The following is a 107,707-nucleotide window of genomic DNA, read 5'->3' on the forward strand; positions in this document are numbered from 1 at the left end:
ATCATGCCAATTTTGGCATTTCAAAACAGTAAAAAACCAACAAAATCAACCAAAAACACATGAATTACCAAACAATTCCAATACTTTGCCAAAAGTGGCAGTCACAATGCCAAAAACGGCACCATATCTATTGATTGCAAAGGTTTTCGAAAGGCGAATTCTCATCAATACGCATATTGACATTTTTTATGCTTAAAATACAATGAATGGAGTTGTATTCTTATTATTAAACTATATCTTATCAGCCTAACACGTATTCTTATTATTGGATTTGCATAACATATGACACTCATGCGATTAAATTAAAATAAAGGTATATTATACCAAATGAATACGTTGATATTTTTGTAATAAAAACGTAAAATAAGGGTGTTATATAATGAACCTTACGGGATTATCTGTTTTGGCATTATCTTCAACTCTTGTTCTTTCTGGGTGCACAGCCACAGAAGTTGGAGTTAGCAAATGGGCAGCTGGCGGCGCTGTAGCCGGAGCTGCAGGCGGTGCCCTTTTTGGGCACCATGAGAAAGCAATCTATGCAGCCGCAGCGGGCGGCGCAGTCGCTGGTGGGCTTGTCGGCTACCTTCGCAACAAAGACAGTACCCGCTATTGTCGTTATTACGATGAAGATAAATTTCCGTATGACGCCCCTTGCGGCAAGCCCTGATTTCGGCAAATTTACTCAAATATTGAACTCCACCAACTATTAAATTTGACGTGATGTTAGTGAAGATTGCATCTATATATATTTCAATTTTTCTATTAATTTATTAAATTTTAATTTTTTTTGTTGCCATCGTCCCAGATTGAAACAATGTTTATTGACAACCTATGGTTTTAGCATTTAACTTTCTGTTCATAACTTGCGGAAAAGTGCAAGATATAGGGCAATGACGACAATGTCGTTATTGGGCTGCGCCCTTAAGTTGATGAAAATGGCTGGGCATAGAAAGTTGTTTTTGGATAAAAGCGGGAGAAGACACCATTATGTTTATAAGAATTTCTGTGTAAATGAATGCTTTCTATCAGTCAAAGCTTCGAGCGTTGTCTGTATAGTTTTCCATTAAATTTATCTTTAATAAGCAACAAGCTTTCATGCTTGATTGGATGGTTTTGTTTGTTTGAAATTCTGGAAAAATATTATTCGTAACGGTCATCGAAAACATAATGATCGGTATAAAAACGAAGATATCAACATGAAGGAGAAAGAATATGGCACGTGGAACACGTGAGGGATCTGTAGCTCCCAAAGAACGTATCAATATCAAGTATACACCTGCAACGCTCGGGCAGCAGGAAGAAAAGGAGCTGCCTTTACGATTGTTTTTTGTTGGTGATTATACCGGCAGGCATGAAGATACAGCCATTGAAGAGCGCAAGGTTTTATCAGTTGATAAGAACACCTTTGCTAAGGTGATGGAAGAGCAAAATATTAGGATTGATATCACCGTTCCCAATACGTTAAGCGGCAACAAAGATGATGAACTGAAAGTCAGTTTGAACATCGCATCTTTAAGTGACTTTTCACCTGACGCGATCGCTAAGCAGATCCCGGAAATCAAAAAGCTTTTGGATTTGCGTGAAAACATTAACGCATTGAAGGGTCCGCTGGGCAACATGCCATCCTTCCGCAATGCTGTTCAAAACATCATTGAAGATCCTCAGGCACGTGAAAAGATCTTAAAAGAAATATCCTCCCATTCGAACCCTCTTGATGGCCTGGACAACTCGACAAAGCCATCCACGGACTCAACGGAAAATAGGAAATAGAGGATAGAAAAATGGCTGTAGAAAAAACACAAACTGCCGACAATGCAGTATCTAAGGGTAAAATTGTGGCTAACGCCTCGCTTCTTGATCAGCTTCTTGAATCAACTCCGTATTCTCCTGACCAAGAAGAATACGATATTGCCAAAAATGGTTTGGAAGTACTGATCGGTGAAATCCTCAAATCGACAAATCCTGATGAAAAGGTCAATAAGAGATCTTGCGACCGATTGATTGCCGACCTTGACAGACGCATCAGTCAACAGATTGATCAGGTTCTTCATCACCAGGACTTTCAGGCGGTTGAGTCTGCATGGCGGGGTCTGAAGTTTGTTGTCGACCGTACCGATTTCCGTGAAAATATTAAATTCGATCTGCTTTCAGCCACCAAAGATGAACTGCTCGATGATTTTGATCAGGCACCTGAAGTAACACAGGCTGGTCTTTATAAGCACATCTATTCTGCCCATTATGGCCAATTTGGTGGTGAACCTGTCGCAGCTATGTTTGCAAATTACGATTTTGGTCCATCGACACCTGATATTCGCTTGTTGCAATATGTGTCCTCTGTTGGTGCTATGGCACATGCCCCGTTTTTTGGCGGCACTAAGGCTGAAATGTTTGGCGTGAAAAGCAATCTCGATATTCCTGCGATCAAAGAGCTATCGTCCGTGTTCGAAAGCCCACGATATCGAAAATGGAACAGCCTGCGTGAATCTGAAGATGCGCGTTATCTCGGCCTTACCGTTCCCCGCTTTTTGCTCCGTCAGCCTTATGACCCTGTAGATAATCCAGCACGTAATTTTTCTTATGTCGAAGACGTTGCATCCAATCATGAGAACTATCTATGGGGCAACACCGGGTACGCACTTGCAACGCGCTTAACCGAAAGCTTTGCCAAATACCGTTTTTGCGCCAATATTATCGGCCCGCAGAGTGGTGGTGCTGTTCACGACCTGCCAGTTCATGTCTATGAAGCGATGGGACAGCTTGATGCTAAAATACCAACGGAAGTGCTTGTTACCGACCGTCGAGAACTTGAGATGGCTGATCAAGGATTCATTGCTTTAACAATGCGCAAAGGCTCGGATAATGCAGCGTTCTTTTCGGCAAACTCGATACAAATGGCTAAACGCTTTCCCAATACCAAGGAAGGAAAACAGGCCGAGACCAACTACAAGCTTGGCACGCAGATGCCTTATCTGTTTATCATCAATCGTATCGCGCATTATCTTAAAGTCTTGCAACGTGAACAGCTAGGTTCTTGGAAAGAACGCGAAGATCTTGAGCGTGAATTGAACATATGGCTGAAGCAATATGTTGCCGATCAGGAAAATCCACCGTCAGAAGTACGCAGCAAACGCCCGCTGCGTGCAGCCAGTGTTGAAGTCGCTGACATTGCTGGTGAGCCAGGTTGGTATCAAACTGCCATTAAAGTCCGTCCACACTTCAAATATATGGGTGCAAATTTCGAACTTTCGCTGGTTGGCAAGCTCGAAAAGGCCACCGTCGAAGGTGAGCGGGACGACTAGCGATGAAAATATACAATTCGACTCGCCAATCTGGCGAGTCGACTCCGGAAGATGTGCTGGACTCCAAGACACGAAAGGCAAGTGGCAGTTTATTGGATCGGCTTATCACGGATGAGGAAGATCTGGATACGCCTTCCTATCATTATAGCATTGACGGAGTTATCCGCTCTATCAAACGCAATCTTGATAGGGCTTTGAATGTTCATGCAGCTGGTTCGCCTGCCAATTTGGAACTTGGTATTCCGGACTTTAACCACAGTACAGTCAGTACGCTGGAAGTATCCAAGCAACTGGTTGAATCTGTACGCAAATGCATTGTTATGGCGGAACCACGGCTTAAAGATGTCGAGGTGCGATCAAAGTCTGATCCAAACAGTCCGTTGGATCTGGATTTTACAATCACAGCCAGTCTGCGTGTGGAATCGGCGGAGGAGCAAATCAGAATAGAGATAGCCATGAAGGATGGACATTTTTATCCCTCATAATTTGAAATTTGTTAGAGTTGGTTTGGTATAGTAGATGAATCGCTTATTCAGTGATGAGTTAGAGTATTTAAAGGTTGGCAGTCGACAATTTGTCGAGCAGAACCCTAAATTGGCACCCTCTATGGGATCGACCAATACCGACCCTGACGTTGAGCGGGTTACAGAAGGTCTCGCCTATCTGACTTCCATGACCCGAGAAAAAATCATCGAAGAAGAAAGAGAGTTCACGCTTTCCATTATTCAATTATTATGGCCGAACTTTTTGCGTGTTTTTCCTTCGACAACGATGATCAAGTTTGCACCTCACGCCTCTCATATTAGTAAAAGCAAGGTGTTGCCCAAAGGAACACTGTTGAACTCAAAACCCATTAGAGGTGCCAGGTGTCTTTTTCGGACAACATCTGACTGCCTTGTTTATCCGCTGGATATTGACAATGTTGTTCTTGAACGGTTGAAGAATAAAAATCAAATTAAAATCAGCTTTAAAAGTCTGCTGAATATACCTATTCATGCAATAGGCATTGATTATCTCGACCTTACTATTATTGGCGATACTTCATTACAACAATTGCTATACTTATGGATCGGCCGATATATTAGAGATGTGACGATTGTTTCCAAGGACGGAATCCGGACAGTCCTGCCTAACGGTTGCATATACCCGATTGGGTTCAAACATAATGATGCTGTATTACCGCAACATTCCGCAGCATTTGAAGGACACAGACTCCTTCAGGAATATTTTGTCTTTCCTGAAAAGTTTTATGGATACAGTCTGTCTGGAATAAAAAATTACTTATCTTCAATTGCCGACGATAGTTTTGATATTGAATTGTCGTTTGAACGTGCTCTGCCACGAGACATACGCATGAACAATGAAAATCTGCGTCTTTATTGCATACCGGCAGTCAATCTTTTCGAAACTGATGCCGAACCGTTAACCGTAGATCATACGAAAACACGCTATCGCATCAGGCCTATGGGATTTGAACCGCATCTGTTCGAGATATTTTCAGTTGATGATGTCAGAGGGCAAAGGCCGAGCACAGATGGTTTGCGCCTGACATTACAACGTCAATATCCATCTTTTGAATCTTTCAACCACGAAATCAATGCGCAATATTCTGCAGAGCAGGTCTATTATTTCTGCCGACCAGACCTATCCAAAAAATATAACGGATTTAATTACGATCTTTCTTTCATCCTTCATAACTCAGATGAGATCGTTCCTAATGAAGAGGTCATATCGATTGACATTACCTGCTTTAATCGGGAGGGATGTGATGAATTGGCAATGGGTGCCATCAGCGAATTTTACGATCAATCCATCAATTTTGTAACTGCCAAGAATGTCACACGCCCGACCAAGCCGGTTTATCCGCCTCTGGATGGTACTCTGGACTGGAATGGCCTGTCTAATCTGGCGTTAAATTATACTTCCCTGCTTGATCTTGAATCAATTGCAGCAATTTTGACGATATTTGACTTTCAAAGCCTGATTAAACCTGCTGTCAAGAGAGCAGCAAAGCAGCGAATTGAAGGAATTTTATCCCTTAATACCCAGCCCCATACACTAGTTCATCGAAATCTCATGATCAAGGGGTTGAAGTCCGTATTGAAAGTACGGGAAAGCGCGTTTCAGACCGAAGGTGATATGTTTTTGTTCATGTCAATCCTAGCTGAATTCTTTGCGCTCTATACGACCGTTAACTCGTTTCACGAGCTTGAGATACATGGCATAGAGAATGGAGAGGTCTACAGATGGCCGGCGAAAATCAGATGATTTTGGCTGATTTTAGCGGGTTTCTCGAAAAAAAGGCCCGTTATTTCTCAGCATTTGAAGCGATAGAACTGATTGAAAAAACGATTGATGATGACATTGAGGTCGGGACTCATGAACATGCTTTTGATGAAAAGCTGCTGTTCGAAGTGGATTCCAGTATCAGTTTTCCAACGTCTGATGTTGTCCGCATCAAATATATCGCCCCGAAGCGTGAAAATGCCGCTCCTCGATATAAGTTGAAGGTTACGTTTCTGGGATTACATGGTTCTGCAACCCCCTTGCCGTCCTATTATGCAGAACAGATAGCTCTTTATGAGCAGGATCATTCGGTCATCAAGGATTTTTTCGACTATTTTCATAATCGTTTGATTGGCCTTTTTTACCGCTCTTGGAGACGATCGCGTTACTACAGGAAATATCAGCCAAAAGGCAAAGATCAGTTTTCGACATGGATTTATTCCATGTTTGGATTGGGTGACGCGGATTCGCGTGATTTCACCAATGTGTACTGGCCTAGACTGTTATGTTTTGCTGGTTTGATGGCAACGCGGAACAGATCCCCTGCCCTGTTTTCAACTGTGATTGCCAGAGCATTCAACCTAGATGATGTCAGCATAGAGGAATGGACGAAAAGGAAAGTCCAGATCCCACCAGATCAGTTGACCCGTCTTGGACAGAACAATTCTCATTTGGGAAGAAATATGATTCTCGGACAATATTCACCCGACATTCAAGGTAAAATCCGGATCGTTATCCGCAATCTTGATTTCGAGAGATTTCAGGACTTTTTACCGCACGGCAAAGATTTCAAGAGCTTGCGTGGCCTTGTAGAATTTATGTTCCGCGATCAGCTTGGATATGATCTCAAATTGGGTTTGAAACCCAAAGAAGCCTATCCAATCACTCTCGAAAAAAACAGCCCTGGCCGCCTTGGCTGGTCATCGTTTCTCGGTGACGGTCGCATCACCGAGATGCGTGATGTCATCATCAAGGTAAGGAGTTAAACATGCACTTACGAATGGTGATCAACAATACGGATGATTTGAGTGGGGGATATGCCGCCATCAAGGATTTTGATGAGCAAGGCGGGACAATTGGTGCTGATGAAGATAGTACATGGCAGATTGTTGATCGTGCCGGGTCAGTCAAAGATACCCATGTTGTCATTACTCTTCAGGATAAGCAATTCTGTTTAGAAACAAGCATCAAAAAGGGCTTATCCATCAACAATGCAAAGTCATTCATTCCTGTTGGTGAACTTGTCCAGATCAGGGATGGTGACACCATCAAAATCGGGAAATTTGAGCTGACAGCCTATATCGAGCTGACGGAGGAAGAAACTGCGTCACTTGTTGCCCGCGGTGCCCGATGGGCAAGGCGCTTTATGTCAATTGGCTCGCTGGTCGATAATCGTGATGAGGAAAGCCTAACGGCCCAGAATTTCTTCGAAAGCAAAACAATGAAAGGCTCCGATCGGATCAATATTCGTGAAGCGAAAAAGCGTGAAAAAATAACTGACCCCGTCACATTGATTGAAGAAAATTATGAAAGCCGATCAACAACGGAGCGCGATCCGATCAAACTTTTTGACAAGGATTCAATCGCAGAGAAAGATGTGATGGCAAGCAAGCTTGGAGATATTATCAAAGGGGCTCCTGAAGAAGGTATAGCTCCAGATGTGCCCGATGATCTGCAACCCGGATCTGCGTACATGGATCTTCCTATTGTCAGTGACTTAAAAAGTAGAAAAAAGAAAGCCAGTTCGAAGATGAAAAAGAATGATAAACCCGACAACATTGATGAATATCTTGAATCAATCGCATCAAATCTGGGTTCAAAAACAGCTTTGACTAAGTCTGATCTGGAGGACATCTCAACACGCGATCATTATCTGAATGATATCGAGTTGCTCGAAGAGGAAGAAGGAGAACTTATCGATCATGTTCTCTTGCGGCCATTATGCTTGGCAATGGGCATTCCCATCCATAAAATGTCTGTACCTAAAGCCAATCGTCTTCTGACTGATATTGGTGAAGCGATAAAGGCAACCGTACAAGGCTTGATGGCAGCCCATCAACGTGAATTGTCGGATAAAAGTCATTTGTCACAAACACATCTCCATGCCATCGAGGATAATCCGCTTCGCCTCGATAAGTCGATTGAAGACGTCATCAAAGATATGTTTCTAGTCAACAGCCCGGTGCACTTGTCCGCTGCAGCTGCGATCGGCGAAAGCCTAGAATTGATCCAGTATCATGAAAAAGCCAGCGAAGTTGCCGCTGAAGAGGCACTTGATGCCGTATTAAGAGCGTTGGGTCCCTTAGCACTTGCTAAACGTTTTAAAAAATACAAGGGCCACGCTCCCCGTGCAGGAGATCTCGATGCATGGCATTGGCAAATGTACCAACATTATTACAACGAAATTAGATCTGAACAGCAAGGTGGCCTTGGTCGCATGTATTGGGAAGTCTACAGTCAGGTATATGACCGCGAAATGCGTAAACAGACATTGGAAGGCTAAATCATGTGCTCGAAATCAATCTTATCTTGTATTGCGTTGGGATTGACCGTGATGTCGGTCGCGGCCTGTTCACCGTCTCAATCTATGCAAGCTATGAGCAAAATGGGAAAGATTATGATGGATCCCAATACGCCTGTAGGCCAACAAAATACTGATAAGCCATCGACAGCACAAATCACGCTTTATGCTGACAAGAATGCAAACAAATCTGAATACGGTGATGCGCCAGTGGACGTCATTGTATTCCAGCTCAAGGATCCGGATGAGTTGAATAATGCTGATTATTTCTCGCTGTTTGAAAATCCTAAGGGGGCATTAGAAACTTCATACATCCGTCACATGAAGAAACAGGTAAAGCCGGGGGAATCGACAGTCATCACGCCATTCAAATTTACTGAGGATACGGGGTTTATTGGCGTGGCTGTTGCATATGCCAATATGGACAAAGTGACATGGAAAGCCGTTGAGAAAGTCAATGCGACAGGAGAGCAGTATAAGATACTGATACCTGTCACATCAAAGGGTGTATCAGTGCAAGTGCATAGATAATGGAGATTGAGAGTGTCAAATCGTAACCCCCCCTTATGGACTGATGGACAATTCATTCGTCCTAATCATTTCCAGCAACAATCTCGTTATCATGACTATATCATTCGTCGTCGTGGCGATGCTATCAGCGCTTATCAATATGGCTTAGAAGCAATTGAGATTAATCAGGAAAACCTCTTGCACGGACGAATTACAATTGTTTCAGCCAGTGGAATTTTTCCCGATCGGACGGTTTTCGAAATTCCAAACGAAGCTCCCCCCCCCCCTGCCCTCGATATTGGTGAAACGAATGTTGTCAATGAAGTTATTTATCTCTGCTTGCCTTTGTGGACCAACGGCGTTCCTGAAATATTGACAGACGGCAGTGCTGAGGAATCTGCAAGGTTGAATGTTTTTAATCAGGAAACACGTGATGTTACAAGTGCTGATGCAGACCCATGGGAAATTGAAGTGGGTCAATTGCGCTTAACTTTGATGATGGAACGGGACGATCGCAGCTCTTATAGCTGTATACCTATTGCGCGCGTGAAGGAAAAACGCAGTGACGGAAGCATTATTCTGGATACAGAATTTATGCCAATGGCTTACGACATTCAGGCAATTCCGCAATTGCGTCGTGCCCTTGATGATTTTACTGGTTTGTTGAAACAAAGGGCGCAGCAGATTTCTGAAAGACTTGGCCAACTGTCGCAAAACAGCGTTGCCGATGTTGCAGATTTTATGCTGTTGCAGACAACCAACCGACTTGGCCCTATTTTCCGTCATCATAGTACCATTCAACGCGTCCATCCAGAACGGCTTTATGAACTATTTGCAGGTGCGGCCGGTGAATTGGCAACATTTACCCATGATGGGCGCATGCCTGAAGACTGGCCTATTTACCACCATGAAGAACCACACGTGTGTTTTCAGCCTCTGGTTTCTTCACTGCGTAAATCCTTGAGCGTTATGCTTGAACCAAATGCGATTTCGCTCAAGCTCGATCCGCATGAGTTCGGCTTTTATACTGCAACAATTTCAGATAACCGACTTATTGATCAATGTTCGTTTGTCCTGGCTGTTAAGGCGTCGATGCCACGTGATCAATTGGCCAAGATATTTCCAACTCAGGTGAAAATATCCTCAATTGATAAAATCCGTGAATTGGTCAAATCACATCTGCCCGGTGTTAGTTTACAGCCCATGCCGACAGCCCCTCGGCAGCTCCCCTATCATGCGGAATACACATATTTTTATCTGGACCACAATTCAAGTGGGTGGAAAAATCTGGAAAAATCAACCGGGTTTGCCTTCCATATTGCAGGTGAGTTTCCTGATCTCGACATGCAATTTTGGGCTATCCGGGGGCGCAAAGGTAATGGAGGTACGGCATGAGTGATACCAGCAGTGCGGAAACGAATGAAGTTCCGACCATTTTTGAGAACGATGACTTTTATGTTGGCCAAAAAGGAACAGAAATCGCCTCAAGAAAAGACCTATCACCAAGGCAGAAAATGATGAAAAATATGGCAGCTAGTCAGCCAGATTTTTCTTTCCCCATTCGGGGTATGGCCATCAATAAAATAATTGATGCCTCTTCCACTCTTATCGCATTGATTATGCGGATATCTTCCCTGGGGGATTATGATGAAGTGGAAGATTTGCATAAACGATGCCGTAGCGAGCTTGATACGATCATCCTTGAGCTTCATAAGGAAGCATATGATCGCTCAACGCAGATCGCCTTTAGCTATTGTATGTGCAGTTTTATTGATGAAACCGTTCTGGCAACCGATTGGGGTGAAAGAAGTGGTTGGGCACAAAAAAGTCTTCTATCAATCTATCATCAGGAAACATGGGGCGGCGAAAAATTTTTCATTGTTGCAGAACGCCTGTCTGATGAAGCCAAACGTTATATCGACATCCTAGAATTTCTCTATCTGTGCATGGTCTTAGGGTATGAAGGTAAATACCGACCCGAGCATAATGGCAAGCTTAAACTTGAAGCCTTTATGCAGGAAATACACGATATCATTCGGAAGGAAAGAGGATATCCGCCCGAAATTTCGACGTTCGACTCGACCAATATCATTGCAAAAGACCATCTTGTTAAATGGCAGACCCCCGTCATTGCTGTCATCATGACAGCTCTAATCATCGCCATCATCATGTATCTGGCTTATTTCTTTTATACTGAAAATTATACCAACGGGATCATCAATGACTTGTCCCACGTCTTAAAAGGAGACTGATCATGGTTACCGTTGACAATAGAAAGCAGATTGTTGACCGCTTGTCAGAGGCTTGCCATGCAGCATTGACCGAAGCAACCAACGTATGCGTTGCCGCCGGTCACCGCGAGGTTGTTATTGAGCATTTTCTAATCTCCTTATGTGAACAGCACGGCAATGATTTCCGATGGATATTCCGCAATCTTGATCTTGATATCGACATTTTTATAGAAAAGCTGAAAAAGAGTTTCTCGCGCTTTCGTTCAAGCAACGGCGAAATGCCCATACTATCACCCCTGCTATTTGAAATGCTCGAATCTGCTTGGATGATTACCTCGTTGGAGCTAAATGAACAGCGGATACGCAGCGGTGCCATTTTACTAGCGATCATCCGTGATAGTGGACGTTTTTGCCGATATGAATATGTTGATATGCTGGACCGTGCCCCCCATGACAAGGTTTTAAAGGATTTTGCAGCTTTAACATCCGGATCGATTGAACAAGTGCACAAACCTAAAGGCGGAAAAACCGGCGCGGCAAGAGCGCCCTTAGCATCTGAAAGTGCACTGGAAAAATACGCCGAAAATTTCACTCAGCAAGCCAGGGACGGTCGTATAGACCCGGTATTTCGTCGTGATGACGAAATACGCCAGATAATCGATATTCTGGCACGACGGCGCAAGAATAATCCGATTTGTGTGGGGGAAGCGGGCGTCGGAAAGACTGCCGTCGTTGAAGGGCTCGCCTATAAAATTGTCCATAACGATGTGCCTGAAAGCCTGCAAGGTGCCGAGGTTTATGGTCTTGATATGGGCGCGCTCGAGGCTGGCGCATCTGTCAAAGGTGAATTTGAAAAACGCCTGAAAGCGGTTCTTGATGAAGTGAAAAACGCTGACCGCCAAACGATCCTGTTCATAGACGAAGCTCATACCTTGATTGGTGCCGGAGGAAATGCCGGAGGCAGCGATGCCGCCAATTTGTTGAAACCGGCGTTAGCCAGAGGTGAAATAAAAACAATCGCCGCCACAACATGGTCGGAATACAAAAAATATTTTGAAAAAGATCCGGCCCTCACCCGGCGCTTCCAGCTTGTTAAACTAGATGAACCATCGGTTGAAGATGCTTGCGTGATCATTCGTGGTCTGGTGCCCGCCTATGAAAAAGCACATGAAGGCGTTTATATCAGTGATGCAGGTGTAGAGGCGGCAGCACGGTTATCTTCACGCTATATCACCGGAAGACAATTGCCGGATAAGGCAATCGATATACTGGACACAGCATGTGCACGTGTCCGCGCTGCCTTGACCGGCGTTCCGTTGGTCATCGAAAAACTGGTTCAGGAATCAGCTTCTCTTGAACGTGAAAAAGAAAAGCTGGAACGGGATATTGATGCTGGACATGACGATAAGTCGATCCATGAAAGGATCGTCCTTATCAATGAAAAGCTGGCGCATAATGCCAATGAGAAGGAACGTCTTTTATCAGCGCACAATGAGCAGAAGCAGCTGGTCGTAGAACTGAAAGAACTCCGAAATAAAAATCAAGGTGAAAATAAATCACCTGAAATGCGCGCACGCATCATAAGTGCACGTCAGAAATTCGATGAGGCGCGTAAAGATGAAACCTTGATCAGTTTGGAAGTCGGCCCGGAAGAAATTGCATCGGTCATTTCTGATTGGACAGGTATACCCGTCTCAAATATGGCAGAGGACGAGATTGAAACTCTTTTGCATCTCAAAGAAAAAATTGGTGAGGTAATTAAGGGACAAGATCATGCTCTGCAAGTTATCCAAGAGCGTTTGCAATCCTCACGTCTAGATCTGCACAAGAGCGGACGGCCGCTGGGTGTCTTCCTACTCGTGGGCTCGACAGGTACTGGCAAGACAGAAACCGCAATTGAAGTAGCAAAAAAACTCTTTGGCAGTGAACAATTCATGACAACTGTCAATATGACCGAATTTCAGGAAAAACATACCGTTTCTCGTCTGATTGGCTCCCCGCCCGGTTATATTGGATATGGTGAGGGTGGAAAGCTTACGGAAGCCATTCGCAAAAAACCATACTCCGTCGTGTTATTGGACGAAATCGAGAAGGCTGATCCAGATGTAACCAATCTTTTTTATCAGGTTTTTGACAAGGGCGTTCTAACGGATGGTGAAGGCCGGGATATCGATTGTAAAAACGTCATCTTTTTCATGTGCTCCAATCTTGCAAGTGATCAGATTGTTGATCTGGTTATGCAGGATAAGGATATTACCAGTGAAGAGATCCTCACTAAGGTCAAGCCGATTTTGATCAACCATTTCAAACCGGCCCTGCTGGCACGCATAGACCCTATTGTCTATTTGCCACTAAGCAAGGAAGTGATGAAGGAAATTATTCTTTTCAAGATAGATGAGTTGCGCAAGCTGTTCTTGGAAAAGCAGGGTTTGATATTCACGATAGAAGATAAGGCCGTTGACTATTTTGAAGCACTTTGCAACGACGCGGCAGGCGGCGCCCGATTAATTGACCAATTGCTGCAAAAACGCATTGTGCCCCAAATCTCACAAACAATACTGGAAAGCCGTCTTATTGAGAAAACGCTGACAGAAGTTCATGTTGCAGTGGATAATGGAGGTGAATTTACGTTCATTTTTAAATATATGGAACCCGCTTCCATGGAGGCCGCAGAATGAGTTATTCGCTGCCTGATATCATCACCCGTTGCAGTGAAGAGATTTTAATTCATGAGTTGAAATCAGCCCGAAGTCATATGGCTCATACCATGTATGATTTCTTTAATGCATCCGGCGTGACAATTATTGGCCGTGATGAAACTTTTGAAAATTACGTTGAGCTTGCAGCCTGGCCCGAGAAAAACAGCTTTGCTGTCATGAATATCGAAGAATGTGAGAATAAGGGCGACCCATTAAGCTGGTTATTCAAACAGAAGACGATTCAAGTCATGAATGACAGCAACCAGAACATCATGAAGCTTGTCAAACAAAGGTTTTTTCCTATCCTGAATTATGCGGGGTTCATGATAATCCCCGGTCAACATTCATCTACGACCAATCCAGATCTTTTCTTTATTATCTCTGCGGATGAAAGCTTATTGACGGATGAACATTTGGTTATTGCACAAAAATATGCCAATTATTGTTCATCTCTCAATTTAATGAAAGCAAGCAGCGATCAGGAAAGATTCAAAAAAAATCATCTGCAAAAAGCAGTCGATAGCCTCTCCAATGAGATCAGCAAGCAAAAAAAAATCAGGAATAATTATCTCTCATTGAATATTATTGGCAATTCAAAAAACATTATCAAGGTGCGCGAAGATATTGCCAAGTTAGCTCCAATGCGACTCTCCGTTTTAGTCCAAGGCGACACTGGAACCGGTAAAGAACTGGTGGCTCAAGAATTGCACCGTTACTCTGAAAATCGTGACGGCCCATTCATTGCGGTCAATGTTGCTTCGCTTAATCAAAGCCTGATCGAAAGCGAGCTCTTTGGCCATGTTAAGGGCGCTTTTACTGGTGCCTATGGTGAAAAAGCTGGCTATTTTAAACGCGCTGAAAATGGCACGCTATTTCTTGATGAAATCGGAGACTTACCATTTGAACTCCAAGCCAAATTATTACGCGTTTTACAAGAAAAGAAATTCATACCTGTCGGTTCGACATCTGAAATAACATTTAATGCACGCATTGTTTCAGCCACGCATAAAAACCTACAACAAATGATTATGAATGATGCGTTCCGCAAAGATCTCTATTATCGGTTGGCTGAAAGCAGGATACAGATTGAACCACTCTCCAAAAGGATCAGTGATATTGAAGCCTTAGCGGTGTCTTTCGTTGACGAATACAACAAAAGCGTCGGCACACGCTTCAATCTGGACGTAGCGTCCATTCAGGCATTATGTAGCTTGGAATATGACGGAAATGTTCGCCAGTTACGTTCATTGATATTCCATGTTTGTCGGACGTCAGAGCAAATCGGCTTCATTAAATCCGAGACGATCCACACTGTTTATCATGATAACAATGCATTTCATGAGCCGGAGATAAATCCAGCAGTCATGGCCTTTGCTGAAGGCTTTCAATCGGCCTGCACTTCATTTGAAAGGAAGCTCCTGCTCGATGCAATTCGGATGAATGAGGGGTCTCGGATACGGGCAGCGAAACAGCTGAAATTACCGATTAGGACATTTTATAACAAGTTAAAAAAGTGTGGTTTGGAAGGGATTGAGGATGAAAAAATGGCATAAAATCATAGCGATAAATTCGCTGTTCCTCTCATTAAGCCTTTTCAGCAGTTATGCCATGGCCGACGATACCGTTCTTGGCCAAGAAGGTAAAAAATGCATTGAAATCACAGATCGTGTTCAGCGCCTTCTATGTTTTGATGATGTTTACAAGAGCCCTGTCGCTAAGGTTGAACCAATTGCGGTTGAAAACACGACCAAAATAGTTACCGGACCAATGCGCTCCATGGCGGAAACACTTGAGCGGCAGCGTGTTGCAGGTGATATGAAGTGGATTACGAGGGCTCGTCCCTGGCAGGAAACAATGCTGCTTACCGAAGATGATTATATGCGAATTTTGAACGCCAGAAGCAATCGAGAGCCTGCTGATGATAATAGCGCTAAGCTTGAATGGACAGCACAGACAGTCGATATTTTCATGACTATGAAAGAGGCTGACGTTCCAGCGGACAGGCCACAGGCTGATGAAGCCATTATGATGTTAAGTTGCGAAAACGACATCACAACGCTGGCTGTCTTACTACCAAAACCAATTATGACATTACAGGCCAACCTATCACTATCATCAGGCAATGGCAGTATATTCAAACTCAATTGGCGTGATGTAGAAAATGGTACTGTCGTCATTGCAGGCCGCGGCCTTGAGAGTATCGCCTCGATTAAAACCATCAGCAATTATGCACGCGTGCAACTTCAGGTTAATTATCCTGAAGGACCTCGCGCATTTATTTTTGACATGAACGACCTGAAAGACCGGCTCAAGCCCTTGCGGCTGGCTTGTCACTGGTAAGGAGCAACACACATGCAGGTTTCTGGAGTCACTTCAGTTCTCAGTCGGATCACAGGCTTCACCCGTATGATTGGCCGTGGTCTTAAGTCAGGGCTCTTTGTCAGTACGATCTTGTTGATTGTATTATCCTGTCTGATCTGGTTTTACGGTCCACAATTCCAGTATTTGGAATATGCTCCATTACGACCGGTCAAAAATCGGATTATCACGATTGGTGTGCTTGTTATCCTATGGGGTATCAATAATTATTTTCTAGCGCGCGCCGTCGCTCGCAAGAAACCTAAGAAACAGGTTGAAGAAGAGATTAAACCACGCGATCCTGTTGAAGAGCTGATTGTCATTCTTCGCAAATCGTTTCGCTCAACCATGAAGATCATCAAGGATAAATGGACAGGAAAAGATCGTGGCAGTCGGACACTATATGCCATGCCATGGTATCTGGTTCTAGGCCCCTCTGAATCAGGAAAAACCGCGTTAATTTTGGAGTCCGATCTAAATTTTCCGTTGGCGCATGAATTAAAAGACAGTCTTCTAAGTGAGGCCATCAACAAGGAGCTGCCACAATATTGGGTGACACGCGAGAGTGTTTTGTTTGATATTCCTGGATCATGGCTTGATATGAAGGCACCCATATCATTGAATATGTTTGATGACGACGACATTGACCCAAATGTTCCGGTTGTGACTCTGCCAGCAAAAGAAGGACGCAAACGGCTTTGGAATGCTTTCACCAACCTCTTGAACGACGTGCGTCCACGTCGGCCAATCAATGGCGTGATCATAACCATGGACATTGTTCAACTTATTCGCATGACGAATGAGGAAAGAAATGCGGCGGCGATGAATATCCACGCACGCCTCGTTGAAATCGCTGATCAATTGGGGACGCGGTTCACAGTTCATGTGGTTATGACGAAACTTGACCAGCTTGCCGGATTTGGCGATTATTTCAATTATATGTCGACGACCGAGCGTCACGAACCATTTGGCTTTTCGTTCCCAGTCTATAGTGAAATCGATGCAGACAAGTGGGTTGAGGATTTTGAAAAAGAATTCTCGCGCTTCATTAATTTTTCGAACCAGCAGGTTATTGATCGTTTCAATACCAATAGGGATACTGAAATCCGCAAGAATATCTATTCATTCTTACGCGAATTGGCAGCATCGGGACAAATCGTTTCGGATTTCTTCCATAAAGCTTTGTTGTCTGATCGATTTTCAACTCCTCCTCTCGTCCGTGGTATTTATTATGTTTCGTCCATGCAGGAGGGTGTGCCGTTTAATGCCCTGTTGACAAAAATATCAAATGAATACCACATCAAGCCGCCAGTCATGCCTGCTTATTCGGGTAATACGGCGACATATTTTACAAAGAAGTTATTCAATAATGTGGTTTTCAAGGAAGCAGGTTTAGCCGGTGATAACCATAAAGTTGAAAATCATAAACGTCTCGTGCTGCGAAGTACTATTCTGGGAAGCGTTCTTGCTCTGCTTGCATTTGGCTTTATTTTAAATGAAACGATGCAGGATAATACTAATCGTGCGGAAAATGTATTGAAAGCCAGCAAGGATTTCATTGATCTGCCGCGCGATGCCAGCATAACCGGAAGTGAAGCACAATTCCTACCGGCACTCGATGCTATCTCTTCGGCCAACAATGAATATCCGGGATGGGAAAACAAAAGTGATATACGCCGCTTTGCCGCTCTCTATCAGGGGCGCCGGGTTGGCCCTGAAGTGCAAAAAGTTTACGAAGACCTTCTGCGTGAACGTTATCTGCCGAGTATTTCAGATAAAGTGAAAGACGAAATCATCAGGCTCGGAAAAAACCCGGAAACCTATAATAGTGATGAACGTCTCGATGCACTGCGCGTTTATCTTTTACTTGGTGATATCCAACGTCGACAGGAACTTGATGCCAGTGGCGCTACCAGCTCATTGGGTAAAATCGCTGTTTTGGCTTGGATGCAGAAAAACTGGCAAAAACGGTTTGAAGGAAATAGAGAACTTCAAAATGATTTGGCCAAGCATCTAGAATATGCATTGGGCACTAATAGAATTGCGGCCCCCATTGACCAAGCGCTCGTTACGGATACACAAACTGCCCTAAGAGAGGTTCCCCGTGACGTTCGCCTTTACCGTGGATTGAAGGCTTTAGCACAACGTCAGGTACCAAATGGACTAAGCCTTCGCAATGCAATCGGACCGAGCTTCGATGTTGTTTTTGTCCAAAATGGTGACAGTGACACAACAAAAAGAGACATTGCTGTACCTTATTTCTTTACCAAGCGTGGTTTCCTTGACTTCTTTGTACCTAAAAGCACGGATTTATCCGTTATCGCTGTTGAAGACGCCTGGGTGACCGGTGAACGGGAGCGTGTCCGTTATTCAGACGAAGACCTTCAGGCCTTTATGGACAAAATCCGCCATTCCTATGCGACAGATTATATCAATTATTGGTCCAATATGATCAATAATCTCAATATTGTCGAATTCAAGAATGTAGACCATGCAACTCTGGTTCTATCAGAAATCAATGGACCTTCTAATCCGTTTGGCCGCATGCTTAATCTTATTAAAGCGGAAACTGAAATCTATCCGGCTGAACCAACCGCAACAAATGAGAAACAACCAAAGACGGAAATCGTATTTGACCCCAACCGTGAGCATGGTTTGCGCATTGCCCGTGCTTTTGCCGATCTCTCAGCGCTTGTAACCGCACGTGAAGGCCAGACACAGCCGCTTGAAGAAATGATGACTCATCTTTCCAACATGGAAGGGTATATGCGTGGCATTCTAAGCGGACAGCAATCAAGCAAACCGGTGGCTTTGGAACGCGCTCAAGAACGTGCCAAGCTGCAAGGTGATGATCCTATCTTCGTTTTGCGGCGAACGGGTGGCAATCTGCCCAAACCGTTCGACAAATTCTATGCACAAATAGCTGATCATAGCTGGAAAGTTATTCTTGATGCGGCAAAATCAGATCTACAGGCGGTATGGCAAAATGATGTCTATCGAACTTATAATGTAGAACTTGCCGGCCGTTATCCATTTAATATTAACAGCAAAGAAGAAGTGTCTCTGCAAGAGTTCCAGCGCTTCTTTGGTCCCGAGGGTGAATTTGATAAATTTTTCAATAATCATCTGAAAACCTTCATCAATCCCTATAATGGGACACCAATCATGGTTGATGGGCAGAGCTTGAGTGTAAGTGAAGACTTTATAAACCAGATTGGCAAAGTCAGGGCTATCAGGGATATCTTCTTCAACTCAGATGGTGTGCCAACATTACGTTATACGGTTGAACCGATAACAATGAGTGGCACTATTTCAAGAGCAGTTCTGAATATAGAAGGCCAGCTTGTTCCATACAGTCATGGGGCGACCCGCCCGATTGCCATTCTATGGCCTAATGCTTTGTCAAGCCAACAGGATATCAGTCAGATATCGACATCAAGGACGGGTTCAATCACCTACTCCGGTCTTTGGTCGAGTTTCAGATTGTTTGATGAAGCAACAACTGCAAAGGTTACTCCTGACAGCGCCGAGATTGTGTTCAATGTGGGGGGTGGACAGGTGAAATACCGTATCAAGATGTCCGCAACGGATAAAAATCCGTTTGTTATTCGTCCACTTACTTCCATGAAATTGCCGGAGCAATTGTGATATGTCTTCCAGCCGGCCCATGAACGCGCTCACCGGACTAGAGTGGGTCGATAATGATCCTCTCTATCACTGCATTGGCGCCGAGCTTGCTAAATCTCCGCCGCAAGGTGTGGACCTTGAGGAAAACGACACTTTTGATGAAATTATGAGCGAGATGATGAAACGTGGTACGCTCAATCAGAGCTCTATCCGTTGGGAGTGGGTTTGTGATGTGTGCGTTTCTTTACTCACGATGGAAGCAAAAGATTTTCGTCTTTTAAACTATTTGTTGTTATGTCTGCCCCATTTAAAAAAATATGACGATCCAATGACACTGGCTGCAATGATTACAGCTCGTTTCATTGACTTATGGGGTACGACAGCGTTTCCCCAAATGAAAAAACGGTTGCCGGTTCTTCGTAAGATTGTTGAAGCCATAGACCAGATTGTCAATCTTTCATTGGAACAGGAAAAGGGAAAAGAACACGTCGTCCTTGTTTCAGAAAAGCTGCGGAAAAGTGCTGATTATTTTGAAAAATACGATCATGAGCTTGCGACAAAACTGAAAGCTTTAGGCAATCGGGTTGAGGTGTCCGTACTTGAAGATGAAGAGAGCGGATTACCATCGTTAGAAAAAATTCTGAAGGAACCGGCACAACCTAAACCTATATTAGAGGTGAAAGATAAGGATAATGCCAGCGGTCAAACGATCGAACTTCACCCGGAAAATCTGACACTTGATAGCCGCAATGAACGAAGTCTCAAGCAGAGTCTGAATAGCGTTGCAGACTTTATTCTGACTTTTGATGTTACAAATCCTCTTTCTTATCGGTTGCGACGTTTTTCAACCTGGTTTGGTATTCAAAACGCGCCAGAACAACGAAAAAAGGATGACCCCAAAACGGTTATTCTGCCTGTAGCACCCAATGCTTTGGATGAATATCGTATTGCCGCTCAACGCGGGCAAATGAATACTGAAATTGTCCAAAAACTGGAACGGAGCTGCAATATACAACCATTCTGGATTGAGGGACATTATCTTGCGTATAAATTGGCAGCCATATGTGATCGTAAATATGTCGCCGATGCCATTCTTGACGAGACATGCCGGTTCTATTCAAAATTTGACTGGATTTCTCAGCTCCAGTTTTCTGATGGAACACCATTTGTGCCAGAAGAGGTTACAGAATGGCTAGAGGGATATAAAAACTCTGGCAGCCATCATGGGCAATCACAGAATAGCGAGATGATTGATGGTGAAATGCAACAGACCGTCCGGTTAGCACGTGAGAAAGCCAATAGCGGCCAACTTAATGAAGCAATCAGCCTTCTAGAGAAATCCCAATCTGTCAGCAATTCCCCTAGATCACAGGCATTGTGGGAAATGTTGATGATGGAATGTTTAAGTGAGTGGGGTATAAAAACTCTTGTCAATGTTCAGGCAAAACGATTGGAAAATGATATCGCTAATATGACAGTCAAAGAATTTGAACCTGAGCTATTGAACCGAATTGGGCATCTTGTTGCCAAGCCTTGAAAACACCTTCTACCGCAATGAAGAGTCTACCCAATTGCCGTCATGTGTAATTCACTTTCGAAATCTTAAGTATAGGTAAACATTTATAAGCTTTCGAAAGAAATACTGAAACTAAGTTGCTTGAAAGCTGACATGTTGTTTTTATGTTTTTCTTTTGTTTGCGCTAATTCGCACTTATTATTTAAACCCAAATAAATTGGATCCATAGCGTTAAAGATGATATGCGCTACCCCCATCAGATAAGTCCTATCTTTCTCCGCATGTTGTAAATCCATGCTATCCGCATAGGTCTTGTATACAGTAAAAACGAGCAATCCACCGTTAGGAAGATGATATGGCACACTTACCCCTAGTTCAAAACCTATCTGAAGAAAATAGTTTGCAACCAATTTAGCTTGACCAATTTGTGCATAGGGCGTGACCACAGATTGTTCTTTAAATGACCAAGCGAAAGGCATATTACGATAGATTTTAAGGTTAAGAAGTGGATCATATTGATATAATCCGTTTTCGAGCCAAAGCGTTTTAAATTCATCTGGTCCTTGGTAAATTTCAAATATTTCAGGTCTTTTGAAGAAATTCTTACAATTTGTCATGTCAGGAATGAACTCGTATGAGCAGGCGCGATAGCCTAATGGCTCGATAACCTCAGCAGCTGTCTCGAGCGCTGAAATAACGTTTGTTCTCCCGTTGAACTTGGATTTAAAAAACTTCAGTTCTTGATTATGCATGGTCGAATCTATGTTGAAATGGAGATGTGCTTTATATCATATCTGTTGAATTTAAAAAAAAGCATCAACTTATAAACCAATATCCCAACTATACACATATTATTTTCGTGTTATCGAATTAGACGCCCCCCCCCTCAAGCAGTACGAAAAAATCTAACCAACCCTATGATATAAAGCTATCATGACAAAATATTCTTGCAAAAAAATCTATCATAGTAATTCTTTTGTTTTTACATTTCCCCTGGCGATACTACATTAATTCGGATCATACCGCTGATAATCTAGCAAATATATTTTTCGTTCGTTATTTTCACGACGAAATCTAAAAGCCGAGGCTGGTGTCAAAAATGGCATAACGCACCGAAGTAAAAGCAAATGGCTACCATTATATGCCCTGAACGGGTTTTCAAATTGCCGCCGACTGATGCGAAAGGCAAGTCAAGTTGCCTTGCGTCCTTGTCATGCCCAGCTGTTCGAGATATCCCAATCTTCAACAAAGTGCGCGATGCACTTCGTGCCGGCCCCCGTTGTGACTGAACTCCGTCGCTTTTTTCGATAGCTGATGGCAAGCCTGGTTCCTCCATTGTCCGTGTTCTGTTTTCCCAGATCAAGCCTGAGTGCAGCGAGAGAACATAGAACAGCTTTATACCAGCTTCGCCCTCTATCTGTCACTTTTCAACTACGCCGTTTTTTCTCGATGCATGATCAAACGTTACAATACGCCTTGTGAAACTATAATGCGAATTTTAGTCAACGCATCATTTATAGGTTTAACAGGGTACTCTCGCTGAAAATGTTGTTGCAGATGTCCTGACAACAAAGATTTTTGTTTGCAAAGTACAATAGTCGTTGGCACCTTTCATTACCCCTTGGATATCGTCATAACTCTCGCACGGGAAGCTTATGGATACGAGATCGCTGCAATAAAAGGTTACACCAATCTTTGGCTCTAGCAATGAGGAATGGCTTGGATGAGCGACCGTAGAGTATAATAATTATTGCCATTGCGATCGGCAAGCGCACGCACCAGATGCTGTCATCAGAGAAGACGAAAAGGACATGCAGTTTGCGTTTCAAAAGTTCAAAAATCAATGTGGTCAAGAATGTAGCGCAGGACACTTGCCAAAACGCAATATTTTGAGAAAGTCGCCAAGAAGTTCACCAACCTGAATTTGATTGTACCTAGGCGCATCTCCTTTCCACGTCATGTTACGGGAGCGAAAATATATTTATATTGAGAAATTCGAGCAACACATCGTCCATAAAGGCGGCCGAATGGTCAATTTTATGTATTCGATTTTCTAAGAGCCGCTCTGCTTATCAACTTAAGTAGTTCGGTGATCATCGGTTTTAATATAGACCATCTAAAGTAGCACGATGTGCCCATTTTTATTAAAGTGTCTCAGATATAGAAAAATCACGATGCATAACTTTTGCACAAAATAATTGAGTTTGCCACGCACTACTTCCCCGTGCGCGGTTCTTTAAATTCATTCAAACGCAATTTCGTAGATGTCCCGCCAGATGTTACCATGCTATATTCTCCACATGCAGCGAAGCTGAACTAGAAATTCAGTTTGCTGTCTGATCTTTCGAGCAAACATTATATTGTCCACGCGAGACATTGCATGGACAATATTTCCAGTACAATGATAAAAAGTAATACCGGTATTCTAAAGAGGGGATTTTGTGTGGTGGCGCAAACACAAACAAATAAAGTGGCTTTTAATCTGGTAAAAAAAGTGGCCGAGTTTCTAAAGCAAAAGCCAAATGAACGATATACCGCACGGCAAATTGCCGAATGGATATTTGCCACCTATCCTGATGCTTGTAAAGCAAAACAACAGCGCTCTACCGCTACAGTGGTACCTTTAGTAAGTAGCGCCGCTTTGATTCAACAACTTGTTGCTGAAATTGGTGCAAACCGACCCAGACTGCAAATCCGACACCCACAAATCAAGACGTCCGAGGGGCGGCCTCGTAAATATTATTATACAGATGAAAGTGATGAAACGGAAATTGCCGCGGTAGAACAACAGGAGAACGACACGGTAAGCTTCATAAAGAATAACAGCAGCCCAAAAGGTGAACAGTTGCTTTACCCCAAACTGATTGGCTATCTGGTTGGTGAACTGAATATTCACAGCAAACGTATTGATGAAAAAAAATCCTCCAACAACAAGGGTCCTAAAGGCAACAAATGGCTGTATCCGGACATTGTAGGGATAGAGGACCTTAGCCGCGACTGGAACCGCGAAGTTAAGGATTGCGTCAAAGAATGCGCAGGTAAAAAAGCAAAATTATGGTCGTTTGAAGTCAAGCAGCTCATTAATCGGTCGAATGTTCGTGAAGTATTTTTTCAGACGGTCAGCAACTCATCGTGGGCAAACTTCGGCTATCTTGTTGCAGGTGAAATTGGAGGCAGCGAAACAATGGCCGAACTTCAGATGCTGGCAGGTCTTCATGGCATCGGGGTTATACGGCTCGATAAAGATAACCCCAGTGAAAGCCAAATTCTTATTCCTGCACGTGAACATATCGACATAGACTGGAATACAGCAAGTCGGCTTGCAGATGAAAACACTGACTTTCTTGACTACATAAAACAAGTTCGACAGTTTCATCAAACCGGAGAAATTAGCAAGTTTAATTGGGATAAATCTCTCAATTCGGGTGTGTGACGTGGAAACCTGCTATTTCGTGACACACGCTTGGCCGGGATAATTTAAAAAAAATGACACAACTCTGTTGCAGACTTTTAAAATAGGGGGCCAGTGTCCCAAGGGCACTACTTTCGCCCCAAGGGCACTACTTTTTAAATGCTGATAGTGTATACATTTGAAGACGAATAATTATTCTGCGTAGCGGATTTAATGGTTTCTGTTCGGAATTCTTAGAAATTTTGCGTGAAAGCTGTTTGGGTTTTCATTTGCCCTATGAGCCAAAAAAAATCACATGATATTGAGAACTTTAGAACGTTTGAATGGGCGGTAAGATCGCTCTTGAAACTCATCATTATAATGGAAACTTATAATCTGCAGCCGCCTTTATTCGCATTCCTGCAAGAAATACGACCTCTTATGCTGGGTCTAGCATAAGAGGTCGTAAGAAGATTGGTCGTAGCGGGGAGCGGACCAATCTTCTTGTCACTGACGATAAAGCAGATCATTGGGTAACCTGTTTCAATCAGTGCATCCAATCTATCAAGATATGCGGCTTTTAATATCACCACATCGTAAAAAAAGGGGGTGAGAAACATTGTATTTTTGGCAAAACATCTATCCGCAAGTCACCAAAGCATCGCGCAAAGTCTATATAGCTCGTGGCGATTGCGGGCATCCGTTTTTCGGTAAAGATGTTTCAAATGCGTCCGCAATGTATTATGCGAAATACTCAATTCTGCACAAAGCTCGTCATTGCTGAGACCTCGCCCAAGGAGTTCAGCTATACGAAACTCTGTCGGCGTAACATTTTGTGCTTTTTGTTGCGCGGTAAATAAAACCTTCTGCCCCTGCGGAACACGTTGTGCATATAGCATTCGAGCAAATACACAAGTCTGTAATATTTGCTTTTTGAGGCTGATTGACTCGTCGGTCCTGATTTTCTCGCCAGAGTGCATACACCAATTCACCGCGGGCAAGCCCATTGCCCTTAAACCGGTGGCAGCTGATCCACCACCTGCGCCGATCAGTGTGGCATTTACACCCAATTCACTTGCAATCGCTTCGCTCAATATCTTGACAACTGGTGTATCTGGCGGCGCCGCTGGTGCTTCGCGTGATAGCCTTACAAACTCAAAGTCGAATTTGACGGCTTCGTCCGCTTCAAACTGGTCGGCCATGCTTTGTAGTGCATGAACAAAGCGAGGTCCGGAAACGTCCAATGTCAATCTGACATCGAGATAGAACGTGAATTTTCCTGCGACATGGTCGATACTCGCGCTAGAGCTCTCACAGAAAGTGGGGGTGATCGTGGAAACATTCGGGACAAAATTATCGTCAGGATAGGCATATTTTTCCCGCAATATATCGAGGTTGCTGATGAATTTTGCTGCTGCCTCAAAAGCATTGCTGCCTTTAACATAGCCGGCATGGTAATTACCGCCGGTAACGGTGATGCGGATTGTCAGGCTGTTTTTCTCATTGATTGTAATGAGACTACCTTCTTCATTGCCGAAGTTCGGCACCACATAGAGATCATTCGGGCAGAAAAGCTCGGGGTGTTTTGCAGCGAGTGTTGCCAAGCTTTTTTCATAATCCGTTAATCCGGTACTAACACAAATTAAACCCAATCCGAGTTTAGGTAAACCTTCCCCGTCAAGCTGTTTCAAGCCGTCGAATAGCAGCAATGCCGAGACAATACCCTGATGATTGTCTTCCACACCCAAACCGTAAAGCCGATCGCCGTCCACGCGAAGTTTGAAAGGTGAACTTGTCCAATCTCCGGTAGGTGTACTTGCCAACATATCGAGATGGGTAATCAACCATAACATATGGCGTATGCCTTTTGGCCGAAAACATGCAACGAGATTCGGACGAAGCGGATTGTCCATGTGATCGTCGACAGCATCAATACGGGCAATTCGGCAGATACCGTTTTCATACAGCCAGTTCTCGATCCATTGGGCTTTGGCTTCTGCAGCATTTTCAGGCATGGCTGCAACGCTCTCTAACAATCGACGATGCATATCAAGAGCACTTCCCTCTGCCCTTTTTATAATGTCTAGAAGACCTGGCATTTTATCCTCTCTGAATGAAACATGCTTGGGTATGACAGCTGATCACCGGTACATCATCAATCGCTTTTCATTTTATTTTTCAAAAGCTCGCAAGCGAAGAAGTTGAATGAACCTCACCCTGTTTGCTACGATATGATACATTATAGGGCTCTCTTATTGTGAAACCAGCACAACGCCTATCACCCCCAAAGTATTTTTCGGGGGTGATACGAAATCATCTCAATCTGTTTGGGAGTCATTAATAGCGGTAGGCTATTCTCAAAAAAGCATTGGCATTCATTACAGTCGGATAAACCGCCCGGTATTACGAGATTGCTAGAGAATACGCGCTTTTGTAATGCAACGCGTATTCTATAACCTTTTGCTGTGCTATTCAGAACTGAGCGCGAATATTTGGTGCCATTTTCTTAGCCCAAAGACCGGTAACAATTGGCACTATAATTGAGGTTATCACCACACAGGTTGCAACAAGAGCCGTTGCCGACTGCGCGACCGTTGCAAATTCAGGACTAATCTGCGAGATGGCGACAGGCGTAGCAACTGCTGCGCCTGCTGAGCTTGATGCAGCAATGCCAGCTGTCCCTCTTCCGCCAGCGATAAAAATATCGGCCAGGATCAAAGGGATACCGCTTATAATGACAACGGCAATAGCCATCACGATACCGAGTACGCCCGTGTGAAGTACGGTACTGAGATCGATTGTATTGCCTAATGCGAAGGCGAAAAATGGAATGAGCAATTTTGTGCCGGGGCTAAACAAAGCTCGAATGTCTTTATCAAGATTTCCAAGGATAAAACCCACCAAAAATGGTAATAACACGCCTATCAAATGGGCCGGAGAAAATACTGCGGCACCTGTTGTACCCAATATTATCATCGTTACGAGCGGTCCTGACTCCATGGATACCAAAACGGCAGCGGCGGCTTCCTCTTTGGTTCCGTACATCTGGGTAAGCGATGCGTAGAGGCCCGCATTCGTCATATCCAATGCCGCGACGATAGCCAATGTTGATAATCCTGCGAAAAATCCCGCTGTAATCCCTTCAACTGGCAACAGATGCGTACAAAGGAGTGCAACACACCAAGCCACAAGTATTTTGGTCCCGACAAGTGTGCCGGATTTACGCAAAACCGTACCTGTCGCTTTCAGATCAATAGACGCCCCCATGCAAAAAAGCCAAGCTGCAAGCAGCGGAATGGCTCCTGTCATGATCCCTTGCGTAAACGATCCGAAATAGAGCGCAGAACCGGGCACAAAACTTTTAACCAATGCACCGGCAAAAAGGGGAACTGTCATTAGACCGCCCGGCACTTTTTCAATCATCTGGATGATACGCATTTCAATTCCTCCGTTTGGATGCGTGCTAACTTCAAAAACTCATTAGGTTGAATTCCGACCTCTCCCGCTGGTCGTGTCCTGATACCACTCGGTTACTCGACCGCATGGCATTTGCGCCGATACAACCTTATGCTTTTGACCGCGAAGCAAAAAATGGTGGGATTTGCACCAGTCAGGCGGACAATTTTCGGTAAGACGCGGCGTAAAACGCCACAATTATAAAGCATATGAGCGGTAGACTATAAGAAACATGCGTTCCCATAGCGTCGGAAATCCGGCCCATAAAATATGGCATAATGGCACCGCCGACGATTGCCATAATCATATATGAGCTTGCCATCTTCGTTTGGGAACCAAGGTTTTTGACGCCCATCGCAAAAATGGTTGGAAACATAATCGACATAAAGAAAAAGATGCAAATAGCTGCAATGACAGGGATATAATCGCTACCGGTTAGAATGAGGCCGCATAATGCTATGTTTACAACTGCGTAGACGAGCAAGAGTTTTGCAGCACTTATTTTCATCATCAGACCGGTTGTGATAAATCGCCCTAGCATAAAGGCAAGCATGGCGATAGACAGATAAAAAGCCGCGTTCTGGCTACTTGCGTTTGGCCATGTTTCCACCGTTAGATTGATAAAAAACGCTCCCACGCCGACTTGCGCTGCGACATAGAAAAGCAGTGTGATGACACCAAACAAAAATTCTTTATGAGACCACATGGAAACCTGATGGGTTTGCGCATTGGCACCGTCCCGTTCGCTTTCTAAAACACGGAGATCTGGCAAAGGTGTTCTTGCAAACAAAACGATAAGACAGATCACAACAAAAGCTATACCGACATAGGTAAAAGTCACGGCATCAAAGCTGGCTGTATCGTTTTGCTGTGTTGTTTGGAAAAAGAACATACCACCGATAAGCGGCCCGATAAATTGACCCAAGCCATTAAATGATTGCGAAAGATTGAGCCGTTGCTCTGCCGTCCGTGGATCCCCCAACGCAGAAGAATATGGATTTGCAGAGGTTTCGAGGAAACCGAGGCCCAATGCCAAAACAAACAGCGCAAACAAGAAAAAATAAAAACTCATAACCATTGAGGCCGGTACAAAGAGCAAAGCACCCAAGGCATAAAGCGACAAGCCCATAATGATACCCGCTTTATATCCGCGTTTGGAGATAAATAGACCGGCGGGTAAGGCTATGACGAAATAAGCACCAAAATATGCTGCTTGAATGAGACCGGACTGGGCTTTTGAGATGTGCAATGCTTCTTGAAAATGTTTATTCAATACATCTACAAGGCCGTAGGATAGCCCCCACATCAGAAAAAGTGCAGTGACGAGGATGAACCCGATTTTATATTTCGGTTCAGTAATTTTTGCTTTCATGAAAGTTTCCTCCCCTTCGTAATCAAGCTTGCGATAAATCAAAAATTTTGACCATATCGATCCATTTTTCGCCAGCGCGTGCGGATGGCAAAGGCTTCTGGAATTGCGACATAAGCGCTTCCCATTGCCTATTGGTTTCGTCTCGCTCTGCTATCCGTTCAGCGTCTTGTGAATTGAAAGTATCAACAACATCCATCACCATGAACAACCTATTCTCAACCTGCCAAATTTGCATATCGATGACGCCGCGCTGGCGAATATTATCGGCAACTTCCGGCCAGATTTTTTGATGATAACGCTGATATTGCGAAATCATTTCAGGATCATCCACGAGGTCTAAAGCCATGCAAAACCGCTTCATTTTTGCCTCCAAGCTAGGCTGTTATCGCGCGGTCGAGATGGGTATATCCGCCGTCTACAAACAGATGTTGTCCGGTCGTATGCGAGGCGCGGTCTGATAATAGAAAAACAACAGTATTGGCGATCTCATCGACTGTTGTCATACGTTTTCCAAGCGGAATGTTCGCCGTTATCTTCTTCAATTGCTGGTTCGGATCCTTGAATGTTTGAATCCATTTTTCGTAAAGCGGTGTCATGACTTCTGCGGGAATAACAGCATTGACACGGATGCCTTGGTCGAGCAGCGCGGCTGCCCATTCGCGCGTAAGCGCCATGCGCCCGCCATTTGCAGCAGCATAACCACTTGTATGCCCTTGCCCAGTGACAGCGGTTTTAGAACCGATATTAACGATAGAACCACGCGTTTTTACGAGATGAGGCAGCGTATAATGCGCCATAGTAAAGTAGTGTACGAGGCTTTTTTCCAATGACTGACGGAACTCGGCAACCGAGTTTTCCAATCCCATATTGTCATTGACACCGGCATTATTGACAAGGCCGTCAATTTTGCCGAAATGATCGGCAATGTCGCTGATTGCTTCCGCACATGCCTTTTCATCCATCAGATCCAATTGTTTGAAAAGATACTTTGCGTCGATCGCTTTTAATTCTTTAATGAATTCTCCATGTAGCGGAGAACGCCCGATTATGGCAATTTTTGCACCTTCGGCGGCCAGATGCTTTGATATCGCTCCGCCTATGCCCGCACCACCACCTGTGACAATGACGACTTTATCCTTGAGATCGAGATTCATATGCTTACTCCTCATATTCACTAAATTCGATAGATCTTCGCCGGTGTTTTTTCCTCGACCGTCAATCTATCGTTCTTGTTCCAACTACCCGTCCAGACATCCCAATAGTTCAGCAGGGTATGATAATCATGCGTTGCGAAAGAAACCGGCCAATCAGAGCCCCAAACAAGGCGATCAGGGCCAAAAACATCCTGCACAACATCAATGTGACGCTGGTAAAGGTCCGGCAACGCATTTGGCGGTCCTTCGGTTACGAGCCCTGATATTTTGATGCTGACATGATCCATGGCGCGCAACGCAACCATTTGTGCCTTCCAATAATTAAAATCGTCGGCATTGCCGAAGACGGGCTTGGCCAAATGATCAATGACGAGATGATGCTTGTCGTAACTGGAACAGAACTTAACCACTGCTGGCAAATCTTTTTGCTGAACCAGTACTTCATATACCAACCCGGCCGCCTGGATTGCGGGCATCGCTTGTTGAACACCGTTATGGTCTTGTAGAAAAGAAGACGGGCTGGCTTCATCTTGTACAAGATGCCTGAAACCTTTGACGATGGGATTATCCTGCGCGTAAAAGATTTGCGGTTCAGCCGCGGCATTAAAGTCGAACCAGCCTATGACGCCGGCTATTTGGCGGTAGCGCTCCGCCAAATCGCATAAAAACCTATTTTCATCCATCTTTGGGCGCGCTTGCACAGCAATAATCCTATCCACCTGCGCCCCCATTGCAGGCAAAAGGTCATCCGGCAGCATATTACGGGCTATCGGCTCCAAGTCTGCGCCGATCCAAGGGAACTCCTGCGCGTCATAAGACCAAAAATGTACGTGACAATCGATCATCTCCTTATCCGCCTGCTTTCAGCCTTTAAATTGATATTCTTGCAGTGAGGCGGTTTTCATTTCGATGGAAAAACCCGGCGTCGTTGGCGGAATGTAGGCTGCTTTGCGCACGATGCATGGCGTTACAAAATGTTCATGTAAATGATCAACATATTCAGTCACGCGCCCTTCGGTCGTACCGGAAAAGCAAAGATAGTCTATCATCGCTAAATGCTGAACATATTCGCAAAGACCTACTCCGCCGGCATGGGGGCAAACGGGCAGATTATATTTTGCGGCCATAAGCAAAACCGCGAGAACTTCGTTAACGCCTCCCAATCGACAAGCATCAATTTGCACGATATCTATGGCTTCGCGCATGATGAACTGCTTGAACACTATGCGATTTTGGCACATTTCACCCGTAGCAACCTTGACGGGGCTTACTGCGAGGCGAATGGCGCGGTGGGCTTCGACATCGTCAGGACTTGTGGGCTCTTCAATAAACCACGGATTGGCGAAAGATAGCTCCTTAACCCATTGGATTGCCTGATCGCGCTCCCAAGTCTGATTGGCATCAATCATCAATTGACGATCAGGCCCGATAATATCGCGTGCGATTTTTACCCGTTTCTTATCTTCTTCAATATCACGTCCAACCTTGAGTTTGACGAAGTTGAAACCTTCATCGATAGCCTCCTGGCACAAACGCGCTAGTTTTTCTTCACTATAGCCAAGCCATCCAGCGGACGTCGTGTAACAAGGATAACCTTTTTCCAGCAGTATGGCCTCGCGTTCCTCTTTATTTTTGGCACGCTCACGTAAAAGAGAAATAGCATCATCCTTGGTGATGCAATCGGTCAGATAACGAAAGTCGATACACCCTACCAACTGTTCCGGTGTCATATCAGCAACCAGTTTCCAAACCGGTTTTTTGACACTTTTCGCCCATAAGTCCCAAATAGCATTGACAATCGCACCCGTGGCCAAATGAATTGCGCCTTTATCCGGGCCGATCCAGCGAAGTTGGCTGTCTGACGTTAGATGCCGCCAGATTTGTGCGGGATTGTTCTTTATATCATCCAATTCCAGGCCGATGACCAAATGCCGCATGGCATTGATTGCTGCACAGCAAATGTCGTTGCCGCGACCAATGGTAAAGGTAAGCCCGTGGCCTGTCAGATTTTTGTCGTCAGTTTTTAAAATGACATACGCAGCCGAATAATCCGGGTCGGGGTTCATTGCATCAGAACCATCAAGTTGCTGAGATGTCGGAAAGCGTACGTCCAAAACGTCCATATCAATAATTTTTGTCATTACTTCATACCTTGCATAAACACGTCAATGATTTGGATTAATCGCGAAAAAAGCCCGCAGGGATTAGGTTTAAGGTGCAACGTTTTTCACCTCATATTTCTTCTGCTTACGGGCGGAGAACGTAACAATAAGGGCCGCACAGACAATGGTGCATAGTGAAAGTACAACCAAACCCGCGGATTTATTGGCGAACATACTTTCCGCTTCTACCCTTATGATCGGTGCCAGAAAACTACCGACAGCACCCAGCATGGTGCAAAAACCGATGCCGGCAGCAAGTGCAGCACCGGATAGAACTTGCGGCGGAAATGTCCAGAAGATCGGTTGAACCGCAAGGAATCCCACAGCTGAAAAGGACAGCGCCACAATGGCAACCGGGGCAGATGCAAATGCTGAAAGCGTGAGACCTACTGCTGCCAAAATAACGATAAATGCTGCGACCGGAATGCGAAGATGCGGGAAGCTATCCGTATAACGCGGGATGTAATACACACCGAAAACAGCGGCAGCATAGGGAATGGCAGCGACAAGAGACGCTTTGAATCCAATTGTTGTGCCCATAAGAGCCGCCACCTGAGACGGCATAAAAAACAGCATTCCGTAAACGCCGACTTGCAAAAAACCATACATAAGCGCCAAATGCCAAACAGCGGGGCTACGAATAGCATCGGCTACTCGGCTGACCTGCTGTTGCTTGCCTTCAATTGCAATTGTTTCGGCCAGAATAGCGCGTTCTTCGCTTTGCAGAAACTTCGCCTTATCTGGAGTATCATCAAGATAGAAGTAACAGAAGATGCCGATAAATACCGCTGGCAACCCCTCCAATACAAACATCCACGTCCAGCCTGCGTGACCGAGAAAACCGTGAAGCTCGAGAAGTGCACCGGAAATTGGAGACCCCAATGCCAAAGCAAAAGGGACAGCCAATACGAAGGCACCAATCACTGCACCACGAACCTTATCGGGGAAGAAGATGGATGCCATAAGCAAAATCCCGGGGTAAAAACCGGCTTCGGCAATACCAAGAAGAAAACGGATAACAATAAATTCGAACTCGTTGGTGATGAAGCCTGTCGCCATCGACAGAACGCCCCAGATGACGGTGGTCAAACTAATCCATAGCCGCGCACCTATTCGATTCAAGATAAGATTGGCCGGAACACCAAAAAGCGCATAGGCACAGAAAAATATGCCTGCACCCAATGCATAAGCACCGTCTGATAGATGGATATCCGCCTGCATCGCATCTTTGGCAAAACCGATATTCACACGATCAATGAAAGCAACAAAATAAAGTATGAAAAGCAGCGGCATCAGCCGTACCCATACTTTGCCGATCGCCTTGTTCAGCAATGGATTGTCATATGCTGTAATTGTCTTCATGGTCTCTCCTCCCAAGCACCACAGTCACGGGAACACGCTGACAGCGCTCCTATCATCGCCAGCGTGTTTTTAGATTTGTGCAATTTTATCGTGCAGCGATCACCTTTTGGGTTTGCTCACCCAATCCTGTGATACCCAGATGCATTTCCTGACCGGCTTTCAGATAGATTGGCGGCTTTTGTCCCAATCCGACGCCTGGAGGTGTGCCCGTAGAAATGACGTCACCCGGTTGTAAGCTCATAAATTCGCTTAAATAACTGACGATGGTAGCGACATCAAAAATCATCTTGTTCGTATTGCCGGTTTGAAAACGTTTTCCATCAACATCGAGCCACAAATCAAGATTTTGCGGATCGGCAACTTCGTCTTTTGTGACAAGCCAAGGGCCAATTGGACCAAAAGTATCACAACCTTTACCTTTGTCCCATGTGCCGCCCCGTTCAATCTGATATTCACGTTCTGAAACGTCATTGACAACGCAATATCCTGCAACGTGATCCATAGCGTCGCCCTTGGTAATATAACGTCCGCCTTTGCCGATCACGACACCCAGTTCCACTTCCCAATCGGTTTTCTTGGAACCGCGCGGAATCTCCACATCATCGTTAGGGCCAACGATTGCGCTTGTCCATTTGTTGAATACGACCGGCTCTTCAGGGATCGCCGCATTTGTCTCAGCAGCATGGTCCGAGTAATTCAGACCTATACAAATGAATTTTCCAACGCGTCCAACACAGGCACCAATACGCACTTCAGGGGCAACGATAGGCAACTTCGAAAGATCCGCTTTACGAATTTTGTCGAGTTCGCCAGCAAGAGTTGCGCCGTCAATATCGTGCACGATTGAAGTCAGGTCGCGAATGTTATTCTGTTCATCCAAGATACCCGGCTTTTCAGCACCCTTTTCACCATAACGTAGAAGTTTCATTTTCTTTCTCCCGAAGTTTAGAGCGCATTTCGATCTGATTGGATCAGATCGACGCTCTAATCCATTGTTTAACACCGCGTTTTTTTACCTAAAACCGCTTCACACTTTTCTGAAAACGCTCTAATTGGTCCAACCACCGTCGATCATATTGAATGTGCCGGTTGTGAAAGAGGTCTCATCACTTGCCAAATAGACGGCCAGAGCCGCAATTTCATTGACATCGCCAATGCGACCCATCGGCTGGCGGGCAACGAATTGCGCATAGACATCTGCCTCGCTGCGGTTTTCCTGCTTCGCCTGGATGGCAATGCGTTGACGTAACGATGGTGAATCGACAGTACCAGGGCAAATCGCATTGCAACGAACGCCGCGTTTCACGTAATCCGCCGCGACGGAACGGGTAATACCCAATACGGCAGCCTTAGTCGCACTGTAGGAAAAGCGGTTTGTCACCCCTTTTATGCTGGAGGCAGCAGAAGACATATTGATGATCGAACCGCCACCATTTGCCAACATGAATGGCAAGAACCCTTTTATCAGACGATACATCGGGTCTACATTGATAGAAAAGGCCCGTTGCCACTGTGCTTCATCACATTCTTCAATCGTACCTGCTGGCACCCAGCCCGCGCAGTTGAACAGGACATCTATCGCACCGGTTTTATCGATAAAATTCGCAATCGCATCGGCGTCGGTTACATCCAGTATAACCGTTTCTATTTTTGGATTTTCCTCCCGGAGCGTTGCAAGGTGATCGCCATTGATGTCGGCGGCAATAACCGATGCCCCTTCTTCTGCAAATTTTAAAGCTGATGCGCGTCCAATACCTTGCGCAGCAGCTGTGATGACACATCTTTTTCTATTGAGGCGCATCTTTCCTCCTATTATGACATAATGTCATGAATCATTATTGGTTAGACCAATTATTTTGGCCCGACCAATTAACAATGAATTTTCTTGCTTGGCAAGAACCAATTTGCAGTGGAAGTTATTTCAATGAATACGTCGCGTTTATACCAAACCATTGTCAGCAAGATTAAGCGCGATATCGAGACCGGACATTATCAGATTGGCGATAAGCTGCCCGCCGAGCGAGATCTGGCAGAAATTCTCAAGGTTAGCCGAACCTCTGTCAGGGAAGCGATTATTGCTTTGGAAGTATCTGGTCTTGTTGAAGTCAAGGTTGGCAGTGGTGTTTACATCAAGTCAGGAATGACGTTGCATGGCCCCGACCTGCATCCGCAAATTCACCCGCTTTTGAAGCCTTATCTAAAAGATGATGAGGAAATTGCTCCTTTCGAACTATTGGAAGCACGCTTGCATCTTGAACCGCATTTGGCAGAGATGGCAGCAACCGAGCGCACAGATGCGCAAATGGCTGAGATCAAGCAGGCTTATCTGATGAATGTATCGGATAATCTGGAACAGTCGAAAGATCATATTGGTGACAGGCTATTTCATATCCGTATCGCGGAATCTGCACAAAATGCAGCCTATGCTTTTTTTCTCAAATATCTTTTGGGACAACAATATACCGAAGTTTTCAGCGGTTTGCAGAAGCTCTATACGCCGGATGACATGCCATTGCGCTCTCAGGTGGAACATCATCAAATACTCATAGCGATTGAAAAAAAACAACCGGAAGCTGCGCGTATTGCAATGCAAAACCACATCCAAAACGTTATCAATATCTTCTCAAGACGCATGGAATAGTCGAGACAATATTACGTTTCCAGCGTTGACAATGCTTAACGTTTGAATGGCAAAAGCTCCAAAACGTCTTCATCATAAAGAGCCAATGCTTGCTGTTCTTCCTGCAAAAAGCGGGCGACCGCGTCCCTCAAATGGATATTATCGATATAATGTGCCGAGTTGGTTTCGGTCGGTATATAACCCCGTTGGATTTTATGTTCGCCTTGCGCACCCGCTTCCACTATGCGGATTTTGTTTTCTATCGCGTATTCTATCGCCTGATAGTAACAAAGCTCAAAATGCAGGAATGGGTGGTCTTCAATAGCACCCCAATGGCGACCATAGAGATGGTCAGTACCTTTGAAATTGATCGCACCCGCGATACGTCGGCCATCTCTTTTGGCTATCATGAGAACGATATCACCTGCCATGGATTTGCCAACAATAGAGTAGAATGCGCGCGTAAGATAAGGCGAACCCCACTTTCTCGCGCCTGTATTCTGATAAAACACAAAGAAATCGTCCCAGACAGCCTCGGTCAGATCGGATCCAGTCAACCATTCGATCGTGATTCCACTTTCAACGGCAGCACGTCTTTCACGTTTGATAACTTTGCGTCTTCGGGATGGTAGTGTTTGCAAGAAATCATCAAAGTCACAATAACCGTCATTATAAAAATAATACTGCCGGTCACTGCGAATGAGATAGTTTTGTTGCTTGAAGACTTCCACATCGTTCGGTTTGATAAACGTTGAATGCACCGATGATAGGCCATTCAGTATGGCAATTTCTTTCAAGCCTTCTGCCAACATCTTTTGGATATTATTCTGGTTATCTTGCGCCAATGTAAGCAGTCGCGGCCCTGGAACCGGTGTAAACGGAACTGCCACCTGTAACTTGGGATAATAGTGCCCGCCTGCCCGATCATATGCATCGGCCCAACCTTGGTCAAAAACATACTCACCCTGACTGTGGCTTTTCAGATAGGCGGGTGCAAGCCCTACGATACGGTTCGACTGATCAACCAGCCGGAGATATTGCGGCAACCACCCCGTCCTTTCCCCGACGGATCCAGACAATTCCAGCGCTGTGAGAAAATTACGAGAAACAAACGGGTTATAATCAGGTTTTCCCGCCACCGTTCCAGTGAAATTCCAGTGTGCAGGATCTATATCCGCTGCGCCACCACCGATTTGCAACGTCAAATGCTCTTGCATGGCAAAATCCGATAAAAAAGATCGGCCTGTTCCATAAACAAATAACAATTAAAGGCCGTAAAAATTTACTTACGCCAAGCAAGCAATTTCGCAGCAAAATCTAGTAAACCACCGCAAAACGGATCGAACCGATAGCGCCGGCAAATATCTGTTTGCCATCTTGCTGTATTTGCTGAACCGCTTTCTGATCAATCATGCTGCGATCCCACATCGTACCGCCAATGCTATCTTGTTTCCAATCGACTGGTTTACCCAGTAGGTTTTCCGAATCTGCCTGATTGTAGATCTTTGCGGTGTCATTTTGTAAAGCTTTAAACAATGCTTCGTCACCACCAAATAGGTTGCCCGTACGCGCTGACGAACGTACCAAATCTTGTAATTGCTCGTCGCTTAACTCAGGCGGTGTGTAAACCTGAAAATTACCGTTTGGAACGCCTTCGTAGGACGCATATTGGCTTGCATCAGCATTCTGCGTTGTGCCCCGATAATATTCGGGATTAGCCATATTGACGTTGATATTTTGGGCAATAATACCCGACGCATTCACCCCGTTTTCGACGAGTTCCTGAATGCGTGTAAGAGAATCGTAAATCCTTGGAGAAAGGACGTCGCGCTCACTTACCTGAACAGAGGGCGTATCGCTGCGCTGTTGCACGATAGTTGCAATGTTTTGAGCAGCGCGAGAACCAGGTATTTGATAGGTGTCATTTACACCGTTCAACTGAGTTGCAGTTACCGATACCATTTTTCCCTCCATTATAACGTTAATGCGCGTTTCGCTTAATAAAGTTCAGACAACTCGCATTAACACATTGCTTAATTGCGTTGTTGTATTCCCCTTCACCGCTTTTGGGTACACGCATCAGGGGTTACAACCCGCAGAATTTCTCTTCATTCAATATAGTACAGATGCACCTATTTTGCAATTTTTGCCTCCCAAAACCGAGTGCTGAGACAACCATGCCGCCTTGCAAACCAAAGCAGGCAGCATGATCGTTACCACGTAAACCCGCCTTTTAGCCTCTTGTCAGCTTGATAAGCGGTTTCGATTGGGCATCAAGTAAGACGAGACCGTCGGCAGCAAGTTCATAATTTTGGACTCGGCTGAGAATTTTCGATACTTTTTCTTCCTGTTTCATCAACACTTCGTCGCATGCCATCTGGGTTGACATGATCAAGCCGAAATTCATCTTTCGGTTATCGATCTTCACCTCGGCAGACATATTGTTACATCCTGCATATACCGCGGCACGCCCATCACTGGAAAACATGATGGTCAAAGGTGAACGCCCTTCAGGCTTTTTACCGTCGATCTCGTTGATCACCCAACTGCCGACAAGCTGCTGCCTATTGGCTGTCTCAGGAGCACTGGATGTACGCTCGACGAATATCTGGGTATCATTTTCATCCCCGGCAAAAACCGCATGATTGGTGGTTGTTGTGAACAAGAGTTGCTCGCCAACCGAAATTTTTGCCTGAAGTGCATAGTGGTGCTTAGGATTAATAGCACCGGAATCAAATTTTAATTCATAAGGAATGGGACTGGAATGGTTTGGCACAAAACTGGTCGATGCGATGATTGTTGCCGGTGCGTCTGCCAACGACACATCGGCCAAAACAACTTCGACCTGCGCGGTTTCGGGAAGTGCCATGCGTTCGCGATACACAACATCACCTTTGAGATAGAGCGTGGTGGCATGAGCTGCGCCGAATTGTGAGAGAAGCGAAATTGCTGCAGCACCAGCGAACAGAAAACGGCGGGACAAACGCATTTGTGAGTTCCTTTCAGGATAAATATGTGTAGCCATGTTAAACAGCGTAGCTGAACGCAAGATTAACGGATAAGATCCCGCAATTATGGCAAGCTTGTCATGGTCAACCCTTAAACCCACAGGAATGTTTCATGAAACTCTATTATTATGATCATTGCCCCTTTTGTGTCCGCGCCTTGATGATGGCCGGATATAAACAGGTACCGGTTGAGCGCATTGTTCTGCTCAATGATGACGCAGACACCTGTATCCGTTTAGTTCAAGCAAAACAGGTTCCGATACTGGAATTTGATGATGGCACAGCCATGCCGGAAAGCCTTGATATTGCGCACAAGCTTGACGAAATCGGTGCCCCAAACAAGGTCGTTTTGGCAAAAACCAATAGCCAAAAGACAATAACAGACCACATCAACGCTGCAGGCACGGCAATCAACAACCTGCTTTTTCCACGCTATGTCAAAGCCGGTTTACCAGAATTTGCGACCCAATCCGCCATTGATTATTTCAGGACAAAAAAAGAAAAAGTTATTGGCAAGAGCTTCGATCAGGCATTAGACGAGTCAGCGAGCCACCGGAAAGAGGTTGAGCATATGTTAGCCACTTTACCGGCATTCAGCGCAGCGCGCGACAGCTCTATTGGCTGGGATGACATTATGATCTTTCCAACATTGCGCAATCTTACAATCGTAAAAGATCTGCTTATACCCGCCACGGTGGAAAACTATATTGACAAGATTGCGCAACTTACGGGCGTGCATCTCTACCACGACCGTGCACTTTAAACCCTATCAAGAGATAAGATCATGAACATCCTCCCCTACATCATGCCGATAGGGTTATTGCTTTTCTCGAACATATTCATGACTTTTGCATGGTATGGACATTTGAAGTTTACCAATAAGCCATTGCTGTTGGTCATCATTGTCAGTTGGGGAATAGCTTTTTTTGAATATTGTCTGGCTGTGCCGGCAAACCGTCTTGGACATGAAGTTTATAGCGCTGCACAACTGAAAACCATACAAGAGGTTATCACTCTCGTAATATTCGCGGTTTTCTCTATTCTCTACCTAGGAGAAAAGCTCACGATCAACCATTTCGTTGGCTTTGGCTTGATCGTGGCCGGCGCTTATTTTGTCTTCAAAGGTCCGTTATAAGACACGTTTTAGACTTTTCACCATGACATTGCGGGTGCTATACCCGTGAACATTGAAAACTTGGAAGAGGAACATCGTATGGCAAAGATTAAGGTGGCAAATCCCGTTGTAGAACTTGATGGCGACGAGATGACACGTATCATCTGGCAGTACATCAAGGAAAAACTGATCCATCCTTATCTGGATATTGATCTTAAATATTACGATCTTTCCGTTGAAAATCGCGATGCTACCAACGATCAGGTAACCATTGATTCCGCGAATGCTATCAAGCAATATGGTGTGGGCGTGAAATGCGCTACAATCACACCGGATGAGGCGCGCGTAAAAGAATTTAACCTGAAAAAAATGTGGAAGTCCCCCAATGGAACAATCCGCAACATTTTAGGTGGTGTGATTTTCCGCGAACCGATCATCTGTAAAAATGTTCCCCGTCTCGTACCCGGTTGGACGAAGCCAATCATTGTTGGCCGCCACGCATTTGGTGACCAGTATAAGGCGACTGATTTCAAATTTCCTGGCAAAGGCAAGCTGACAATCAAATTCGTTGGCGATGACGGTCAGGTGATTGAACATGATGTTTATGATGCACCGGGTGCGGGCGTAGCTTTGGCTATGTACAATCTGGACGAATCCATCCGTGATTTTGCGCGCGCATCGTTCAACTATGGTTTACAGCGTAATGTACCGGTTTATTTGTCCACCAAAAACACCATTTTGAAAGCTTATGACGGCCGTTTCAAAGACATCTTCCAAGAAGTCTTCGACGCGGACTTTAAGGCTGAATTCGATAAGCGCAAATTGACTTACGAACATCGCCTGATTGATGATATGGTGGCTTCTGCTCTCAAATGGTCGGGCGGATATGTGTGGGCGTGTAAAAACTACGATGGCGACGTACAGTCGGATATCGTCGCTCAAGGCTTCGGTTCTCTCGGATTGATGACCTCTGTTCTGATGACACCGGATGGCAAAACAGTTGAAGCTGAAGCTGCCCACGGCACTGTTACCCGCCATTATCGTCAGTACCAGAAGGGCGAAGAGACATCCACCAACTCCATCGCTTCGATCTTTGCATGGACACGCGGACTTGCCCATCGTGCGAAACTTGACGGCAACGATGAATTGAAACGCTTCGCCGATACGCTTGAAAAAGTTTGCGTTGATACGGTTGAGTCCGGTTACATGACCAAAGACCTTGCTCTTCTGATCGGCCCTGATCAGAAATGGCTTTCAACAACAGGTTTTCTCGATAAGATCGACGAAAATCTTAAAAAGGCCATGTCAGCCTAAAACAGTCAAACATTGCGAAAGCCCCGCACCTGCGGGGCTTTTTCTTTTTTAAAAATGCTCCATCATCACGCTTTGCGTATCGATAGGCATCGCCATGGGTTGGCACATTGCGACAACGACGATAAGACATCTGTGTGTGATTCCCAAAAACTATTTTCAGAGGTTGAAATGAGTGAACAAGGCTGGTCAGCGCTCCTCTCCGGTAAGAACGGCATTCGTTCCGTGACACTTGCCGGTGGCGTTGCACTCCATGCTGTCAATGTTTACATCGTTGTGACAATCCTTCCGTCGCTCGTGAACGATATTGGCGGCCAACAATATTACTCCTGGGCTGCAACTATTTTCGTTACCGCCTCCCTCATAGGTGCGTCACTTGCAGCAAAACTTCTGGCCAATACCGGCCCGCGGACGGCTTATGTCATAGCAGCGTTACTTTTCGCTGTAGGAACATTCATCTGTAGCCTTGCCCCCACTATGCCGTTATTTTTGTTTGGGCGCCTTATACAAGGATTTGGAGGCGGTTTCCTGCTATCATTGTCATACTCGATGGTAAGAATTGTGTTTGCTCCGCAGCTCTGGCCTCGAGCAATGGGGGTCATATCGGGAATGTGGGGCATTTCGACACTGCTCGGTCCAGCTATCGGCGGCGTATTTGCAGAATACGGTGTGTGGCGCGCTTCTTTTTGGACTGTTGGAATATTGGCAACTATTTTTTCAATCGTCGCGATAAAGGTTCTCCCAAAAGAAAATCAGAATACGGAAGCTCAAAGCCGTCTCCCCATTATGCAGTTGGCAGTCTTAACCGCATTGGTGCTGATCATATCGGCAGGCAGCGCCGTCGAGGCGAGTTGGGCAAAGATCGGCGGCATCGTTGTCGGTGTTATCCTTCTTTTTATCTTGGCACGGCTCGATATCCGCTCGTCCAACAGAATGCTGCCTGCTGGTGCTTTCATTCCAAGCTCTGCGTTTTTCCCGCTCTATTCGTTGATGGTGATTATTTCGATCGCGGTTAATGGTGCCGAGCTTTATCTGCCATTGTTCTTGCAGGAACTTCATGGTGAAGGCCCACTTATGGCAGGCTACATCGCAGCTTTAATGAGCATTGGCTGGACGTGTGGATCCCTGCCGAGTGCCGGTGCAAAGCCCGCGACCGTGCGCGCAATCGTTATGATATCGCCGTGTCTCGGGCTGATCGGCATGGTTACTTTATTGTGGTTTATTCCTTCAAGTTGGCAGTCAGCGGGTTTTATTGCTGCAATATCTGTCGCCTTGTTCATGATTGGCGTGGGGGCGGGAACATGTTGGCCACATCTGCTCACACGAGTGCTTCAATGTGCGAGGCCGGAAGACGCTTTGCGCGCGAGCAGTTCGCTGACATCGATTCAGCTATTCTCGACCGCACTCAGCGCAGCACTTGCTGGCACTGTGACCAATCTTGCGGGCCTTTTTATTCCCGGTGGAGTGGATGGAATGATCAATGCCGCACGAGCATTGTTTATTTTCCTCATTGTGCTTCTGCTGCTGGGCATTCCATGTGCCATAAGCGTCGCGCGTGCCATGCGGCATAATCCATCTGGAAAACCCGATCAGAAAATGGATGATAAAACGAGATAGGCTGCAAGCAGGATGAAAGCTAAGGTCATCGACTGCTTGAAGAGGCGAATAGCTTTGTTGATGTCCATTGGTTGTGCAACTCTGCCATCGGCATTTTGAAAGGGCTCCTGCACGAGCTGACCGCCATAGAGCCTTGGCCCGGCAAGTTGTATTCCCAACCCTCCGGCATAGGCGCATTCCGGCCAACCGGCATTGGGAGAGCGGTGGTGCCGCGCATCCTGCTTGACAACCATGGCCGCTCGCAGCGCTTTACTCCGTCCGTACCAAAACAGTAAAGCAAGTATCGTTAGCAAAGCCGTCAGGCGCGCGGGAATGTAATTGGCCAAATCATCCAGCCGGGCGGAAGCCCAACCGAATTGCAGATAACGACTGTTCTTATGTCCGATCATGGAATCTGCGGTATTCAGAAGCTTGTAACAAACCAAACCGGGTAGACCAAGCAGCAGAAACCAAAAGATCGGCGCGATAACACCGTCGGAACTATTTTCCGATAAGCTTTCAATTGCCGCACGACAGATGGCGCTTTCATCAAGTGTCGCAGTATCTCTGCCAACGATCATTCCAACTGCCCGGCGCGCTTCATCAAGACTTCCATGCTGGAAGGCCTGTTCTACATGCGAAACATGGTCTGACAGGCTCTTTTGTGCCAGAAACATCGAAGCGACAATTGCTTCTAATACAATTCCAGCCCATGCAAGCTGTTGTAACCATAGTTGTACCAGCCATGTTAAAATGTATGTACCGGCCAAGAGAACGACGATCGTAAAAACACCGTAAATATATCGACGTCGAAACGACAATTCTGCGCGATTCAACATCCTTTCAAGATAGCTAATTGATTGACCGAAAACCGCAACGGGATGGGGAATTTTATTCCATAACCATTGCGGATCACCAAATAGACGATCAATCAACATTGCCAACAGAAGAACGATGCACAAACGGTCCAAACAATTAGCCTATCAAGATAATTTACGTTGATCGCGTTTTTCGACATACCATGAGAACGAGAATATCGCCAAACCGCACAAGGTGAGAACACCACCTAAAACAGCGGTATATTCGTAGCTATAACCGAGCTTGAGGATCTTCGCACCCGATTCTGCCCCGATTGCATTGGCGATATTAAAAGCCGACTGCATCAATGCACCGGCTAATGTTTGCGCATTACCGGCGACATCCATAATACGCGTCTGAATGGAGGGCATACTGGCAAATGACGTACCAACCAGAAAACAGCCTATAGCAGCGGTAATGCCCGCATGTGAAAAGAAAAAGAAAAGAAAGAACGTCACCGAGCTCCATAGCATTGCCAGAAATATCATTCGCATAGCGCCAATTCTGACTGCTATTTTCGGGCCGAATATATTGCCAGCCACCATTCCCAGCCCCAAAAGCGGCATGATAAATGGTACCCATTCCAGCGAAACGCCGGAAACGTGCATAAGCGTCGATTTGATATAGGTGAAAACTGAAAACAAGCCTGCCGAGCCAATCGATACCATGGCCAGAAGCAACCAAACCTGCTTCTGTTTCAAAGCGCCAAGTTCAGTCAACGGGCTGGTGCCAATAGCAGTCGGCATAGTGGGCAAAAATCTCCATATCAACAAAGCACAAAACAATGCGATCATACCAACCAAAACGAATGCGATTTGCCAACCGACCTGTTGTCCTATCCAGGTAGCGCCCGGCGCGCCAATCACCGTTGCAATTGTCAATCCCAGCATCACGCTGCCGATTGCTTTCGGCCGCTGTTTCATCTCAACCATGGAGGATGCGGCAATGGCTGCAACACCAAAATAAATGCCGTGTGGCAGACCACTCATGAACCGTAAACCGACAAGTGCATCGAAGCTCGTAACGCAGGCACTCGCAATATTGGAAAATGCATAGAAAATCATCAATGCGATCAATACATATTTACGCGGAAACTTGGCCGTGGCAACCGCCAGTACCGGCGCTCCCACGACCACGCCCAAAGCATAGGCCGAAATATATTGCCCGGCCGTGGGGATATCAACGCCCGAACTCTGGGCCATTTCTGGCTGGAGCCCCATGGCGACAAACTCCGCTGTTCCAATCGCGAAACTGCCGACGGCGAGAGCGAGAATACCGATACGGCGTGCCTTGGCGTCGACACCTGTGTTAGCGGCGTTCAGTTTTTTGATTTCATAGGTCATAAGCAGCTATAGAACCCCTGCAGGAGATTTCTTCAAAACAAGTATCAAGGTTTATGTCATGATTCAGAACAGCAGAAGATAGAGCTTTTCCCATCATCTGCCATGCAACAATCTGTGAAGGTTGTTTGCCTTTCAACAGAAAAAGCCAAATGCAACCCTTACTCGCCTTCAATATCCATTACATGGATAAACGAACCGGCTACATTTCCAATGTGTAAACCAATGTTACCCATATCTGTTCCAAGCGCATCACGTGCTTTGAACAAAGGAGCCGCCCCCCCCTGCTCTATAATCGATGCATAATGGAATTCATGGCCGCGAATAGGCTGTTGCCAAAGGAAATGACCCGCGGGCTCAAGCCGTCGATACCCCAAATGTAGCTTTTTCTTTTTGAAGCTAGTATGCAACGGCAAAAGCCCGAGCATCTCGTGTCGAATACCATTACCATCCTCAAGGCTTTCGCCTAGCGTCATGTAGCCACCGCATTCACCATAGATCCTACCGCCTTTTGCAGCCAACTGCACGATTGAACGTTTAAAATGTTTGGCTGCAGCCAGTTTGGCGGCAAAAAGTTCCGGATATCCACCACAAAGATAGACAGCATCGGCATGTTCATTAGGTGCTTCATCGGCAAGAGGCGAGAAAAACGATATCTCAACACCCTTGCGACGCCAGCCCCCCAAAAGATGCGGATAAACAAATCTGAATGCATCGTCCTTCGCTACAGCGATATGTTGTCCCAACGGTGCGATACGTGGCACAGCTGCCGCCTGTTCCTTATTGCCGGCCAACTTAGACAGTCTGACGACCTGATCAAGATCGACGCTATCGGCTATAATGCTAGCTGCATTGGCAATGAATTCTTCAATGGCAAGATGCTCGCTTGCCTGCACCAGTCCCAGATGCCGTGAAGGCAATACCAGCCCCTCATGACGGCGTACAACACCCAATATAGGAACAGCAATGCGTTCCAAAGCCTGCCGCAACATGAGTTCATGGCGATCGCTCCCAACTTTATTGAGAATGACACCGGCCATATAAAGTCCCGGCATATAGCTTTCAAAACCTTTTACCAGTGCCGCAACAGAATGCGATTGGCTTGCGCAATCAACCACGAAAATGACCGGCAGACCGAGCATTTTTGCCAGATCCGCTGATGACCCGCTGCCATCAGCGGCGCCATCGAATAGACCCATCATCGCCTCGACAACCAAAGTTTTTGCCCCTTCGGTACGGCGGGCCGAAAGCGCACTGACCAGATCCGGCCGCATTGCCCAGCAATCAAGATTATAACTTTCGACACCGGTTGCTGCTTGGTGAAATGAAGGATCAATGAAATCAGGGCCAGCCTTTGCCGGTGCAATATCAAGCCCGATATTTTTCAAGGCACGCAGCATTGCCAAAGTGATAACAGTCTTACCAGCACCGGAGTTTGGTGCAGCAATCATAAACCCCTTCATAGCGCACTTTCCGTTTTTTGTGCCAGAACCGGTACCCAGTTTAACGAGCTGCGCAATTGCGCAACGCCGCCAATGACAATAATCGACGGTGGCTCGATCAGTTGGTCTTCAACACACTGGCGTGCTTGACTTAAAGTTGTTTCAACCACCGACTGTCGTAACGTGGTGGCATTTGAAATGAACACGACCGGTTCATCTGTCGGTCTACCAGCTTTCAGCAAATTCTCGGCTATTTCTCCTATATGCTTCATTGCCATATAAAGCACCAAAACCGGCGATGCTTTGGATATGGCATTCCAATCGAACGATTTAGGGACGCTACCATCGGCATCATGACCGGTCAAAAAGGTGACACTTTGATTGATTGTGCGATGTGTCACGGGAATGCCCGCATAGGCCGGACCAGCTATCCCTGCGGTAATACCCGGAACAATACGAAAAAGAATTCCAGCCTCAACCAGCGCCAAGGCTTCTTCACCGCCGCGACCAAACACAAAAGGATCGCCGCCTTTCAGCCGCAATACGCGTTTTCCTGCTTGCGCCAATTCAATCATACGCATCGTAATTTCATGCTGCTTGGGCGATGGCTTGCCGCCGCGTTTTCCAGCAAATTCCAAGATGCAAGATGGACGTGCCAATGTCAGACACGACCGGTCAACCAGAGCATCATATAGAATATGATCCGCCTGACGAATTGCATTGATGCAATGCAAGGTCAACAATCCGGGATCACCCGGGCCTGCGCCCACCAGCCACACCTGCCCTGCGATGAATTCTGGCAAATTGAAAGGCAATTCTGCCTCCATTATCCAACCTTTTGCTGCTATGCTCTACCCAATGGAAGAATCAACGTTTTTTGATGTTTTATCTATCGTGCAGATTGAATCCACTGTAAACTTTTTTATTGTCGTCGTATAAGAACATGATGAGCGAAAAAGCCGAGCACGAAAAACGAAAACCGGATACTCCGCTGCGCACCGGTTGGACAACGGGTGCCTGTGCAACGGCGGCCACCAAAGCGGCGCTAACGGCTTTGATCACCGGTGAATTTCCCGATCCTGTAGGAATTATCCTGCCCAAAGGCGATGTGCCCTATTTTCAATTGGCACTGGAAAGTCTGGGTGAAGGATATGCTATTGCCGGCATCATTAAAGATGCTGGGGATGACCCCGATGTAACTCATGGCGCAACCATTATTTCAACGGTTCATCCTGCTCCTCCCGACAGTGGCATTATCTTCCGCGCTGGAGAAGGTGTCGGTACAGTGACCAAAGCTGGCCTGCCGCTTGCAGTTGGCGAGCCGGCAATTAATCCGGTGCCGCGCCAAATGATGCGCGCAATCTGCGAAGAGATATGTGCCGAATACGGCTTACCCGCCGATCTCGTCATAACGATCTCTGTTCCAAACGGTCTTGAACTTGCACAAAAAACATGGAATCCGAGATTAGGAATTGAAGGTGGTATCTCCATTTTGGGTACAACAGGCGTTGTGCATCCATTTTCCTGTTCCGCATGGATCCACTCCATTCATAGAGGCATTGACGTTGCGCGGGCACAAGGTGCACATCACGTCATTGCCGCAACGGGCTCGACATCCGAAGATACCGCGCAAGCGCTCTACAATCTTCCCGATTATGCGCTGCTCGACATGGGCGACTTTGCCGGCGGGGTATTGAAATACCTGCGACAGCATCCCATTGATAAAATAACCCTTGCAGGAGGCTTTGCCAAGTTTACAAAACTCGCCCAAGGTGCACTCGATCTGCATTCCTCACGCAGTCAGGTTGATATGGGTTTTCTATGGGAAACAGCGCAACAACAGGGTCTATCTGATAGCTTCAAACCGTCCGTGCTCACCGCAAATACTGCCAAAGAAGTCCTGGACATTGCTTTAGAAAACCATGTCGACATCGCCAAGCCCATTGCGCTCAAAGCGCAAGCGACGGCATTGGATACGTTGCGTGGCGCACCGGTAGAAGTGGAAGTGCTAGTTACCGATAGAACGGGGAATATTCTTGCACGTATCTAATACCATTCTGCTTCTTGGCGGCACGACAGAAGCCTACAATCTGGCGGAACGGTTGGATCAAAAGCAGATAGCGTTTCTCACCTCCTTAGCCGGACGAACTTCCAAGCCGCGTATACCTGCCGGAAGGTTTCGGATAGGCGGCTTTGGCGGCGTTGAAGGATTGATTGAGACGTTACAAAAAGAACAGATCGGCTTGATCATTGATGCTACGCATCCCTTTGCCCAAACCATGACCGACCATGCATGGCGCGCAGCAGAAGCTACATCCATTCCTTATCTCCGGCTTGAACGGCCTTTATGGCAAGCTGAACGTGACGACAATTGGCTTATGGTCGAACATCTTCATGAAGCTGTCCCCATGATACCGCGGGATTGCTCTTGTTTCCTTGCTTTAGGAAGGCAATATCTGAAAAGTTTTTCTGTACGAAAAGATGTAAGTTTCGTGGCACGAATGATCGAACCGGCTGAAAATGCCGATGAATTTGCCAATCTGGAAATTATCTACGATAGACCAAAGACATTTGATGAAGAACTCGCCTTTTTAGAAGAACGCCGATTCAACATCATGGTCTGTCGCAATTCTGGAGGCCAGCTATCATTTGGCAAATTATTGGCGGCAAGACAGCTTGGCCTGCCAGTTATCATGCAAACAAGAAAAGCGTTGCCAAACGTGCCTTACCTGACGTCTGTGGATGAAACAATGCGCTTCATTTCTCATTTTTTATCGCAAAGACTATAAAGCGAAGAATTGTTGAAATTGTCAGGGGACATGCCTTTGCCAATAAAAATAATCGCGGTTTTGCGAAGACCCGCTGACGCTATTTTTTGATCTATATCGGCCAATGTCCCGCGGAGAATAATCTCATCCGGCCAGCTAATTCGGGCCGCGACAACCACCGGACAATCTGTACCGTAAAGCGGGATAAGCTCTTTCTGGATGCAATCAATATTTTTTACAGAAAGATGGATTGCCATAGTTGCATGGGCTTGGCCAAGATTATGCAGCGTTTCATCTGCCGGCATAGCAGAGGAGTGAACTGCCGTGCGCGTGATGATTAAAGATTGATTCAAACCGGGCAAGGTCAGTTCCTGCTTCATTGCTGCCGCTGCGGCGGCAAATGCCGGAACTCCCGGAACAATTTCATAATCGATTGCTCGTTCATCGAGCGCACGCATCTGCTCGGCTATGGCACCATAAAGCGATGGATCGCCAGAATGAAGGCGGGCGACATCCTTGCCCATTTCCTTTGCCCCCGCGAATTCCGCAATAATCTGGTCAAGCTTGAGATCGGCGGTATTTATCAATTTTACGGTGCTTGGTATCTGCGCGATCAATTCAGCTGGAACCAGCGAACCGGCGTAAAGACATACCGGACATGTCTTTATCAGGTTTAACCCGCGAACCGTGATGAGATCTGGAGCCCCTGGCCCCGCGCCGATGAAATAAACCTTCATTGTGAAAAGCTTTTTGCTATAGCGACGGTTACACCACCGAATTTCGTTTTTTCGACGATCAATTCACCATCATGACCGCACGCAGCAAGTGCTGAAGCCTCTGCCACCCCATGGCATCCGATTGCATGGAATACCGAATCGGAGGGATTTTTGAGACGCGGCGTCATCTCTTCGAGATGTTTTACGTCAAACAGCACAATTGGAAGCCCCAGCACCTCCTGTGCATAGATCAATACCGGATGTGTTTCTTTACCCTTGCGTGTTGCGATGATTGTTAAATCGACATCAGGTAATATTTGCAGTGCCTCTATCAAATCACCTTTATCCGCGTGGCTCGCCACACCTATTCCAATCGTCGCACCTTGGGCTAAAGCTTTATAAACCATTACGTGCGCCGGCGTGCCCGCTCTACTTCTTCGGCCGTTACGCCTAAAATAGCGGCGACGCGCTGGATCAGAGCGACTTCATCCGCATCAACATGGCGGTCGGCCGCAGCAATTGCCATCAAATTCTCAATGAGCGAGATCTTACGTTCCGGTGCCATTTCCGCGAATAGAGATGCAGCTTGTCCTGTAGTCGTCTCATAACCGAAATCATAAAGATATTTGATAACCTCGGGCAGAGCCTCACGTGGAATGCCAAACTGTTCTTCAGCTATTTTAGAAAAAGCTGCTGTTTCACTGGCGCTATGCTCTCCATCTGCAAATCCAAGATGAATAAGCAACAAAAGCTCAGCTGCTGTTGCCGGATCATCGGCGACTTTGCGAACTGCATTGTGGCGTGAAAAATAACTCGCAATGCGTTGAAACATCCATAACTCCCATTCAGGCGAAGCTGCCAAATTCTATCGGAAACCGAAAGTGCCAACACTGAAGAGAAAACACAAGAGCTTGATCATAAAAATCGAAGTTTCTCTGGTCAAAAAGCCCGACTCGTTTATGTTGTTGCCAATTTGGAGGAGCGTTTTAGGCGATGATCGATTTTCTGACTGACCCGACTATTGTTACTTTGATTTTTGCAGCTTTGGCTGCTGGTATTATCGATTCAATAGCGGGCGGCGGCGGTCTCATCACCATTCCCGTCTTGATGTTGTCCGGTATCCCGCCGGTAACCGCATTGGGAACGAATAAGCTGCAGGGGCTGTTTGGATCATTTTCGGCGACACTGGCCTATGCCCGTGCCGGACATGTTGATCTGCGAAAACAATTCGGACAAGCCCTTATGGCATTTTTCGGCAGCGTTGTCGGTGCCCTTGTTGCCGTCGTTATTCCGGTTGCCATTTTACAAGCCTTTCTGCCCGTTTTATTAATCGTTGTAGCGCTCTACTTTGCCTTAAAACCAAATCTGAACGATATCGATAAGACCCAACGTATCGGTCCGATGGTTTTTTGCCTGACCATGGCGCCGCTTGTCGGTTTCTATGACGGACTTTTTGGCCCGGGTGCCGGTTCTTTTTACATGCTGGCTTTCGTTTCGCTGGCCGGATATGGCATTCTCAAAGCAACAGCCCACACCAAGCTTTTAAATTTTTCGTCCAATGTTGGCGGATTTCTGACATTCGCGCTTGTCGGCTCTATCGACTTTCGCATCGGTATCTCGATGGGTATTGCGCAATTCATTGGTGCGCAAATCGGAGCGCGTATCGCCATGAGGGTTGGTTCACGCCTGATAAAGCCGTTGCTGGTGATTGTATGCCTTATTCTTGCAGTGAAACTATTATGGGACCCACATAATCCTCTAAGGGAATTTCTACATCTTTAACGACAGTAAAATAACCCCTGCCCCGATGAGAACAACACCGGTCCAATTAATTGCCGAAAGCTTTTCGCCTAAAAATGTAACGCCGAAGATCGCAACAAAAATAACCGATAATTTATCAATTGGCGCGACGCGTGAAGCATCACCCAATTGCAATGCCCTGAAATAGGCAAGCCAGGACGCACCCGTCGCCAACCCCGACAATATTAGGAATAACCAGGATTTAAACGAAATATCTTGGGGGCGCTGCCACTGGCCTGTCAGTGTAAGGAAAAAACACAAAGCGCCAATGATAACAAGTGTCCGCACCAGCGTTGCGAAGTCCGAATTGATGCCATGTATCCCGATCTTGGCAAATATAGCTGTCAGGGCAGCGAAAATAGCTGCCATAAAAGCCCAGAACTGCCATGAGGCTGTTATCAATATTCTATCCCCTTCTGCCCTTTTATCCCCGAACGGAACGGATGCTTTACAAGCTCCATTTCCGTCACCAGATCGGCTGCAGCGATCAGATCTTCGCGCGCGTTACGGCCGGTGATAATCACATGTTTCATGAATGGTCGCTGTGCCAATACGTCCATAATCTCTGACAGCGGTAGATAATCATATCTCAGAACAATATTCAATTCATCGCATAATACCACATCTGTCGTTTCATCAAGGATCATTTCCTTGGCGACTTCCCAAGCTTCACGCGCCATTGCTATATCTTTGGATCGATCTTGGGTTTCCCATGTAAACCCTTCGCCGCTGGCAAAAGTGCGGACTTGATTACCGAATTTTTCCAAAGCAGCACGCTCGCCCGTTACCCGCAAACCTTTGACAAACTGCACGACGCCCACATTCATGCCGTGTCCCAAAGCGCGAAACACCATACCAAAGGCAGCCGTAGTTTTGCCTTTTCCCTTGCCGGTATGAACAATAAGAAGACCTTTTTCTTCTGTTTTTCCTGCATCGATTTTATCGCGGGCTGCTTTCTTTTTTTTCATCTTTTCAGCATGACGCGCGTTTAATTGTTCTTCCGTCATGTTATCTTTCACGCTCATTGCCTGAAACCTTTCTGCAATTCTTCCAATTCATATCGTGCGGAATTCGAGCGCGGAGACCACAATTGTCTCTCAATCGCTTGCACCAATTTTTCAGCGATCTCGGACAAAGCAGCCGGATTGCATTGTTTTAAAAAATCTCTTGTTTGAAGATCACGAATATAGGCTTCATAAATCGCCTCAAAATGGTGATCTGAAACGGCATTGGTTGTGGCCGCAAAAGCGAAGAGATAATCCACCGTGGCTGCCATTTCGACACCACCTTTAAAACCATGGCGTTTTGCACTGTCTATCCATTTTGGATTAACAGCGCGGCCATGAAGTGTGCGCCCAATCTCTTCCAGCAAGGTTTTAATCAAGGGTCTTTCAGGACGAGAAAGATCATTATGATAGATTGTCGGCCACAACCCCTTTTTTTCAGCTATGGCTGATGCCATGCCACCTTCAAACGCATAATATTCACCTGAATCAAGAAGGTCATGCTCGCGATTGTCTTGATTTTGAACCACAGCATCAAGTTGTTGAAGCCGCTCTTCAAGCTGGGTACCGGCATCGGCGGCTTCGGCTTTACCATATGCGTGCGATGAGTGCGCAAACCAAGCTTTGCCAAGATCTGCACTTTCCTGCCAGTTGCCTTTATCAAGCAATTCTTGAACACCGGTGCCATAAACGCCGGGACGGGCACCAAATATTCTATAGCCTGCCCGTTCAAGCGCGTCGTCTGCTGAAAATCCTTGTTCGAGCATGAGCGCGCTATCACGCGCAACATTGTTTGCTATAGGATTATCAGCCAGTGGTTCGTCCAAAGCGGCAACCGCACGAACAGCTTGATCCAGCAATACCAGCTGCTCGGGAAAGGCATCACGGAAAAAGCCCGATATCCTTAGCGTGACATCAACCCGAGGCCTACCCAAAGCTGCCAAGGGAATCACTTCATAACCCGTTACACGGCGAGATGCCGCATCCCATACGGGCTTCACCCCTAACAATGCCAAAGCTTGCGCAATGTCATCCCCTCCGGTGCGCATATTGGCGGTCCCCCAAGCGGTGAGACCAAAGGCTTTTGGCCATTCACCATGATCCTGCACATAGCGCGTTATCAACAATTCTGCAGACCGTTTTCCCAGCGTCCATGCCGACGGTGTCGGCACAGCGCGCGTATCGACCGAAAAGAAATTACGACCTGTCGGTAACACGTCGGGCCGCCCGCGTGTCGGTGCACCAGATGGCCCGGGATTAACAAAACGCCCATCTAATGCTTTGAGAAACCCCTCCATCTCGCTTGGTCCGCAAGTTAAAACCATAGGACGAAGACTGTTTTGAATGTCGTCCAATATCGGCAAGGTTTTTGCAAACCATGATGGCAGCTGCACTTCTCCTGAAACAAGTTTCAATGCCAGCAGCTCGATGCGTTCAACGGTATCGCCGGTACTCCGCCAGACATCTTGACATATCGTCTGCAAAATCTGTGGCTTGCTGCCAGCCCAGACATCTGCAAAAGCACAATCGAGCGGATCGAAATGCAACGCCAAATCATCGGCAATGGCGCGATGAAGGCTACCCTTTTCATCGTCGCCACGCGGAACACGCGCTAGCGCAACCAAAAGATTTTCCAATTGCTCGCCTTCCGGCGCCTTACCAAAAATATGAAGCCCGTCGCGAATCTGCAACTCTTTCAGGTCACACAGAAATGCATCAAGTTTTTCAAGTGCGAAGTCATCACTGTCATGAACATCAATACCCGCATCCCTGTTCAATCCCGTGAGACGAACCAAATCGAGAATTTCCGTTTTCAGCTTGGCGAGCCTGCGAGGATCGACACCCGATGCTTCATAGTATTCATCAACAAGAACCTCTAAGTCCTTGAGCGGACCATAACTTTCCGCCCGCGTTAAGGGCGGAGTCAGATGGTCGATAATAACAGCAGAAGAGCGACGCTTTGCCTGCGTCCCTTCGCCCGGATCATTGACAATAAATGGATAAATATGCGGCATGGCTCCAAGCGCTATTTCAGGGTAGCAACGGGCAGAAAGCGCCAACGCCTTGCCCGGCAGCCATTCAAGATTGCCGTGCTTGCCCATATGCACGACCGCGTCAGCACGATAGACAAAGCGCAACCAGAAATAGAAAGCCAGATAATGATGGGACGGAACGATATCCGGCGCATGGTAAACCTGCTTGGCATCCATACCATAAGCACGCTCCGGCTGAATGCCGATAACTGTGTCTCCAAACATCATAACCGGAAGTGCAAAGCCGTGTTCCGTCACATACGCATCATCTTCCGGAGCACCCCAGCGCTGCAAGATTTCCTGTTGAATTTCTTTGTCAAGATTATTGAATAACGTTTTGTATTCTTTAACTGAAAACGAAACTCGTATAACCCGACCAGCCACACCTTCATTGGTTGGACCTTGCGACAAAAGACGCATAAGCGTATTTCCATCAGCCGGAATATCGGTGACGGGATAACCGTGCTGTTCCATCGCACGCAGTGTCAATAGAGTAGCTGCTGGCGTATCCAGTCCTACACCATGCCCTAATCGCCCGTCGCCACCGGGATAGTTCGCCATAATAATAGCAACACGTCGTTCCGCCGGTTTCTTAAGTCGCAAACGCACCCAGTTCTTTGCCAGCTCACAAACGAATTCAACACGATCAGCCAATGGCTTGTGGACAACCACATTGCATTCTGTCTGTTCGTCGAACTGCACCGCAGACTTAAAAGAAATTGCGCGGGTAAGAAGACGACCATCGACTTCCGGCAAAGCAACATTCATCGCAAGATCGCGGGCTGAAAGGCCACGCCCATCGCGCTGCCAAATTTCTTCGCTGCTGCCCGAAAGAATGATTTGTAAAACCATCGCCCCGCGTTTTTCCAACACGGTTGGCTCACGATCCATCAAACCATTGGACACCGCAAAACCGGTCGCATTGAGCACAATATCCGGACAGAGTCTGGCAAAAATCGAATCGACAATTGCCACACTTAGCGGATCTTTCAAACTCGAGACGTAAACAGGCAAGGCAATCATGTCACGCCTTGCAAGGGCTTTGACCAAAGCTTCAATGGCAAGCGTCTGCCCGCTTTGTACCAATGCACGATAAAAACAAACCGCAACAACGGGTTTTCCGCTTATCTTGCGTTGTTTTTCCAGCGTTTCCAACGAAAAACCATTATCTTCTGACGACCACAAGCCGGCTTTCATCAAAGGTACGGCATCAACGGGGCGGGACGCCCGTCCGAGAAGATAATCGCAATAGCGCAGAAAGCCCTGCATATTTTGTGTGCCGCCTTCAATCAGATAGCGCCAAACGGCTTCACAATCATCCAAAGCCACCGTGCAATATTTTTCCAAGCCGGCATCTGGCTTGTCGTCACCGGGAAGGACTACAAGCTTGATTTTTCTGTCAACAGCGAGAGCGTGCAACCGCTGTAAACCATAGGGCCAATAGCTTTCCCCGCCGATAACGCGTAACACGACAAGCTGCGCTTTGCTGGCAGTACGTTCTATATAGGTGTCAACAGACATCGGATGGGACAGCGCCATCAAATTTGCCAACCGCAGTTCGGAACTATCCTTACCAAGTGACGCCTTGGCAACACTCACGCTTGCAAGTTCAGTGTCTGCCGCCGCCATGAAAATAACATCGGCGGGCGATTGACCAAGATCAACCGCCTCATCGGCTTCAACAATTGTACCCTTTTGCGCGAGAAGAAGATGCATCAGCTGCGGATCGCCATTAAGCTTTTGCGCACAGCTTCCTGATCCATATCATGCAGGCCAATGACCACGAGACGGCTTTGGCGCGGTTCATCAAGCGACCAAGGACGATCGAAATAAGCATCCACGCGCTGTCCGACTGCCTGTACGACCAAACGCATCGGCTTCCCGACCACGTCGACAAAACCTTTCAGGCGCAGAATATCATGATCTGCAATAATCGTTTTCAGTTGCTCAACGATCTTCTTTGGATCGTCGATTGCGGCCACGTCTACCACGAAACTGTCAAACTCATCATGACTATGCGCTTCGCCCGCAGCATGATGCAGTTCGTGGTGGGATTTGCGGTTTTCAATATCGTCTTCGGTTCCGATACCCAAGCCCAATAACAGATCGATTCCCAAGCTGCCAAATTGTGCCGGTACCATCTGCGCCACACGATCACTATGCGATGCAACAATGCTGCGGACTTTATCGAGTGTTTCTTCATCGAGCAGGTCGGCTTTATTTAACACGATAAGATCCGCTGCATGGATCTGGTCTTCAAAAAGCTCCTCAAGCGGGCTCTCATGATCGAGCGATTCATCCTGTTTACGCTGAGTATCTATTTTGTCATGATCATCGGCAAAACGACCTTCGGCAACGGCTGGTGCGTCTACCACTGTAATAACACCGTCAACAGTGACTTGCGTTTTGATTTCCGGCCAATTGAAGGCAGCCACCAAAGGTTGAGGCAAAGCCAGACCAGATGTTTCAATGACAATGTGGTCTGGCCGATCTGGTCTATCGAGAAGTTTCGACATTGTGGGAATAAAATCTTCCGCCACAGTGCAGCAAATACAGCCATTATTCAGTTCGATCACATCTTCTTCACGACAATTTTCAATGCCGCAACCTTTAATCAATCCGCCATCGACACCAAGGTCGCCAAATTCATTGATGATCAGCGCTATCTTCTTACCTCCGGCATTTTCCAAAAGATGTCGGATCATAGTCGTCTTACCAGACCCCAGAAAACCGGTAATAACGGTGGCCGGTATTTTACTTTGCAGGAAATTTTGATCTGACATAGGATTTAGCCTTTTAACTTGAGCGGCAATCCTGCCGCAATGAAATAAACTTCACTTGATATAGCCGCAATAGCCTGATTGAGCGTGCCCGCATGGTCGCAAAATGCTCGCGCCAGCGCATTGTCTGGAACAATGCCTAATCCCACTTCACTTGAGACCAACACAATATCAGCATCCAGCGCTGAAAGACCGTCCACGAAACTTTTGATGGATTGGGAAATATCTTCCTCGTAATGCATGAGGTTGCCCAACCATACGGTTAGACAGTCGACAAGAATGGCGTGGCTGTTCCCCTGATATTGCAACAGCGCCGCTAACAAAGCGATGGGGGCCTCGCATTCCAACCAATATTGGTGGCGTCGCGCGCGATGGAGGTCCACACGCTTTTGCATCTCCTGATTGAAGATTTCCGCTGTGGCCACGTAAACGGGTTTCTTGCCCTTTGCCAGCACCAGCTCTTCTGCAAAACGCGATTTACCCGAGCGTATTCCGCCCAAAACCAGCGTCAATTTTGCCAAAACAACCTCCGTGTCGGCGTTACCGGATCATTCCGGTCGGTTTGAGCATTATTGCCCTTATTCCGGCAGGTCTCCTGGCTCATATGTCGACAAACAAAACCGCCTTCCCGATCAATCAGTGGCTGCCAAAGTGTCTTTGGCCTGGCTTGTTCTCATATTCTACAGTCGCGGGGTCGGCTGCGATAATGATGTCCGAATTGGATCCATCTTCCGCATTCCCTTTTGCTTTTTGTTATGAATTTCTCCACCACAAAAACCGGAAGCTTTGAAAATAGCGTTTCAGATATCAACGTGCAAGCGCAAAAAGCGCATTGACGTCCACCACTTTTTCCAACTGTTCAGCGATACGGTCAAGCGCGCGGTCCACCTTGTCGTTGTGGTTCACGCCATCGGAAGCGCCCCCTAATGATTGAAGAAAATGATGACGAAAGGCATCTGCCTGGAACAAGCCGTGCAAATAGGTTCCCCAAACGCGCTTATCGCGAGAGGCGGCACCATCTACCCGACCATCAATCTCAACAATTCCGTTCTGTGTGTCCGGACCTGTGGTCTGCCCAAGGTGTATCTCGTAACCGTTAAGTGGCAGACCGGTTTCTATATGTCGAGCGGTTACGTTGCGTGTGACTTTTTCCGGTCCCATCTCCGTTTCGATATCGAGCAGTCCTAACCCCGCAATGTCGCGTACCGGGCCGTCTTTTCCATGTTGATCGACGATTCTATTGCCAAGCATCTGAAAACCACCACAGATACCGATGACATGACCGCCATTATGCGCATGGTCGATAATCGCCTTTGCCCAACCTCGTTCACGCAATGCGGTCATGTCGGCTATGGTGGATTTAGACCCCGGAATAACGACGAGATCGCATGTGATGGGAAAGGCTTCACCCGCGCGGATAAAAATTACCTCGACATCACTTTCTTGAAGTAGCGGATCCAGATCATCAAAGTTGGCAATATGAGGCAGGATTGGAATCGCTATTTTTATTTTGCCGTTGGACTTTGATTTGTAGTGCTCCAGCGCCATCGAATCTTCTGCGGGAAGGCAAGCAACATCGTTCAACCACGGAATAATGCCAAAGCAACGCCAACCGGTATAACCGGCAATGGCTTTCACACCGTCATCAAACAGTGAAACATCACCGCGAAATTTATTGATAAGATAACCGCCGACCATCGCACAATCATCATGCGCAAGAATATGGCGCGTTCCAACCAATGAGGCGATAACGCCGCCACGATCGATATCTCCAACAAGAACGACTGGAACGTCGGCCCGTTGCGCAAATCCCATATTGGCGATGTCTCCTCGGCGCAAATTGATTTCTGCAGGAGAGCCGGCCCCCTCAATCAGTATCAAATCCGATTCTTTTTTCAAGATTGTATAGGATTCCATGACTTTATCGAGCAATGTCGGCTTCAATTTCTGGTAGTCGGCACCTTTTGCATGGCCGAAGACTTTTCCTTGTAAAACGATTTGCGATCCCGTGCTGCTTTGCGGTTTCAATAAAACGGGATTCATATGGACCGATGCCGGAACACCGCAAGCCAAAGCTTGCAACCATTGTCCCCGACCAATCTCACCACCATCGTCGGCAACAGCGGCGTTGTTTGACATATTTTGTGGTTTGAATGGTCTTACGCTCAGACCACGATTGCGCGCCAACCGACAAAAACCGGCAACCAATACGGTCTTACCCACATCCGATCCCGTCCCCTGAAACATTAGTGCGCGCGTCATGTGCATCCGGCTTTCGATTTATTGGAATGAAATGCGTTTTTGTATCAAAAAACGACGATTTTCATACTTCATTAAGTGATCGCTAACTCGTGATTAACATTGTTGCGCTAAACAGTCATCAGAAACAAAAACAAACTGTTTCTCTCTGGATCAGGTAGTGCGTACCAGAGCAGTAATCTCTTGCAAGTGTATAGTATCGCAAGGGAAATGCGTATTGATAAAACTGCGTTAACCGCTATGTCGGTTACGCAGTTTTATGCTTTTCAGGCCTATTGAAATGAATTTCATTCACGTATTCGGCATTGAATAGCCAGTGTGGTTTGCTTGACAGCTTTTGGATGTGCGTTCACAACATTTGTGTTTCTTAACGCAACCCTTCCAAAGTTTTAGCGATTAGCATGTTTAAGCGTTTCATCTCATTGCCGGATTTGGGGCATATTTCGCGACCGTTCCGCTGGATATGCCTGATTTTATTGACAACGCTTCTCATCGTTGCGCTCGAAATGCTGCAAATACCGGCGGCACTGCTACTTGGACCGATGATTGCGGCCATACTTATCGCCGTATCAAATGCGCAGGTCAAAATAACCCCGCCGCTATTCAATATGGCTCAAGGTGTTGTCGGCTGCATGGTCGCACAGGTCATCACCAACGATATTCTTCGAGAGGTGGTCGCCGATTGGCCGCTGTTTATCGGCGGTGTATTTTCCGTAATCATCATTGCCAATCTCATCGGGTATATTCTGGCGAAAAAACAGGTACTCCCCGGTACGACGGCAATATGGGGCGCGGCACCCGGCGGCGCCTCGGCAATGGTGATTATGGCGCAAGATTACGGGGCCGACGAGCGGCTCGTCGCCGTAATGCAATATTTGCGCGTGGTCATCGTTGCAGGATTAGCTTCCATTCTCGCCCGTTTTCTTTCAACTGATACAACCACACATATCGCTATCAACTGGTTTCCAGAAATGCATTACGGGTGGTTTTTCGTCACGATTTTGATTGCGTTTGGTGGTTCCTTGGGGGCGAGAGCCTTGCGTGTGCCAGCCGGCGGAATGCTGGTTCCCTTTGTTATCGCGGTTCTGTTGCAAAATTTCGGTTTGATAGATCTGGTTCTGCCACCGTGGTTGCTTGCCATCAGTTACATGTTGATTGGTTGGACGATCGGTCTCAGATTTACCCGCAATATTCTTCTATATGCGATCAAAGCATTGCCAATTTTGTTTGGCACAACCTTTCTGCTCATCGGTCTTTGTTCCTTATTGGCAATTTTGATGACACATCTAGCCGGCGTCGATATTCTTACCTCCTATCTCGCAACGAGCCCGGGCGGGGCCGATTCTGTGTCTATTATTGCTGCCAGCACACCCGTCAATGTGCCATTTGTTATGGCTTTCCAGACAACACGTTTCATTGTTGTCACCATTACCGGCCCCATGTTGTCGCGCTTCATCGCAAACAGGCTTAATCTCTAGAGCGCGTGCATATGTTAATTCAGATGACTTCACACATAAGATGTTGCTATCTTTTTCAAAGCTGCTTCCTTTTTTTGAGGACCACGCTTTATGGTTTCGAGCCGATTGCGCATTTCTCCGCTCAATCGGCCCATCTGCTTATTTACGGATTTCCAAAACTGTTCCCGCTTTTTCACGTGTATCGTAATAGCAAAAGCCGGTGCCATCAGCGCGAAACCCGCGGGCAATAACATGCAATCCAAGGTCTGCACCGATTTTTTCCGCGCATTTCAGTTGGTCGACCTCAAAACCAAGATGATAAACCCCCTCGCCATGGTCCCTTAAAAACCTGCTTTGTGGTGAATCAAGTGTACCTGGTGCGCATAATTGCAGCTGAACATTATCCAGATCTACACATTTGTAACGCATGGAAGCGGACGCTGCTACATCGGGCACGTCAAGCTCGACATAGGGTTGATGTTTCGGATAATCGAACCAAGGCCCAATTCCCAAGCTTTCATAATAGGCCACCTTCTGTTCAAGATCATGCACAACGATACAGATATGGTGAAGCTTTTGAAATAATGATGTCATTTTGTCCTCTCTCTTTGCATTTTTCAGTCGGTCGTTTTGTGCAAAGGAAGAAAAAAGAGACGAACGGCCATATAGCCGGAGACAATCTGCTGCATGTAGAATAATGATAGGTGCGACAGAAGAACGTCACCGCATGTTTTTCTACACACAACAAAACGCTGATATTAAAGCGCATTTTGATCTGATTTGATCAGATCAACGCTCTAATCCATTGTTTACACCGCGTTCGTTAACCAAAAACCGCTTCACACCTTTCGGAAAACGCGGTAACGCATAAAGAATGCCTCGGTGAATTACATCCGCAAAGCCGGCTCGACAATATTTCTCGTCGTTTCGACATGCTCGCGCGCCAAGCGTTCAGCCTTATCCTCATCCCGGTCACGCAAAGCGGCAAGGATATCCCGGTGTTGCTGATTGGTCAGACTGGTTTCATTTTCACTGAACAGCACCGGTACCCTTAACAGCCAATATTGAAACTTGGTGCGCTTATGGAAATCCACCAAAAATGGATTTTCAGATGCATCGACAATCAATTGGTGAAACGCATTATTCAACGCATTGAGTTCGTGCCTTTGCAATCCACCCACCTCATCCATTTGCAGGATGAGCTTATCAAGTGCATCGTGAACGCTTTCATCCGCATGGCGTGCTGCCAAACGGGCTGTCGCCCCTTCAATTGCGGCACGGCTTTCAAATATCGCGGATATTTGCGAACTGTCCACCTGACTGACAACCCAGCCGCGATTGCGTTCCAGATACCCTTCACCTTGCAAAACCAATAAGGTTTCGCGCAACGGCGTGCGTCCAACCTCCAAACGTTCACAAAGATCGTCCTCGACGATGCGCTGCCCGGACTTCAATTCCGAACCCAGTATCATACTGAGAAGCCTTGCTCGGATATCCGATGTGTTTGAAGACTTTTCGCCTGCTTTTTTCATAACGGTTTTCACCTGATACCAAGTCTGCGGCCTGATCAAAAGATCAACCTCTGAAGTTGTGCATTCTATATGCCTTAAACCAATGCCAATACAAATAAAAAAGATGTTTTGGCAAGGTCAAGTGTCTCTCTCTTTTTCTCTCCCTTTTGTGTTTGTAGATGGATGTTGAAGTTCATCATGGTTCAAATAGTGCCAATAGCTGTGATAAACTTCGGCTATGGATGTCTAGTCGTGCGCATGCAAAATCTTGGCGAGAAACTGTCTGGCGCGTTCATTTTGCGGCTGCTTGAAAAACTGCTGCGATAAAGCGTCCTCGACAACGGCCCCATTTTCCATGAATATCACGCGGTCTGCTACATCCCGCGCAATTCCCATGTCGTGGGTGGCAATCATCATGGTTTGTCCTTCACGCGCCAACTCCCGAATTGTCAGCACGACTTCCTGCGCCAATTCTGGATCCAGTGCCGAGGTTGGCTCATCAAGCAAGAGCACCCGCGGTTGCACCGCCAACGCGCGCGCAATGGCAACGCGTTGTTGTTGGCCACCGGATAATTGTGCGGGATAAGACGAAGATTTCGCTTCAAGTCCGACCTTGCGCAGATTTTCCATTGCGATATCTCGCGCCTCGACCTTTGGTCGCTTCAGCACATGGACCTGTGCGCATATGACGTTTTGAAGCACAGTCATATGTCGAAAGAGATTGAAGTGCTGGAAAACCATGCCAACCACCTGGCGTTGACGGCTTATCTCCCTATCCGACAATTCATAAAGCCTGCCGTCTCTTTCACGATACCCAATAAGGTCATCATAAACATAAATCCGACCGGCCGATATTTTCTCGAGATGGTTGATACAGCGCAGCACTGTTGATTTTCCTGCACCGGAAGGGCCAAGCAGAGCAACAACCTGTCCTGATGGCACATCAAACGATACATTTGCGAAAGCTGTTTGCAACCCGAAATATTTGGTAATCTTGTTAAGGCTTACTGCCGTTGATTGACCTGTCATTATCATCACCGTAGGGGGAATGTTTTTTCAAGAAATGCTTGAAGGATTGTGGCAAATGCTGTCATCACCAAATACCAGAAGGCAGCAACAACCAGCAGCTCGGTCGTTCGGAAATTGGCGGAATAAATATCCATGCTGATACGTGTCAGCTCCTGGTAGCCAATCGCCATTGCCAAAGATGTCGATTTTAACAACATGATATATTGATTGCCGGTGGTTGGTATAATGATCCGACCGGCTTGCGGCATAATCACTTGTGTCAGCACTTTGGTTCTTGTCATACCGAGGGCGACAGCGGCTGCGCGTTGGCCTTGGTCGACGGCCATAATGCCACCGCGTATAACCTCGCTCATGTAAGCCCCCTCAGCCAATGCCAAGCCAAACAACGCTGCGACAAACGGCGTAATCAACTGCGGTGTCGGCACATCTATCAGCGGTTGCGACATAAAAGGCAGTATGATGTAGATATTCGGAAACATAATCGGTACGGCGTTGAACCAGAAAAGCAACTGGATCAGCATCGGCGTGCCACGGAACAAATAGACATAAATACCGGATAGGGACGAGAGTATGGGATTTTGCGACAAACGCATCAAAGCTGACACAAAGCCTATCAGCGATGCACCGATCAGCGCCAAGGTTCCCAAAATGACCGCATTTAAAGCAGCTTTGAGAATAGCTGTACTGAAAAGATAGGTCTTGAACACCTCAACATCGATAATCTGGCGTTTATAACCCGCGTAAACGATGAATATCAGGAAAGCGATCACCATTACACCCAACGCCCAGCTTCCCCAAGGGCGGCGTTGTATGATCGGGTATTCCGCATCTACAGGAACACGCATTCTATTTCTCCGTATGGAAGATTGTTTTTTTGCATTGCGTCGGCAACGTGGCTCATCCTATGCCGGTCATACAAAACCAAGCAGTCAGGATAGCCTCAACGGCGGTTGGCGGGCATATTGACGGTAATTCTATCCAGTGCCACACCGTCCAACTGCCATTTCTTCAAGATAGCCAGATAGGTGCCGTCGGCGTAGATTTCGTCCATCGCGGCCTTGAAAGAATCACGCAAAGAAGGGTTGTTTTTAGCAAAACCCCAGGAAGTGGTATAAGGAACCAGAATGTAGTTTCCTGAAGCTATTGCGTATCGCGCCGGCATTTGTTGCAGCATGTAGACAAGTGCTGGATAATCACCAAGATAACCATCAACGCGTTTGAGATCCAACTGTTGACGTGCATCGGGTGCTGAAGGCAATTGGTCTACTTCAATCGGTTGACGTCCCTGCGCAATACATTGCGCCGATGCTTTATCCACGGCATCCATGATCACACGACTACCAAGCAACGTTGCCATTTTATGTCCGCAGAAGTCGTTAATCGTCTTCAAACTGGTTTCTTCACCCAGCCGCACCAGAATGGCCGCACCCGCCATCATATAATTGATAAAGTCGAGTTTTTCTTCTCGTTCCGCCGTGTCCGATATGGCACCCGACGCAATGTCAAAACGATTTGCTTCAATGCCGGATATTAATGCAGAATATTCAGCCTGCTGAAAACGAATATCTATTTGCAAGCGTTTGCCAACCTCGTGAAGAAGATCGACACTTGCACCAATGACTTCCAAGGTTTTCGTATCGCGAAACTCTATTGGCGGCACGGTTTGCTGCGAGCCGATGGTAACATATCCTTTGTTTTTTACCGTTTCAGGCAGCAATGACCTTGCCTCCTGTCCAGCCACAGATAAAGTCGTGAGGCCAAGCATGAGGCTGCAAAGCAGGCCGCACCTGACAATTCTATTGATTCCCATTTTAATCCCCTTTGTTCTATTATTATTATTTTAGAACAGGCAGGGCCCTGCGCCCTGCCCTTACGCTTTAGCGCGTTTCAGCCCCTTTGCCCGGAATGGCAGACGGATTTGGACGGTCAGCACGCGGGCATTCAGCAGCCGCTTGATAGACGCCCTTTACTTTTTCAACGTAGTCTTTTGGAAAGCCGAACTGTTCGAAACCGGCTGGTATATGCTCCCAATAGAAATTAGGCGGCCGCATCTCAATACCCGGACGGAGCAGGCGATAGGTCCAACAATCATAGGTTTTTCCATCGTCGCCATAGACAGTCATGCAACACCGTTCGAAGTCGTCGTAATCTTCTTCAAAGCGATCAGGCCCGTGCGTAAACACAACACCCAAGGCTTTCTGCCCGGCAGCCGCAGCACTATTATCGAAATGGCACCAACCACGATCTTTACGGTCTCCCGCCGCATGAAATTTGAGCTGGTGATTGGCGGCAAAGCCCTTTGTTACCATTTTTGCTTCTGGCCAATACCGTTTGATTTCAGCGTCATCCAGCCACGTACAATATGCAAAATAATACATCGTAAAACCTCTATTGATTACATCCGACGCGTCCTCACACGACAGATGAATGTTTAAAATGTTTTTTGAGATTGTCGGTATCACGACTTCTAAATATGATCCTCCAATCATATATTTATTCGTATATTTTAAAATATATTTTGTCAACAAATTCTTTTCGGGATGAGAAAACCCTGTCCAATACAAAAAAAACCGCCACTAAGGCGGTCTCTTCTGTGTCTATCAAAAGGCTCGATTAAAGTGCGCTTATAACATCCGCCAAACGGGTAAATGATGCTTTCCGCTGTTGGCTATCCCATATCGGGGAGGTAACAATGAGCTCATCCGCTTTGGTCTTTTCTATCAAATCAAGGAGACCGGTTTTTACCGTTTGCGGCGATCCAATGACGGAACAGGATAAAGCCTGATCCAACACCATGCGGTTTTGCGGTGGTAAACCGTCTACGTAATTTTCTACAGGTTTGGGCAGCGGCCCCGCCCGCCCCGTGCGAAGATTGACAAATGCCTGCTGCTGAGAAGAAAAAAGAAATTCAGCTTCACTATCGGTATCTGCCACAATAGCATTCAGTGCCACCATGGCTTTTGGTTTTTCGAGATATTCCGAGGGCTGGAAACGTTCACGATAAACAGCTAATGCGCGATGCAGCTCTGCGGGTGCAAAATGCGATGCGAATGAATAGGGCAGCCCCAATATAGCGGCAAGCTGCGCGCCGAATAGGCTCGACCCAAGTATCCAGATTGGCACATTCAAGCCGGCACCTGGAACCGCACGCAGACTTTGGCCTGGCTCTACAGGTTTGAAGTACGACATAAGCTCTACAACATCGCGCGGGAAATCATTGGGATCACTTTCAAGCGTGCGCCGCAAAGCCCGCGCTGTCATTTGATCTGTGCCCGGTGCCCGGCCCAGACCCAACTCGACGCGTCCGGGATAGAGCGCTTCCAAAGTGCCAAACTGCTCGGCAATAACCAGCGGCGAATGATTGGGCAACATGACACCGCCCGCACCAACGCGGATTTTTTTCGTCGCGGCAAGCACCTGCCCCATGACCACTGAGGTCGCGGCACTGGCTATACCAGTCATATTGTGATGTTCGGCATACCACACCCTCGGAAAACCCAAGCTTTCCAAGTGCTTCGCCAATTCGATTGCGTTTTTTAACGCGTGTGCAACGTCACTGCCTTCTGGGACAGGACAAAGATCAAGAACAGATATTTTCATGTCTTTAGATATAAGCAGCCTCTGGCTGAATACAATCGCGTCCAACCAGAATTCTTATCAATCAAAGCGGTGCAACGTCACCTTCCGCCCAACGCAAAGTGGTTGCGTTGGAAAAATCGTCAAAGCGTTGTTCTTCAATAGCCGTTCGAATGCCTTGCATGAGCTGCTGGTAGTAAGCAAGATTGTTCCACGTCAACAACATTCCGCCAAGTGCCTCACCCGCTTTGACAAGATGATGAAGATAGGCACGACTATAATCACGCGCAGCCGGGCATGAGGATTCGGGATCAAGCGGACGTGGGTCTTCAGCATGACGCGCATTGCGCAAATTAATCTTACCAAACCGCGTAAAAGCCAGTCCATGACGTCCCGCACGCGTCGGCATAACGCAATCAAACATATCAATACCGCGTGCGACGCTTTTTAAAATATCATCCGGTGTACCGACGCCCATTAGATAGCGGGGCTTATCTTCCGGTAAAATCGGACATGTTGCCTCAAGCATAGCCATCATCACATGTTGAGGTTCGCCAACCGCCAAACCACCAACGGCATATCCTTTAAGCCCCATTTCTTTCAGAGCCGTTGCGGAACGCTCACGCAACCTAGGATTATCGCCCCCCTGTACAATGCCGAACATCGCTTTGCCCGGTTGATGCCCAAATGCTGTTTTGCAGCGTTCCGCCCAACGCAAAGACAGTTCCATTGCCGCTTCCATCTCCTTTTCAGAAGCCGGCAACGCTACGCATTGATCAAGCTGCATTTGGATATCGGAATCCAGAAGACCTTGAATTTCGATCGATCGCTCGGGACTCATTTCGTAGCGTGCGCCGTCAATATGCGATTGAAATGTCACGCCCTTCTCGGTCAGCTTGCGCAATCCTGCAAGCGACATAACCTGAAACCCACCAGAGTCGGTTAAAATGGGTTTCGGCCAACGGGCAAACTCATGTAAACCGCCCAATCGCGCAACACGTTCGGCTCCCGGACGCAACATCAGATGATAGGTATTGCCAAGTATGATATCGGCACCCAAATCACTGACCTGCTCCATATACATCGCCTTGACTGTACCCGCTGTACCAACGGGCATGAAAGCGGGTGTCCGTACATTGCCCCGCGGCATGCTGATCTCGCCACGACGGGCTTGACCATCTTGCGCTATTTTCGTGAATTGGAATGTCTCTGTCATCGCTTCAGTCTTTTCGTTCCAATAAACTCGTATCACCATAGGAATAAAAACGATAACCGCTTTTTATGGCATGAGCATAGGCTTGTTGCATTGTTGACATGCCGCTGAATGCAGAAACAAGCATGAATAACGTTGATTTCGGTAAATGAAAGTTGGTCATAAGCCGGTCAACAAAACGGAATCGATAACCCGGCGTAATGAAAATATCAGTTGCACCAGACCAGGCTGATAGTTGCCCACGCTCATCCGTAGCACTTTCCAAAAGGCGTAATGCGGTTGTGCCGACAGCAACGACTTTGTTGCCACGTGCCTTGACAGCCATCAATGCTGCCGCCGTTTTGCTATCAATATGGCCAATCTCCGAATGCATTTTATGATGCTCGGTGTCATCCACCTTGACGGGAAGAAATGTCCCGGCACCGACATGCAACGTTACGAAATGCTCTTCAACACCACGCTGACGGATTTTTTCCAGTAAGTCGGGCGTAAAATGCAATCCGGCTGTTGGTGCAGCTACAGCACCCTCTTGTTTTGCATAAACTGTTTGATAGTCGCTCTCGTCTTGTGCATCTTCACCGCGTTTCAGCGCGATATAGGGTGGTAGAGGCATGTGTCCCACAAGCGCTATAGCCTTATCAAGCGCTTCCCCTGCCCGATCAAACTCCAGCAATGTTTCACCATCGTCGCCTTTTTCGACAACAACCGCACGCAGCTCGAAATCGGCCACGGAGAAAATGATAATCTCACCCACCTTCAAACGTTTTGCAGGCCTTACAAATGCTTTCCATTGGTTGCCCGAAACCCGCATGTGCAAAGTAGCACCGATGTGAGCTACCGCTTCGCCTCTCATGCGAATTCCTTGTAGTTGCGCACGGATAACCTTGGTGTCATTGAAAACCAAGGCATCTCCGGGGTTCAAAAGTGAAGGAAGATCGGCAACGCGGAGGTCTTCAAGCGGCGCGTCTGGTACCACATGCAGCAAAAGCGCGCTTTCGCGCGGCACTGCGGGACGCAGCGCAATCTGGTTTTCGGGTAGGTCAAAATCAAAAAGGTCAACTTGCATTAGAACGCACGGATCATAACAACACCAGTGATCAGCAAAATGACACCGGCTATTCGACCGATTGAAATTTCACGAACGGCAACACCTAGAAAGCCCGCTTTGTCGATCACCAGACCAGCGATCAACTGCCCTGACACAGCGAGCGCCATCACTGCTGCCGCGCCAACACGCGGTGTTAGAAGAATAACGGCTGTAACATAGAAACTGCCCAAAACACCGCCTGCAAGAAAAAGCCAGAAAGCGGGCACTCGCCATTGTGGAGACTGCCCGCTAAACTTTGCAAGCAAGATGGTGGCGACACCCAGAACCAGTGCACCAACACCAAAAGAAACGGCTGCTGCGGCGACCGGCATCGCCAACCCACGGCTGAGTTGCGTGTTGATAGGCGCTTGTAAAGCAATACAAGCACCTGCCAGAACACCAAGTATCGACCAGAAAGCAGCAGCCATAAGTAACTTACACTTTTACTTTTTATCAGCAGCAATAGTCGCCTTGACAATGCTGTCCGGATCGCTCACCGGCTCACCGCGTTTGATTTTGTCAACATTGTCCATGCCTTCAACAACTTGACCCCAAATCGAATATTGGCGATCAAGCCAAGGCGCATCTTCAAAGCAGATGAAGAATTGCGAGTTTGCCGAATTGGGATTTTGGCTGCGGGCCATCGACAAAGTACCACGTTTATGCGGAACGTTTGAAAACTCTGCCTTGAGATCTGGCTTATCCGAACCACCCATACCAGCGCGGGATGGGTTGAATTTCTTTCCGTCTTTCTTACCGAATTCGACATCGCCCGTTTGTGCCATAAAGCCATCAATAACACGATGGAAAACAACATTGTCATAGGCACCTTCACGAACCAGTTCCTTAACGCGGGCAACATGGGCCGGCGCCAAATCAGGCAACAGCTCAATCACCACATCGCCTTTGGTGGTTTCAAGAACGAGCGTATTTTCAGGATCTTTAATTTCAGCCATAGGTTAATTCCTTTTCAATTTTACTTGGCAGCTTCCAAATGGGCTTTCACGATGATATCCGGATCTTCAACAGATCCGTTATTATCGGTGCGGCCTTTTTTCACTTTATCAACCACATCCATCCCTTTGACCACTTCTCCGACAACGGTATACTGTCCATTCAAGAATGGCGCGTCGTCAAAACAAATGAAGAATTGTGAGTTGGCGGAATTCGGGTCCTGCGAACGTGCCATACCGACAGTGCCGCGCTTGAACGGTGCTTTTGAGAATTCTGCAGGTATATCAGGATAGTTCGAACCGCCCATGCCAGCACGACGCGGGTTAAAGTCAGCGCTGCCTTTTTTACCAAATTTCACATCGCCTGTCTGCGCCATAAAACCCGGAATAACACGATGGAAAACGACATTATCATAAGCGCCTTCTTTGGTCAGCTTTTCGATTTGAGCCACGTGTTTTGGCGCCAAATCAGGCCGAAGCTTTATGACGACGTCACCATTTTTCAAAGTTAAAACCAGATTTTCTCCACCAGCCGCCAATGCACCCGTCGAAAGCGATGCGAGTGCAAAAACGACAGCCATCACGGCAAAAAGTTTTCTTAACACGTTAGGTTCTCCATTCAGGATTTAAATTTCTCACGCAAAGCAGCTGCAACATTCGCTGGCACGAACGGCGAAACATCGCCCCCCATTGCAGCTATTTGGCGCACCAATGTTGCCGTTATAGCACGGACTGAAACGCTTGCCGGTAAAAATACCGTTTGCAGCTCTGGTGCCATAATACCGTTCATACCAGCCATCTGCATTTCATAATCAAGATCCGTGCCATCGCGCAATCCGCGAATAATCATCGATGCCCCTATTTCCCGGGCTGTATCAATGAGCAAATTATCAAAAGAAATAACCGACAGGCGTTCTTCCGCCACGCCCAATATGTCTTTGCCTAATTCTTCTATAAATTGACGACGTTCTTCAAAGCTGAACAGCGGTTTTTTGTTCGGCTGAATTCCGATGGCAACAACGACCTTATCGGCAACAACAAGGCCTCCACGCAAAACATCGATATGACCGTTGGTAACGGGATCGAAAGAACCGGCATAAATGGCAACTGTCATTCTTACGCTCCCGTTAAGTCAAGTCCTGCTGTTGCTATCGGCTGAATGTCTATTCCTCAGCTCCAGCAACAACTTCAGTATCGGCTGCAATGTCAAGTTCGCCGTCCTCGGAACCATCATCTTCCGGCTCTGATATACGCTCGACTGACACGACCTTTTCATTATCGGCAGTATGGAAGATCGTTACGCCCTTGGTTGAGCGACCGGCGATACGGATGCCATCAACCGGCACACGGATCAATTGGCCACCATCTGAAACCAACATGATCTGGTCTTGCGCTTCGACAGGAAACGCCGCAACCAATTTGCCGATCTCAGCAGTCTTGGACGGATCAGTTGCCCGAATACCCTTGCCGCCACGTCCCGAAATGCGGAATTCATAAGATGACGAACGTTTTCCGTAGCCAAACTCGCTGACAGTCAGGAGCGTTTGCTCTTGCCCCGCAAGCTCGATATAACGCTCATCACTCAATTCGGTTTCAACGGCGACTTCTTCATCACTGACGATAGCGACATCATCAGCGTCGGCACCAGCGGCCCTTCGCTCGGCAACCGCCCGCTTGATATAGGCGGAACGCTCCGCTGGCGTTGCTTCCACATGGCCCAGAATTGTCATGGAGATAACGGTATCACCTTCTGCCATATTGATGCCACGCACACCAATGGAGTTACGGCCTGCAAACACACGCACGTCAACAACAGGGAAACGGATACATTGACCATTGGCGGTTGTCAGCACAACATCGTCATTCTCAGTACATGTTTCAACGGAAAGAATCTCGTCGCCTTCCTCATCAAGCTTCATGGCGATTTTACCATTCCGATTGACCTGAACAAAATCTGAAAGCTTGTTGCGCCGCACAGTTCCACGCGTTGTCGCAAACATCACGTCCAACTCGCTCCAACTTGCCTCATCTTCCGGCAATGGCATAATAGTGGTGATACGTTCACCCTGTTGCAGTGGCAACATATTGATCAGCGCTTTACCGCGTGACTGTGGCGTCCCCACCGGCAAACGCCAAACCTTTTCCTTATAAACGATACCACGCGAAGAGAAGAACAATACCGGCGTATGTGTATTGGCGACAAACAAACGTGTGACGAAATCTTCATCCTTGGTGGACATGCCTGAGCGGCCTTTACCGCCGCGACGCTGCGCCCGATAGGTATTGAGCGGAACGCGTTTGATGTAACCGCTATGGCTGACTGTTACCACCATATCTTCGCGTGCGATAAGATCTTCGTCATCCATCTCTGCACCACCGAGACCGAAAGCAGTCCGTCTCGGGGTGGCAAACTCGTCGCGCAATGCAATCATCTCGTCCTTGACGATGGTCATAATGCGCAAGCGTGAAGCCAATATATCCAGATAATCGGCAATTTCAGCGCCAATTGTATTCAACTCGTCGGCAATTTCGTCTCGGCCAAGAGCCGTTAAACGCTGCAAGCGCAGTTCGAGAATGGCGCGCGCCTGTTCTTCCGAAAGATTGTAGGTGTTATCGTCATGAATGATATGGCGCGGATCATCAATCAGCTTGATCAACGGCGCCACATCAGCAGCCGGCCAGCGCCGCGTCATCAACTGCTCACGCGCAGTTTGCGGGTCTGGCGCCTTACGGATAAGCGCAATAATTTCGTCGATATTGGCAACAGCGATTGCCAGACCAACCAGAACATGCGCCCGTTCACGCGCCTTACGCAGGAGGTATTTGGTACGACGACTTACAACCTCTTCGCGGAAGGCAACAAAGGCGCGAAGCATATCCAACAGAGTCAACTGCTCCGGCTTGCCGCCATTCAGCGCCACCATATTGCAACCAAAAGACGTCTGCAGCGGTGTATAGCGATAAAGCTGGTTGAGGACGACATCGGCAACCGCATCACGCTTCAGCTCGATCACGACGCGATAGCCATCGCGATCGGATTCATCGCGCAAATCCGAAATACCTTCAATACGCTTATCACGTACCAATTCGGCCATTTTCTCGATCATGGTCGCTTTATTCACCTGATAGGGAACTTCGCTGACTATGATAGCCTGCCGATCGTTGCGGATTTCTTCGATCTCCACCTTGGCCCGCATAATAACCGAACCACGGCCAGTCTCATAAGCCGAACGGATACCCGCACGTCCAAGAATGATGCCGCCGGTTGGGAAATCGGGCCCTGGAATGATCTCGATCATCTCCTCAAGCGTCATTGCTGGATTGTCGATCAATGCGACACAACCATTAATAACTTCACCCAGATTATGCGGCGGAATATTGGTTGCCATACCTACGGCAATACCACCGGAACCGTTAACCAGTAGATTTGGGAAGCGCGCCGGTAGTACGACCGGCTCCTGCTCACGTCCATCATAATTGTCTTGAAAATCGACCGTTTCTTTATCGATATCGAGAAGGAGATTTTCAGACACCTTCTCCAGACGGCACTCGGTATAACGCATGGCTGCCGGAGGATCGCCATCAATAGAGCCGAAATTACCCTGACCATCAATCAAAGGATCGCGCAACGAGAAGTCCTGCGCCATACGCACCAACGCGTCATAGATAGAGGCGTCACCGTGCGGGTGGAATTTACCCATAACCTCACCGACCACACCGGCCGATTTACGATAGGATTTGTTATAGGAAAGCCCCATCTCGTTCATTGCATGAAGGATACGGCGATGCACAGGCTTCAATCCATCACGCACATCCGGCAGGGCGCGCGATACAATTACGCTCATGGCGTAATCGAGATAAGAGCGTTGCATTTCCTCGATAATGTTGACCGGTTCAATGCCGTTCGGTGCACCAGAATCTGGCGGCAGAATATGATCGTTCACGGTTTCATTACTTTCCAAATAGAATCAATTCACCCTTTATAACGAAAATTGCCCTGAAACGCCAATTCACCGCCCTTTAATGCGCTCCAATTTGCTTTTGTATTTCAGCACGTTATTTGCTAACAACAAAAAGTGGTGGATGACGCATCGACTTTTTCCACATTTATGATGAAAACGGCGATTGATCGGCAATAAAGGACTGACAACCATGTTCGAAACGGGCTTGCTGCTAAACGCTTTGATCACACTTTTGGTGACGATAGACCCACCCGGACTTGTTCCAATTTTCTTGAGCCTGACCGACGGCATGAGCCGGGCTGAACGTCGCTCGACGGCTGTGACAGCATCCATTATCGCCTTTTTCATTTTGATAGCCTTCGCTTTGGCTGGCGCGGCCATTCTCAATGGGCTTGGTATATCGCTCGGAGCATTCCAAATAGCCGGCGGTATCCTGCTTTTCGCCATTGCTTTTGAAATGATTTTTGAAAAGCGCTCGGAACGAAAAGAAAAGAGCGCCAAAACAGCTATCACCAAAGACCATATTCGCAATATAGCAGCCTTCCCCCTAGCTTTACCGATGATCGCTGGCCCCGGTTCTATATCGGCCACGATTTTGATGGCCAGCAAAAATCCGGGCTTCATTGGATCAATCGCTTCAACCGTTGTCATTTTAGGTGCTATGATTGCCTGTTATGCCTTTATGATGCTGGCACATCCCATTGACAGATTTCTCGGGGACACTGGACGAACCATTGTCACAAGGCTTTTCGGCGTATTGTTGGCCGCGTTGGCTGTGCAATTTGTTGCCAACGGTATCATTACACTCTTTAAGCTATCCTAAAACAGGTGGATTAAAAGCTGTAAAGGCGGACGACTATCGTAGAAGTCAGAGGCTGCAAGCCGGGCTTTATCAGCGTCAACTCAACTTCTACTGCGCGGCAGGACAGGTTTCAGCAACTTTATCCAGAAAAATGGCTGCATCAATTTTCAAGCGGCTTTCAGCAGCCATATAGCTGAACTTTCCACATAATTGACCTCGACAATCAAACAATCGCAAATCGTAGTCGCCGTCTGGACATTCAGACTTGAAAGAAACATCGTCTCCAATGAGCATCGGCCGGGTCTTACACTGTTTTTCTTGGGCCGCAGGAAGTCCGATATTGGCTGCCCGTTTCATATCACTTTTCGAATAGCACCGCATAAAAGATTGCTCTTTGGCCGTAACCTTGCCGCTGATACGCGGTTCAATCCATGTAATACGCCAGTAACCGGCGCTAACACGGTTGGCAATTTCGCGTTGATTCTCTTCGCTGCTACCGGGCCCGACAGTCACAGAACCGCCAAAATATTCAAACGTCGCCTGCCCATAAGCAAGCGAGCCTAAGCATTGGACACCTATCACTCCTAAAAAAGATAAGAAAATCCTTAAGTGAAGCGCTTTTAGAACCTTCATCACTCACCACACTGGCCGACATAAGTTGCAACGACAGAACTTTGCGCTTGAATTCCATAGCGCGTATCATCTGAACTTGAACCATAGTCCAAGTCCCCCTCCAAGCGTCCGGGAGACACCGCATACATTTCAAACTGATAATGTCCTCCGATGTCGGCGCCTTCATCGCAATTGGCCCAAACCAGAAGACTGTCATCGGTAATGCGATATTCCTTAAGTTTACAACGGCCTATTCTTGGCTCAAAGTCGAAGAAAACAGCTGCTTCATCCGCGGATTTTTGCAAACAGATACGGCTCGTTTGCGTTATAGGTCTGACGCCGTCATTGCTATAGTGGAGACTGGTTACGGCAAAGTCCCAAGCACCAAGTGGTTTCCTGTCCTGCGACTGCGCTGTCAGGCTTGAAATTCCGACGACCACAAAAACTATGGCTAAAAGACGCCAGCTCATCGCATACCCAATGCACTATGTCGCCCAATCCACGCACCGATAATCTGTAAGTCGAGATAAGTCATACCTTTTTCTGACATCACCTTGTCAGATTCAGCACGGGTCATTTCTTTGGCAAAGTCCATCTTGCGACCGTAGAAATTCATCAAAGCCGCATATTCCTGAATTGTCATGGGGGCATCTTCATAAAGCGGCCCGTCATTGAGTACGGACTGAACGTAGTCTTTTGCGTACTTACCGTAAGATAGGCTGTCTTTCTCGGCATCCATGAAAAAATAGGCTCCGTAAAGATTGATGAGCGTGAAACTTGCATCATCTTTCATACGCTTGCCGAACTCGACATTGGCATGATCACGTTGAGCTTCGGAAAACCCATAAACCTTTTTCAGCGACGCCTCATCATCAATGTTTACATCACGATAAAACGCGTCATATGCCATTTGCGCAAATATAATGAATTCTACGCCATCTACTGGCTCAAGAAGCTTCCTATCAAATGTAGGGGACTTCTTGACCAGAGGAGGCGGGATTTCCGCCGCAGACTGCATAGCGGTCTGCGGTATGTTACTGGCAACTGCGAATTGCAAAAACAGCAATGTGCATAGAAAACAACCAACTGTAAGGACAGTTTTTTTCATCTTTTTCCCCGCTTAAAATGGCATTTAGCTTAGAATGGCACTTCATCGTCAAGTTCGCGTGAGAAATTTCCACCGGATGACTGGTTTCCACCGCCAAAACCACCGCTCTGATCGTTTCCAGAGAAGCCGCCAGAACCGCCGCCATACCCACCGGATTGATCGCTGACCTGCGAGCGACCGCCGCCACCTTCGCCGCGGCCATCAAGCATTTGCAACTCACCACGGAATTTTTGCAATACGATTTCTGTCGTATAACGATCATTTCCGTTCTGGTCTTGCCATTTGCGTGTTTGCAATTGGCCCTCAATATAGACCTTTGCGCCTTTTTTCACATATTGCTCGACAACTTTAACCAGATTGTCGTTAAAAATAACAACGCTATGCCACTCTGTGCGCTCGCGACGCTCCCCCGTATTGCGATCACGCCAGCTTTCTGATGTCGCAATGCGCAGGCTTGCCACTTGATCGCCCGAATTCATCCGGCGGATTTCCGGATCCGCCCCCAAATTGCCGATCAAGATAACTTTATTAACACTGCCTGCCATTATTCAAACTCCAAAACACGCGACCGCGCAGTCGCTGATAAAATTATGCCTACAATACAGATTTTTCACAATGCGCGCATAAAAAGCGCTCCCTTGCGCCGGTCTTTCCACAGAACTTCTGCCGTGCAGCGATGTTGACCTTTCATCAAGCCATTGCAATTTATAGCGATGTCTCCTATTTGAAAGCAAGTGTTCCATTTTTGTTCCATTCCCACAAGGCCGGATATGTCTGATCAAAAGTTTATTTCTATACGCGGCGCGCGCGAGCATAACCTCAAAAACATCGATCTCGACCTTCCGCGTGACAAGTTAATTGTCATGACCGGTCTATCTGGGTCTGGCAAGTCGTCGCTGGCATTCGATACGATCTATGCAGAGGGACAGCGCCGTTATGTCGAGAGCCTTTCGGCCTATGCACGCCAGTTTCTCGAGATGATGCAAAAGCCTGATGTCGACCAGATCGACGGGCTTTCTCCGGCCATATCCATTGAACAAAAAACCACCAGTCGTAATCCTCGTTCAACCGTAGGCACGGTGACCGAGATCCACGACTATATGCGACTTTTATTTGCGCGCGTCGGCGTACCTTATTCGCCGGCGACCGGTCTGCCGATTGAAAGCCAAACAGTCAGTCAGATGGTCGACCGCGTGATGGCGCTGCCTGAAGGTACACGTCTGTTTATCATGGCACCGCTGGCACGCGGACGTAAGGGCGAATATAAAAAGGAAATGGCGGAGCTTCTTAAAAAAGGCTTCCAACGAGTGAAAGTCGACGGTGTCTTCTATGAAATCGCTGACGTGCCTGCATTGGACAAGAAATATAAGCACGACATAGACGTTGTTGTTGATCGTGTGGTCGTGCGTGACGACCTTGCCACCCGCTTGGCCGATAGTCTTGAAACCAGCCTGCGTTTGGCCGACGGACTGGCTATTGCCGAAATGGCAGATAAACCACTGCCGGCGAGTGCGACCGCAGGTGGCTCTGCCAATAAGTCGAAGAATGAAACGCACGAAAGCTTGGTGTTTTCAGAAAAATTTGCTTGTCCGGTTTCAGGTTTCACTATTCCCGAAATCGAACCCCGTTTATTTTCGTTTAACAATCCTTTTGGCGCATGTCCCACTTGTGATGGGCTTGGCACTCAACAGGCAATCGATCCATCAATGGTTGTTCCGGACGAGAGTGCAACATTGAAGGGCGGTGCCATCGCACCCTGGGCAAAATCATCCTCGCCCTACTACAATCAAACGTTGGAAGCGTTGGGCAAAGCTTTCAATTTTAAATTGACCGATAAATGGAACGCGCTTTCCGATGAAGCACGCCATGCCATTCTCTATGGTACGGGTAAAAAGGAAGTCACCTTTACATATAATGACGGCTTGCGCTCATATTCTGCGACGAAAAGCTTTGAAGGCGTCATTCCCAACATGGAACGTCGTTGGAAAGAGACGGATTCCGCCTGGTCTCGGGAAGAAATTGAACGCTACATGTCATCGTCGCCCTGCCCGGCTTGCAACGGCTATCGTTTAAAGCCGGAAGCCTTAGCCGTAAAGATAGACAAGCTGCATATTGGTCAAGTCTCGGAAATGTCGATCTCCAAGGCTGATCAATGGTTTATGCAAATAGATAAAAGCTTTACCGAAAAGCAGCGTGATATTGCCGCTCGTATTCTGAAAGAAATCCGCGAACGTCTCAAGTTTCTCAATGATGTCGGGCTTGAATATCTTACCCTGTCGCGAAATTCTGGAACGCTATCTGGCGGTGAAAGCCAACGTATACGTTTGGCCTCGCAAATAGGATCGGGCTTGACCGGTGTCCTCTATGTTCTAGATGAACCGTCGATCGGCCTCCATCAACGCGATAATGCGCGCTTGCTTGAAACGTTGCACCACCTACGTGACTTGGGCAATACCGTGATCGTTGTCGAACATGATGAAGATGCTATCCGGACAGCGGATTATGTTGTGGATATCGGCCCTGCTGCCGGTGTCCATGGCGGACATGTGATCGCCCAGGGAACTCCGCGCGATGTCATGGATGACCCCGCCTCACTCACAGGTCAATATTTGTCGGGCAAGATGGAAGTCGCTGTTCCGTCTGAACGCAGAAAAATCTCCAAGTCACGCAAATTGAAGGTTGTAGGTGCACGTGGCAATAATCTGAAAAATGTCAGTGCCGATATACCTCTTGGCACATTTACCTGTGTCACGGGTGTTTCCGGCGGTGGCAAATCGACCTTCTTGATTGAAACACTATTCAAGGCCGCTTCTCGTCGCATCATGGGAAGTAGAGAACATCCAGCCGAGCACGATAAGATCGACGGCTTGGAATTCCTAGATAAGGTGATTGATATCGACCAATCACCGATAGGACGTACGCCGCGTTCCAATCCCGCAACCTACACGGGTGCCTTTACGCCCATCCGTGACTGGTTTGCCGGTTTACCTGAATCGAAGGCGCGTGGTTACCAACCTGGCCGCTTCTCGTTCAATGTGAAAGGTGGCCGTTGTGAAGCCTGTCAGGGCGACGGCGTCATCAAAATCGAGATGCACTTTCTACCGGATGTTTATGTGACATGTGATGTTTGCCATGGAAAACGTTATAATCGCGAAACGCTGGATGTAACCTTCAAAGGTAAATCCATAGCCGATGTTCTGGACATGACGGTGGAAGAGGCCGCTGAATTCTTTCAGGCCGTACCTGCCATTCGCGATAAGATGGATACATTGGTCAAAGTCGGGCTTGGTTATGTCAAAGTCGGGCAACAGGCTACAACGTTATCGGGTGGTGAAGCACAGCGTGTCAAGCTGGCCAAGGAGTTGTCACGCAAAGCGACCGGCAGAACGCTTTACATACTTGATGAACCGACGACAGGCCTCCACTTCCACGATGTGGCCAAGTTGCTAGAGGTTTTGCACGAATTGGTCGAACAAGGAAACACAGTAGCCGTTATCGAGCATAATCTTGAGGTGATCAAGACCGCTGACTGGATCATCGATCTGGGGCCGGAAGGTGGCGATGGCGGTGGCGAAATCGTTGCGGTGGGCCGGCCGGAAGATATCGTAAATGTCGAGCGCTCATATACGGGGCATTTCCTGAAAGAGCTTTTGGAGCGGCGACCACTGCAAAAATCCGCTTAAATTCAGAAGCCTCAGAGATAACTAAACGGCAGGAGTAATCCTGCCGTTGTTTATTTGATCATTCGCGAGGCTATAAGTGTCTAACAGGCTTGATAGAATCCCAATAATTTCGGCTTTTTAAACGATGGCGACCGCTTATATCATCACATTCTAAGTACTCGGTATTTTATTGACAACCACTTCCATTATCAATTGACATACGGGATAATGTGGCAGGCATTTCTCTCGCGATTAAATTGATCCTATATTTTCTCTTCTGCGCACATTATTCGCATCCTTGACATATCGATCAGCGAGTACACTATGAAAGTAGCGATATGCGATAGGAACAGTCGCATGTTATGGCGCACCCGACAGAATTCGAATCTGTGACCTCTGCCTTCGGAGGGCAGCGCTCTATCCAGCTGAGCTACGGGTGCGCAAGGCTGGTGAAAACCAGTGGTGGTCTTCTAACCGAACAAACGCCATGCATCAATCAAAAAAGATAGTTCCGTCTATTTATTCCTTTCCATGCACGAACAAGGAAAGTAGCGCTATCGTTTTTTACTCCCAAAATTTTAACAATTTTCGGCACTGCATTGACATAGGGTTGCTAAAGTTCATGGCTCTCTTTAGGCATAAAAACTTGGGCCGCAACATCACTTAAAATGTTGCGGCCCGTATTGTCATAAATAGCTATATCCGGTTTAGCGCGTCAGATCTTTTTTTGCAGCGTCGAGCTCTTTTTGTGCTTGCTCTAACTTTTCCTGACGTCGTTCGATTTTTTTCGTATCACCTTTTGCCTTTGCTTCAGCCAGATCGGACTGACGCTCAGCAACCTTGCGCTCTTTTTCAGCCACTTTAGCTTGGCGTTCTTTTAACAAGCCTTCATCGGTGCAATGGGCTTCCAACTCTCGAAGAGCTTTTTGCAAACCGGCAACACGATTCTTGTTCTCGTGGGTGCGGGCATATTCAATTTGGTCCGAAACTTCCTGTTTCTTGGCAGCACAACCGGTCAAATTGCTTTCTGCATATGCTTGCGTTCCTAAAATGGTCAAAAGACCTGCACATACGATGAGTTTTTTGTACATTGATACCTCTTAGCGATCTAAATATAAGTTTTAATATAATCCCCGAGCGATAGATCCGGTGGAATCACCTTTGACTTATATTATATCAAATTGAGACTTTTACGTGATGCAAGACTCGTCTCTTCACTCAGCCAATCCTAAACAAAACGGAAATGGCGTTTCCTTAGGAACTCAAAATAAGATAAAGACATTGCGACATACATTCCGGACATGACAACATGACAAGCACGATCAAGGATTTCCATTTCATTGCCGCTGAGACCGAGCAGGCACAAAAGGCCCGTAATAAGCTCGCCAAGATCTACGGCCAGGCGAATATTGAAAAAGCCGATGTTATCGTCGCGCTTGGTGGCGATGGCACCATGCTACAGGTTCTGCGCGATTTTATGAATACGGAAAAGCCTATCTATGGTATGAATCGCGGCTCTGTCGGTTTTCTTATGAATGAATATCATGAGCGCAATCTCCCCGAAAGAATAGCTTCAGCACATAAGGAAGAGATACATCCCTTACGCATGGTGGCCGATTCCCTCCACGACGGCCATATAGAGGCGTTGGCAATCAATGAGGTATCATTGTTCCGGCAATCCTATCAGGCCGCTAAAATCCGCATAAGCATTGACGATAAGGTGCGCATGGAGGAGTTGAGCTGTGACGGTATCATGGTGGCAACGCCTGCCGGTTCCACGGCTTATAACCTTTCGGCACAGGGCCCCATCCTGCCGCTTATGGCGCCATTAATGGCACTTACCCCGGTAAGTCCGTTCCGCCCACGGCGCTGGCATGGCGCGCTGCTTCCCAATACGGTCACTGTGCGTTTTGACATGCTTGAGACAAACAAGCGTCCCGTCAACGCCGCTGCCGACAATGTGGAAGTAAAATCAGTGAAATCCGTCACAATTTCCGCCGCCCGCGATACGACTGCTTCTATTCTCTTTGATCCCAACCATTCTTGGGATGAACGGATTTTATCCGAACAATTCCGTTATTAGATGGTTTTTTGGGACTAAGCGGCCTCTAAAACACGGTTATGGTTGACTTTTTGGTTAATGCGCCGTAACGCCTTAAGATGGTGCCGAATGACTGATTAGTCTCGACCGCAGGGCCTGAATAGGCTGTGGGTGGGACATCCAGAAGAAAGAGCGATATCACCTTTGACCAGTTTCGATGATTTGGGCCTTTCTGAAAAGGTTGTCAAAGCGGTAAAAGCCGCCGGATATAAAGAACCAACCCCCATCCAGGCAGGGGCAATTCCCCATGCTCTTCAGCGTAAGGACATTTTGGGTATAGCGCAAACGGGCACGGGTAAAACTGCGTCCTTCGTGCTGCCAATGCTTACCCTTTTGGAAAAAGGCCGCGCGCGGGCCCGTATGCCGCGTACGCTCATTCTGGAACCTACCCGTGAACTAGCCGCACAGGTTGAAGAAAACTTCGACAAATATGGCATCAACCACCGTCTCAATGTTGCTTTGCTTATAGGCGGCGTTTCGTTCGAGGAACAAGACCGTAAACTGGAGCGCGGGGCTGATGTGCTTATCGCTACGCCGGGACGCCTATTAGACCATTTTGAGCGCGGAAAACTGCTGCTAACCGGCGTTGAGATTCTGGTTATCGATGAAGCCGACCGGATGCTCGATATGGGTTTTATTCCCGATATTGAGCGGATTTGCAAACTTATACCCTTTACACGACAGACATTGTTCTTTTCGGCAACGATGCCACCGGAAATTACTAAACTGACAGAACAATTTCTCCACTCGCCAACGCGGGTAGAAGTGGCTCAGGCGTCTTCGACCGCTAAAACCATTACGCAGAAGTTGGTCAAATCGGGCAGCAAGGCTTGGGACAAAAGAGCCGTATTGCGTGATCTGATCAATGCTGAGGGTGACGAGCTGAAAAATGCGATCATCTTTTGCAATCGGAAAAAAGATATTTCCGAACTTTTCCGATCGCTGGTAAAACATGAGTTCAGTGTTGGTGCATTGCACGGCGATATGGATCAACGTTCGCGCATGGCCATGTTGGCAAGTTTCAAAGACAACAAGTTAAAATTATTGGTCGCATCGGATGTCGCAGCGCGCGGCCTTGATATTCCTGATGTCAGCCACGTATTCAATTATGATGTCCCCACCCATGCGGAAGATTATGTGCACCGTATCGGTCGTACCGGACGGGCTGGCAGATCGGGTAAAGCATTTACCATTGTGACGAAGTCCGATCAGAAATATGTCGATGCCATTGAAAAGATGAGCAAAGAAAAACTCGAATGGCTGAATGGTGATTTGTCTTCACTTGAACAGACACAGGACAAAATGGAAGACAATAACAGGCGCAAGACCAACAAACCAAAGGCGACAGGGAAAAGCGATAAGACCGTCGCAAATGTTCCACAGCCAGCCGATAATGATGCCAATAAGAACACCAAACCCGTGCATAAGGATGAGCCGGTAGTAAAACCGAACGAAATGGCCATACCAGCTGAACCAATGCAACCCAAGAAACACAATGATCGACAAAGATATGAAAAGGAACCACCAGCTCCTGTAGGTTTTGGTGATGATATTCCCGCATTCATGTTGATAAAAACACGCCCGTGAACGAACGGGCGCTTAGGCCCGTTTATTCCAGTTTTTATATTTTCTTCCATTTTTTTAAAGCCACACCGTCAATATGGCTTCTTATTTTCAAACATGGCCCTGTCCAGCAATCATGACGATTGAGCGTGAAAAAACGCTCTTGAGCAGCATCAGCATCCCCTACAACTCCTTCGATAAAATCACTGCGATGATGTGGAAAGAGTGGATGACGGCGTGTGCCCGTCACATGGAAACAACTGACGCAAAAAAGGTCAATGCATCGTGGGAGATCCTCAGATGCACGGACCTTTAAACGATAGTTTTTGCAATTCGGATATGCGTTCAGAGCGCTGCTCGACCTGATGCTATCCGGCCCACGCATCTCAAGCTTTTGATTTGTCGCGGTATCTTATCCGATTGATAATTCACATCGACCAGAAACCGCTCTAGAGCATTTTCCGAAAAGTGTGAAGCGCATCCCTGGGGAAACGATCACAGGATCGTTTTCTTAATCCCACTCCTATCGGACAAAAAATGCGGCAAAACCAAAACTTAGAGCACATATTTGGTTCATCAAATACCGAACGTGCTCTAGGCTTGCAAACGATCGATCACTTTTGAACGTCCGATCAATGGCAAAAGCCCCGCCATCTCCGGGCCATGATCCTTGCCTGTCAAAGCCTGACGAAGTGGCATAAACAGAGTTTTGCCCTTGCGACCAGTTGCTTCTTTTAAAGCTGTCGTCCATACCTTCCAACTATCTTCATTCAATTCACCATCGGGGAGGTATTGGGCTGACTGGTGTACATAATCACGATCTTCATCCGACACAGTATTGAAGGTAAGATCGTCAGTAACGATATCCCACCAGCCATTTGCGTCCCGCACTTTGTCGATGTTTCCGCGCACCACATCCCAGAACGCGGCGGCGTTTCCACCTTTTATACCTAGTTCTTCAAGGCGGGCACATACAGCATCGAAGTCCATGGCGTGAACAAGATGGCGATTAAGATTGAGTAGGTCTGCCGGATCAAACTTGGCAGACGATTTCGATGTTGCAGAAAGCTGGAAATGATCCAATAAGGCTTTTTGGGTGTCAAAAGCCTGCACATTTTCCGATGTTCCAATCAGCACGGCAAGCGATGATACCGCCATTGGTTCGAACCCCTCTTCGCGCAACGAACGGATAGAAAGATCGCCCTTGCGCTTGGATAGTCCTTCGCCAGATACCGTCGTTAAAAGGTTGATATGGCCAAAAATAGGTGCCTTGGCACCCAGAGCTTCGAAGATAGCGATTTGCACACCGGTATTGGTAACATGGTCATCACCACGGATGATATGGGTGATCCCCATATCGATATCATCTACAACCGAAGGCAAGGTGTAAAGGAAACTGCCGTCTTCACGAATGAGAACAGGATCCGACATGGATGCAAGATCAATGGTCTGCTTGCCGCGCACAGCATCATCCCAATGCACTTCGGTTCTGGTTGTTGCAAAGGGGTCCGTATCAAAATTGGGTAGAAGAAAACGCCAATGGGGTTGACGCCCTTCAGCCTCTAATGCTGTTTTTTCTTCTGCTGTCAGCTTTAGCGCCTCCCGCCCATAGACCGGAGGCAACTTGCGCGAAAGACGAATCTTGCGGCGGCGGTCCAATTCATCTGCTGTCTCGTAGCATGCGTAGAGCAAGCCTTGCGTTTTTAAAGCTTCTACCACTGCGTTATAACGGTCAAAACGCTTCGACTGATAGTCGATTTCGTCGGGTTTGATACCGAGCCAGTCAAGATCAACAGCTATCGCATCGATATATTCCTGCTTTGAGCGCTCAATATCGGTGTCATCGTAGCGCAAGACAAATTGCCCTTTATTGGCTTGCGTGAAAAGCCAATTGAACAATGCTATGCGTGTATTGCCAATATGGATGTAACCGGTAGGGGATGGGGCAAAACGGACTTTTGTCATTTTAAAAAACGCTCAATTCTTATCGCGAAAGCGATTGGTAATGGGATAACGGCGATCACGGCCGAAATTCTTATGGCTTATTTTAACACCAGGTGCAGACTGGCGTCTTTTATATTCAGCAAGATAAAGCAAGTGTTCAATACGTTCCACCGTTTCACGCGAATGACCACGCTTGACGATGTCTTCCACGCTCATCTCATCTTCGACAAGACATTGTAGAATATCATCCAAAACGGGATAAGGCGGCAACGAGTCTTCATCTTTTTGATTTTCCCGCAATTCAGCTGATGGAGCCTTGTCTATAATGTTTTGGGGAATAACCATCCCCTCCGGCCCCAGTGCAGCTACGGGCTGGTTCTTATTGCGCCAATCTGAAAGCGCATAAACCTGCATCTTATAGAGATCCTTGATCGGATTAAAACCGCCATTCATGTCGCCATAAAGCGTTGCGTAGCCGACCGACATTTCCGATTTATTCCCCGTGGTCACAACCATGGACCCAAACTTGTTGGAGATCGCCATCAGGATCGTACCGCGTGAACGGCTTTGCAGGTTTTCTTCTGTAATGCCGCTATCGGTGCCTTCAAACAGGTTTTCCAAAGCGCTGAGAAAACCTTCTACCGGCGCGAAGATGGGAACGGTTTCGTACACACAACCAAGCGCACGCGCGCAATCTTCAGCATCTTTGAAGGATTCAGCCGATGTATATCGATAAGGAAGCATGATTGCCCGAACGCGTTCTGCCCCCAATGCATCAACGGCGATTGCCGCACAAATGGCAGAATCAATACCACCCGAAAGCCCGAGTACAACATCCTTGAACCGGTTTTTGTTGACATAATCACCAAACCCCAAAATACAGGCCTGATAATCGGCGGCCAACCCCGTCAGCAATCGCTCTTGCGGGCCGCTGACACAGTGCCAGCGATGATCGGTCTTGTGCCAGTCACTGATAGCCAATTGGCTTTCAAAATGTTTCATCTGAAACGCTTGCGTACCATCCGCCTGATAGGCAAACGACCCACCATCGAAAACCAACTCGTCCTGCCCTCCGATTTGATTGGCGTAAACAATTGGCAAAGACGCATTTGCGACTTGCGTCATGACAACTTTCGGCCTTAGCGCTGGTTTGCTGCGGCTATAAGGCGAGCCATTCGGAACAAGGATAATCTCTGCCCCTTGCCTGCCGAGATGTGCGGCAATATGCGTATCATTCCAGATATCCTCACAAATAGGTATTCCGAGCGATAGACCGCGAAAGACGACAGGCGATGGTTTGGGACCTGCACTGAAAACACGCTTTTCGTCAAATTCGCCGTAATTAGGCAGATCATGCTTCAAACACTCGCCGATAACCTCTCCGCCATCAAGCAACATTGCACCATTATAAACCGCGCCGTTACGACGCAAAGGTACGCCGATAAGAATTCCAGCGCCTTGCGCCGTCAAAGTCGCCAGTTCACGTACAGCCTTTTCGCAGGCTGTGGTGAAGGCGTGCTTGAGCACGAGGTCTTCCGGTGGATAACCGCTGATAAAAAGCTCGGTGAACAAAACGAGGTCGGCACCGAGAGCGGACGCTTGTTCATGCGCCTTCAACGCAAGCGCCAAGTTTCCTTTGATATCGCCGACAACAGGGTTAAGCTGTGCAACAGCCAGTTTGAAGTCTTTATCAATAAGCTTTTTATCCATGATCTTGATTTAGCGTGCAGCCTTCCATCTGGCAATGTCTTCGCTTACGAGAAAAACAGGGTTTTGCTGATAATCCACCCCCATATGGCCAAAGCCAACACAATAGAAAGCAAAACAGCAAGTGATCCGGCGTCTTTTGCTATCCGTATGTCATCACGAAAATCGCGCGTAAGCGCATTGCAACTCGCTTCGATTGCCGTGTTTAATATCTCGACAATCATCACAAAAAGCACCGACCCCACCAGTGCAATAAATTCGCCAACTGTTCGTGCGAAAAATAAAGCAACGGGAATGGATAGCACAAAAAAAACCGCTTCCTGTTGCACCGCTTTTTCGTGACACAAAAGATGTTTGAGTGCCCGAAGCGAGTTTAAAAAAGCGTGAAACACTCTTTGCATGATTTCTATCCAAAAAAGAAGCCGGCAAGACCGGCTTCTGTTTCGTCCTTAGCCATTGGCAGCCATTTTGACGACATCCGAATCCCGGTCTTTTTTCAAAAGCTCCGCCACAAGGAAAGCCAACTCCAATGCTTGATCGGCATTCAAGCGTGGGTCGCAGTGCGTGTGATAACGGTCGGAAAGATCTTCTGCCGAAATTGCGTGTGCGCCGCCGGTGCATTCGGTCACATCACGGCCAGTCATCTCGATATGGATGCCACCGGGATAGGTGCCCTCAGCGTGATGGATGGCAAAGAAATTTTCAACTTCCTTCAATACCCGGTCAAACGGACGGGTTTTATAACCGTTCGCCGTAATTGTATTCCCATGCATCGGGTCGCATGACCAGACAACTTTGCGCCCTTCCCTTTCAACAGCCTGAATAAGCTTTGGCAAATGGTCGCCAATCTTGTCAAAACCAAAACGCGCAATCAATGTCAGCCTGCCCGCTTCGTTTTCCGGATTGAGCAGATCAATCAGGTTCAAGAGATCGTCTGGCTGAAGCGAAGGCCCACATTTGAGACCGATAGGGTTTTTGATGCCACGGCAATATTCAATATGCGCATGATCGGGCTGTCTCGTGCGATCGCCTATCCAAAGCATATGACCCGAGGTCGCGTACCAATCACCCGATGTCGAATCGATACGGGTCAAGGCTTCCTCATAGCCCAGAAGCAGCGCTTCATGGCTGGTATAGAACGATGTTTCACGCAAGGATGGATTGGTCTTGGCAGTGATACCGATGGACCGCATAAAGTCCATTGTCTCCGATATCCGCTTGGCCAAAGCGTTGTAGCGCTCACCTTGCGGACTATTGGAGATAAAGCCAAGCATCCACTTATGCACATTTTCAAGATTCGCATACCCACCCTGCGCAAAAGCGCGCAACAGGTTCAGCGTTGCCGCCGACTGCCTATAAACCATAGACATACGATGAGGATCGGGAATGCGCGACGCTTCATTGAACTCAATACCGTTGATGATATCGCCACGATATGACGGAAGTTCGATACCACCTTGTGTTTCCATATCGGAAGAGCGCGGTTTGGCAAATTGCCCGGCTATACGCCCGACTTTGACCACCGGTTTTGAAGCACCGAAGGTTAAAACGATGGCCATCTGTAAAAAGACACGAAAAAAGTCGCGAATATTATCGGCTTCATGTTCAACGAAGCTTTCTGCGCAATCGCCCCCTTGAAGAAGAAAAGCATTTCCTTCCGCAACGGCCGCCAATTCGCTCTTCAAATCACGTGCTTCGCCCGCAAATACCAAAGGCGGATAACGGCGCAACCGGCTTTCCACATCAGCCACGGCCGCCAAATCGGGATAGGTTGGAACCTGCTTGATCGGCTTCGATCTCCAGCTATCAGGCATCCATTCGTTCGTCATCACACTCTCACTCTCTAAAGCCCCGTCAGGCAATCATGCGCATGGGTGATACTTTTTTCACGGCCAAACAAAGCCTAAAGCTCAACCATTGGATAATCAATCTTTCACTCGACCGCCTGAGCATCAAACGCTTGAAGAAGTCGCTCTGGACCTTGCCCAGAGCGATTTTATAGCGCAGCAGAACGTCTTTTTCCATAGACAAAAAAGGACTATTGCATCAGCCAATCTTTTTCCCGTTTTCATAAGTATAGCTTGGCTGATACATTGTCACCAACTCTTCGGCAGCTGTCGGGTGAACCGCCATTGTGGCGTCAAACACATCCTTGGTCAGCTTGCCCTTTAAAGCAATACCAAGCAACTGCGCCATTTCGCCGGCATCCGGCCCGAGAATATGCGCCCCCACCACGATGCGGCTTGCTGCATCGACAACCAGTTTGGTGAGCATTTTTTCACTGCTTCCAGAGATCGTGTTGCGCATCGGCCGGAAAAGCGCGCGATAGATATCAACACGCTTAAACTGCTTAGCTGCATCTTCTTCAGATAAGCCGACCGTGCCAATTTCCGGCTGTGAAAAGACCGCCGTGGCGATAAGCTCGTGATCTGGCGCAACCGGATTGTTATGAAATGCTGTCTGGATAAAGCACATCGCTTCATGGATCGCCACAGGTGTAAGCTGCACGCGATCAGTCACATCTCCAACTGCCCAGATATGCGGTACCGACGTTGTCATATATTTATCGACACTGATCGCACCATGGTCATCACATTTTACACCAGCTTTATCCAACGCCAAACCATCCGTATTCGGCGTGCGACCAATCGCCAACATAACTTGTCCGGCTTGCAATGTCTGACCATTTGATAAAGTCACGGCATGACCGGCCGTCTGCCGATCAACTTTCGCGATGGTTGCGCCATAGATAATCTTGATGCCTTTTTCCAACATTGCATCATTCAATATATGGCGAAGATCCAAGTCGAATTTCCGCAATATAAGATCGCCGCGATAAACCAGTGTCGTATCGACACCAAGCCCATGAAAGATATTGGCAAATTCAACCGCTATATAGCCGCCGCCAGATATAACGATCGATTTCGGCAGATTTTCCAGATCAAAGGCTTCATTAGAGCTGATGCAGAATTCATTTCCTGCAATATCAGGAGCGCTGGCAACACGGCCGCCAGTTGCTATCAGAATTTTTTCCGCAGTCACCCGCTCACCCGTTGCGGTCAGTTCCAATGTGTGCGCATCGACGAATATTGCTCGGCTTTCGAAAATACGGACATTGTTGTTATCAAGCCCTTTGCGGTACAATCCTTCGAGCCTTGTGATTTCAGCATTTTTTGCCGCAATCAATTTTTTCCAATCAAATTTCGCATCGGAAACAGACCAGCCAAATCCCGCACTTTCTTGAAACTCTTGTCCGTAATGGGACGCGTAAACAAAAAGCTTTTTGGGCACACAGCCGCGTATGACGCAAGTCCCGCCCATACGATATTCTTCTGCAAGCGCAACCCTTTTACCCAAGGCACCAGCCAGTCGCGCAGCACGAACACCACCAGATCCACCGCCGATGACAAACAAATCAAAATCAAAAGATGACAATGGATTTTCCTTTCGTAGTATTTCGTTGGCTTTTCATATTGGTATGGTCGATGACAAATTTAAGATCCATGTTCCATTTATGCTATTTTTCATAAAAATGTCGTCAATGGAACTTTCTAATATCTCAGGCAATAAAAAATGGCGACGAAAACGCCGCCATCCTGTTAGAATCGATCAATAGACTTATTGCGCGGGCTTAGGCGCAACCGGTGCAGTACCAGATGGCGCACCAGGAGCTACAGCAGCAGCCGGCTGGGCCGATCCGAGCTTGGCAGACATTGCCTTGCCAACATTGGTTGCAAGATCCTGAGCAATCCCTTGGCGCCATACGTCATAGGCTGAAAGAATATCGCGAACAGCCACAGGACCTTCGCTCAAGAGCTTTTTACCCGTATCGGAATTATAGAATGCTGCGATCTGATCCAGTTCAGCTTGCGAGAAGTGCTTGGCATAGGCACGCGCAGCTTCTTTTTCGAGATCTGCGCGACGCTTGATCAGAGCCATAGCCTGCTCATCAACTGTATCAGAAATCACGCTGGCCAGATTAGGGTCTTTGCGCATCAATTCATCTTTAAGATCGCGCGCTGTGCTTGGCAGAAAATCATCAAACTGATCGGTCGCATGGATGGCTGCAATTGCTTTTCTGGCAGCTTGAAGATGCGCATCGCTGATATCCTGCGCCTGCACATTGTAAACGCCCAAGCCCAAAATTGTAACTGTTCCCAGCGTTGCTGCGAGGCGGCGGATGGAAAATGCCGTTTTCATTCAGTGGTTACTCCATTATTGCGGCCAACTTAATTCGGCCTGTTTTCCATGCGGCCAATTGAATTTGGCCTGTATTCCAATGTGAACGTCCAAATATCTAAAGCTGCTTTTACTCTAAATATCCGACTGTTCCAAAACTTTTATTTCGCCATTCGACATGGCGATGACCGAACGTGAAGCAAGATTGAGAAACAAACCATGCTCAACAACACCGGGAATCGCAAACAGAGCTTCAGATAACTGTTCTGGCTTTGAAATACGGCCAAAAGATGCATCAAGAATGTAATGCCCACCATCTGTCACAAAAGGTTTTTCATCCTTTTGACGAAGCACGACAGCACCAGAAAGACCAAGCCTTTCCGCCATTTTTTCAATTGCTGCTTTTGTCGCACCGATACCAAATCGATTAACCTCGATTGGCAAAGGAAATGCACCAAGTGTTTTCACCAGTTTTGTTTCATCTGCAATGACCAGCATGGATGATGACGCTGCGGCAACGATTTTCTCGCGCAACAAGGCCCCGCCCCCACCTTTGATCAAAGCCATTTGCGGGCCAATTTCATCAGCGCCGTCAATATCGAGATCAAGCTCGGGCAACTCTTCGAGACTGGCAACCGGAACACCAAGTTCCCGACAAAGCTGTTCGGAACGCTCCGACGTTGCGACACCTGTCACTTTCAAGCCTTCTGAAACACGCACTGCCAACAAGCGGATGAATTCATTCGCGGTGGAACCGGTACCGATGCCCAAACGCATACCATCCTGCACGAATTCAAGCGCTTTTGCAGCCGCTGCTTTCTTTAATTCCAGTGCATTCATGTCCGCTCGCTTTCTTGCTTTCTCATATTTCTTTACGGATCGAGGCTGAAATTGCAATCAAAGACTCAGTGACAGCAGCACTTATCCGCCGCATTTTGCTGATTTTCACATGATTTTTATAGTTGATAAAAAAAATCATGATTTAAGCTTGCCTTCTTGGTAAAACCTGCATATGTTTGTCATGTTTAAATCAACTTCGAAAGAAATCACTCAATTCCTCGGATTTTGTCATGATTGTATGTTCTTGCAACGTTATAAGCCAATCAGACATCGAAGACGTCATCAATTCTCTGTTAGAAGAGGATTGTTGGCAATTGATTGTTCCCGGTAAAATTTATAAGGTGATGGAGAAGCGTGGCAAATGCTGCGGATGTTTCCCGAATGTTCTTGAAACAATCATTCGAGTGACAGAGAATTATCATCGCCGGCATAATCGGGAAGAGGCTGAGATTATCTCCTATCTTGATCGTGTACGCGCATTGCGAACCAAATATAGGAGAATTGGGCAGAATGAAAGGTCACGAAAAGGTCATCGAGCGGCTTAACGAGGCGTTGTTTCTTGAACTGGGTGCCGTCAATCAATACTGGCTTCATTATCGTTTGACAGAAGATTGGGGCTATACAAAGCTCGCAAAAAAAGAGCGTGAAGAATCCATTGAAGAAATGGGCCACGCCGACAAGCTGGTTAAGCGTATCATCTTTCTTGAAGGCCATCCGAACATGCAGACGCTTGCGCCACTGCGCATTGGTCAAAACATCAAGGAAGTTCTGGAGTGCGATCTCGCAGGTGAATATGAAGCACGCGAATCTTACCGCATTTCACGTGAGCTTTGTGCCGAACTATCCGATCACGTTTCCAAGAAGCTTTTTGATGAATTGCTAGAAGATGAAGAAGGTCACATTGATTTTCTTGAAACGCAGCTTGAGCTTCTCAACAAAATTGGCGAAGAAAAATACGGTCAGTTGAATGCCAGTTCAGCCGATGATTCTGAAGCCGAATAAACTATTTTCCTTTTTGAACAAGAATATCCCGAAAAGCCTAGGCTTTTCGGGATATTTCTTTTGAAGCAATCGAAAATCGTGTTCGCAGCGGAAAGCCAGATAGCTTAGCTTTGTGTTGATAACCGCTCTCTCGGCGTGTGGATTACAATAAATTTGATACTTTGCTGTTTGTTTTGATGAATTGATTCAAAATGTTCTCATAAAGAATTGTAATCTATGACTTATCCAGAATGGAGCCGTGCACTCTCTGAGCTATAACATCAAGATCCTGCCTATATCAATTTGGCTTAATCGAGAATTCTAATATCTTTGGATAGTACGTTTCCGCCTCATCCTGTTTCATCTTCAGAAAATCACACCGGTTGTGCCATCTGTTTTTCCAACCGCATGTCTTTGTCGCAAAACCGTAAACACTTTTGCGAGACATCTGTCTTTCCAACCGCATGTCTTCGTCGCAAAACCGTAAACACTTTTGCGAGACATCTGTTTTTCCAACCGCATGTCTTTGCCGCAAAACCGTAAACACTTTTGCGAGACATCTGTTTTTCCAACCGCATGTCTTTGTCGCAAAACCGTAAACACTTTTGCGAGACATGCTGTATCAATCCAATCCCCGCGCAGCCCGTGAATATTTTCGATATTCATTCCATGGGCGTGTGTCACCCGATAAAGATGAGATAAGCCTGCCATCATCTGTTAAAACCATGCTTCCGTAGAGAGCCAATTGCTGGCGCGTTATGAGCTGACGAACGTCAGCACCACAATTTTCCAGTCGTGATGCGCTTGCTACGATAATGATGTTTGCCGTAGGGCACGCCGCGAGCGATGCATTCTGCTTTTGTACAACAGCCACACTCAGGCCCGTGCGGGTCTGCGCTGAACAGATGTCATCTTTACAGGTAAACTGTGCGCCCGCGGCCAATTCTCCCTCAACTGGCCCGATTTTATCCTGCAGGTTATAAGAACGCATCCACACCCCCAAAGTGAATTGTGAAGCCCGCTCTCGATTAATAAAGAGCGTCCGATCTTCGATGAGGCCGACGATGCGCGCATCCTCAGAAACAAGAACAACCGGTGTGGTGCGATAGAAACAGAGAACAATTCCAATTGCAAAGAACACAATCGAAACAAAGCGGACACTGGTTTTCAGAAAAAGAAGAAGAATAAGCCCTGCGGTAAAAGCGATCAACGCAGATGCAGGAATCAAACCAGGATTGACATCAGGTGAGATAGCCGTGACGCCATAAGCGATCTTTTCAACGAGATTGACACCCATTCCCATAATTTGCAGCGGGTACCATTCCAGCCCCAAGGGCATGACGATAGCCGCAAGCAGCGCAAACGGCATAACAGCAAAAGACATGACGGGAAAAGCCAAGGCATTGCTGATGATGCCCAAAGGCGCAGCGTTCGAAAAATGGTATGATGCATAAAGGCCACTTGCAACACCAGCCACCAAAGAGGCAACTGCAGTTGATATCAAAGGAAAAAGGCAAAGGCGAATAATACCGCCACCGACGAATTTCGGTGTTGTTTGCTCTCGAACACGCCTTTTGCTCCACCAGCCGAACGCAGCCACAAGAGCGGCTGTCGCAGAAAATGACATCTGGAAGCTTGGGCCAAGTATTTCATGTGGCACAACAACGAGGGTGATCAATGCAGCGATTGCCAGATTACGCAATGTAATGGCAGACCTATCGCACAAAACAGCTAAAAGCATAACAGCTACCATGACAAAGCTGCGTTGAGCAGCAACGTCGGCGCCTGATAGCATGAGATAGAAGGCCGCGACGAACAAAGCGATTGCAGCCGCAATTTTCTTCGACGGATAGCGTGATGAAAATACCGGAAATAAAGCCAAAGCCGTTCGCACGATAACCAGCACCATGCCACTGACCATTGCCATATGGAGGCCAGAGATTGATAGAATATGGGCCAAACCAGATATCCGCAAAGCATTGTTGGTTGTCTCGGAAATGCCGCCGCGTTGACCCGTGATGAGTGCGGCAGCAACACTGCCTGCTTCACCGTCAATTGCCTGTGTGATTCTTTTCGTCATATGCATACGCAAAAGGGCAACTTGCAAAGAAAGCCTTTCAGCAATCCCGGTCGGTGCTGCGACGTCAACCTGTTCAAGCTTGCCCAAAACAAAACCTTGTGCGCCGACGGACTGGAAGTAACTGTAAAATCCGAAATCGTAACTTCCGGGTCGGACTGGCCCCGATGCAGCCCGCAAACGAACGAGCCCGAAGACGCCGTCACCCGGCTTCAAATCTGCCGGAATGGAACGGGCCGAAAGCTTGACCCTCTGCGGGCCATGCCGCAAAACCGGATTTTTGGTTTCAACCACATCAACGAGCAGACGCGAGCGGCCATTTTCCATGGTTTCGTATGAAACCACACGCCCTTTGAGCCTTGTCGAAACATCTGCCCCCAACATCGGCGTTGCCATACGCCACGTTTCTATCTTTGCCGAGAGAGCCCCCAAAAAAATACAAAGAATAACGGCCACCCCATACCAAAGCGCGCGGAAATGCCGGCTAAGGTAGTGCAATGCCGCTATGATCAGTGTCCAACCGGCAAGGTGCAAACCGTTGGGTTCTTCAGCGCAAGAAAAATACATGATTGCGCCTGCCGCCATAAATACGGGAATAAAAAGAAAGAGGCTTCCTTGCGCAATTTCACGCGCGACACACCCCTGCAGCCAACGCTTGGCCGCGCCCGATTTGTGGCTTACCTTCTCGGCAACAGACTTATTCTGCCAAACAAATGCCGCATCGTCGGGCTGGCTCACAACATGCCGTTTGGCCAACCTATCAATTTGCTTTTGCGACTTTGCTTCAGTTGGCTGGAATGAGCCGGTTTTATCACCCAATGCATTTCGATGCTTTATTATCCCGCCACTCCCTTCAGCGTGACTGTTGCATGCCCCTGACTCTATGCTACATGGTTCATTACCAAACTGACAATGAAATATTCGCTATCATCTGGAGACATCATGTCCACGCCCGTTGTTACCCGTTTTGCCCCCTCACCCACTGGTTTCCTGCATATTGGCGGTGCGCGAACTGCCCTATTTAATTGGCTTTATGCCAAGCATATGGGGGGTAAGATGTTGTTGCGTATTGAGGATACCGATAGGGAAAGATCCACCGACGCAGCCGTTAAAGCAATTATTGAGGGACTCGATTGGCTTGGACTGCAATGGGATGGTGAACCGATTTCGCAATTTTCACGCGTTGATAGACATCGTGAAGTCGCCGAACAATTGGTGAAAGATGGCAAAGCCTATTATTGCTACGCCTCCCCGCAAGAGCTTGCGGACATGCGGGAAAAAGCGCGTGCGGAAGGCAAACCACCGCGTTATGATGGAACATGGCGTAACCGTGCGCCATCCGATTCCCCCGAAGGGGTAAAGCCAGTCATCAGAATCAAAGCACCGCTTGAAGGCGAGACCATTGTACGCGACCGCGTGCAAGGGGATGTTCGGTTTCCCAATAAAGATTTGGACGATTTTATCATTCTTCGATCGGATGGTACGCCAACCTATATGCATGCAGTGGTGGTTGATGACCACGATATGGGCGTAACCCATATTATCCGCGGCGACGACCACCTGACCAATGCAGCACGCCAGACCATCATTTTTAACGCAATGGGATGGGACGTTCCGGTCATGGCGCATATCCCGCTTATCCACGGTGCAGACGGGGCGAAATTATCAAAACGTCACGGTGCACTTGGGGTCGAAGCTTATCGCGCAATGGGTTACCTGCCAGTTGCGCTCAGAAATTACCTCGTTCGCCTTGGTTGGAGCCATGGGGACGATGAGATTATGTCGACCGAAGAGATGATCGGCTGGTTTGATATTGATGATATCAATAAGGGCGCTGCACGTTTCGATTTTAAAAAACTCGAAGCGATAAACGGTCAATATATGCGTATGAGCGACGACGAAGCGCTGCTTGAAGCGGCTCTTTCAATTTTGCCTGAAATTGATGGTGGCCCGGCATTAGCGTCGAAGCTGAATGATGCAAACAAAGCACAATTCAAGGCTGCTATGCCCGGTTTAAAGGAACGTGCAAAAACACTCGTCGAATTGATTGACAGTGCGTCTTTCATTTTTGTTGAACGGCCTCTGCCGCTTGATGAAAAAGCCTCAACACTTCTGGATGAGGAAGGTAGAGCAATATTGAAAGCTGTTTATCCGGTTCTTGAAGCCTGTGGTGACTGGAACGGTGAAAAGCTTGACGCAGCAATCCGGCAACATGCTGAAACTGCTGGCTTGAAACTGGGTAAAGTCGCTCAACCAATCAGAGCGGCATTGACCGGCCGGGCAACATCACCCGGCGTATTTGACGTATTGGTTGTGTTGGGGCGCGATGAATCGCTTGCGCGCATCCATGATCAGATCGTCTGATGGATTAAGCCGGCTTTGCCTAGCATAATCCGACTATTGCATAGGACTGCTGACGATACACATCGTCAGCAGTTTTTTAATGCGTTGCGCTTTTGTCCAAGATGATTTGGCGTTATGCGGTTGCCTACAGGCCGCGCTAATCACGGAAAATCACACAAGAGTGACATTTCTAAACAAAAAGATAGCTTTTTGCGATTGCATGCGCCGTCTTTTCGGGTAGGTTTAAGCGCATCACAGGCAATCGAGTTGAGACCGCGTTCATGCCTGTCAGCAAAAAGCGGTGCCCCGTCTGGGACGGGGCGGAGGATCTGAAAGGAAAATTCATGTCTGATAATAAAGCCAACATTACAGTCGAAGGAAAAAGCATCGAGCTGCCCGTACGTAAAGGTACAATCGGCCCCGATGTTATCGAAATTGCGCCACTCTATAAAGAGACCGGCACATTTACCTATGATCCCGGCTTCACCTCAACAGCATCATGCGAATCCAAGATAACCTATATTGATGGCGACGCTGGTGTGCTTCTCTATCGCGGATATTCCATTGATGAATTGGCAGAAAAGGGCGATTTCCTAGAAAGCTGCTACTTGCTGCTTTATGGTGAACTTCCAACCAAGAAGCAAAAAGCCGATTTCGACCGCACCGTCATGCAGCACACAATGGTGCACGAGCAATTTTCCAGATTCTTCCATGGTTTCCGCCGCGATTCGCACCCGATGGCCGTGATGGTCGCATGTTTGGGCGCTATGTCCGCCTTCTATCACGATTCCATCGATATCACTGACCCACGTCAACGGATGGTGGCTTCGATCCGGTTGATCTCCAAAGTTCCGACTTTGGCCGCTATGGCGCATAAATATTCCATCGGTCAGCCATTCGTGTATCCACGCAACGACCTCAGCTATGCCGCGAACTTCCTTCATATGTGCTTTGCTGTTCCTTGTGAGGAGTATAAGGTTAATCCAATTCTGGCCCGCGCCATGGATAGAATTTTTACACTTCATGCGGATCACGAACAGAACGCCTCCACCTCGACCGTACGTCTCGCCGGTTCCTCGGGTGCAAATCCATTTGCTTGTATTGCAGCTGGTGTTGCCTGTCTTTGGGGCCCTGCCCATGGTGGCGCCAATGAAGCCTGCTTGAAAATGTTGCAAGAAATCGGTTCGGTTGAAAATATTCCGGAATTTGTCGCTCGCGCAAAAGACAAAAACGACCCATTCCGTCTTATGGGCTTTGGCCACCGCGTTTATAAAAACTATGATCCGCGCGCCAAAATCATGCAACAAACTTGCCATGAAGTATTGAACGAATTGGGCATTAAGGATGATCCACTTCTTGATATTGCCATGGAGCTTGAACATATCGCGCTTCATGATGAATATTTCATCGAGAAGAAGCTTTACCCCAATGTTGATTTCTATTCCGGTATCACTTTGAAAGCTCTGGGTTTCCCCACCGAAATGTTCACAGTGCTATTTGCCTTGGCCCGTAGCGTTGGCTGGGTTGCCCAGTGGAAAGAAATGATCGAGGATCCGGCACAGAAAATCGGTCGTCCGCGTCAGCTTTATACAGGTGCTGGCCCACGCAATTACGTGCCGGTTGACGACCGCAAGTAAGCACCTTTGCAAAAAAACAAAGCGTATTGCACGATGATTGAAATGTGCAATACGCTTTTTTATTTCCAGTTATCTATAGGCTATCAAAAGACGCTATCAATGTTCAAGGCGCAAAAAATGCGGTGTCGCCATCACTACGGCCAGATATCTGGTACACACAGAACCCTTCACTGCGCCGTATAACCGCCATCTATGACCAATTCACTGCCTGTCATAAAAGCGGACTCGTCGGAAGCCAGATAGAGAATGCCATAGGCAATATCGTCGGGTACACCGAGTTTTCCAATGGGATGAAGCGCAGTCAATTGTGCCTTCCGCTCTTCGACATTTCCGGCTTCCTTGGCGCTTTCTTCAACCATCGGCGTCCAGATATAGCCAGGGTGAACCGAATTGACCCGAATATTATAACCCGATTTGGCACAGTGTAACGCTGCCGACTTCGTAAACAGGCGCACCCCGCCTTTGCTGGCGTTGTAAGCCGCAAGCGATGGATCACCGACAAGTCCCTCGATAGAGGATAGATTGATGATTGAACCGCTCTTGTGATCTTTCATCACGCGGATAGCTTCACGTGTTCCCAAAAACACCGCATCCAGATTGACCGACTGCAGAAAACGCCATTTCTCCAACGTTTCATCTTCGGCTGAAGCCGAGTGGCCGACGCCGGCATTGTTGATCAAAATGTCCAATCGGCCAAACAATTTCACCGTTTCATCAACGACTTCGCGCCAACGCTTTTCATCCGTCACATCCTGCGGCATGAACTTCGCGCGTCCACCGGTTTTCGTAATATCGCTTTCAACCGCTTTGCCGGATGTTTCATCCATATCTGTCAGAACGACAGATGCGCCTTCTTTTGCGAGAAGCTTAGCGGTTGCCGCACCCAATCCCTTTGCACCGCCAGTAACGATGGCAACTTTATTTTTCACGCGCATGATAATCTCCCTTCATAGCTTGATGATAGGATGAGTTGATATCAACTTTGTGGCGAGAACGTGCCTATCAAGGCGGTTTCTAACGGACGATGGTCAAGCTTTTGGCAGCACGTGTGATGGCTGTATAAAGCCAACGTTCACGGGTATCGCGGAATGCGAAACTTTCATCAAACAAGACCACATTATCCCATTGCGACCCCTGCGCTTTATGCACTGTCAACGCATAGCCGTAATCGAAGTCATCGTAGCGTTTCTTCAATTGCCATGAGATTTCACTCTCAGGATCTTCAAATGCTGCCTTCAGCAATTTGATTTTGGCAACACCGCGGTCGTCATCTTCGGGCGTAACCAACAGGTTGATGCCGGGCTTTACAGTTTCCTTGGAAGAGGTCATGACTTTCCACAAAGAACCATTCAACAATCCTTTGGCCGGGTCATTGCGCAGGCACACGAGTTTATCTCCTGCCTGCGGATAATCTGCCGTGAAGCCCTTTAGTTCTCGCAAGCGCTTGTTATAAAGCCGCCTTGTACGATTGATACCAAGCAGCACCTGATCGGCATCAAGAACCAATTGTTGATCGACTTGCTTACGGGGGATGACTTTTGCCAATCCATAGTCACCAAAGTCAATATCACGTCCTTCGCGGACATCCATGGCCAAACGGATGATTGGATTGTCGCGCGCTTGGCGATGAATTTCTGTCAATAGAAAGTCCGGTTGATGTTCAGTGAAGAAACCGCCACCAGAAATCGGAGGCAACTGTCCCGGATCCCCCAGAACAAGGATAGGCGTTCCAAAACTCATCAAATCGCGGCCAAGCTGTTCGTCCACCATTGAACATTCATCAATGACGATCAGCTTGGCTTGCGCTACCGGGCTTTGTCGATTGAGTGAAAATGTCGGAGCAACGGAGGTCTTACCGGTATTTTCGTCGGCCACTTCTTCTTCGCCGCGCGGACGATAAATCAAAGAATGGATCGTTCGTGCATTGCTGGCACCTTTAGAGCGCAACACTTGAGCAGCCTTGCCGGTAAATGCGGCAAATTGCACCGTGCCGTCGACTGTTTCGGCAAAATATCGTGCCAATGTCGTTTTACCGGTTCCTGCATAACCGAACAGACGGAATAGAGGCGTTCGGCCACCCTTTAACCAGGTCGCCACCTCGGTTAATGCCTTATCTTGCTCCGGTGAAAACTGCATAATTCACCAAAACAGGATTCGGATAAAAAGGGCAAGCTTTTTACATCGTAAACATAATATGTCATACAGAACGGGAGGAGATGCACAATGTTGACAACGACGTTTTCAGAAAAATTCAAGCTTGAACTGCCCTTGATACAAGCACCCATGGCAGGCGTAGCAACACCGGAATTGGCCGCCGCGGTGTGTCATGCAGGCGCAATCGGTTCACTCGGGCTTGGTGCATCGACCGCCGAAAATGCATCCAAAAGCATCAAGGCCTTGAAGACGCTTACGTCCCGGCCTTTCAATATAAATTTCTTCTGCCATCAACCGACCGTTCTATCACAGAATGACATGCAGAATTGGCTTATGAAATTAGTGCCACTTTTTCGGGAATTCCGTTCAGATGGCCCTTGGGATTTACATGAAATCTACAAGAGTTTTTATGACAATGACGGGCTACTGCGTGTCGTTTTGGAAGAAAAGCCTGCCATAGCCAGTTTTCACTTTGGACTGCCAACTAAAGCAGCGATCACCGCGATGCAGCAGGCCGGAATATACCTGATAGCATCAGCAACCTGTCTGGCAGAAGCCGTCGCAATTCAACAGGCTGGCTTTGACGCTGTCATAGCGCAGGGATATGAAGCTGGTGGCCACCGCGGAATCTTTGATGAGAATGGTTCTGATGAACGACTGACGCTGACACCGTTACTTAAATTGCTGACGAAAAAACTTTCTATACCGGTCATTGCTGCCGGCGGCATTATGGATGGTCACGGCATGAGAAAGGTGATTGAGATGGGTGCGGCGGCAGCACAGTTGGGGACAGCATTTATCGGCTGCCCTGAGTCGCAAGCCGATATTGGATATCGTCAAACGCTATCTTCTCTATCTGCCGACCACACCGTCATGACGAGGGCTTTTTCCGGGCGGCCCGCCCGTGCTTTAACAAACAAGTTTACCGAATTCACCTCTGATATTGGCGATGCAGATGTTGCCCCCTACCCATATGCCTATGATGCGGCAAAACAATTACACGCAATAGCGATTCAAAATTCCGATTATGGTTATGGTGCATATTGGGCAGGCGAAGGCGCACCTTTCGCGCGTCCGATGTCTGCAGCAAGCCTCGTCAAATGTCTCAAGGTAGAGTATCGCGCTGAGCAATGCGTGTAGCGTTATAGTAAGCTCGGATCAAAAGCTGTAGCCTGTTGTTTTAACGCGTGTCGTTATCCGATAGAAAGCCGGATTGGGAAAACACGCGCTCGGTCTGATCTACCGGCGGATGTGGTGCCCGTTTTTCTGAACGCCCTATGCACCTGCGTGTGAGAACCACTAATGATGAAAAAGGCCTCAGTCAAATACGCTGAAGCCTTTTTCTGTCCGTGCGGTGCTTCTCGTTCCTACATACCGTCGGGCCCGCGATTCATTGCAGAAACGCCGGTGCGACAAATCTCTATCAAGCCCAAAGGACGCATAATGTTGACAAACTGATCGACCTTTGAGGTTTTTCCGGTGATTTCAAAAATGAAATGCTCAACCGTAGCATCAATTACCTTGGCGTGAAATGCCTCGGCAAGCCGCAGGGCCTCAATGCGGTCTGCCCCTTCACCTGCTACCTTTATCAGGGCTAATTCCCGTTCAATCGGGCTATCCTGACCCAATTCCTTTGCTCTGATGGTCAGGTCAACCACCCGATGGACAGGCACAATACGCTCTAGCTGATGGCGGATCTGGTTGATAACCTGCGGAGTGGCACGCGTAACCACGGTTATGCGAGATAGATGTTGCTCATGTTCCGTTTCGGAAACGGTCAAACTTTCAATATTGTACCCTCTTCCCGAAAACAGACCGATGACGCGGGCCAAAACCCCCGGTTCATTATCGACCAAAACGGCGAGCATATGTGTTTCTGTAGGATCATTATCTGGCTCGATAAAATAGGCAGAGCCGAAACTTAGATTTTGTGCATTCATCATCTTAATTCCTTATACGAGCGAACGGCCCTTGGCATCAATGGCATTTGCAACAGCTTCGTCATTTGCTTCATCAGGCAAAAGCATATCGTTGTGCGCACGACCAGACGGGATCATCGGGAAACAGTTTTCCAGATTAACCACACGGCAATCAAACAATACCGGCTTGTCACAATTGATCATTTCAATTATTGCCGCATCCAACTCTTGGGGTTTCGAGCAACGAATTCCCGCCGCGCCATAGGCTTCTGCCAGTTTCACAAAATCCGGCATCGCCTCGGTGTAAGAGTGCGACAGGCGATTGCCATGGAGCAATTGCTGCCACTGGCGCACCATTCCCATATATTGATTGTTGAGAATGAAAACTTTGACCGGCGCATTGTGTTGGATTGCAGTTGCCAATTCCTGAATGTTCATTTGTATGGAGGCATCGCCCGCAACACAAATAACCAGATCGTCCGGTTTGGCAATCTGGACACCTATGGCGGAAGGAAAACCATACCCCATTGTGCCAAGCCCGCCGGATGTCATCCAATGATTGGGCTCATCAAAACCATAATATTGTGCCGTCCACATCTGATGCTGGCCTACTTCTGTGGTGATATAGGCGTTCTTATCCTTCGTCAGCGCATACAAACGTTCAATGGCATATTGCGGCATGATAACGTCTTTTTTCTGCGAATAGGATAGGGATTTGCGCGCCCGCCAACGGTCGATCTGCGCCCACCATTCGCCACGTATTGCAGCATCCGGCTTCGGCTTTACCGCACGCAGGCGCCGCGTCATATTTTCAAGCACGTGGGCAACATCGCCAACAATGGGGACATCGACATGCACTGTTTTATTGATAGATGATGGATCAATATCAATATGGATAATACGTGCATTCGGTGAAAAGGCATCCAGACGCCCGGTAATACGGTCATCAAAACGCGCACCGATCGCCAGCATAACATCGCAATCATGCATGGTCATATTGGCTTCATAAGTACCGTGCATGCCCAACATACCGAGCCAGTTTTTTCCAGAAGCCGGATACGCCCCCAGCCCCATCAAAGTGGATGTGATGGGGAAGTCACCCAACTCAACCAATTCACGCAAAAGCCGGACGGCTTCAGGGCCGGAAGATATGACGCCGCCACCGGAATAAATGACTGGTTTTTTGGCCTCGGCCAGCATGGAAACCGCATATTCAATGGCTTTCATATCGCCCTCCACTTGCGGGCGATAGCTCGTGCGGGGCATCGACTTCGGCGCAGTATAGACACCGGATGCAAACTGAACATCTTTTGGAATATCCACCAAAACCGGACCGGGACGTCCTGTCTGAGCAACATGGAAAGCCTCATGAATGATACGGGACAAATCATTGACATCTTTCACAAGCCAATTGTGCTTCGTGCATGGACGCGTTATGCCAACAGTGTCTGCCTCCTGAAAGCCATCCGTACCGATTAGAGTGGTCGGCACCTGTCCGGAAAGACATACAAGGGGAATGGAATCCATCAAAGCATCCTGCAACGGCGTGACAGCGTTTGTCGCACCCGGCCCTGATGTCACAAGCATGACACCGACTTTTCCGGTACTACGCGCGTAGCCTTCCGCTGCATGGCCGCCTGCCTGTTCATGGCGCACAAGAATATTACGAAAGGAGTCTTGTTGATAAATTTCGTCGAAGATAGGTAGGACAGCACCACCCGGATAGCCAAAAATGTTTTCAACACCCTGATCAATAAGGGCTTGCACGACCATTTCGGCGCCAGACATTGTTTTCCCGTCAGCATTGTCTCGTGATTTTGGATGCTCTGTCATTTTTCCTACTCGTCCACTCATTCAAAAAGATAATAAAAAAGGCCCCCGAGGGAGCCTGTTTTGCGCATGGGAGGCTAAAGCCGGATGGTTACACCACCTGCCCCATGCGCGTTCGTACTACTAGAATAATCTTTTCCATAGACGAAACATTATTATGCAGATTTGCATTCGTCAATGCAAAAGTTTCAACACTGTATGCAAGTATGAAGCAATCTAAGATTACAATTGCAGGTCGCAACGCTATCAAGATAGATCGCCGCCTTTTTCAAGTGTACTTTTGCAGTTAAAACTTAGCCTTGAATCCCACTGTTCCATTGAGCGAGTAGCTATCACCAAAGTCGGAGAACGAGGTGCGGCCATCAACCTCGCCATAGATCGAATAGGCATCATCCTGCCAATTGTAGGAAACACCCGTGCCAAGCCCGCCCCAGAAACGATCCGAGCGATTGCGGAAGTCAACATTCGTGACCGAGACCTCCGTTCCATTCAGGAACTCATAGTAAAGATTGCCAATGCCATAGGTCTTCAAACGGCGTGTATCCCCCGCTTCAGACTTCCATGCCTTCTCCCGGTTGAATGCAAGCCCCAAACGACCCGTCAGCGCATCACCATCTTCCCGACTGACATGCACATCATACGCATCACGGAAACTGTCAAAATCCACCGCATTATAGGAAAGCTGTGCTTGCGGTGTCATCGTCCATTCCTGGTTGAGGGCAATCTTCCTGCCCGCCTCAACCGATACCGCATAGCCCATGCCATCATTGCCATTGACGAGATCACGACGGTTTAACCAATCCGACTTGATATCCGTATCATACCACATGACCTGCGCCACACCGTCAACATAGACATCATTGGCAC

93 protein-coding genes, 1 tRNA gene, 1 pseudogene and 1 riboswitch are annotated in these 107,707 nt (G+C 47.4%); of the genes and pseudogenes, 35 read left to right on the top strand and 60 right to left on the bottom strand.

From position 1 onward, the window contains the following. From ACYSNS_RS12420 to tssA, 16 genes are all read left to right on the top strand, one after another. On the top strand, positions 1-196 hold a 196-nt coding region (locus tag ACYSNS_RS12420; RefSeq protein ID WP_461723484.1), incomplete at its 5' end, for a hypothetical protein. A gap of 183 nt (positions 197-379) precedes the next feature. Beyond that, entirely contained in the window at positions 380-667 is a 288-nt protein-coding gene (locus ACYSNS_RS12425; RefSeq protein ID WP_461723485.1) for a hypothetical protein, read from the top strand. A 545-nt stretch (positions 668-1,212) separates the two neighbouring features. After that, positions 1,213-1,770: a type VI secretion system contractile sheath small subunit gene (gene tssB / locus ACYSNS_RS12430; protein ID WP_461723486.1), complete on the top strand. Its 558-nt coding sequence runs from the start codon at positions 1,213-1,215 to the stop codon at positions 1,768-1,770. A gap of 11 nt (positions 1,771-1,781) precedes the next feature. Then, on the top strand, positions 1,782-3,299 hold the full coding sequence (tssC, locus tag ACYSNS_RS12435; RefSeq protein WP_461723487.1) for a type VI secretion system contractile sheath large subunit: 1,518 nt from the start codon (positions 1,782-1,784) through the stop codon (positions 3,297-3,299). Between the two features lie 2 nt (positions 3,300-3,301). Further along, positions 3,302-3,784 (top strand): type VI secretion system baseplate subunit TssE, encoded by a 483-nt coding sequence (gene tssE, locus ACYSNS_RS12440; protein WP_461723488.1) that lies wholly within the window; start codon positions 3,302-3,304, stop codon positions 3,782-3,784. 34 nt (positions 3,785-3,818) lie between these two features. Next, positions 3,819-5,567 carry a type VI secretion system baseplate subunit TssF gene (tssF, locus tag ACYSNS_RS12445; protein WP_461723489.1) on the top strand — a complete coding sequence of 583 codons (1,749 nt, stop codon included), beginning with the start codon at positions 3,819-3,821 and terminating at the stop codon, positions 5,565-5,567. After that, a complete protein-coding gene (gene tssG, locus ACYSNS_RS12450; protein ID WP_461723490.1) occupies positions 5,546-6,571 on the top strand; it encodes a type VI secretion system baseplate subunit TssG in 1,026 nt (341 codons plus the stop codon). The genes tssF and tssG overlap by 22 nt, the downstream gene beginning before the upstream one ends. A 2-nt stretch (positions 6,572-6,573) precedes the next feature. Then, complete coding sequence (gene tagH, locus ACYSNS_RS12455) at positions 6,574-8,088, top strand: type VI secretion system-associated FHA domain protein TagH (protein ID WP_461723491.1); 1,515 nt, start codon at positions 6,574-6,576, stop codon at positions 8,086-8,088. A 51-nt stretch (positions 8,089-8,139) separates the two neighbouring features. Continuing rightward, positions 8,140-8,637, top strand: coding sequence for a type VI secretion system lipoprotein TssJ (tssJ, locus tag ACYSNS_RS12460; protein ID WP_461723571.1), 498 nt, complete (start codon positions 8,140-8,142; stop codon positions 8,635-8,637). A gap of 12 nt (positions 8,638-8,649) precedes the next feature. Further along, positions 8,650-10,011, top strand: a complete 1,362-nt coding sequence (gene tssK / locus ACYSNS_RS12465) for a type VI secretion system baseplate subunit TssK (RefSeq protein ID WP_461723492.1) — start codon at positions 8,650-8,652, stop codon at positions 10,009-10,011. Further along, entirely contained in the window at positions 10,008-10,868 is an 861-nt protein-coding gene (icmH, locus tag ACYSNS_RS12470) for a type IVB secretion system protein IcmH/DotU (RefSeq protein ID WP_461723493.1), read from the top strand. The genes tssK and icmH overlap by 4 nt, the downstream gene beginning before the upstream one ends. Before the next feature lie 2 nt (positions 10,869-10,870). Further along, positions 10,871-13,525: a type VI secretion system ATPase TssH gene (gene tssH / locus ACYSNS_RS12475; RefSeq protein ID WP_461723494.1), complete on the top strand. Its 2,655-nt coding sequence runs from the start codon at positions 10,871-10,873 to the stop codon at positions 13,523-13,525. Further along, positions 13,522-15,099, top strand: coding sequence for a sigma 54-interacting transcriptional regulator (locus ACYSNS_RS12480; protein WP_461723495.1), 1,578 nt, complete (start codon positions 13,522-13,524; stop codon positions 15,097-15,099). Before tssH ends, ACYSNS_RS12480 begins: the two co-directional genes overlap by 4 nt. Before the next feature lie 55 nt (positions 15,100-15,154). Beyond that, positions 15,155-15,886, top strand: a complete 732-nt coding sequence (locus ACYSNS_RS12485) for a type VI secretion system-associated protein TagO (RefSeq protein ID WP_461723496.1) — start codon at positions 15,155-15,157, stop codon at positions 15,884-15,886. 12 nt (positions 15,887-15,898) lie between these two features. Next, positions 15,899-19,552 carry a type VI secretion system membrane subunit TssM gene (tssM, locus tag ACYSNS_RS12490; protein WP_461723497.1) on the top strand — a complete coding sequence of 1,218 codons (3,654 nt, stop codon included), beginning with the start codon at positions 15,899-15,901 and terminating at the stop codon, positions 19,550-19,552. A 1-nt stretch (position 19,553) separates the two neighbouring features. Next, positions 19,554-21,068: a type VI secretion system protein TssA gene (gene tssA / locus ACYSNS_RS12495; protein ID WP_461723498.1), complete on the top strand. Its 1,515-nt coding sequence runs from the start codon at positions 19,554-19,556 to the stop codon at positions 21,066-21,068. A gap of 83 nt (positions 21,069-21,151) precedes the next feature. Here the strand turns inward: tssA and ACYSNS_RS12500 are convergent, their stop codons facing one another. Beyond that, positions 21,152-21,799 (bottom strand): autoinducer binding domain-containing protein, encoded by a 648-nt coding sequence (locus ACYSNS_RS12500; RefSeq protein WP_461723499.1) that lies wholly within the window; start codon positions 21,797-21,799, stop codon positions 21,152-21,154. Between the two features lie 1,628 nt (positions 21,800-23,427). On the opposite strand from ACYSNS_RS12500, the gene ACYSNS_RS12505 reads away from it, so the two are divergent. Then, entirely contained in the window at positions 23,428-24,480 is a 1,053-nt protein-coding gene (locus tag ACYSNS_RS12505; protein ID WP_461723500.1) for a COG2958 family protein, read from the top strand. A gap of 608 nt (positions 24,481-25,088) precedes the next feature. Here ACYSNS_RS12505 and ACYSNS_RS12510 read toward each other — a convergent pair. The 10 genes from ACYSNS_RS12510 to ACYSNS_RS12555 form a co-directional block, all read right to left on the bottom strand. Further along, complete coding sequence (locus ACYSNS_RS12510; RefSeq protein ID WP_461723501.1) at positions 25,089-26,537, bottom strand: LuxR C-terminal-related transcriptional regulator; 1,449 nt, start codon at positions 26,535-26,537, stop codon at positions 25,089-25,091. Positions 26,538-26,910: 373 nt separating this feature from the next. Continuing rightward, positions 26,911-27,876, bottom strand: a complete 966-nt coding sequence (locus ACYSNS_RS12515) for a 2-keto-3-deoxygluconate permease (RefSeq protein WP_461723502.1) — start codon at positions 27,874-27,876, stop codon at positions 26,911-26,913. A 172-nt stretch (positions 27,877-28,048) separates the two neighbouring features. Continuing rightward, complete coding sequence (fucP, locus tag ACYSNS_RS12520) at positions 28,049-29,266, bottom strand: L-fucose:H+ symporter permease (RefSeq protein WP_461723503.1); 1,218 nt, start codon at positions 29,264-29,266, stop codon at positions 28,049-28,051. Positions 29,267-29,288: 22 nt separating this feature from the next. Next, positions 29,289-29,627 (bottom strand): L-rhamnose mutarotase, encoded by a 339-nt coding sequence (locus tag ACYSNS_RS12525; RefSeq protein WP_461723504.1) that lies wholly within the window; start codon positions 29,625-29,627, stop codon positions 29,289-29,291. Between the two features lie 13 nt (positions 29,628-29,640). Continuing rightward, entirely contained in the window at positions 29,641-30,420 is a 780-nt protein-coding gene (locus tag ACYSNS_RS12530) for an L-fucose dehydrogenase (protein WP_461723505.1), read from the bottom strand. Positions 30,421-30,440: 20 nt separating this feature from the next. Continuing rightward, positions 30,441-31,265 (bottom strand): amidohydrolase family protein, encoded by an 825-nt coding sequence (locus ACYSNS_RS12535; RefSeq protein WP_461723506.1) that lies wholly within the window; start codon positions 31,263-31,265, stop codon positions 30,441-30,443. A gap of 18 nt (positions 31,266-31,283) precedes the next feature. Next, positions 31,284-32,561 carry an L-fuconate dehydratase gene (locus ACYSNS_RS12540; protein WP_461723507.1) on the bottom strand — a complete coding sequence of 426 codons (1,278 nt, stop codon included), beginning with the start codon at positions 32,559-32,561 and terminating at the stop codon, positions 31,284-31,286. A gap of 69 nt (positions 32,562-32,630) precedes the next feature. Further along, complete coding sequence (locus ACYSNS_RS12545) at positions 32,631-33,944, bottom strand: MFS transporter (RefSeq protein ID WP_461723508.1); 1,314 nt, start codon at positions 33,942-33,944, stop codon at positions 32,631-32,633. A gap of 85 nt (positions 33,945-34,029) precedes the next feature. Then, a complete protein-coding gene (locus ACYSNS_RS12550; protein WP_461723509.1) occupies positions 34,030-34,872 on the bottom strand; it encodes a fumarylacetoacetate hydrolase family protein in 843 nt (280 codons plus the stop codon). Between the two features lie 120 nt (positions 34,873-34,992). After that, positions 34,993-35,745, bottom strand: coding sequence for an SDR family oxidoreductase (locus ACYSNS_RS12555; protein WP_461723510.1), 753 nt, complete (start codon positions 35,743-35,745; stop codon positions 34,993-34,995). 123 nt (positions 35,746-35,868) lie between these two features. Between ACYSNS_RS12555 and ACYSNS_RS12560 the strand changes: the two genes are divergently transcribed. Continuing rightward, on the top strand, positions 35,869-36,585 hold the full coding sequence (locus ACYSNS_RS12560) for a FadR/GntR family transcriptional regulator (RefSeq protein WP_461723511.1): 717 nt from the start codon (positions 35,869-35,871) through the stop codon (positions 36,583-36,585). A 35-nt stretch (positions 36,586-36,620) separates the two neighbouring features. Here the strand turns inward: ACYSNS_RS12560 and ACYSNS_RS12565 are convergent, their stop codons facing one another. From ACYSNS_RS12565 to ACYSNS_RS12575, 3 genes are all read right to left on the bottom strand, one after another. Then, positions 36,621-37,781 carry a GNAT family N-acetyltransferase gene (locus ACYSNS_RS12565; RefSeq protein WP_461723512.1) on the bottom strand — a complete coding sequence of 387 codons (1,161 nt, stop codon included), beginning with the start codon at positions 37,779-37,781 and terminating at the stop codon, positions 36,621-36,623. 100 nt (positions 37,782-37,881) lie between these two features. Continuing rightward, positions 37,882-38,526 carry a hypothetical protein gene (locus ACYSNS_RS12570; RefSeq protein ID WP_461723513.1) on the bottom strand — a complete coding sequence of 215 codons (645 nt, stop codon included), beginning with the start codon at positions 38,524-38,526 and terminating at the stop codon, positions 37,882-37,884. Positions 38,527-38,797: 271 nt separating this feature from the next. Continuing rightward, positions 38,798-39,553, bottom strand: coding sequence for a YbaY family lipoprotein (locus ACYSNS_RS12575; protein ID WP_461723514.1), 756 nt, complete (start codon positions 39,551-39,553; stop codon positions 38,798-38,800). 131 nt (positions 39,554-39,684) lie between these two features. Here ACYSNS_RS12575 and grxB point away from each other — a divergent pair, with 131 nt between their 5' ends. The 4 genes from grxB to ACYSNS_RS12595 all read left to right on the top strand — a co-directional run bounded on the left by grxB (position 39,685) and on the right by ACYSNS_RS12595 (position 43,614). After that, complete coding sequence (grxB, locus tag ACYSNS_RS12580; RefSeq protein ID WP_461723515.1) at positions 39,685-40,335, top strand: glutaredoxin 2; 651 nt, start codon at positions 39,685-39,687, stop codon at positions 40,333-40,335. Positions 40,336-40,356: 21 nt separating this feature from the next. Next, positions 40,357-40,707: a DMT family protein gene (locus tag ACYSNS_RS12585; RefSeq protein ID WP_461723516.1), complete on the top strand. Its 351-nt coding sequence runs from the start codon at positions 40,357-40,359 to the stop codon at positions 40,705-40,707. Positions 40,708-40,785: 78 nt separating this feature from the next. Beyond that, positions 40,786-42,000 (top strand): NADP-dependent isocitrate dehydrogenase, encoded by a 1,215-nt coding sequence (locus tag ACYSNS_RS12590; protein ID WP_461723517.1) that lies wholly within the window; start codon positions 40,786-40,788, stop codon positions 41,998-42,000. Positions 42,001-42,168: 168 nt separating this feature from the next. After that, the gene (locus ACYSNS_RS12595; RefSeq protein WP_461723518.1) at positions 42,169-43,614 is read left to right on the top strand and encodes an MFS transporter; all 1,446 of its coding nucleotides are present in this window, start codon (positions 42,169-42,171) and stop codon (positions 43,612-43,614) included. On the opposite strand, the gene cbiB is transcribed toward ACYSNS_RS12595, so the two are convergent. The 4 genes from cbiB to cobA form a co-directional block, all read right to left on the bottom strand. Beyond that, a complete protein-coding gene (gene cbiB / locus ACYSNS_RS12600; protein ID WP_461723572.1) occupies positions 43,587-44,531 on the bottom strand; it encodes an adenosylcobinamide-phosphate synthase CbiB in 945 nt (314 codons plus the stop codon). The two genes, ACYSNS_RS12595 and cbiB, sit on opposite strands and share 28 nt — an antisense overlap. A 45-nt stretch (positions 44,532-44,576) precedes the next feature. After that, complete coding sequence (locus ACYSNS_RS12605; RefSeq protein WP_461723519.1) at positions 44,577-45,794, bottom strand: MFS transporter; 1,218 nt, start codon at positions 45,792-45,794, stop codon at positions 44,577-44,579. A gap of 158 nt (positions 45,795-45,952) precedes the next feature. Beyond that, positions 45,953-47,254 carry a cobyrinate a,c-diamide synthase gene (locus tag ACYSNS_RS12610; RefSeq protein ID WP_461723520.1) on the bottom strand — a complete coding sequence of 434 codons (1,302 nt, stop codon included), beginning with the start codon at positions 47,252-47,254 and terminating at the stop codon, positions 45,953-45,955. Further along, positions 47,251-48,060 carry a uroporphyrinogen-III C-methyltransferase gene (gene cobA, locus ACYSNS_RS12615; RefSeq protein WP_461723521.1) on the bottom strand — a complete coding sequence of 270 codons (810 nt, stop codon included), beginning with the start codon at positions 48,058-48,060 and terminating at the stop codon, positions 47,251-47,253. The genes ACYSNS_RS12610 and cobA overlap by 4 nt, the downstream gene beginning before the upstream one ends. A 116-nt stretch (positions 48,061-48,176) precedes the next feature. On the opposite strand from cobA, the gene ACYSNS_RS12620 reads away from it, so the two are divergent. Both ACYSNS_RS12620 and ACYSNS_RS12625 read left to right on the top strand, forming a co-directional pair. Continuing rightward, positions 48,177-49,283 (top strand): cobalt-precorrin-5B (C(1))-methyltransferase, encoded by a 1,107-nt coding sequence (locus tag ACYSNS_RS12620; RefSeq protein WP_461723522.1) that lies wholly within the window; start codon positions 48,177-48,179, stop codon positions 49,281-49,283. Beyond that, complete coding sequence (locus tag ACYSNS_RS12625) at positions 49,270-50,022, top strand: cobalt-precorrin-6A reductase (protein ID WP_461723523.1); 753 nt, start codon at positions 49,270-49,272, stop codon at positions 50,020-50,022. Before ACYSNS_RS12620 ends, ACYSNS_RS12625 begins: the two co-directional genes overlap by 14 nt. On the opposite strand, the gene cobM is transcribed toward ACYSNS_RS12625, so the two are convergent. The 3 genes from cobM to ACYSNS_RS12640 are packed head-to-tail and all read right to left on the bottom strand — an operon-like array spanning position 49,998 to position 51,549. Further along, positions 49,998-50,738 carry a precorrin-4 C(11)-methyltransferase gene (gene cobM / locus ACYSNS_RS12630; protein ID WP_461723524.1) on the bottom strand — a complete coding sequence of 247 codons (741 nt, stop codon included), beginning with the start codon at positions 50,736-50,738 and terminating at the stop codon, positions 49,998-50,000. The two genes, ACYSNS_RS12625 and cobM, sit on opposite strands and share 25 nt — an antisense overlap. Beyond that, positions 50,735-51,124, bottom strand: a complete 390-nt coding sequence (locus tag ACYSNS_RS12635) for a cobalamin biosynthesis protein (RefSeq protein ID WP_461723525.1) — start codon at positions 51,122-51,124, stop codon at positions 50,735-50,737. Before ACYSNS_RS12635 ends, cobM begins: the two co-directional genes overlap by 4 nt. After that, complete coding sequence (locus ACYSNS_RS12640) at positions 51,124-51,549, bottom strand: tellurite resistance TerB family protein (RefSeq protein ID WP_461723526.1); 426 nt, start codon at positions 51,547-51,549, stop codon at positions 51,124-51,126. Before ACYSNS_RS12640 ends, ACYSNS_RS12635 begins: the two co-directional genes overlap by 1 nt. 161 nt (positions 51,550-51,710) lie before the next feature. Between ACYSNS_RS12640 and ACYSNS_RS12645 the strand changes: the two genes are divergently transcribed. After that, complete coding sequence (locus tag ACYSNS_RS12645) at positions 51,711-52,499, top strand: TSUP family transporter (RefSeq protein ID WP_461723527.1); 789 nt, start codon at positions 51,711-51,713, stop codon at positions 52,497-52,499. Here ACYSNS_RS12645 and ACYSNS_RS12650 read toward each other — a convergent pair. The 6 genes from ACYSNS_RS12650 to ACYSNS_RS12675 form a co-directional block, all read right to left on the bottom strand. Continuing rightward, positions 52,488-52,916, bottom strand: coding sequence for an EamA family transporter (locus ACYSNS_RS12650; protein ID WP_461723573.1), 429 nt, complete (start codon positions 52,914-52,916; stop codon positions 52,488-52,490). The two genes, ACYSNS_RS12645 and ACYSNS_RS12650, sit on opposite strands and share 12 nt — an antisense overlap. Continuing rightward, positions 52,916-53,542, bottom strand: coding sequence for a cob(I)yrinic acid a,c-diamide adenosyltransferase (gene cobO, locus ACYSNS_RS12655; protein WP_461723528.1), 627 nt, complete (start codon positions 53,540-53,542; stop codon positions 52,916-52,918). Before cobO ends, ACYSNS_RS12650 begins: the two co-directional genes overlap by 1 nt. Beyond that, positions 53,539-57,270: a cobaltochelatase subunit CobN gene (gene cobN, locus ACYSNS_RS12660; RefSeq protein ID WP_461723529.1), complete on the bottom strand. Its 3,732-nt coding sequence runs from the start codon at positions 57,268-57,270 to the stop codon at positions 53,539-53,541. Before cobN ends, cobO begins: the two co-directional genes overlap by 4 nt. Next, positions 57,270-58,337: a cobalamin biosynthesis protein CobW gene (gene cobW / locus ACYSNS_RS12665; protein ID WP_461723530.1), complete on the bottom strand. Its 1,068-nt coding sequence runs from the start codon at positions 58,335-58,337 to the stop codon at positions 57,270-57,272. Before cobW ends, cobN begins: the two co-directional genes overlap by 1 nt. Before the next feature lie 5 nt (positions 58,338-58,342). Continuing rightward, positions 58,343-58,855, bottom strand: a complete 513-nt coding sequence (cobU, locus tag ACYSNS_RS12670) for a bifunctional adenosylcobinamide kinase/adenosylcobinamide-phosphate guanylyltransferase (RefSeq protein WP_461723531.1) — start codon at positions 58,853-58,855, stop codon at positions 58,343-58,345. A 47-nt stretch (positions 58,856-58,902) separates the two neighbouring features. Next, a riboswitch (cobalamin riboswitch) is annotated at positions 58,903-59,131 on the bottom strand. Positions 59,132-59,141: 10 nt separating this feature from the next. After that, a complete protein-coding gene (locus ACYSNS_RS12675) occupies positions 59,142-60,596 on the bottom strand; it encodes a cobyric acid synthase (RefSeq protein ID WP_461723532.1) in 1,455 nt (484 codons plus the stop codon). Positions 60,597-60,994: 398 nt separating this feature from the next. On the opposite strand from ACYSNS_RS12675, the gene ACYSNS_RS12680 reads away from it, so the two are divergent. Beyond that, positions 60,995-62,071, top strand: a complete 1,077-nt coding sequence (locus ACYSNS_RS12680; RefSeq protein WP_461723533.1) for an AbrB family transcriptional regulator — start codon at positions 60,995-60,997, stop codon at positions 62,069-62,071. 138 nt (positions 62,072-62,209) lie between these two features. On the opposite strand, the gene ACYSNS_RS12685 is transcribed toward ACYSNS_RS12680, so the two are convergent. From ACYSNS_RS12685 to gyrA, 14 genes are all read right to left on the bottom strand, one after another. Then, the gene (locus tag ACYSNS_RS12685) at positions 62,210-62,644 is read right to left on the bottom strand and encodes a VOC family protein (RefSeq protein WP_461723534.1); all 435 of its coding nucleotides are present in this window, start codon (positions 62,642-62,644) and stop codon (positions 62,210-62,212) included. Between the two features lie 293 nt (positions 62,645-62,937). After that, entirely contained in the window at positions 62,938-63,582 is a 645-nt protein-coding gene (locus ACYSNS_RS12690) for a GntR family transcriptional regulator (protein ID WP_461723535.1), read from the bottom strand. A gap of 225 nt (positions 63,583-63,807) precedes the next feature. Further along, positions 63,808-64,590, bottom strand: coding sequence for an amino acid ABC transporter ATP-binding protein (locus ACYSNS_RS12695; protein WP_461723536.1), 783 nt, complete (start codon positions 64,588-64,590; stop codon positions 63,808-63,810). A gap of 5 nt (positions 64,591-64,595) precedes the next feature. Beyond that, complete coding sequence (locus ACYSNS_RS12700) at positions 64,596-65,435, bottom strand: amino acid ABC transporter permease (RefSeq protein WP_461723537.1); 840 nt, start codon at positions 65,433-65,435, stop codon at positions 64,596-64,598. A 95-nt stretch (positions 65,436-65,530) separates the two neighbouring features. Continuing rightward, complete coding sequence (locus ACYSNS_RS12705) at positions 65,531-66,400, bottom strand: ABC transporter substrate-binding protein (protein WP_461723538.1); 870 nt, start codon at positions 66,398-66,400, stop codon at positions 65,531-65,533. Positions 66,401-66,467: 67 nt separating this feature from the next. Continuing rightward, positions 66,468-66,968, bottom strand: coding sequence for a gamma-glutamylcyclotransferase family protein (locus tag ACYSNS_RS12710; protein ID WP_461723539.1), 501 nt, complete (start codon positions 66,966-66,968; stop codon positions 66,468-66,470). Positions 66,969-67,203: 235 nt separating this feature from the next. After that, positions 67,204-68,190 (bottom strand): LLM class flavin-dependent oxidoreductase, encoded by a 987-nt coding sequence (locus ACYSNS_RS12715; RefSeq protein ID WP_461723540.1) that lies wholly within the window; start codon positions 68,188-68,190, stop codon positions 67,204-67,206. Positions 68,191-68,251: 61 nt separating this feature from the next. After that, positions 68,252-69,382 (bottom strand): tRNA guanosine(34) transglycosylase Tgt, encoded by a 1,131-nt coding sequence (gene tgt / locus ACYSNS_RS12720; protein ID WP_461723541.1) that lies wholly within the window; start codon positions 69,380-69,382, stop codon positions 68,252-68,254. A gap of 4 nt (positions 69,383-69,386) precedes the next feature. Continuing rightward, entirely contained in the window at positions 69,387-70,445 is a 1,059-nt protein-coding gene (gene queA / locus ACYSNS_RS12725) for a tRNA preQ1(34) S-adenosylmethionine ribosyltransferase-isomerase QueA (RefSeq protein WP_461723542.1), read from the bottom strand. After that, on the bottom strand, positions 70,445-70,894 hold the full coding sequence (locus tag ACYSNS_RS12730; RefSeq protein ID WP_461723543.1) for a DMT family transporter: 450 nt from the start codon (positions 70,892-70,894) through the stop codon (positions 70,445-70,447). Before ACYSNS_RS12730 ends, queA begins: the two co-directional genes overlap by 1 nt. A 15-nt stretch (positions 70,895-70,909) precedes the next feature. Beyond that, complete coding sequence (locus ACYSNS_RS12735; protein WP_461723544.1) at positions 70,910-71,422, bottom strand: peptidylprolyl isomerase; 513 nt, start codon at positions 71,420-71,422, stop codon at positions 70,910-70,912. 20 nt (positions 71,423-71,442) lie between these two features. Then, positions 71,443-72,000, bottom strand: coding sequence for a peptidylprolyl isomerase (locus tag ACYSNS_RS12740; RefSeq protein WP_461723574.1), 558 nt, complete (start codon positions 71,998-72,000; stop codon positions 71,443-71,445). Positions 72,001-72,038: 38 nt separating this feature from the next. After that, on the bottom strand, positions 72,039-72,533 hold the full coding sequence (coaD, locus tag ACYSNS_RS12745) for a pantetheine-phosphate adenylyltransferase (protein WP_461723545.1): 495 nt from the start codon (positions 72,531-72,533) through the stop codon (positions 72,039-72,041). A gap of 49 nt (positions 72,534-72,582) precedes the next feature. Then, on the bottom strand, positions 72,583-75,363 hold the full coding sequence (gene gyrA / locus ACYSNS_RS12750; protein ID WP_461723546.1) for a DNA gyrase subunit A: 2,781 nt from the start codon (positions 75,361-75,363) through the stop codon (positions 72,583-72,585). A 208-nt stretch (positions 75,364-75,571) separates the two neighbouring features. Between gyrA and ACYSNS_RS12755 the strand changes: the two genes are divergently transcribed. Further along, entirely contained in the window at positions 75,572-76,204 is a 633-nt protein-coding gene (locus ACYSNS_RS12755; RefSeq protein WP_461723575.1) for a MarC family protein, read from the top strand. Positions 76,205-76,291: 87 nt separating this feature from the next. Here ACYSNS_RS12755 and ACYSNS_RS12760 read toward each other — a convergent pair whose 3' ends face one another. The 4 genes from ACYSNS_RS12760 to ACYSNS_RS12775 are packed head-to-tail and all read right to left on the bottom strand — an operon-like array spanning position 76,292 to position 78,448. After that, positions 76,292-76,816 (bottom strand): hypothetical protein, encoded by a 525-nt coding sequence (locus ACYSNS_RS12760; RefSeq protein ID WP_461723547.1) that lies wholly within the window; start codon positions 76,814-76,816, stop codon positions 76,292-76,294. Then, the gene (locus ACYSNS_RS12765; protein WP_461723548.1) at positions 76,816-77,265 is read right to left on the bottom strand and encodes a hypothetical protein; all 450 of its coding nucleotides are present in this window, start codon (positions 77,263-77,265) and stop codon (positions 76,816-76,818) included. Before ACYSNS_RS12765 ends, ACYSNS_RS12760 begins: the two co-directional genes overlap by 1 nt. Further along, the gene (locus tag ACYSNS_RS12770) at positions 77,262-77,903 is read right to left on the bottom strand and encodes a hypothetical protein (RefSeq protein ID WP_461723549.1); all 642 of its coding nucleotides are present in this window, start codon (positions 77,901-77,903) and stop codon (positions 77,262-77,264) included. Before ACYSNS_RS12770 ends, ACYSNS_RS12765 begins: the two co-directional genes overlap by 4 nt. Positions 77,904-77,932: 29 nt before the next feature. Next, positions 77,933-78,448 (bottom strand): single-stranded DNA-binding protein, encoded by a 516-nt coding sequence (locus ACYSNS_RS12775; RefSeq protein WP_461723550.1) that lies wholly within the window; start codon positions 78,446-78,448, stop codon positions 77,933-77,935. A gap of 225 nt (positions 78,449-78,673) precedes the next feature. On the opposite strand from ACYSNS_RS12775, the gene uvrA reads away from it, so the two are divergent. Next, positions 78,674-81,586 (top strand): excinuclease ABC subunit UvrA, encoded by a 2,913-nt coding sequence (uvrA, locus tag ACYSNS_RS12780; RefSeq protein WP_461723551.1) that lies wholly within the window; start codon positions 78,674-78,676, stop codon positions 81,584-81,586. A 342-nt stretch (positions 81,587-81,928) separates the two neighbouring features. On the opposite strand, the gene ACYSNS_RS12785 is transcribed toward uvrA, so the two are convergent. Together ACYSNS_RS12785 and ACYSNS_RS12790 are read right to left on the bottom strand one after the other, a co-directional pair. Beyond that, positions 81,929-82,005 (bottom strand) — tRNA-Arg (locus ACYSNS_RS12785). Between the two features lie 267 nt (positions 82,006-82,272). Beyond that, positions 82,273-82,656 (bottom strand): DUF1090 domain-containing protein, encoded by a 384-nt coding sequence (locus tag ACYSNS_RS12790; RefSeq protein WP_461723552.1) that lies wholly within the window; start codon positions 82,654-82,656, stop codon positions 82,273-82,275. A gap of 218 nt (positions 82,657-82,874) precedes the next feature. On the opposite strand from ACYSNS_RS12790, the gene ACYSNS_RS12795 reads away from it, so the two are divergent. Next, a complete protein-coding gene (locus ACYSNS_RS12795; protein ID WP_461723553.1) occupies positions 82,875-83,648 on the top strand; it encodes an NAD kinase in 774 nt (257 codons plus the stop codon). Between the two features lie 162 nt (positions 83,649-83,810). Beyond that, positions 83,811-84,950, top strand: a pseudogene (locus ACYSNS_RS12800) (DEAD/DEAH box helicase); the annotation flags it as partial. A gap of 873 nt (positions 84,951-85,823) precedes the next feature. Here the strand turns inward: ACYSNS_RS12800 and gltX (ACYSNS_RS12805) are convergent. The 7 genes from gltX (ACYSNS_RS12805) to rpiA all read right to left on the bottom strand — a co-directional run bounded on the left by gltX (ACYSNS_RS12805) (position 85,824) and on the right by rpiA (position 93,899). Next, complete coding sequence (gene gltX / locus ACYSNS_RS12805; protein ID WP_461723554.1) at positions 85,824-87,194, bottom strand: glutamate--tRNA ligase; 1,371 nt, start codon at positions 87,192-87,194, stop codon at positions 85,824-85,826. A gap of 12 nt (positions 87,195-87,206) precedes the next feature. Further along, on the bottom strand, positions 87,207-88,883 hold the full coding sequence (locus ACYSNS_RS12810; protein WP_461723555.1) for an NAD+ synthase: 1,677 nt from the start codon (positions 88,881-88,883) through the stop codon (positions 87,207-87,209). Positions 88,884-88,927: 44 nt separating this feature from the next. Continuing rightward, entirely contained in the window at positions 88,928-89,281 is a 354-nt protein-coding gene (locus ACYSNS_RS12815) for a diacylglycerol kinase (RefSeq protein ID WP_461723556.1), read from the bottom strand. Positions 89,282-89,329: 48 nt separating this feature from the next. Then, on the bottom strand, positions 89,330-90,709 hold the full coding sequence (locus ACYSNS_RS12820; protein WP_461723557.1) for a class II 3-deoxy-7-phosphoheptulonate synthase: 1,380 nt from the start codon (positions 90,707-90,709) through the stop codon (positions 89,330-89,332). Between the two features lie 217 nt (positions 90,710-90,926). Then, positions 90,927-92,315: a glutathione-disulfide reductase gene (gor, locus tag ACYSNS_RS12825; RefSeq protein WP_461723558.1), complete on the bottom strand. Its 1,389-nt coding sequence runs from the start codon at positions 92,313-92,315 to the stop codon at positions 90,927-90,929. A 183-nt stretch (positions 92,316-92,498) separates the two neighbouring features. Next, on the bottom strand, positions 92,499-93,080 hold the full coding sequence (locus tag ACYSNS_RS12830) for a DUF2059 domain-containing protein (protein WP_461723559.1): 582 nt from the start codon (positions 93,078-93,080) through the stop codon (positions 92,499-92,501). A gap of 114 nt (positions 93,081-93,194) precedes the next feature. Next, complete coding sequence (rpiA, locus tag ACYSNS_RS12835) at positions 93,195-93,899, bottom strand: ribose-5-phosphate isomerase RpiA (RefSeq protein WP_461723560.1); 705 nt, start codon at positions 93,897-93,899, stop codon at positions 93,195-93,197. 230 nt (positions 93,900-94,129) lie between these two features. Here rpiA and ACYSNS_RS12840 point away from each other — a divergent pair, with 230 nt between their 5' ends. Together ACYSNS_RS12840 and bfr are read left to right on the top strand one after the other, a co-directional pair. After that, entirely contained in the window at positions 94,130-94,444 is a 315-nt protein-coding gene (locus ACYSNS_RS12840) for a (2Fe-2S)-binding protein (RefSeq protein WP_461723561.1), read from the top strand. Next, complete coding sequence (bfr, locus tag ACYSNS_RS12845) at positions 94,410-94,901, top strand: bacterioferritin (RefSeq protein ID WP_461723562.1); 492 nt, start codon at positions 94,410-94,412, stop codon at positions 94,899-94,901. The genes ACYSNS_RS12840 and bfr overlap by 35 nt, the downstream gene beginning before the upstream one ends. A gap of 601 nt (positions 94,902-95,502) precedes the next feature. Here the strand turns inward: bfr and ACYSNS_RS12850 are convergent. After that, positions 95,503-97,776 (bottom strand): ComEC/Rec2 family competence protein, encoded by a 2,274-nt coding sequence (locus ACYSNS_RS12850; RefSeq protein WP_461723563.1) that lies wholly within the window; start codon positions 97,774-97,776, stop codon positions 95,503-95,505. A 123-nt stretch (positions 97,777-97,899) separates the two neighbouring features. Between ACYSNS_RS12850 and gltX (ACYSNS_RS12855) the strand changes: the two genes are divergently transcribed. Next, complete coding sequence (gene gltX, locus ACYSNS_RS12855; protein WP_461723564.1) at positions 97,900-99,321, top strand: glutamate--tRNA ligase; 1,422 nt, start codon at positions 97,900-97,902, stop codon at positions 99,319-99,321. Positions 99,322-99,644: 323 nt separating this feature from the next. Then, entirely contained in the window at positions 99,645-100,937 is a 1,293-nt protein-coding gene (gltA, locus tag ACYSNS_RS12860; RefSeq protein WP_461723565.1) for a citrate synthase, read from the top strand. 167 nt (positions 100,938-101,104) lie between these two features. On the opposite strand, the gene ACYSNS_RS12865 is transcribed toward gltA, so the two are convergent. Both ACYSNS_RS12865 and ACYSNS_RS12870 read right to left on the bottom strand, forming a co-directional pair. Then, positions 101,105-101,872, bottom strand: coding sequence for a glucose 1-dehydrogenase (locus ACYSNS_RS12865; protein ID WP_461723566.1), 768 nt, complete (start codon positions 101,870-101,872; stop codon positions 101,105-101,107). 79 nt (positions 101,873-101,951) lie between these two features. Then, a complete protein-coding gene (locus ACYSNS_RS12870; RefSeq protein ID WP_461723567.1) occupies positions 101,952-103,073 on the bottom strand; it encodes an ATP-dependent DNA helicase in 1,122 nt (373 codons plus the stop codon). 87 nt (positions 103,074-103,160) lie between these two features. On the opposite strand from ACYSNS_RS12870, the gene ACYSNS_RS12875 reads away from it, so the two are divergent. Beyond that, complete coding sequence (locus tag ACYSNS_RS12875; protein ID WP_461723568.1) at positions 103,161-104,231, top strand: NAD(P)H-dependent flavin oxidoreductase; 1,071 nt, start codon at positions 103,161-103,163, stop codon at positions 104,229-104,231. Between the two features lie 227 nt (positions 104,232-104,458). On the opposite strand, the gene ilvN is transcribed toward ACYSNS_RS12875, so the two are convergent. The 3 genes from ilvN to ACYSNS_RS12890 form a co-directional block, all read right to left on the bottom strand. Next, the gene (gene ilvN / locus ACYSNS_RS12880) at positions 104,459-105,031 is read right to left on the bottom strand and encodes an acetolactate synthase small subunit (RefSeq protein WP_461723576.1); all 573 of its coding nucleotides are present in this window, start codon (positions 105,029-105,031) and stop codon (positions 104,459-104,461) included. 12 nt (positions 105,032-105,043) lie between these two features. Next, positions 105,044-106,843, bottom strand: a complete 1,800-nt coding sequence (locus ACYSNS_RS12885; RefSeq protein WP_461723569.1) for an acetolactate synthase 3 large subunit — start codon at positions 106,841-106,843, stop codon at positions 105,044-105,046. 283 nt (positions 106,844-107,126) lie between these two features. After that, positions 107,127-107,707, bottom strand: a 581-nt coding sequence (locus ACYSNS_RS12890; RefSeq protein WP_461723570.1) for an autotransporter outer membrane beta-barrel domain-containing protein, incomplete at its 5' end; no start/stop codon positions are given.

Source organism: Bartonella sp. LJL80, assembly GCF_054871565.1.

What these genes read in the sequence shown, in the direction of transcription:
- ACYSNS_RS12425 (WP_461723485.1), top strand. Translation starts at nt 380, where the DNA reads ATGAACCTTACGGGATTATCTGTTTTGGCATTATCTTCAACTCTTGTT.
- tssB (WP_461723486.1), top strand. Translation starts at nt 1,213, where the DNA reads ATGGCACGTGGAACACGTGAGGGATCTGTAGCTCCCAAAGAACGTATC.
- tssC (WP_461723487.1), top strand. Translation starts at nt 1,782, where the DNA reads ATGGCTGTAGAAAAAACACAAACTGCCGACAATGCAGTATCTAAGGGT.
- tssE (WP_461723488.1), top strand. Translation starts at nt 3,302, where the DNA reads ATGAAAATATACAATTCGACTCGCCAATCTGGCGAGTCGACTCCGGAA.
- tssF (WP_461723489.1), top strand. Translation starts at nt 3,819, where the DNA reads ATGAATCGCTTATTCAGTGATGAGTTAGAGTATTTAAAGGTTGGCAGT.
- tssG (WP_461723490.1), top strand. Translation starts at nt 5,546, where the DNA reads ATGGCCGGCGAAAATCAGATGATTTTGGCTGATTTTAGCGGGTTTCTC.
- tagH (WP_461723491.1), top strand. Translation starts at nt 6,574, where the DNA reads ATGCACTTACGAATGGTGATCAACAATACGGATGATTTGAGTGGGGGA.
- tssJ (WP_461723571.1), top strand. Translation starts at nt 8,140, where the DNA reads ATGTCGGTCGCGGCCTGTTCACCGTCTCAATCTATGCAAGCTATGAGC.
- icmH (WP_461723493.1), top strand. Translation starts at nt 10,008, where the DNA reads ATGAGTGATACCAGCAGTGCGGAAACGAATGAAGTTCCGACCATTTTT.
- tssH (WP_461723494.1), top strand. Translation starts at nt 10,871, where the DNA reads ATGGTTACCGTTGACAATAGAAAGCAGATTGTTGACCGCTTGTCAGAG.
- ACYSNS_RS12480 (WP_461723495.1), top strand. Translation starts at nt 13,522, where the DNA reads ATGAGTTATTCGCTGCCTGATATCATCACCCGTTGCAGTGAAGAGATT.
- ACYSNS_RS12485 (WP_461723496.1), top strand. Translation starts at nt 15,155, where the DNA reads ATGGCCGACGATACCGTTCTTGGCCAAGAAGGTAAAAAATGCATTGAA.
- tssM (WP_461723497.1), top strand. Translation starts at nt 15,899, where the DNA reads ATGCAGGTTTCTGGAGTCACTTCAGTTCTCAGTCGGATCACAGGCTTC.
- tssA (WP_461723498.1), top strand. Translation starts at nt 19,554, where the DNA reads ATGTCTTCCAGCCGGCCCATGAACGCGCTCACCGGACTAGAGTGGGTC.
- ACYSNS_RS12500 (WP_461723499.1), bottom strand. Translation starts at nt 21,799, where the DNA reads ATGCATAATCAAGAACTGAAGTTTTTTAAATCCAAGTTCAACGGGAGA.
- ACYSNS_RS12505 (WP_461723500.1), top strand. Translation starts at nt 23,428, where the DNA reads ATGGACAATATTTCCAGTACAATGATAAAAAGTAATACCGGTATTCTA.
- ACYSNS_RS12510 (WP_461723501.1), bottom strand. Translation starts at nt 26,537, where the DNA reads ATGCCAGGTCTTCTAGACATTATAAAAAGGGCAGAGGGAAGTGCTCTT.
- ACYSNS_RS12515 (WP_461723502.1), bottom strand. Translation starts at nt 27,876, where the DNA reads ATGCGTATCATCCAGATGATTGAAAAAGTGCCGGGCGGTCTAATGACA.
- fucP (WP_461723503.1), bottom strand. Translation starts at nt 29,266, where the DNA reads ATGAAAGCAAAAATTACTGAACCGAAATATAAAATCGGGTTCATCCTC.
- ACYSNS_RS12525 (WP_461723504.1), bottom strand. Translation starts at nt 29,627, where the DNA reads ATGAAGCGGTTTTGCATGGCTTTAGACCTCGTGGATGATCCTGAAATG.
- ACYSNS_RS12530 (WP_461723505.1), bottom strand. Translation starts at nt 30,420, where the DNA reads ATGAATCTCGATCTCAAGGATAAAGTCGTCATTGTCACAGGTGGTGGT.
- ACYSNS_RS12535 (WP_461723506.1), bottom strand. Translation starts at nt 31,265, where the DNA reads ATGATCGATTGTCACGTACATTTTTGGTCTTATGACGCGCAGGAGTTC.
- ACYSNS_RS12540 (WP_461723507.1), bottom strand. Translation starts at nt 32,561, where the DNA reads ATGACAAAAATTATTGATATGGACGTTTTGGACGTACGCTTTCCGACA.
- ACYSNS_RS12545 (WP_461723508.1), bottom strand. Translation starts at nt 33,944, where the DNA reads ATGAAGACAATTACAGCATATGACAATCCATTGCTGAACAAGGCGATC.
- ACYSNS_RS12550 (WP_461723509.1), bottom strand. Translation starts at nt 34,872, where the DNA reads ATGAAACTTCTACGTTATGGTGAAAAGGGTGCTGAAAAGCCGGGTATC.
- ACYSNS_RS12555 (WP_461723510.1), bottom strand. Translation starts at nt 35,745, where the DNA reads ATGCGCCTCAATAGAAAAAGATGTGTCATCACAGCTGCTGCGCAAGGT.
- ACYSNS_RS12560 (WP_461723511.1), top strand. Translation starts at nt 35,869, where the DNA reads ATGAATACGTCGCGTTTATACCAAACCATTGTCAGCAAGATTAAGCGC.
- ACYSNS_RS12565 (WP_461723512.1), bottom strand. Translation starts at nt 37,781, where the DNA reads ATGCAAGAGCATTTGACGTTGCAAATCGGTGGTGGCGCAGCGGATATA.
- ACYSNS_RS12570 (WP_461723513.1), bottom strand. Translation starts at nt 38,526, where the DNA reads ATGGTATCGGTAACTGCAACTCAGTTGAACGGTGTAAATGACACCTAT.
- ACYSNS_RS12575 (WP_461723514.1), bottom strand. Translation starts at nt 39,553, where the DNA reads ATGCGTTTGTCCCGCCGTTTTCTGTTCGCTGGTGCTGCAGCAATTTCG.
- grxB (WP_461723515.1), top strand. Translation starts at nt 39,685, where the DNA reads ATGAAACTCTATTATTATGATCATTGCCCCTTTTGTGTCCGCGCCTTG.
- ACYSNS_RS12585 (WP_461723516.1), top strand. Translation starts at nt 40,357, where the DNA reads ATGAACATCCTCCCCTACATCATGCCGATAGGGTTATTGCTTTTCTCG.
- ACYSNS_RS12590 (WP_461723517.1), top strand. Translation starts at nt 40,786, where the DNA reads ATGGCAAAGATTAAGGTGGCAAATCCCGTTGTAGAACTTGATGGCGAC.
- ACYSNS_RS12595 (WP_461723518.1), top strand. Translation starts at nt 42,169, where the DNA reads ATGAGTGAACAAGGCTGGTCAGCGCTCCTCTCCGGTAAGAACGGCATT.
- cbiB (WP_461723572.1), bottom strand. Translation starts at nt 44,531, where the DNA reads ATGTTGATTGATCGTCTATTTGGTGATCCGCAATGGTTATGGAATAAA.
- ACYSNS_RS12605 (WP_461723519.1), bottom strand. Translation starts at nt 45,794, where the DNA reads ATGACCTATGAAATCAAAAAACTGAACGCCGCTAACACAGGTGTCGAC.
- ACYSNS_RS12610 (WP_461723520.1), bottom strand. Translation starts at nt 47,254, where the DNA reads ATGAAGGGGTTTATGATTGCTGCACCAAACTCCGGTGCTGGTAAGACT.
- cobA (WP_461723521.1), bottom strand. Translation starts at nt 48,060, where the DNA reads ATGGAGGCAGAATTGCCTTTCAATTTGCCAGAATTCATCGCAGGGCAG.
- ACYSNS_RS12620 (WP_461723522.1), top strand. Translation starts at nt 48,177, where the DNA reads ATGATGAGCGAAAAAGCCGAGCACGAAAAACGAAAACCGGATACTCCG.
- cobM (WP_461723524.1), bottom strand. Translation starts at nt 50,738, where the DNA reads ATGAAGGTTTATTTCATCGGCGCGGGGCCAGGGGCTCCAGATCTCATC.
- ACYSNS_RS12635 (WP_461723525.1), bottom strand. Translation starts at nt 51,124, where the DNA reads ATGGTTTATAAAGCTTTAGCCCAAGGTGCGACGATTGGAATAGGTGTG.
- ACYSNS_RS12640 (WP_461723526.1), bottom strand. Translation starts at nt 51,549, where the DNA reads ATGTTTCAACGCATTGCGAGTTATTTTTCACGCCACAATGCAGTTCGC.
- ACYSNS_RS12645 (WP_461723527.1), top strand. Translation starts at nt 51,711, where the DNA reads ATGATCGATTTTCTGACTGACCCGACTATTGTTACTTTGATTTTTGCA.
- cobO (WP_461723528.1), bottom strand. Translation starts at nt 53,542, where the DNA reads ATGAGCGTGAAAGATAACATGACGGAAGAACAATTAAACGCGCGTCAT.
- cobN (WP_461723529.1), bottom strand. Translation starts at nt 57,270, where the DNA reads ATGCATCTTCTTCTCGCGCAAAAGGGTACAATTGTTGAAGCCGATGAG.
- cobW (WP_461723530.1), bottom strand. Translation starts at nt 58,337, where the DNA reads ATGTCAGATCAAAATTTCCTGCAAAGTAAAATACCGGCCACCGTTATT.
- ACYSNS_RS12675 (WP_461723532.1), bottom strand. Translation starts at nt 60,596, where the DNA reads ATGACGCGCGCACTAATGTTTCAGGGGACGGGATCGGATGTGGGTAAG.
- ACYSNS_RS12680 (WP_461723533.1), top strand. Translation starts at nt 60,995, where the DNA reads ATGTTTAAGCGTTTCATCTCATTGCCGGATTTGGGGCATATTTCGCGA.
- ACYSNS_RS12685 (WP_461723534.1), bottom strand. Translation starts at nt 62,644, where the DNA reads ATGACATCATTATTTCAAAAGCTTCACCATATCTGTATCGTTGTGCAT.
- ACYSNS_RS12690 (WP_461723535.1), bottom strand. Translation starts at nt 63,582, where the DNA reads ATGAAAAAAGCAGGCGAAAAGTCTTCAAACACATCGGATATCCGAGCA.
- ACYSNS_RS12695 (WP_461723536.1), bottom strand. Translation starts at nt 64,590, where the DNA reads ATGACAGGTCAATCAACGGCAGTAAGCCTTAACAAGATTACCAAATAT.
- ACYSNS_RS12700 (WP_461723537.1), bottom strand. Translation starts at nt 65,435, where the DNA reads ATGCGTGTTCCTGTAGATGCGGAATACCCGATCATACAACGCCGCCCT.
- ACYSNS_RS12705 (WP_461723538.1), bottom strand. Translation starts at nt 66,400, where the DNA reads ATGGGAATCAATAGAATTGTCAGGTGCGGCCTGCTTTGCAGCCTCATG.
- ACYSNS_RS12710 (WP_461723539.1), bottom strand. Translation starts at nt 66,968, where the DNA reads ATGTATTATTTTGCATATTGTACGTGGCTGGATGACGCTGAAATCAAA.
- ACYSNS_RS12715 (WP_461723540.1), bottom strand. Translation starts at nt 68,190, where the DNA reads ATGAAAATATCTGTTCTTGATCTTTGTCCTGTCCCAGAAGGCAGTGAC.
- tgt (WP_461723541.1), bottom strand. Translation starts at nt 69,382, where the DNA reads ATGACAGAGACATTCCAATTCACGAAAATAGCGCAAGATGGTCAAGCC.
- queA (WP_461723542.1), bottom strand. Translation starts at nt 70,445, where the DNA reads ATGCAAGTTGACCTTTTTGATTTTGACCTACCCGAAAACCAGATTGCG.
- ACYSNS_RS12730 (WP_461723543.1), bottom strand. Translation starts at nt 70,894, where the DNA reads ATGGCTGCTGCTTTCTGGTCGATACTTGGTGTTCTGGCAGGTGCTTGT.
- ACYSNS_RS12735 (WP_461723544.1), bottom strand. Translation starts at nt 71,422, where the DNA reads ATGGCTGAAATTAAAGATCCTGAAAATACGCTCGTTCTTGAAACCACC.
- ACYSNS_RS12740 (WP_461723574.1), bottom strand. Translation starts at nt 72,000, where the DNA reads ATGGCTGTCGTTTTTGCACTCGCATCGCTTTCGACGGGTGCATTGGCG.
- coaD (WP_461723545.1), bottom strand. Translation starts at nt 72,533, where the DNA reads ATGACAGTTGCCATTTATGCCGGTTCTTTCGATCCCGTTACCAACGGT.
- ACYSNS_RS12755 (WP_461723575.1), top strand. Translation starts at nt 75,572, where the DNA reads ATGTTCGAAACGGGCTTGCTGCTAAACGCTTTGATCACACTTTTGGTG.
- ACYSNS_RS12760 (WP_461723547.1), bottom strand. Translation starts at nt 76,816, where the DNA reads ATGAAGGTTCTAAAAGCGCTTCACTTAAGGATTTTCTTATCTTTTTTA.
- ACYSNS_RS12765 (WP_461723548.1), bottom strand. Translation starts at nt 77,265, where the DNA reads ATGAGCTGGCGTCTTTTAGCCATAGTTTTTGTGGTCGTCGGAATTTCA.
- ACYSNS_RS12770 (WP_461723549.1), bottom strand. Translation starts at nt 77,903, where the DNA reads ATGAAAAAAACTGTCCTTACAGTTGGTTGTTTTCTATGCACATTGCTG.
- ACYSNS_RS12775 (WP_461723550.1), bottom strand. Translation starts at nt 78,448, where the DNA reads ATGGCAGGCAGTGTTAATAAAGTTATCTTGATCGGCAATTTGGGGGCG.
- uvrA (WP_461723551.1), top strand. Translation starts at nt 78,674, where the DNA reads ATGTCTGATCAAAAGTTTATTTCTATACGCGGCGCGCGCGAGCATAAC.
- ACYSNS_RS12790 (WP_461723552.1), bottom strand. Translation starts at nt 82,656, where the DNA reads ATGTACAAAAAACTCATCGTATGTGCAGGTCTTTTGACCATTTTAGGA.
- ACYSNS_RS12795 (WP_461723553.1), top strand. Translation starts at nt 82,875, where the DNA reads ATGACAAGCACGATCAAGGATTTCCATTTCATTGCCGCTGAGACCGAG.
- gltX (WP_461723554.1), bottom strand. Translation starts at nt 87,194, where the DNA reads ATGACAAAAGTCCGTTTTGCCCCATCCCCTACCGGTTACATCCATATT.
- ACYSNS_RS12810 (WP_461723555.1), bottom strand. Translation starts at nt 88,883, where the DNA reads ATGGATAAAAAGCTTATTGATAAAGACTTCAAACTGGCTGTTGCACAG.
- ACYSNS_RS12815 (WP_461723556.1), bottom strand. Translation starts at nt 89,281, where the DNA reads ATGCAAAGAGTGTTTCACGCTTTTTTAAACTCGCTTCGGGCACTCAAA.
- ACYSNS_RS12820 (WP_461723557.1), bottom strand. Translation starts at nt 90,709, where the DNA reads ATGACGAACGAATGGATGCCTGATAGCTGGAGATCGAAGCCGATCAAG.
- ACYSNS_RS12830 (WP_461723559.1), bottom strand. Translation starts at nt 93,080, where the DNA reads ATGAAAACGGCATTTTCCATCCGCCGCCTCGCAGCAACGCTGGGAACA.
- rpiA (WP_461723560.1), bottom strand. Translation starts at nt 93,899, where the DNA reads ATGAATGCACTGGAATTAAAGAAAGCAGCGGCTGCAAAAGCGCTTGAA.
- ACYSNS_RS12840 (WP_461723561.1), top strand. Translation starts at nt 94,130, where the DNA reads ATGATTGTATGTTCTTGCAACGTTATAAGCCAATCAGACATCGAAGAC.
- bfr (WP_461723562.1), top strand. Translation starts at nt 94,410, where the DNA reads ATGAAAGGTCACGAAAAGGTCATCGAGCGGCTTAACGAGGCGTTGTTT.
- gltX (WP_461723564.1), top strand. Translation starts at nt 97,900, where the DNA reads ATGTCCACGCCCGTTGTTACCCGTTTTGCCCCCTCACCCACTGGTTTC.
- gltA (WP_461723565.1), top strand. Translation starts at nt 99,645, where the DNA reads ATGTCTGATAATAAAGCCAACATTACAGTCGAAGGAAAAAGCATCGAG.
- ACYSNS_RS12865 (WP_461723566.1), bottom strand. Translation starts at nt 101,872, where the DNA reads ATGCGCGTGAAAAATAAAGTTGCCATCGTTACTGGCGGTGCAAAGGGA.
- ACYSNS_RS12870 (WP_461723567.1), bottom strand. Translation starts at nt 103,073, where the DNA reads ATGCAGTTTTCACCGGAGCAAGATAAGGCATTAACCGAGGTGGCGACC.
- ACYSNS_RS12875 (WP_461723568.1), top strand. Translation starts at nt 103,161, where the DNA reads ATGTTGACAACGACGTTTTCAGAAAAATTCAAGCTTGAACTGCCCTTG.
- ilvN (WP_461723576.1), bottom strand. Translation starts at nt 105,031, where the DNA reads ATGAATGCACAAAATCTAAGTTTCGGCTCTGCCTATTTTATCGAGCCA.
- ACYSNS_RS12885 (WP_461723569.1), bottom strand. Translation starts at nt 106,843, where the DNA reads ATGACAGAGCATCCAAAATCACGAGACAATGCTGACGGGAAAACAATG.